Origin of the sequence: Pseudomonas sp. NPDC088444 (genome assembly GCF_044900175.1) — a bacterium.
Lineage (GTDB): Bacteria > Pseudomonadota > Gammaproteobacteria > Pseudomonadales > Pseudomonadaceae > Aquipseudomonas.
In genome coordinates, this window is sequence record NZ_JBJDNK010000005.1 from 228,409 (window position 1) to 343,751 (window position 115,343).

The following is a 115,343-nucleotide window of genomic DNA, read 5'->3' on the forward strand; positions in this document are numbered from 1 at the left end:
CCCAGCACCACGTCCTCAGTCTTACCGTGCTTGTCCGGGACCAGCAGCGATTGCAGCGTACCGCCGTAGGTAATGACCGAGGCTTGCATCCCGTGGCTGTTGCGCAGAGTGAACTTCTGAACCGCAGTGCCGTCCGGCATCTGGCCAAACGCGGCCTGTTCGCTGGTCAGGCCGGTAGCGGCGTGAGCCTGGAGGGCGGTTGCCAATACGGCCAGGCCGATGGCAGGGACCAATGTCTTTCTCATCACTTCCTTCCTTTTTTGTTATGAGTGGCGCTATGGGTGATTTGGTCTTACTAATTTATGGCTTTTGGTCTTATTTAGTATATTTTTTTGAAAAATAGCTCGATTTAGAATTTAATCGTAATACTATTTGCGAAAGATTTGCCGTGCAGCTCGTTTTCCAAGAGGTGTAGCCCAGCTTTGAGTAGCTGTACAGGGGTTTGACTCTCATTCATATGATCATTAGCCTCGATTTGCGCAAAGCACCGCAAAAAGAGGCGAATGAATGAGCAACAGTTTTCACGCGTCAACGGTGGATCGTCTGGGTGCCTGGATTGCTCACGGCAATGTGGCGCCAGGTCAATCGTTGAAGGTCGAAGCCGCGCTGTGTGAGGAATTCGGCGTCAGCCGGACGGTGATCCGCGAGGCCATCAAGACACTGGTGGCCAAAGGCATGCTGGAAGTCGGGCCGAAGGTGGGGACGCGGGTGTTGCCGATTCGTGGCTGGAACCTGTTCGATCCGCAGGTGGTCGGCTGGCTGGCGGCCAAGGGGCTGTCCAAGGGCTTTGTGATGGATTTGCTGGATTTGCGCCGCGCCATCGAGCCGATGGCGGTGCGTTGGGCGTGTGAGCGGGCGACCCCCGATCAGATCGTCGAGATTCAGGCGGCTTATCAACAATTGGCCGCGAGTGTGGCGGACAAGGGGGATTACAACCACGCCGACCAGCGTTTCCACGAAGCAGTGCTGGCGGCCAGTCACAACCAGTTCATCGAGCAAATGCTCCCGGCGATGGGGGCGTTGCTGGCGATTTCGTTCGAAGTGTCGTCCGCCGTGCCGGGAGAGTTGGGGCGCACGTTGCCCTTGCACAAGGACCTGGCTGACGCGATTGCCACACGGGATTCGGCCCGTGGCATCTGGGCCTGCATGAGCCTGATTGAAAACGCCTGCGAGGTGATTTCCCGTTCGCTGGCGCAGTAAAACCGAGTAGCTAAACCCAGTACCACCGGGGCATTGAACCCCAACAACAATAAAAAACAGGATATTCGCTATGAAGTGGCAGCCGGTCAGCGACCAGCGATTCAAATTGGCCGAAGGGCCGTTCTGGGACGACGTTCAACACAGCCTGTACTGGGTGGACATCGCTGGATTCCGCGCATTGCGCTGGCATCAGGGCCAGGTGCGGCACTGGCAGTTCAACGAGCCGGTTTCCTCTTTCATTCCTACCGTCAGGGGGGATGCCCTTGTCACCCTTTCCAGTGGTGTGTATCGCCTGAACCTTGATTCTCCGACGGATCACCCGTCGCTGTCGTTGTTGTGTATCGCCGACCCTGTCCAGGGCAATCGGGCCAATGAGGCCCGTTGCGACAGTCAGGGTCGACTGTGGCTGGGCAGCATGCAGAACAATCTGGACGCCGAGGGCGGGGACTTGCCGTTGGAGCGCCGCTCCGGGGGGCTGTTTCGCGTGGACGCCAATGCTCATGTCACGCCGTTGCTGGGCGGGCAAGGGATCGTCAATACGATGCTCTGGGCCGACGGCGGCGCTACGTTGCTGACTGCCGACAGCCTCGATGGCGTGATTTATCGCTACCCGATTCAAACCGACGGTTCGTTGGGCGAGCTCCGTATCTGGGCGGCTCAGCATGTGCGCGGCGTGCCGGACGGCTCGGCGATGGACGCAGAAGGCTATGTGTGGAATGCCCGTTGGGGCGGCCACTGTCTGATCCGTTTTGCGCCGGATGGCAGCGTCGATCGGATCATCGAATTGCCAGTCAGTCATCCGACCAGTTGTGTATTCGGTGGTCCGGGCATGACCACCCTGTTCGTCACCAGTGCCCGGCCGTCGAACGATGCCCTGCCGCTGGACGGCGCGGTGCTGCAAGCGGAAACGGGCATTCGTGGAACGACCTCACACTGCTTTGCCGGCTAATGCTTCGAGAGGGTGTGACACTCGGTTACATAGGTCGCATTGATAATATGATATGACTGTTTTCAGTCGATCAGCCTGTTGCGTCTTCCACGTTCAGGCTGTCACGACACTCACTGCTGGACGCTGTAGCTATTCAATAAAAATAAGGAGTTAGCTATGTTGAGTCGCCACGGGATTCGCTCCCTGTGCTGTGCTGCTGTTGCCACTGCAATCGTAGGAATGAGCGGCGGCGCCCTTGCCGCTGATACGGTCAAGATCGGTTTCCTTGTCAAACAGGCCGAAGAACCCTGGTTCCAGACCGAATGGCAGTTCGCCGAGAAGGCCGGTAAGGACCACGGTTTCGAAGTCATCAAGATCGCCGTACCGGACGGCGAGAAAACCCTCACCGCCATCGACAACCTGGCCGCCAATGGCGCCAAGGGCTTTGTCATCTGCCCACCTGACGTGTCCCTTGGCCCGGCCATCGTCGCCAAGGCCAAGGCTAACGACCTGAAAGTCATGGCTGTAGACGACCGCTTCGTCGACGCCAAAGGCAAATTCATGGAGGATGTGCCGTATCTGGGCATGGCCGCTTTCGAAGTCGGCCAGAAACAAGGCGCCGCCATGGCCACCGAAGCCCAGAACCGCAAGTGGGACTGGAAAGAAACCTACGCGATCATCAACACCTACAACGAGCTGGACACGGGCAAGAAGCGCACGGACGGTTCGGTGGATGCACTGAAGAAGGCCGGTCTGCCGGAAGACCACATCCTCTTCACCCCGCAGAAAACCCTCGACGTGCCGGGCAGCATGGACGCCACCAACGCTGCCCTGCCCAAACTGCCCAGCGGCGCGAAAAACCTCATTGTCGGCGGCATGAACGACAACACCGTACTGGGCGGCGTACGCGCCACCGCAGGCGCAGGCTTCGCACCGGACAACGTGATCGGCATCGGCATCAATGGCACCGATGCCATCGACGAACTGAAAAAGCCGAAAAGCGGCTTCTTCGGTTCGATGCTGCCCAGCCCGGATAAAGAGGGCTACAACACTGCACTGCAAATGTACGAATGGATCTCCACTGGCAAGGAACCGCCGAAGTACACCGCCATGGATGACGTGACCCTGATCACCCGCGAGAACTTCAAGGACGTGCTGACCAAGATCGGTCTGTACAAGTAACCCGCAGCGTACATCGGCAAGGCCTCGCTCCACCGTCAGGGTAGGGCGAGGAGGAGGTGGTTCATGCAACAGGCTTCAGCAACCCTGGCGCAGCGACCCCGAGCAGGGGGCAGTCTGCGTTTCAACGGCATCGGCAAGACCTTTCCGGGCGTGAAAGCGCTGTCGGAGATCCATTTCGAAGCTCGGCCGGGCAGTGTTCATGCACTGATGGGCGAAAACGGCGCGGGGAAATCGACCCTGCTGAAAATCCTCGGTGGTTCCTACCAGCCCAACAGTGGCGACCTGCAGATCGGCGATCAGCACCTGGCGTTCAAATCCACCGCAGACAGTATCGCGGCGGGGGTGGCGGTTATTCACCAGGAACTGCATCTGGTCCCGGACATGTCCGTGGCCGAAAACCTGTTGCTGGGTCACATGCCCAACCGCTGGGGCATGGTCAACCGTCGTGCCATGGTGCGTCGCGCTCGCGAGCTGCTCAAGGGCCTGGCGGACGAGATCGACCCCAACACCCGGCTGGGCGACCTGTCGCTGGGCCAGCGGCAACTGGTGGAGATCGCCAAGGCGATGTCGCGCAACGCGCACGTCATCGCGTTCGACGAACCCACCAGCAGCCTGTCGGCCCGGGAGATCGATCGCTTGATGGCGATTATCGTCAAGCTGCGCGATGAAGGTCGGGTGATTCTGTATGTATCCCATCGCATGGAGGAGATTTTCCGTGTGTGTGATGCCGTCACCGTGTTCAAGGACGGGCGCTTCGTGCGTACCTTCGAAGACATGGCTGAGCTGGACCATGACCGATTGGTGACGTGCATGGTCGGCCGCGACATTCAGGACATCTACAACTACCGTCCACGCCAGCAACAGGGGCCGAGCCTGCGGGTGACCGGATTGTTGGGGCCGGGATTGCAGGAACCGGTCAGTTTTGCTGTGGAAAAGGGCGAAGTGCTGGGCTTCTTTGGCCTGGTGGGTGCAGGTCGTACCGAGCTGTTCCGCCTGTTGTCCGGCTTGACTCGCAGCCAGGCAGGCACCCTGCAACTGGACGGCAAACCGCTGAACCTGAGGTCGCCGCGAGACGCCATCGACGCCGGGATTCTGCTGTGCCCCGAAGACCGCAAGAAAGAGGGCATCGTGCCGCTGTCCAGCGTCGCCGAGAACATCAACATCGGCGCCCGACCTCGCCACGTACATTTGGGCTGTCTCATTCAGGGCCGCTGGGAGCGGGAAAACGCCCGGCACCAGATTCGCTCGATGAATGTGAAAACCCCGTCGCCGGAACAACAGATGCTGTTCCTGTCCGGTGGCAACCAGCAAAAGGCGATTCTCGGTCGCTGGCTGTCGATGCCGATGAAAGTGCTGTTGCTGGATGAGCCGACTCGGGGCATCGACATCGGTGCCAAATCGGAGATCTATCAGATCATCCATAACCTGGCGGCAGAGGGCATCGCGGTGATTGTGGTGTCCAGTGACCTGATGGAAGTCATGGGCATTTCCGACCGCATTCTGGTCATGAGCGAAGGCGCCATTACCGGCGAGTTGTCTCGCGACGAGGCCAACGAACAACGCTTGTTGCAATTGGCACTGCCGCGCACGCGCGGCTGAAACGAGTCAGTCGAGCCTAGTGAGCGACGTGAAAAACAAAAACGAGGTGCGTATGTCTACCGAAACCAGCCGTCTGACGGCCCCCCGTCAGGGTATGAACTTGCGTCGGTTCTTCGACGATTGGGCCATGCTTCTGGCCGCACTGGGCATTTTCGTGCTCTGTGCCTTACTCATCGATAACTTCATGTCGCCGTTGAACATGCGCGGCCTGGGGCTGGCGATTTCCACCGTGGGGATTGCGGCCTGCACCATGCTGTTCTGTCTGGCGTCCGGGCATTTCGACCTCTCGGTCGGTTCGGTGCTGGCGTGCTCTGGCGTGATTGCCGGAATCGTGATTCGCGACACCGACAGCGTGTTTCTTGGCGTTTCGGCCGCATTGGCCATGGGGCTGCTGGTCGGCCTGATCAACGGGATCGTCATTGCCAAGCTGCGCATCAACGCACTGATCACGACGTTGGCTACCATGCAGATCGTTCGCGGGCTGGCGTACATCTTCTCCAACGGCAAGGCCGTCGGGGTAGGGGACGAGGGGTTCTTCGTGTTTGGTAACGGTCAGTTGTTCGGCGTGCCGGTACCGATTCTGATCACCGTCGTCTGCTTCGTGTTCTTCGGCTGGTTGCTCAACTACACCACCTACGGCCGCAATTCGCTGGCCATCGGTGGCAATCAGGAAGCCGCCCTGCTGGCAGGGGTGCACGTCGACCGGACCAAGATCATCATTTTCGCGGTTCACGGTCTGATCGGTGCTCTGGCGGGCGTGGTGCTGGCTTCGCGGATGACCTCGGGCCAACCGATGATCGGTCAGGGCTTCGAGTTGACCGTGATCTCGGCCTGCGTACTGGGTGGCGTCTCGCTGAGCGGCGGTATCGGCATGATTCGCCACGTAATCGCGGGCGTGTTGATTCTGGCGATCATCGAAAACGCGATGAACCTGAAAAACATCGACACGTTCTACCAGTACGTGATTCGCGGGACGATTCTGTTGTTGGCGGTGATCATTGACCGTTTGAAGCGTCGCTAGGCAGCGGTGCAGTGGGGCGGGGGGTGGTTTCACTCAGGAAATCATTCACCCCCGCGTGTATTGTTGATCGTCGACGCCGCTGGGTATTCAGGTCAGTCTTGAGGTCTCGAAAATCAATCGTACGGAAGCCTGGGCCAGTTCTTGTGCTTGTGCACGCACCGTTTCGAGCTCGGTTTTCGTGGTCTCATCCTGAGTGTCGTTGGCGCGCAGTTCAATCAACAGCGCCATCTGGTACAGCGCGTCAATGAGTCCATGGAGATTGCGATGCAGTTGGTGGGTCACTTTCTCAAAGTGCTCATGGTGAACAGGATCATGAGGAACAATCGAAGACAAAGTGCCATCATTTTCCCGTTGGCGCACACCGGTCAATACATAATTGATATCTACGCCAGCCCCCGTGATACGCAGTAAATAATCGGCTTTTGGTGACCGTGCCCCACTTTCATAATTACCCTGCGCATTGGTTTCAACACCCCCGATTGCGCCCAATGCGCTTTGAGACAATTTCAGGCGTGTGCGCTCTTCTCTGAGTCTTGGACCAATCCCTGTCATGTGTGCCTCCTTTTTTCTTGTCGCCCTGCCGCCACACCACACCCTGACTTTCACTGAATGAACAATTAACCCAAACACCTGGTTATTGCCACATCCCCCCCGGTGAGGAGGTTCTGTAATGGACGTGACAATAGCGAATATCCGATTGGGGTGGGAAGGGATCCAATCGATTGAGATTGAATTATTATTAAACAGTTGTATGACTTGGAAGGCGAAAACTGGACGGGTTCGAAAAAGATGTACAAGGTTATCCGAGGGGGCTATTCAATTGAGGGTTGTTATTTGAGTGGGTAATACATGCTGAGGCACCTGTATACAGATGCCTCAACTTGTTAAATCCCTGTTATTGGAAAAGGATTCAGGAAGGGCAACGCAAGTGGGTTTGATGGCTCCAGTCAGTGGCGGTTTTAGCGATGGTATTGGCCAGGCTCGCAACGGCTTTCTGATGGGCCAGTACCAGATTTTCCATGCCGGTCCCGGCAGGCTGACGTATGACGCTGCTGCAGGTCAGGTTCTGGCGTTGGGCGCCGTTGCTTCGCAGGCTCAGGTTCCAGACCACATCGATCAAGGCATATTGATTGAGCACCGATTCAAAACGCCGCACATCCGTTCGGATCGAGAGCACTGGCTGATCGGCCTGTTTGGGCAGTCCCGCCAGATCGCGGGTCCCAAAACGGCGTTCCAGTTCGCCGGTCAGCGCATCATGGAACTCGTCGCCCAGCGGCGCGCCCCAGCGTTCATTTTCGAGGATTGCCAGACTGCCGTCGCCTTGGCGCACGACCAGCGGAGGCTGATCGACCTGGACTGCCATCAGCACAGGCTGCATCTCGAACTGAAAGGGCGCTTGCGCCGCCAACGGCTGTGCCTGAGTGGCGGGAGCGATCAAGGTGTAGTAGCGGGTCGGCGTGGATGCACAAGCGGCCAGGCCCAGTGCGCAGGCCAGCGTCAGAAGATGGGTACGCACGGTCATGGCGCGGGCTCCGGGGCAATTTCACGGGAAGAAGACGAACCTTTATACGAACCGGGCGCTGCATCGCCGGTACGACCCCGAATCAGTGATTCTGGGTGGCGGCTGAGGAAGTCGGTCAACACCCGTACTGAACGGGCGGTGCGTTGCACTTCCTCCATGGCTTGGCCCAATTGTTGGCGGGCCGGCGAATCGTCCGACAGTGTAGCGTTGGCGTTGCCCAGTGTTTTCTGTGCCTGTTGCAAGGTTCCGGTCACTTGCGGAAGCACTTGGCCGTTGACGTTTTTCATCGTTTTCTGAAGTTCGACCAAACTGCCGTTGAGGTTATTGGCCAGTTCATCGATAGGGATCTTGCCCAGTTTGTCGACGAAGGCCTGAAGTTGTTCCTGCAATTTGTCGAAGCTGCCCGCGATAGTCGGAATTTCCATCGGGCGTGCCTTGGCGTTGTAAGCAATTTTTGGCGCTTTGGGGTCGAAATCCATGGCCACGTAGAGCTGGCCGGTCAGCAGGTTGCCGGTGCGGATCTGCGCCCGCAGGCCGCGCTCGACGAAACGCCCAAGAATGCGCGACGTTTGCTCTTCCTCATCGCCACTCCCGGCCTGCTCCCTGAGTTTGTCGTTGGCCGCTCCCAGACGTTGCGGGTAAATCACCGCGCCGACGACGCCGGGGAATGTACCCGTGGCCGGGTCGTAATCCAAATCTACCGACACTACGCGGCCGATGTTCACGCCCAGAAAGTCCACCGGCGCGTTGACCACCAATCCCCTTAGTGACTGGTTGAAACGCATGCGAATGTACTTGGGTTCGCCATCGGGTGGGGCCAGAGCGGTGGCCTGATCTTCGAACAGCTTGAATTCGGTATTGGCCTCGGCCGGTTTGGCGTCCGGGCTGTACTTGGGTTCGCGGAAGGCGATACCGCCAGAAAGAATTGAGGTCAGCGACTGGGTCGAAACCTTCAGTCCTGCTGCGCCCAGGCTGACGTCGACGCCGCTGGCATTCCAGAAGCGCGAATCGGTCAGCACGAACGCGTCGTTGGGGGCATTGACGAAGATTTCGATATCGACGCCCTTGCCATCTTTGGCCAGCTCATAGGCGACCACCTGGCCGACTTGAATCCGGCGGAAATACACGGGCGAGCCGATGTCCAGCGAGCCGAGGTCGTCGTTGTGCAGAATGAACCGCTTACCTTTGTCGCCGTAGGTTACTGGTGGCGGGGTTTCAAGACCGGTGAAGTTTTTTTCGGTCTTGTCGGAACTGCCGGGGTCGGCGCTGATGAAAGCGCCGGACAACAGGGTGTCGACCCCGGAAACGCCGTGGGCGCCGATGCGTGGACGGACCACCCAATACTGCGTATCCGCATGGGTGAATTGGGCGGCCGACTGATTCAGTTCGATGGTCGCCAGCACATGAGTGCGGTCGTCGCTCAGGGCGATGTCGGTGACCGTACCGATCACTACGTTCTTGTACTTGACCTGTGTCTTCTTGGCTTCCAGACCCTCGGCGGTCAGGAAGCTGACGACGACCTTGGGGCCGACATTGAGAAAGTCGTGGATGACCATCGACAGGCCGATCACACCGGCGACGATCGGCACCAGCCAGACCAGTGAAATGCGCGCCTTTCGGGCCTTGACCTTCGGTCGTACCGGCTCGGGGGCCGATGGGGGTAGGGTGCTATCAGACATCTTCAACCTCTGCGTCCCAGATCAACCGGGGATCGAAACTCATGGCGGCGAGCATCGTCATCACCACCACCAAACCAAAAAAAAGAATGCCCAGACGCGGCTCGATGGTGCTCAGACCGCGGAACTGAACCAGCGCCGCCACCAACGCGACCACCAGCACATCGAGCATCGACCAATAACCGATCAGCTCGATGAAGCGATAAAGCCGCGAGCGCTCGCGCATGGCCCACTGGCTACGGCGCTGGCAGGTCACCAGCAGCATGCCGAGCACCACGAACTTGATGCATGGCACCAGCACGCTGGCGATGAAAATCAGAATGGCGATGTCCCACGAGCCGCTTTCGGCGAACTCGATGACCCCGCTCATGATGGTGTTCTCGCTGGCGCTGCCCAGCAGCGTGGTGAACATCACCGGCAAGACGTTGGCCGGGATGTAGAAAATCAGGCCCGCGATCAGAAACGCCCAAGTGCGGGCCAGACTGTCGGGCTTTCGGGTGTGAACAGGGGAGTCGCAGCGCGGGCAGTCATGAGCGTCTTCGGGACACACGTAACTGCACACATGGCACAGTGTGACGTTATGCTCGCGGGCATAGGGAATGCCGTTCATTCCGGCTCTACCCCCAATTCATTCCACAGGCGCCGGATATCTTTGCCTGCAATCAGCACGATCAACACCATCAGCATCGCCATCGCCCAAAGACCCACGCCGGGGTGCACGTCGAGCATGCCCGCCAGTTTGATGATGGCCACCAGAATGCCCAGCAAACAGACTTCGAGCATGCTCCAGGGCCGCAAGTGTTCAAGGGTGCGCATGCAGGTCTTGAAACCGGGGGCGATTTCGTTGCGGTGGGCGTGGATCAGGACCCAGAACAGCAGGGCGATTTGCAGCGCGGGGGCCAGAATGATCGCCAGCCCGGCCACCAGTGCGATCAGCGTGATCTGTCCCTGAGCCAGCGCCTCCACCGACCCCCACAACGTCACTTCGTTGTGCAGGCCTTTCATGCTGATGCTGATCACCGGGAACACGTTGGCAAAAATGAACATGATGCCCGCCGCAATGCTCAGCGCCAGCATCTGCTCGATGCTCATGCGATGCCCGCGATCCAGCACGGCGGCACAGCGCAGGCAATAGGCCGATTCGCCCTTGTTCAGGGGCTGGGCGTGGTACAGCGAATCGCAGTGCTCGCAGATGATCCACTGAGCAGGATCGGTCAGCGGTGTCGGGCGACTGCTCATCGGCGCCGTCGTCGGGGAGGTGGGCGTGTTCACGATAGTCTGGCTTCAAAGGCGTGCGTGTCAGGACATTGACCACAATGCCAGCATCGCGTTCGGTGCTGAGCGAGGGGTCAGGCAAAACAACTGAATGAAAGCACGTTTGTTGTGGCGTCGGTGTATGAGGTGTTGCGACGTGTGTCGCTGAAAACGCGACAAGTGTAGCGCGATAAACCAGATGTGCGTGTGGGAAAAAACGCACAAACCCCTGAAAAGTCGACGTTTCATCGGCGTGGCACAGCGCTTGCTCTCAGGCTTTCCAGCCGGAGCACAGACGCGTCCGGTTCTAATAAGAAACGGAGAGCCCCATGAACCGATCTGGTCTGAATCTTCGACTTCCTCACCCTTCGCTGTTGTTCACGGCCCTGACGCTGGGCATCGCCCTGGCGCCTCAGACATATGCCGCCGACACCGCCGCCGTGGATGGTGCGCGCATCAGTGCCGCCGATCAGGAGCCTGGCAACTGGATGAGCCACGGCAGAACCTACGACGAACAGCGTTTCAGCCCGCTGAAAAAAATCACCGATCAAAACGTTTCAACGCTGGGCCTGGCCTGGACCTACAAGCTGGACATTGACCGGGGCGTGGAGGCCACGCCCATTGTGGTCGATGGGGTGATGTACACCACTGGGCCGTTTTCCGTGGTGTACGCGCTGGATGCCCGCAACGGCAAGCTGCTGTGGAAGTACGATCCGCAGTCTGACCGCAGCCGCGCGGGCGAGGCCTGTTGCGACGCGGTCAACCGGGGTGTGGCGGTGTGGGGGGGCAAAGTGTTTGTCGGCGTGCTCGACGGGCGCCTTGAGGCCATCGACGCCAAGACCGGGCAGAAGGTCTGGTCGGTGGACACCCGCACCGATCCCAACCGCAGCATCACCATCACTGGCGCGCCTCGGGTGGTCAAAGGCAAGGTGATCATTGGCAACGGCGGCGCCGAATACGGCGTGCGCGGCTACATCACTGCCTACGATGCCAACACCGGCAAGCAGGACTGGCGCTTCTTCACCGTGCCGGGTGACCCGAAACGGCCGCCGGAAAACAAGGCCATGGAGATCGCCAGCAAGACCTGGTATGGCGACAAGTTCGTCGAACAGGGCGGCGGCGGTACGGTCTGGGATTCGATGTCCTACGACCCCACGCTCAACCTGTTGTACATCGGCGTCGGCAACGCCTCGTCGTGGAATCCTCGTCTGCGCTCGGAAGGCAAGGGTGACAACCTGTTTCTGTCGTCCATCGTCGCCATTAATCCGGACAACGGCGAATACGTCTGGCATTACCAGACCACGCCAGGCGACGCATGGGACTTCACCGCCACCGCCCACATCATGCTCGCGGACCTGAAGATCGACGGCAAAGTGCGCCAGGTGCTGATGCAGTCGCCGAAGAACGGCTTCTTCTACGTCATCGACCGCAAGACCGGTGAATTGCTGTCGGCCAAGAACATCGTCCCGATCAACTGGGCGACGGGTGTCGACATGAAGACCGGACGGCCCATCGTCGATGAGAAAGCGGCGGTCTACTGGCGCGACCCGGAGAAGAAAGCGCTGCTGGTGCAGCCCGCATTCTGGGGCGCCCACGACTGGCAGCCCATGTCCTACAACCCGCAGACCGGGCTGGTCTATATCCCGGCGCACATCATGTCGGCGCTGTATCAGGACGTCGACGGCCAACCGCCGCGCAAGAAGTTCAAGAGCATGTACCAGTTGCAGGTCAACACCGGGATGATGCCCGAAGACCCCGACGGTCTGCGCAAACTGGCGGACACCTGGACGGGCAAGCTGATCGCGTGGGACCCGCTCAAGCAAGAGGCGCGCTGGGAAGTGCCGTACTCGACCATCTTCAACGGCGGCACCCTGAGCACGGCGGGCAACCTGCTGTTCGAGGGCACCGCCGACGGGCGCGTCGTCGCCTATTCGGCGGACAAGGGCAAAGTGTTGTGGGAGCAACCGGCCAACACCGGCGTGATGGCGGGGCCGGTGACGTACGAGGTCGATGGTGAGCAGTACGTGACGTTCATGGCCGGGTGGGGCGGGGCGTTTTCGACCTTCGCCGGGGCCTTGTCGCTGCGCGCCGGGGTCAAGCCCAACGCGCAAGTGCTGACGTACAAGCTCGGCGGCACCGCGAAGCTGCCAGACCTGAAATACAAATACGCCGACCGCAAGGTCGATCCCCCGGCCTTCACCGGCACCACCGAGCAGGTGGACAAAGGCCGCGCGCTGTTCAACGGCCATTGCGACACCTGTCACGGCATCAACGCCATCAGCGGCGGCGTATTGCCGGATCTGCGCATGCTCAGCAAGGAAAACCACCAGATGTTCCTTGGCATCGTCTATGGCGGCCGGGTCAATGATGGCATGCCGTCGTTTGCCGAGGAGTTGAAGCCGGAGGAGGTGGAGCTGGTGCATCAGTACATCATCAAACGCGCCAATGACCTGAAGAAAGAGATGGCATCGGCGAGGACGGCAGCGAATCAGTAAAGGCATCCAATTGCGACAGCACAAAACCGTGGTGCAAAACCTGTGGGAGCCGGCTTGCTGGCGAATGCGGCGTGTCAGTCGACTCTGCTGTGACTGACCCAACCCATTCGCCAGCAAGCCGGCTCCCACAGGGATTGCATCAGGTGCCTCAGAAACACTGTGCTCACGAACATCTATCAGCAGAGGCATACCCATGAGCGATTCAAACCCGATCTACCAAAGCTATATCGACGGCGCGTTCATTCCCGGCGACAACCTGATCGACGTCTTCAACCCGGCCAACGGCGAACGGCTCGGTTCAGTGCCGGAAACCAGCCTCAGTGAGGTCGAGCGGGCCATCGCCGCTGCGCGCTCGGCGCAGAAAACCTGGGCGAAGAAACCCGCCAACGAACGCGCCGGTTACCTGCGTCGCATCGCCAGCAAGGTGCGTGACAACGCCGAGCGTCTGGCTCGCATCATCACCGCCGAGCAGGGCAAGGTACTGGGGCTGGCGCGGGTGGAAGTCAACTTCACCGCCGACTATCTGGATTACATGGCCGAGTGGGGGCGCCGCCTGGAAGGTGAAATCCTCACCAGCGACCGGCCCGGCGAAAACATCTTCGTGTTCCGCAAGCCGCTGGGCGTGGTCGCCGGGATTCTGCCGTGGAACTTCCCGTTCTTCCTCATCGCCCGCAAACTCGCTCCGGCGCTGATCACCGGCAACACCATCGTCATCAAGCCCAGCGAAGAAACCCCGATCAACTGTTTCGAGTTCGCCAAATTGCTGGCCGAAACCGATCTGCCCAAAGGCGTGGTCAACATCGTGTCAGGTAAAGGAGGCACCGTGGGCAATGCCTTGAGCGCCAGTGCGAACGTGGACATGGTCAACTTCACCGGCAGCGTTGCCACGGGCCAGCGCATCATGGCGGCTGCGGCACACAACATTACCAAGCTCAATCTGGAACTGGGCGGCAAGGCCCCGGCCATTGTGCTGGCGGATGCCGATCTGGATCTGGCCGTCAAAGCGATCACGGCTTCGCGGGTGATCAACACCGGGCAAGTGTGCAATTGCGCCGAGCGGGTGTACGTCGAGCGCAAGGTGGCCGATCGGTTCATCGAGCGCGTCAGTGCCTCCATGGCAGCGACCAGATATGGCGACCCCCTGGCTGAAGACGGGCTGGACATGGGGCCGCTGGTCAACAAGGCAGGGCTCGACAAAGTGGCGCAGATGGTGAAGACGGCTGTGGGCAGCGGCGCGCAGATCGTTACCGGTGGCGCGGTCGCGGACAAGGGCGGCAAGGGCTTTCACTACCAGCCCACGGTGCTCGCCAACTGCCGCCAGGACATGGACATCATGCGTCAGGAGATCTTCGGGCCGGTCTTGCCGATCCAGATCATCGACGACCTGGATGAAGCCATCGCGCTGGCCAACGATTGCGAATACGGTCTGACGTCGTCGATCTACACCCGCGACCTCAACGCGGCGCTGAAGGCGTGCAACGAGATCGATTTCGGCGAAACCTACATCAACCGCGAGAACTTCGAAGCGATGCAGGGTTTCCACGCGGGTATCCGAAAGTCCGGTATCGGCGGCGCGGATGGCAAGCATGGGGTGTATGAGTTCACCCATACCCATGTGGTGTATATCCAGATTTGATGGCAGCGACTCAGTCCCTCGATGTGGGAGTGAATTCATTCGCGATTACGCTACGCCAAGCGATACTGATGCGTCGGCTTTCACATGCTGTCACTACCGACTAGCATCGACACCCTCAACCGAGGTCAATGGAGAGTGGCGATGCCAGCGTGGGAAACGATCAGTTTATGGATGGATCGACTCAATGAACCCCTGTTGCCCCGGCCGTCATTGCAGCACGACCTCGATGTCGACGTGGCCATCATCGGCGCGGGCTACACCGGGCTGTGGACCGCCTACTACCTCAAACAGCACGCCCCGAATCTGAACGTCGTGATCGTCGAAGCACAGGCCGCAGGTTTCGGCGCGTCCGGGCGCAATGGCGGCTGGGTAATGGGCAATCTGCTGGGCGATGAGCGCCTGCTCGCCGGATTGGCAGTCGATGCGCGTCGAGCCTCTTATGAATTGCTGTTCGACATTCCCGATGAGGTGAAGCGCGTCATCGACCGTGAAGGTATCGACTGCGATTACCGCAAAGGCGGGGCGTTGTACTGTGCGGCCCGATACCCCGAGCAGGAAAGAGGTCTGCGCGAGTACCTCGAAAAACTCTACAAGCAGGGGTTGACCGAGGCCGATTACCGATGGCTGACGCCCGGACAATTGGGGACCCAATTGCGCATTGCCAAAGCGTACGGCGCGATTCATTTTTCGCATTTGGCGACGATCCAGCCTGCAAAGCTCGTCCGGGGGCTGGCGCGGGCGGTAGAGCAGGTGGGCGTGCCGATTTATGAACGAACTCCCGCGACGGATTGGGCTACAGGGCGCGTGACGACGGCGCAGGGTCAGATTCGTTGCCGCTGGGTGGTTCCTGCTGTCGAGGGCTATGCCGCGACAATGCCTGCGCTGAGCCGTTATCAGTTGCCGGTGCAAAGCCTGATTGTCGCGACAGAGCCATTGTCGGACAGCGTTTGGGATGAAATCGGTCTGAACGACGGCCAGGCGTTCGGCGAGAGCAGTCGACAGGTGACCTATGGTCAGCGTTCGGCGGACAACCGATTGATTTTCGGCGCGCGCGGGGGGTATCAGTTGGGTGGGCGCCTGAGAGAAAACTTCGACCTGACCGACAGTGAAGTTCAACTGCGTCGCTACCTGTTCGGTGAGCTTTTCCCGCAATTGAAGAACGTGCGCATTACCCACTCATGGGGCGGCAACCTGGGCATGTCGCGACGTTTCCATCCTCACATGCTCTGTGATCGGGTCAACGGGATTGCCCTGTCGGGTGGTTACGGTGGAGAGGGGGTTGGCGCGAGCAACCTGGGCGGCCGCACGCTGGCCGACTTGATTCTGGAGCGCGACAGCCCTCTGGTTCATCAGCCTTGGGTGATTCGCGAGGGCGGCCTGAATCGGCTCAAAGCCTGGGAGCCTGAGCCGTGTCGCTGGCTGGGCTACAACGCGATCATCCGCAGTTTTGTCAGTGAAGATCAGACGCTGGCCAATCCCGCGACGCCGGTCTGGAGACGGAAGATTGCCAGCGGGATCGCGGATTTCATGGAGGGGTTCATGAAGTGAGCGTCGCAGTTGTGGGAGCCGGCTCGCTGGCGAAAGCATCGGGTCAGATACATCACGTTGACGGACAGACCGTATTCGCCAACAAGCCGGCTCCCACAGTTTTAGCGTCGATATCAAGATCTGGATTCGCCGCAAACCTTGTGGGAGCCAACTGGGTGGCGAATGCAGTTGACCAGCCACCACAAAATCCCCCACAACGACGATTGGAAAAGGGGAGTTCCAACGATGCGTCCTTGTCGGATCAATTCATGAGATTAGGCTGCACGATCCCGTACTTCTTCATCTTCCGATACAGGGTCGAGCGCGCCACTGAGCATTCGTCGGCCACGGCGCTGATGTTCCATTGGTGACGACGCAGCATCTCCAGCAGGCGTATGCCTTCGTCGTCTGCCGCCAGTTGCGCCAGCGGCGGGCGCTCGATCAAAGACGCCGATTCGTTCGTGGAGCAGAGTGTCTGGTCGTGAATCTCGGCAGGCAGGCAATCGCTGTCAATCAAGCCGTTCTCGGCCAATGCGACGGCGTAACGCAGCACATTGATCAACTGCCGAATGTTGCCTGGCCAGCGGTAGCGACTGAGCAAGCCCATGCTCGCACTGTCGAGACGACAATCTTCTCCACCGGGCTGGTCGCGCAGCACGGCTTCGATCACCTGGCGAATGTCGCTGCGTTCACGGAGCGCAGGAAGGTGCAGGTTCATGCCATTGAGGCGGTAGAACAGGTCTTCACGAAACGCCTTGGTGGCGATCATCTGTCCCAGATTCTGGTGGGTGGCAGAGATCACCTGAATGTCCAGCGGCAGCGGCGCATCGGCGCCCAACGGAGAGATTTCCCGTTCGGCCAGCACGCGTAAGAGGCGGGTTTGCAAATGCGCGGGCATGTCGCCGATTTCGTCGAGAAACAGGGTGCCGCCATTGGCAATTTCCAGCTTGCCTTTCATGCCCTTTTTGCTGGCACCGGTAAAGCTGCCGCTGCGATAGCCAAACAGCTCGCTTTCGATCAGTGTCTCTGGAATTGCCGCGCAGTTGAGCGCCACGAAAGGGCCTGTGCGGCGTCGGCTGGCCAGGTGAATCGCGCGAGCGAAAGCCTCTTTGCCTGTCCCGGTTTCGCCGTTGATCAGAATGGGCAAATCCTTGTCCAGCACCTTGTACACGCGCGCCACGCTCTGTTGTAGACGCGGATCGGCGCCGCTGAGCTGGTCCAGCGTGGGCGCGGGATGCGCGGTTGAAACGCGGCGAGGTTCGGCGGTGGAGGTTGCGCCTACCTTGACCGGCATGCGCAGGCCGATTTCCACCCGCCGCTGCCCGTTGTCGAGCCGCGTGGCATCGGCGCCGCCGTTGCACAGGCGCAGCAGTTCGTCGACGTCCACCGACAACAGCTCACTCAGCCTGCGCCCCAGCAACAGGCCATGACCATGGGTTTCATGTTCGACGAAGGCGGCACGGTTGGCGCCGATCACCCGGCCCTGATCGTCCAGTGCGAGCAATTGTTCGTTGGCCAGGTCGCTGATCTCTTCGCAGGGCTTGATCATCAGCGTCAGGGTGTTGCGATGGCTGTGGCGAAAGTAGGCGTTTTCGATCATACGCGCGTACATGATCACCAGTTGCAACGTCAGGTATTGCGCCTCTTTCGGGCCGTTGCTGTTCAGGCACGAGGCGTTCAGGCAGCCGCGCACGTTGCCCAGGGAATCGAAGATGGGGGATACCGAGCAGCTCAGGCGGTCGTTTTCGCGCAGAAAGTGTTCATCACGATGGATGATCAACGGGCTGCCCGAGGCCAGGCCCGTGCCGATGCCGTTGGTACCCACCAGCGATTCATCCCAGCGCGAGCCGATGATCAGGCCCGAGTCGACGTAATCGCTGCCGGTGGTGGGCACGCGGGAGTCCAGGGTGATGCCCCGTTCATCGCTGAGCAGCACGGCAAAGCCCGCTTGGCCGACGCGCTTGGCCAGCCCGCTGATGCCTTGGCCTGCGATGGACATGTAATCGTGATGAAAAGCCTGATGCCGATGGATTTCGGCGGCACTGAGGATCACTTTGTTGCCCCGCCCGGCAGGTTCCAGACCGTGCTCTACGACGCTGCGATACCACGACTGAACGATCAGGCCGTCGGAAGGGAGGCTGCGGTCCGGGAAGTAGTCACCGACGAACGCCTTGAGGTCGGTCGGCCCCTGTTCTGAACGCTGCAACGACATGAAGCATCTCCTTTTTTATTGTTTTGGTAACCCAAGCATGTGGAGTGACATCTGCGGTGGGTGTGAAACTTTAGACTAGCTGCTGAGAAAAATAGTGTGCGTTACACAATCCGATCTGTAGCAGTCCGGCTTGCCGGCGGTGGCGTTCTCAAGATCGTCATCGCCGGTAAGCTGGGCCGTTACAGAGCATCGTTTTAGAGCTTCGCCCAGAAGTCCTCGGCAAAATCACTCAGCGCCATGGTCGGCCTGAACAGGCGGATTTCCACCGGAATGTCCCAGTGCGCATCCAGCGCCCGCACCAGCTTGCTACTGGCAATCTCCGGCTCCGCCAGCGTCTTCGGCAGCCAGGCCACGCCTTTTCCTTCCAGCGCCATCGACAGCAGCACCGCCGCCAGGTGTGAGCTGAACACGGTGTGCAGATTCGGTGGCTGCGCTTCTTTGCGCAATCGCGCGGAGACGATCCGCCCCAGTCCCGATTCTGCGGTGTAGCCCAGCAGCGACAACTCGGCAGATGCTCCGGTCATCTCGGCGGACTGACCCTGCAACGGGATCAACAGGTCGCTGCCCACCACTTTGGAATGAAAGGATTCGGCCGGAAATTGCGGCGGCACGTCCGGGTGTTGATGGCACAGCAAAAACTGCACTTCACCCGCCAGCAGCATCTGTTCGCAGATCCGCATGTTGTCCGAATGCAGGCGTATCGCCTCGATCGGACTGGTGCGCTCGGCAGCCCTGACCCAGCCTGGAAAGAAAGTGAACGACAGCGAATGAGTGGCGGCGAAATGCAGCGAACGTGCCTGCTTTCCGGCGACTTCTCGCGCTTCATGGCGCATCTGATACAGGCGGCGGGTCATCTCCTGCGCGCTGTCGAGCATGTGCCGCCCGGCGTCGGTCAAGGTCGCGCCCTGAGTGGTGCGCTCGAACAGGTCGACCCCGACCCAGGTCTCCAGCGCGCGGATCCTGCGGCTGAACGCCGGTTGGGTCACGTGGCGCAATTCTGCAGCGCGGGAGAAGTTGCCGCTCTGCGCCAGCGCGTTGAAGTCTTCCAGCCAAACCAGTTCCATCGTGATGCCGTCCGCGCATTGAGTGCCGCGTTTTTAGCATTGGCCGCCGCGAAAGGTCCAGCCCTAGAGTGAGCCCCAGCACGCGCCGCACCTCTCTACCAAAAACCACAGGAGTCACCCATGCGTATCGTCGATATTCGCGAAAAGACGGTTTCCATTGCCTCGCCCATTGCCAACGCCTACATCGATTTTTCCAAGATGACTTGCTCGGTGGTCGCCGTCGTCACCGATGTCATTCGCGACGGCAAGCCGGTGATCGGCTACGGCTTCAACTCCAACGGCCGTTATGGTCAAGGCGCGCTGATGCGCGACCGTTTCCTGGCCCGTGTGCTGGAAGCCAATCCTGAATCGCTGATCGACAAGGAACACAACAACCTCGACCCGTTCGCCATCTGGAAGACCCTGATGACCAACGAAAAGCCGGGTGGTCACGGTGAGCGTTCGGTCGCGGTCGGCACCATCGACATGGCCGTGTGGGACGCAGTGGCCAAGATTGAAGGCAAGCCGCTGTATCGCCTGCTGGCCGACCGTTATCGCGACGGTGTGGCGGACGACAAGGTCTGGGTTTACGCGGCGGGCGGCTATTACTACCCCGGCAAGGACCAGAGCAAGCTCAAGGCAGAAATGCAGAGCTACCTGGACCGCGGCTACGACGTGGTGAAGATGAAAATCGGCGCCGTGCCGCTGGCCGAAGACATCCGCCGTATCGAGGCGGTGCTGGAAGTGGTAGGTGATGGTCAGCGCCTGGCGGTGGACGCCAATGGCCGTTTCGACCTGAAAACCGGCATTGCCTATGCCGAAGCGATCAAGCCGTACAACCTGTTCTGGTACGAAGAAGTCGGCGACCCGCTGGACTACGCGCTGCAAGCGGAACTGGCCAACCACTACGACTTGCCAATGGCCACCGGAGAAAACCTGTTCTCCCATCAGGACGCCCGTAACCTGTTGCGTCACGGTGGCATGCGCCCGGATCGCGATTTCCTGCAATTCGACTGCGCGCTGTCCTACGGCCTGGTGGAATACCTGCGCACGTTGGACGTGATGAAGGAACTGGGCTGGTCCTCGCGTCGCGTCGTCCCTCACGGCGGCCATCAAATGTCGCTGAACATCGCAGCCGGCCTGCATTTGGGGGGTAACGAGTCGTACCCGGACGTCTTCCAGCCTTTCGGCGGTTTCGCCGACGGCATTCGCGTCGAGAACGGTTATGTCGGCCTGCCGGACATCCCGGGCGTGGGCTTCGAAGCCAAGTCGGCGCTGTATGCGGTGATGCGCGAGCTGGGTGAGGGCGCCTAAGTCCCGTTGGCCCCTGTAGGAGTGAGCTTGCTCGCGATGACGGTGTATCTACACCTGATGTGATGACTGTTACGTCGCCATCGCGAGCAAGCTCACTCCTACAGATCACTTTTCTGTCACGAACAGTCCTTTCCCCTCATACAAAAACAACAGTGAGGCATCCCATGGAACAGGTTTCGACCCGCTGGTATTCCCAGCTCTACGTGCAAGTGCTGATCGGCATCGCCAACCAATTTGATCGGCAACGGTATTGGCACCATCGCGATGGCCAAGTGGGACGGGTCGTTTGACCAAGCGAAGGCGGCGCGAGAATTGGCAACGCTGAGCGCAGGCGGTGAAAGAAACCCTGAAGCGTTGAATACAGCCCGCGTCGGAAAGTCGCAGGTCTGAAGGGCAAAGGTGGGCTGCCTACGGATTTTCGCGGGCCGTCCGGCTACGCTGACAAGTTGCGTTACAACTCGCCATGACGCGCAGTGGTAGACTCCCGCCACTTCAAACGAGGAGCGACAGACGTGCGCAAGATGGCAATGATGGTGGCGGTAGTGATGCTGGCAGGCTGCGATGGCGGGAAACCGGCCCCGGCGCCCAAGGTGTCGGCCGCAGATTCGGTCGCGGAGGCCCCGACCCCGGCATCGTCACAGTGGACCATTCGCGTTCACTTGAAAGAAGCCTTGAGCGACATGGCCTATTGGCTGGTCGAACACCATTACCCGTCCTACGTGGTCAAGGTCGAGGGCAAGGAAGTGGTGATGATCGGGCCGTTCGAGTCCCAGGAAGCGGCCGAGAAAGCCAAGACTGACATCGATGCTGCGCTGGTCAAGGGGCACCGGTTGTCACAGTTGGAAGTGATTGCGCCGAAATCCTGAGAGGCTCTCGGGCCTGTGGGAGATTCTATGCTGTCGGGTCAACTGCATTCGTCGGAACGCCGCCCGCACCAAGGCGGCTCACAAAGATCATGTCGAATCCAAATTTCGTGTTAAACGCTGAACCTGTGGGAGCCGGCTTGCTGGCGAATGCGTCGAGTCAGTTGCAACATCTGTTACTGGCCCACCGCTTTCGCCAGCAAGCCGGCTCCCACACTGTTGGATCTGTTTAAAGCCTGGAGATCAACGACGTCCCAGCAACAATCCCACCACCAGACCAAACCCGGCAGAGACAGCAACGGTCTGCCACGGGTGGCCGCCGATGTAGGTTTCGGTGGCTTGCACCGCCGGTTTGGTCTTGTCGCGCACGCTGCCCAGCGAGTCGACCGCCTGCTTCAGTTTCAGGCTCAGCTGCGCGCGCACGGTTTCTGCCTCTTCGCCTACCAGCGAGGCGCTGTCCTTGAGCAGTTTGTCGGACTCTTCGATCAGGGCGGCCAATTCGCTGAATGCTTGATCCTGGATCTGTTCGGCGGCGTTTTGGGCAGCGGTTTTACGAGCCATGGCAAATTTCCTTTCAGTTGATGATGGCAGTGAGCAATGGAGTCGCACGGATCGGAAAAAGTTGCAGCGTATTTCCAGCGCGGCGCAAAAAGAGCGACGAATGTGATCGGGGATTCGGGGCGAGGGGTGTAAGATGCTGACGCTTCGTCGCGGGCTGCGGCCTGTCACGAAGCGTCCGTTTTTGCATACCGCGTCCTGTACACAGAGGTAACGTCATGAGTTTCAACCTGGCCAACAAGTCCCTTGCCGAGCGCGCCGCCATCGAAGACGAAAAATCCCGTCTCTTCGAACTGTGGCAGAGCAATCTGGGCAAGGCCAAGGGAGAGGCGGCCCGGCTGATGGGCGAGCGCGCCAAGCGCAAGGGCAAATGGTCGGAGTGGGTGCGCGCGGAACTGGACGCGATGTCGCCCCCCGAATACGCCAACATGGTGCGTGCCGAAGTGAATCGCCTGGTCGCCGCTGCCCGAGGCTGAGCCTTTCTACGGCGCTGCCTGGAACAGCGCCTCGATCGCCTCGCGGACTTTCAGCACCGCCGGGTCCATTTGCGCCAGTGTTCGCCAGCCCAGTTCGATCGGATAACGCGGCATTGGCAGCGGACAGGGCAACAGCGCCAGCCCCGTCAGATTCGCGATGGCCTCGGCCGCATGGCCTGGAATCGTCGACACTGCGTCAGTCCCCTTGAGCAGATGGGGCAGGGCGGCGAAATGGGTGGTAGAAGCGCAGACTTTGCGTGTCAGCCCCAGACTCGACAGGCCCTCATCCACCATGCCAATGAACCCCCCGGACGAGACCAGAATCTGTTCGCGGGCCACAAATTCTTCAAGGCTCAACAGTCGCTGATCCGGTTTCAGACTGGCCGGGTCGGCCAGGCATAGATAATGGCCTTCCCCCAATACCCGTCGGCTCAGCAGGCGGTCGGCAAACCCGCCTGACGCAATCGCGATGTCGATGCTGCGCTCCATCAGCGCGGTGCCGACGATCTGGCTATGGGTCTGGCGAAAAATCAGCCGCAACCCCGGCGCACGCTGACGTATCGATTCGATCAGGCGCTGGCCGAAGGCAATCTCAAAGTCATCGGAAAGGCCAATGGCGACGGAGCGTCCCTCGAAATGCCCACCGGATGGGTCCAGCATCGCCAGGCTCTGGCGGCATTTGTTCAGGGCGTCGGTGATCACCGGTTTCAGTTGATCGGCGCGCAAGGTCGGCGCCAGCCCTCGTCCCGTGCGCACGAACAACGGGTCGCCGTACACATCGCGCAAACGCCGCAACGCTGCGCTGACCGCCGACTGCGTCACCCCCAGACGCAGTGCGGCGCGGCTGGCGCTGGCTTCGTCGTGCAGGGCTTCGAAAACTTTCAGCAAGTTGAGGTCGATGTTTGCGATATTCATTTGGTTCATATCATTCACAACGGAATCGGGCTTTATTCATGTTGGCCGGTGGCGTGCACCGACAGAATTAATGGACTGCACCTCTTGGACTTTTTGAGTAGAAATGAGAGTTAGAAGTATAAAAAAGAAGTTTTTATTTGTTTGCATGCCTTAAAAGCATAAGTTTTTTACATTTTCTGGACCTATAAAGTCCACAAGGGTGCGTGGTGAGCGACAGAGTTTCTGGACTTTTAGTCGAGGGGACAGAATTATTGGACTTTTCGTAGACCGCCAATAACGGGCGCTGAAATCTCTGGATAAAGTCCATATCAGTGTCGTTTTTAGGACGTAAATTCTGGACTTTTAGCCGTTAGGACGCAATTCATGGACTTTTAATCGCCCAATATGGCCTGCGCGTGAAGGGTGTCTTTCACTCAACTCATTGATTTAGTTGAATTTTTACGGTTGGTCGAGGCTCGCACTAGATCGTTTGATAGTTTTTAATTATGGCTTTATGTAGCTTGTTGTAAAATAATCTATTGTCAATGCTGTAGCGATATGGATAACGTGAACGCTGCTACATAAGGGTGCTCCCAGAATACCTAAGAGGAACCAGCACTCCTTATTTTCTAAAGAATTCGACATTGAATTCACAATGGAGATAAGGCGTGCGTGTTGATTTTAGTTTTGGCCATCTGGGCCGTTCCTGTAGACCTCTCCCCATCGGCGGCCGTGCCGCTTCCGCTGTCTCTTGCGTACTTTCAGATTCAAAAACCGCCATTCCTCATCGTGCCGTTCGCTCGTTGGCAAAGCCCCGATCGCGCGTGGCTGTGTGTTTATCGGGCCGGGCAGTCTTGGTTCGCTGCGCTGTTGCCGGTCAGGGAATACATCGTCGAATTGATCTATCGCCCTCCGTTCGCTATAGGCGTGAATCAACTGCGTCCATTGATTACTCGTCAAATGACTTCGTCTTAAGGTGATTGTATGCGCGACGAACAACTGGACTTTCTTGACGTGGCCGAAGCTAGGCGCTCACCCCGCCCGAAGGGTGCTCACTTGTTCCGGGTATTTAGCATGAAAAATCATTGTGCATTAGAGATGCACTACAAAACGCAGTTGGTCGAGTGGGCGCGTTTCGAATTTGATTCCCGGCTGCTTAGTTTCGAGCCCTTGAACAAGCCGTTCAAGACTGACGGGGGAAGTCTGCGCATATCATTCAAGCTCGAATACCTGAATGAGGATGTGCTGGCTTACGTGGCCGGACCAGGGAATGAAGCCGTTGAGGACGCCTTCGAGAAAGCCTGCGCGGCCATAGGAATCAAAACCAGGCGAATTGGGCAGGACCCTGTTAGTGCGTCGCGTATTGAAGTTTGGAATCGCCTTAAAACGCTAGCGCTTATTACCCGCTGGCGGCACGACATCACAGCCGATAGCGTCAAGCGGTTTATTTTTGATCTGAATTGTGAATCACAGTGTTTGCTCGGCGATTTTGATCAGCTTGTAGGTTTCGAAGACGGGAAGGGCGTGGCATTTGGATTGGAGATGGTTCGTGCAGGGCGCTTTTGTTTGCCTTCGTTGCGTGAAAAGGCGCTTTCTCACAAGTCTGTCATCATCTGCGCGGCCAGTGGTGATCTGAAATGAGTGAAGGCAAAAAACGTTTTTCAAGAGCGCAGGTTTTGCAGCAAGGGATAGATTTCCAAGCGTGGGAAGTTCCGGACCTGCGCGTTTATCCCGATGATCTGCGGGACAAGAATCAAAATCGACTGTTAGCGTTGCAGGCGTTTTTCTGTCATCAGGCGAGTAACCAAGAAATTTCAAATCGCTACGGTGTGGCGAAGTCGTCTCTGTATTCGATGATCAAGAAGGCGATGGAGTCTGATGAGGAAGGGCATTATGTAGGGTACAGAGCGGCAATTATTCAGCTTCGCACTGAGGCGAATGAGCGTCGGATGGACATAGTGACTGAGACCGACAGTCAGCATCCAGCAGGTGACACGGGGATGTTCTCTCTGTTACTCAAGCGCTACCCTGACCTGGAGAAACTGATTGATCGGTATGCCGGGCTTTACAAGACGCGTAATGAGGGAGGAACTGCTCGGCTAGTCGATTGTTACCGGGGGTTTATCCGCAAGTGTGAAGAACTCGGAATTGTCGCGCCGGAGTACCCGTTTACCCGGGCTGATAAAGCTGAGCGTAGCTTTTCGAGGCACTTGCTGAAGAGGGTCACCCAGAAGCAGGCAGAAAAACGCGCTGGGGAACGGAGTACCGAAGACCTTGCCATTCTGCCACTGACTGAGCCGCTTCAGGAAGTTGAGCTGGATGGGCACAACATAGATTGTCGTATCACCGTGGAAGAGGTTGATACGTTTGGGCTGGTGTGCAGGACAGAAATACAGACCTTGTGGATCATTTTAGTGATCGATGCATTCACCCGGTGTGTGTTGGGCTATAGCCTGGCGTTTGGCAAGAACTATGATCAAACCGATATTTTGACGGCAATTTACAATTCGCTGGCACCTCATCGCCGGCCTGTGCCGGTGATCGCGGGGCTTTCCTACAAGTCAAAAGGCGGGTTCCCTAACGAACGGGATCCCGAGTTGGCGTGGAGCACTGCGCTCATTTACAAGATGGACAACGCCATGGCCCACAAGGCCAAGGATGTCGAACATAAATTGCGCAATGTGGTGGGCTGTATCGACGATTTTGGACCACCGCACACTCCCAATGAGCGGCCTATCGTGGAGCGCTTTTTTGGCTATTTGGTGGACAATTTTTCTCATCGAATAGTGGGTAGCACCGGTTCTTCCACGCAAGACCAGATCAGAGAGCGTCTGAAACCTCGGGGTGGTGACCTGTCGCTCCTGTTAACGGTGGAAGAAATGCATCATGCATTGGATGTGGTGATTTCGGACTATAACGGTCGGCCCCATTCTGGCATCGCACCGCACAGTCCGTTGGATTTGTTTGTCCGGATGACGCAGGAAAAAGGGCTCATTTACCCTAAGGTACGCACTGAAAATCGTATGCTGCGTAAGTTTGTCTCGCGCACGGCAATGGTCCGAGTTTGCCGGGATGGGCCGTACAGCGCATATATCAATTTCAAAGGAGTCAGATACCGAAATTTGCCCGCGCTCAGTCATGTCGTGGGAGAAGAGGTGATGGTTGAGTGGGACCCCATGAATATCTCATATTTGCGCGTTTACAACCTGAAGGGGGGGTACTTGGGCGATGTTTCTCCCCCCGCGCTCTGGGCACTGCCTCACAGCGAGAAGTTGCGTTTGAGGATTCAGAGGGCGCTGAAAGTGGGAAGGTTAGCGTACCAAGAAGGCGACTCCATCACTGATCTGTTGCGCCGGTTGCAGTCATCCGAGCGCACCAAGGAGCGCGAGGCGGCCACCTACAATCTCAAACATGTCGGTACCGCTACGCTTCCCGCTAAAACCGAGAATGCCCCCAGGCCGGTTGTTAAACCCACTGAGCGCCTGACGCAAGGCTTTATTCTGAGAGGGAATAAAAAGTGACGGATCATGATTCTTCTCTCATACGACCCAAAGCGATAGAAGAGCATTCGCTGTGTTCTCAGGATTATCTGATTGCGACAGATGCCATATCGCTGGCGTGGGAACAGCTTAATAAGGCGTTGCGCAGGCGGACAGGCGGGCTGATTGTATGGGGACAATGGCGCATCGGAAAATCCTCAGCGATAAAATACTTGCAGAAGGTCGCAGAATCCCAATACCCAGGGTTGCGCTCTGCGATTCTGGATGGCGAAACCAAGTTGTACATTTCGGAGCGCGATTTTTTTGCGGATCTGTGCAAGGAGCTCAAAATCTCCACGAGTGGAAGTTCGGGGGAGTGCAAAAGGCGCGCAGTCGACACCATGATTAAAAAGGGCGGGATGAACGCGAAGCGTCTGTTTTTGCTCTTCATCGATGAACCCCATAAGTGGACTGATTTGCAGATCAACTGGGTGTGTGAGGTGTACGACAAGCTGGAGCGGGTCAACGTACGCTTGATTACCGTGATGGTGGGGCAGCGAACCTTGATGACGACCCGGGACGCCTACATCGAACGCGGTAACGGCGTGGTGATTGATCGGCTGATGCGGCAGGTGATCGAATTTTCCGGCGTCAGGGACGTTGAAGAATTGAAGGTCGTATTGGAGGGCTACGACACCATTACGGAAGGTGATGCGGATTGGCCATTTACCCGGTTCTTTTTTCCCATCGCGTACGCTTCAGGCTTTCGTCTCAGGGAGGCGGCTGGCGTGATCTGGGAGGCGTTCATGCAAGCCATTGCCGATCATGGCGAAGTCGAGGAGTGCCCTATCCCGATGAAGCATCTCACGCTGCTGGTTGAAGCGATCTTTGAAGACTACCATGGCAACGATGCCACGGACTTCAATATTCATAAGGCATTTGCCAAAGAATTGATCGAGGAGGTCAGCTTTACCCTTTATCTGGACACGTTGGCTGGCCGGTCAAGAGACGCCGTTGATGATTGACCAGGGTCGCGGCAGGGAACGGGGTAGTCCTGCTGCCCGATATCCGGAGCAGGTCAATTATTTTTCAGCCGGGCCTATCGACCCCTTCGAGTCGGTGTATGCGGCCCTGGCTCGATTCGCCATGGCCAACTCGCTCTCCAAACCAGAGCTCGCGGCCATCTTCAAGTCCAGAGTGTTGGCGGGGCCGACGCCCTCGCAGGGGCTGGGCAGCAAGCTGTCGGTCAGGCCTGATCAGTTGAGCAGAATCCTGTCGATCAGCCTCGCCCAAATCAATAACATGTTTTATCGCTGGCGCCCGACGCCACAAAATTCCACCAGTCCATCATTCAGGTATTGTGCGATTTGCGCGAGCGCCAGGCGGCATTACACCGTCTTTCAGCTGGAAGGGCTTAGAACGTGCCCGCTCCATCACGTGCCGTTGCGGACGGCGTGCAGTGCGTGTGACCAGCCGATGCTGTATGGGTGGTCGAGCAAGCTGCTCAACATTCCCTTCGCGTGTGGGCACTGCAGAACGCTATTAGGCGCTCAGCAGGGTCGGCGCATTTTCTTCGATCTACATACCGACCTCAGGGCGCGCACGTTGGCGAAGGTCAATGGGTGTGACGTCTCTGGGTTCCCGCAGGATCGGCACAGTGCTGAGGCCGTGGCCGTCTGCCAGGGCTATCTCGTCTACGGCAATCCGCCTGAAAGTGAGGAGGAGTGGCGAGAGATGGCCCAATTGCCGTTGAGTGCGCTTGGGGTGGAGCAGCGCGACTGGCACTGCAGGGAAGGTTATAACCAAATCAGGGGGCCGCGAGGTCGTTCCGGGGCCGCCGATCGAGTGACTGATCTATCGAGCCGCATCGAGGAAATCTCCCGATACCTGATGCAGTGCCTCAAATGCTTCTTTCGGCACAAGCGTAAAGTATGGCGCCTGACCCATCCCAGGTTTGGGGGAGTGCGGCGTCCTGAGATTACCCTTAAGCTGCTGGATTATCGTCGTGAGCTAGGCTATGAGCTGCTATGGCAGCATTGGTATGGCAGTAGTCCGGGCACGCTGGAGGTGGATCGGCAGACAAGGGATGTGAATCGTCTCATCCAGAAATGGCTGAGGGCGGCTGAGTTCGAAAACAGCGTGTGCAATGCGCCTGCTCGCGTGCAGGTTTGGCTGGTCACGCACAAATTTTTCAGTTGGGTCATTGAGTCCCTGGAGGCGGTTAGTCGGATCACTGAAAGTCCGCAGGCGGGTTTGGCTAATTACCCCTCCCCAGGCCTTCAATGGCCACGCCGACCGTTGTGGCTGATAGAGTTTGTCGAATCACCGCTCTCCTCTTCATACCGCGTTGTGCGTCACCAGCATCTGGCCTGCTGTCTGTCGTCTGAAACTGTCTGGTACGGCGACGAATCTCTCCGGCGCTCTTTTTCCAATGCGCGGACCGGCAGGTAGGCATGGTCCCTGGAGGTCCGAGTTGAGTTTCACGCTCGATGCGTGGCGGCCAATGCGGTGAAGAGGTGGATGGTCTCGCCAGGCTTGAGTGGGCATGACCCACTGGCTCACTCGCCATCGAGCGCCTCGAGTTCGCCTTGCCGGTCGTTATCAGCTAGCAAGCAAGTGGCTCGGCTGGCAAGTAATGAACCTGCCTGAAAATAACCCATGACGGTGCCGACACTGCGGTGTTCGGTCATGGCCATCACGTCGCCCAAGGGCACTCCCTGGCGTCCGGCTTCCGTGACAAAGCCGGAGCGCAGGCTGTGCGCCGCCCAGTCGCCCTCCAGGCCGGCCAGCTTGGCGCGGCGTTGGACGATGCGCGCCACCTGGTCGGCGGATAGGCCCTGGTGACCGACCCTGCCGCCTTTGTACACGCGACGAAACAGCGGACCGCAAGCGGCCGGGGCGACTTCAAGCCAGGCGCTCAGCGCCTGCGCTGCCGGTCCGCGCAGGGGCTTTTCCCGCCGCTGGCCGCTGGTATCCGTTTTGGTCGCGCCCAGGGCATAGAGCCAGGTATCGGCGTCGAGCCGGCGCACGTCGCCGACCTGGAGGCCCACCACTTCGGAGCGGCGCCGACCACCGCCGCTCCAGGCCAAGAGCAGCAGGGCGCGATCGCGGATGCCGCGCACGCCGTCGGTGCAAGTGGCCAGCAACGCCTGCAGGGGTTCGAGCACCACCGCCGTTTTCTTGCGCACTTGCACCCCCTGCCGGCTCTGCGCCTTGCGCGCTTCGCGCAGCAGGGCTCTGACGGCGCTGGACGCCGTGGGGTTTGGCCATTGATGCACCTGATGCCATTTGCTCAGCACCGCCAGCCGGTGGCTGACAGTGTTGAAGGCCAGCGCCCCGGTTTTGCTTTTGACCTTGGCCTCAACAAGGGCCGCATCGATGGGGGCCGGCAGGAGGTGGGACCAGGCGCCAGTGTCCAGTGGTCGCGCCAGGTGATCGACGATGAACTGCACGGCCACGGTGTCGGGCAGTGGGCGGTCACCCAGCGCGCGACCGTAACGCAACTGCAGCCAGGCCGACCAGTAGGCGAGGGCGCTGCGGTAGCTGCGCACGGTGTTGGCGGCCGTCCCTGCGGCGATGAAGGCCTGGGCGGCTTGTTGGGCGTTATCCGCGAGCTGATCGAGCTGCAGCGGGGCGTACACGACTGTTTTTAACTCGACCGTATTATTCATTACGTTCAACGTAGTAAAATATCATTTTTCCACAAATAGAGTCGGATAACATTTCTTTATCAGCCCTAATATACCCGGAGGTGGGCCATGGCAGTAGGGGTGCCGGAAAATCAGGTGTTTGCCGCGGCAGACGCCGTGCTCAGCCGTGGCGAGCGGCCCACGGTCGAGCGTGTCCGCGCCGAGCTGGGGCGCGGCAGTCCGGCGCGCGTGGCCGGTCTGCTTGATCATTGGTGGGCGCAGTTGGCCGGGCGCCTGCGCGGTGAAACGCGGTTGCCTGAACTGCCCACCGAGGTCGCCCAGGCGTTTACCGCCATCTGGCAGCACGCCAGTACTCTAGCTCAAGGCGTGGTCGAGCAGTCGCTGGCACAGCAGCATCAGCTGTTGGACGCCGAGCGCGCTGAACTGGTCGTGCGGGAGGACGCTGTTCGTCAGGAGCATGCCCGGCAACGCCAGCAATCGGCGATCGCGGTGGCGGCGCAGGAGTCTGCAGAGCGTCGCCTGCTGGACCTGCAGCGGCTGCTGGATCAGCATGCGCATCAGGTCGATGACCTGACCAGGCAACGGCAGGCGCTGCAGGAGGATCGTGACGCGGCGCGTGCGCGTATCGGGGAGTTGGAGCAGCAGTTGCTGACGGATCGACGTGAGGCGGAGCAGCAGCGCAAGGCGCAGGATACCTATGCACGGGGGGTGGAAACGCGGGCGCACCAGGAGGTCGATCGGGCTCGGGAAGAGACCAGGGGCGCATTGGGGCAGATCAGGCAGCTCGCCAAGCAGGTGGAGGTTCTCCAGCAGCGGTGTGAGGACGCGCGTTTGAGGTTGAGCGAAGCGCAACAACAGGCCTCGGTGCACAAGGTCACTGCTGAGCGAGAGGCGCAGCAGGTGCAACAGATCCAGGCGCGACTGGAGATTGCCCAGGCAGACCTGCAGGAGGCGAGTGGCCGCGCAGTGGCGCAACAAGCGAGGGCGGATACCCTCGCGCACCAGATCCTGCAGCTGCAGCCGGCGGCAAAGGCTGACGGTCGAAAGAGCGCCTCGCGCAAGGCTCGCTAATGCGTCGATGGTCGACAAAACCGCAAAAAAAAAGAAAACATCCCTTTGCTCGGGGGCTTGCCGCCTGCGAAGCTTAGCCATGCTCCCTGTCCACACACGTGTCTGCCGGTCCGGCGCAATGGGTAAACCAATGAGTGACGACTTAACTGAAGAAGAGATGCGCCAGGCGCTGTTTGGCCCCTCCAGCACATCCTCGGCTAGACCCTCGCTGCCTGCGTCAGCATTGGACAGTACGCCGGCTCGCGCGCCCACGCCTGGCTCGGCCCCCGAGGGGCGGGCGTTCAAGGCCCGCTCCAGCAGACTGCGCGTCACACTGCAGGTGAGCAAGGCGTTCGAAGGTCAGGTTGAAGTGTTTACCTACGACGCCAGTACGCTAAGCACCTTACTGGCGGAGCAGGAGGCGAAAGCCGCCGCCAAGAAGAAAAAGTACCGATATTTTGAAGTGGTCTCGATCCTCCCCGTCGAACATTGATACTGAACCTGCCGCCCGACACGGCTTTACGCCCGCACGCGTCCAGTCGGCGTCTTGTCGGCGCAGGCTGTCGTGCGGCAATGGGCGGGAGTCGAGTTCGCAGCCGATGATGTCCGTTATCACCAAGGCTCGGGGGAGTGGTTGGCGTCGATCTATCGTCTAGCGTGTGGAGAAATCTGGCATGGAAGCAACCGTCACATGAAGCTGGTTTTGTTACCCCGCAGCGAAGGCTCCGACCTTCAGCCCCTGTACCATCGAGCGTTACAGGTCTCGGTGGAACTCTACATCCTGAGCGCTTACCTCACCGAGTGGGACACCACCGTCAAGCTCGGTCCGCAGTGCCAGTCGTTTGCCTTCATCGTAGGCAAGGACTTCGGGATCACGCGGCGCGCCGCTTGCGAACAAGTGATCAAGTGGTTATCTCAGTCCCGATGACTCAATTTCCTGGTCGCTGAGTTGATCGACGGCGTCCACCCAAAGGCCGTGTTCTGCCGAGAGCCGAATGGCAGTTGCCACGCGTTGGTAGGGTTGTCGAATCTTTCCAAGACTGCCTTTGCCACAAACCCCGAGATCAATGGTCATTCTTAGATCTTCGAGGACGCCTCCGTAGCCGCCAGGCAGTAGATCTTTCAAGCTAGGAAATCCTGTGTTGTCCTCAACCAGAGCTGGCTTAATGGCTATCAGGAGGCGGTGCAGGTGCGCAAACCCAAGGGACGCCCAGGGAGCGGAGCACGGCCGCAGGGTCGGGTGTTCAACCTTCGCTTGCCCAGCAAGAAAGTCATCGCGGCTGCCAGGTCGACCCTGGATGCGCGCCGAGGCCAGATGAGCGCTTTTGAAGCGAACAAGGGGGCGTTGACGGCGCATTTCAGCAGCGCCGCAGAAGCCGATACCTGGACGCGGCGAAGAAACGATGCGTTTTACCCGAAATTTCGCCGCCTGTGGTGCAATGCGTTGGGCAACCGTTTCCAGGCCAATGGCTGGGAGCGCAAAGGCAAGGGGAGCGATTTTCGAGAGTTGTCCACGTCGGTCATGCGGGTCCTCCATGCTGAGCCTCACGAACGAGACGAGGTCGTCATGGTTGAGATTGATCGTCTGACCGAGTTGAAGCTACCCACTCGCCGGTCCGTGTTCACCGAAATGTTGTGCCAGTATTTTCCGCACGACTATCACCTGGACAACGAACCGGTAAAGGCCTGGCAGAGCTCGACCGGTTTCAAAAGCCCCTATGGCGTCAGTGCGGGGTATAGATATCTGGAGTGCGCCAGCCTTCTTCGCGCGGCGCTTTTCAATGCGCAGAATGGCCGAGGCGGGTACCCGCTGGACAACCTCGGTGAATTGGATGCGATCATCTGTCTGGAAAGGGCTGGGCGTCTTTTCTCTCTTCCCTGTCGTGCGAACACCAGTTAGGCGAGCCCTACTGCCGGATGAAGCTCGGCCAGGTTGTTGAAGCCATCCCGAAAGGTTCTGGTCAAAGCATGCCGCATCGGCCATTCGGATTTCCTCTTGAATACACGACACCCAATGTTCGATCAGACCGTTCTGCATCGCATGGAAATATGAGCATCCGCGTGCCATTGCGGGCGTGATGCAGCCGCGTGGACAACTTTTACGCAATCCTTGCCTCTTTGCGGCTATCAGGCGATTCAGCGAGCGCGCTAGCCGTTTTCGGACAAGCTGCTGAGCGCTAGCCTGGTTGATCGCGACCGTTATAAACATCGCAGACCCATGATTGGATAATGCTAAGACAGCTGGCATTCGCTGCCCTTGATCCGTAACCGTACTGAAAAAATATAGCCGCACTCGCTTCGGCGTTGAGCACGCTCCCCGTGGCTGCGTGTATCCTCGTAGCGCTCTGGATTCACCAGATGCACTCAAACCTTTGCAGACCTCCTCCAACACTCTTGCCAAACCGATACTGACGGGCAGCAAGCGATCGTGCGAAACACTCACCGTGACTCTGCATGGTGGTGGCTCGAGGACCTGCTGCATTCAAGGAGCAACAATGTCGAGCGGTTCGAACGATCAGGTGCATTTCAACGCAGTACGAAGAGCCTTGGAGAACGGCAATGCAGCCGTCATGGTTGGGGCAGGATTCAGCAGAAATGCGGAGAATGGCAGCGAGCTGGCCACGTGGCCTGATGTTGCGCAAGAGCTATGGGGGGAGCTAAATCCCGGCGGCAAAGAGCTGCAGAGCTTTTCCGCGAGCACCGTGACTCAGCTCGGAGAACAGTACGCGAGAGTGTTTTCCAAACCGAGTCTGGAAGAGCTGCTCAAGCGCCAGATTCCGGACGAGCGCGTTGCCCCTGGTGAACTGCATCGCAGCCTTCTGTCGTTGCCGTGGTCGGAAATTCTCACCACGAACTATGACACGCTGCTCGAGCGTGCGGCGGAAAGCGTTGTCGACCGGGCTCATTACACGGTTACGTGTCGGGAAGATATCCCACAGTCAAAAATCCTCGGCAGGCGGCGCATCGTAAAACTCCATGGGTCTTTTCCCTCACAGCGGCCGTTTATCTTCACTGAGGAGGATTACCGCCGTTACCCCGAAACCTCGGCCCCTTTCATCAATCTCGTCCGCCAGTCGATGCTGGAGAACGTTTTTTGCTTGATCGGCTTTTCTGGAGATGATCCGAACTTTCTGCATTGGATTGGCTGGGTCCGAGACATGCTGGATGAGCATGCGCTGCCGATCTATTTGTTCGTTGCGCGTCCTTCTCCCTTGGGTACGCAAAAACTGCTGGACGTGCGCCGCGTCACTGAGGTGGTGTTGCCCACCAAGGAGGGGGTTGAGGAATGGGATTATGCAGCTCGTTTCGCACTCCTCTTCGAAATATTGACCAAGCCGCTGACGCCAGATGTCACGAAATGGGGGACGCATCACTCCGGCCTCGGTGTCATGCGCACCTCGGGCCAGAGCATCGCTCAACGTCATGAGCAGTTGGTGGCTGCGTTCGCTGGGATACGCGAACTGCGCAATACTTACCCGGGCTGGTTCGTCGCCCCCCATAATATTCGGTCCAGACTCTTCTCCAGCGTGACGGATCTCCATCACTTGTTGAGTCGCAAGCTGGTAAATCATTTTCTGAAAGAAGCTCCGCATGCTGCGATCGCCGTCTTAGCGGACTACAGCTGGCATCTGGATGTGCTGCTTCAAAGCATGAATGACGAGGTGGCGGTCCTGTCCGTGGATCTTCTGTCGCAGGTCGATCCCACCGCAGCGATACCTTTCGAAGGAGAGTCAGGTCCCGCGACTGACCTTCGCAAGCTTCAGGTACAAGACCCTCAAGAGTTTCGCCAGCGTTGGAAGGAGCTTGCCTTAGGCGTATTGCGCTGGGCCCGAGAAGGTGTCCGTGAGCACGAGTACCACTGCATTCGTGAATTGCTGCGCTCACATTTCCCCACCGATTTTCAGGTAACGGATCAGTTGGTTTATGAAGACATCTTGCTCAGGCTCTACACCGGAGACAGGGATCTGGCTCATCAGCTGCTGAAGAGCTGGGACGTCCGCTCGCCGGATAATTACATGATGGTGAGGAAAGGGGTCCTGCTGGGGGAGCTCGGTGAAGTCGCCAATGGCTTAAAAATAGCCTTGGTTGGGCTAAAGCGCCTAAGAAGAAATCAACGGAGCCGCGCGAACTCAGTCCATACGCTTTCCCAAGAAGCATGGGCGTGTCTGGCCATCGGAAATTTGCAGAAGTCTCGCCAGAATCGTGCCGAGGCGATTGACGATAAGGAGCCACTGGAGTTTCTTCCGGAACTGGTTACCCAGCGCCTCGTTGACCTGGCTGCCGACGGTCATGATGTGCGCCGAGACATGCTCCTGTTAAATGCGGAGCTGAGTGCCGAGACCCCGGCTCCAGCAGCAGCCGTGTCCCATGTTCCACATTTTGAGCTCGGTCGCTGGTCTACGACTCGCCATCATGGCCCCACTTCGCCCTACAGATATAAGGTTCTCGCTGCCTTTGCCTGGTTGGCATTGTCCGATCGCGTCGCGCTGGTTCCTCGCGTGGGCAATTCGACCTTTGAAATTGATTCCTTTGCCCAGGCCGCTTGGTGGATTCAAGAGAATGACTCCAGGCAGAGGGTATTGAGCGTGATGATGCGGCTGGTCTACAGCAAGCTGCTGGAACCCCGTAAAGCGACCCAGCTCGTCCACTCCGCTGGCTGGTTGTCGCGCTTCCAGGTTGCCAAGACAACAGAGCCGTTGGCTCAAGTGATGGTCGGTCGCTCCATGAGTTTTCTGGAGCGTGTCTTCCAGGAAACCATCTCTTCTGACGTGATGGAGCGAACTATAGGGTTTCATCTGGAGGTCATGTCCAGGCTCGTCATTCGCTGTGCTTCACCTGGCTTTGCGGCATCGATCCTTGCGCGGATAACAAAGCTTCACACATCCAAGCAGTTGCTGCCGCATCCCTCGCTGTGGGAGCACGTTACAGCAGTGATAGTGCATTCCTTTGAGGCCATGTCGGCACTGGAACGATTAGCCGCACTGCCAACCTTGGCATCGCTCCCCGACCGGCAGGAGCTCAATATCACCAACCACATCCACGCAACAGATTGGTTCAGCTTGCACCTCCTGAGCCGACGAACAGATGAACGGGTCATCGGTAAGCCGTCAGAGCAGATTTCGCTCACTGTGGACGCCTTGATCAATCGGTTACGCGTAATCGAGGTTTCTGAAAGCGCCCCAGAGCAGGATCAGATACAAGCTGACAGCCTATGGGCGCGCCTGTTTTGGTTGCGTGGATGGGGTTGCGTTTCCAGAGGTCAAACCACCCACATTGGGAAAATTCTGCTCAACAGTAAACACTGGCCAATCATTCCAGGACATTATTCCTGGGCAATCTTCGTATGGCTGAATAAAACTCAGAAAAACTCCGCGGCCAGACGTTACCGAGAATGGATATTGGCTCAGGAACTGACCAGATTTTCGTCGGCGAAGGCGTCGACCGATGGTCTTTCCCAACGATCTTGGTCAATGAGAGACGCTGATGATTTCTTGATGAACCTGTACCGGTCACTTGAGCACTTTGAGTGGGCAGAGGATGAGTTTGTGTCCTCGTTAAGGATCATCAAGTGCTGGTGGGATGAGGAATGGCCTTTCATTGCTGCGGAGCTAGGCAAAATAGATGAAGTGAAGAGCCTGTTACTGCGTCGCATGGAATGGGTTGACCTGCTGATATCCAGTTTCATCGACAAGCAACCTGGGAACCCGTTGCTCCGCTTCCCTGACATCAGCATGTGGGTCGGAGAGTTGCAGACGGGAATGCTGGAAGTGGGCCCAGGCTTGCTGAGGACTCGCTTGGCCATCGCGCTTGAGGCGTCGGATAACACTGCGCTATCTCAAGTGGATGTGGCGCTCTTTTTGAGTATTTTTGAGTCCGGCCTCAGCGAAGCAAACCGGATTGCCAAGGTCATTTCATACTGGGTCAATCATCCGAGAGCGGGGGCTTGCGATGCGCCGAGCGGGCTTGTCTACGCATTAGCCAGCGCGGTGTCAGGGCGACGGATGCCCGCGTTACCATCTGCATTGCGGGCGCTTACTGCTATAGCAAGTGTGCACCCTGAGTGGATCACGCCCAGCGGGTACCTGTTGATGAATGCAGGCCTGAAGAAGCTACTTTCGGAGTTGAGTTACGACAGTCGTCCGGAAGACTCAGTCATTCCAGACGACAACGTTCCAGAGCTAAGGCTTGCGTGTGTGTTGCTTGTCCGAGCGCTGCAACGAAACAAGATTGCTGAGGTGGCAGATGTCTGCGCTTGCTGGCTCGATGAAGCAGCGAATGATCCACTGCCTGAGCTCCGATTTTCCTGACGTGACCGCGAAGGTGTCTTTGCGGAATGCTCAGCACCGGCCATTACCGACGGTGTGGAGAGGGTCGTACCCTCGGTACTAATCCAGCTGAGCGATGGAAACGGGAATAACGCTACACGACGCGTCGGTGCTACCCATGCGTCACACGCGATCGCCAGTGTCTGCACTGCCCTGAGGGGTTGAGGGCAGCTGGGGCGTGCGACGCGAAGCGGGTTTTCGGCTAGGACAGAACTAGGCAACCGACGGCCTTCGACGCTGAAGAGACGATGAAGCGGGACGCTGTCAGCTATGGCTTGGCCACTACAGAAAATCCATTGATTCATCCACCGGAAGCGCGCTGCGTCTCGGGCAGGTGACCTAGGTAGCCCTTACGGAGAAACCGAGGAAGCGAAGTGCTTTCGCCATTCGGCCATTGATGGGGGGCGCTTCTTCCGTGCGCAGGGTGCCTACCAGCTCTAGCGCGCAGAATCGACCAAACACCCTAATTCTGTACTTGGGGTCATAGATGACAGAGCAGATTCGAACTGCGAAATCGTCCTCGCCATGAATGAGATAGATCAGCGTATTTTTAATGCGCTGCAGATCATTGTCGTTGTTCTGCCAGAATTTTGCCGGTAAGGCATCCGCCCCGCCTTTGGTAAAGCGAAGTTGTTCGAGGAAAGCGTGTACACACATCAACGCCTCTACCAACTGCTCGCCGCTGCAGGCCTGGATCGATTCGGGCGAGCCTAAGCCTTGGCGCAGCGTATCAAGCAGTTGGAGGTAATTGTCGGGTATCCGAGGGGCGGGGGTGGTCATCCACTCCGCTCCCAGTTCCCTGATCAGGCTCTCTCGATGCTCCGGCGAGCGTGGAGCCGCGCTCTGCCAGGCCTCGTCACCTGAGGCGTGCTCCAGGCGAACCCAGTTGAGGAAGCGATTGGTTTCGACTTCCGTCGGTACGCTGGCCAATTCAGGGCGACGGAAACGCTGCTTGACCAGAATCGCCATGACCTCCTGAAATGCGGGCAGATACTCTTCGTAAATCGTCTTTTGCAGCTCGCCCAGGTAGAGTTGCTGGCTGGTTTTGTGAGCGCTACCCACTTCGACAGTGGGGGGGACAACTGCTTTGAGAGCGTTGAAGGGCACGTTGGAGCTGGCTATCCGGCTTGACTGATTCCACGCCAGTTTGAATTGCTGGTAGACCTGCGGCGTCAGGACTTCGGCGCTGTTCCAGACTTGTGTAAAGAACGCCTCAATGTCTTGGACGCGTTCTTCGTCGCCCGGTTGATCGAAAAGAACAACGGCTTCACGGTTGTTGATCAGTCCACCTTCTGTGAGGTTCGACGATCCGAGCAGGGCTACGCCATCAAATAGACATACCTTCGCGTGAAAATCGTCCGTGAAATACCGGACTGAGCAACCTCCAGCCGCCAGCACTTGACTCAAGGCATCAGGGCGCGTGGATGCGTTGAGTCCTATCAACAATTGAACCCTCGCCCCCCTATGCACTGCTTCGACGATCTCTTTGGCACGTGTGAAGTAGGGGGCCGCCAGACGTATGTGTGATGCACTGTTCATAAAGCGCGTGTAGGGCCGCAGCACTTGATCATGATCAGGGCCGTTGGTGTAGATGCTTGATGGGTTCAATGCAGGCTTCCAGTCCATTTGCACGGCCTACAGGCTGGCACCTGAGCGGCTGGAGATCAACTACTAGAACGGAATGGCCCATGCCTCGGTTAAACGCTTGCTTTAGGAGACGTTCACCTGTGGAAGTTATCGTCAAGATTGCGTCAGTACGATGGCCGTGGTTCGCCACCGGCGGCGTCCGATCCACCAGAGACGTGAGCCAAGTCCTGCTTCGAGCGTGGCTGAGGCGTGTGATCTCAGCGAACTAGACGTCAGTAATTGCAATAGGCTATCTTTCACAGCCGAGGCAATGCAGGGCGTAGTTGTAATCTACCGTGCTGACAGCGTGCCCATCATGGGTGAAGAGGGTAAGGCGCACCTATCCTAAACAGCGGCAGAGGCCCTGGAGATTTCGACGATGAGTGATGGAGGCAGCTCTTACTGCATATCTCGCTCGCCCGGGTCGAACGAATTTTTCTTAGCTCGTAACATGTCACAAGGAGGTCGTTTGTTAGAAATTATAGTGTCTCAATTGGCAGCCTTAATTGACTCAATTCAAGAGTTCTCCAGGGATAAACGAGACCTTAAGGATAATGCTCTCAGAGCGATCTCACACGCGCTAAACGAAACCTATCTCTATTATCGTGATATTGAGCACGGTAAGCCAGTTAACCTGGATAGTCAAAAGCAATTGTCAATCTATTGGTCGGCAGCCGCGATTCCCCTGCGTCATATCAATGAGGAACTGGCATTGATTTGCGAGTTCAAGTCAGAGTACTGGGTGAATCCAGAAAACTGGTCGGATGAGCAAATTCATGAGCACGGCATTGCTCTGAACGATCTTAGAATGAAATATCGAGCGTTGGTTTCACCAGTTAGGTCCAGAATCCATGGGCCAAGATCTAGAATTGAGCCTAAGGTGAGATAGCTACCTGTACGACAGCTGAGCGCAGCTTGACCTCGGGATACTGCGCTAAAAGGGTGATTGGTTCCGTTGAGCTGATTGGACAAGGACACGCTATGCGATAGCCCCGGGATTTTCAATGGGAGATACGGAAGGCGCTGACGCCCATCATGTGCGCACCGAGAGCAGAGTGGCATAGAAAGCTAGCCAGGTAGGGGAGACCGAATATCGACTCAAGAAAATTTTTACCTCGCCACGGGCTATGATGGATTGAGGGAAGCTGGGCTCCACTTGTGTTGTATCGCTAGGACAGCCGATTTTGAGACAATTCTCCGCCCACTCTGGGATGCTCTGTGGAAGCTGCCCAATAAAGATTCAGATCCTAGGTGCGATGGGGTTTAGGTCCGGCCCTTATTGATTAGAGTGATCGTTATGCCATCCGACTGCACGGCAACCGCAAACCCATTGTCAGCGTGTACGCCAACCGAATGCCTGCTGCAGATTGATGTCCGGCAGCTCACGACATTGGGCATCTACATGCTGGCACGAGATGGTTTCTTGCTTGAGCGCGTCAAGGCAATGGTGTCGATGTCTGAGTTGTACACCTCTGCGAAGGTTATGAAGCGCATCATGCGAAAGCCAGGGAGGCTGCTTCGGGATGCGCACGATACTGCCGCTTCAGTACGGCTGAGTATCGAGCGAAGCTCCGCAGCATACCAGTACGCTAAAGCGTTAGAACATGCGACGTCCGTCTTTGGTACTCAGCGATCTGCCGAGGAATGGCTCGGTAAACCCTGCAGACACCTCGCTGGACTCATCCCTCTTGACCTCGTTGATGACGTGCTCGGGTACCAAGCTGTGGAATCCTATCTGGAGCGCGTTGAGTTAGGCGTCTATCAATAAATCTTCCAGCCTGCCGTCGCCATGTGGTGTATCTAGGATCGCTTGGCCCTTGGGGCAACCACGTCGACGTTCTCAGCACTTCCTGCAGTTTTGCTGAGAAGCATAGAGAGTTGTGTGAGCAGTTTTGCCTTCTGTGCTCATAGGACTGAACGTTATACTCCCCATCTGCTCTGCGTCCCGGCATAAGGCTGCGTTGTTGAACACTGTGCGGCGTGCGTAAGAAAATTATCAATTGGATGAAATTCGATGAATTTTTTGGCGGTTCTGCATCGCTGGTTTGTGCGGTTGGGTGTACTTCGGGAAGAAAAAAGCTGGGCTGACGCGATAATTAACCGGAGAGTTGAATACAGACTCCTCCTCTCAGTGACTCTTTTTGCTATCCTTAGTGCAACGCTAAATTATTTGCTCTTGGTGTATCCGATATTTGAAGAGCCTGAATTCAGTAACTCGGCAGTGTGGGAGTATTTGAATTCGGATTTCTACAAGCAGGAGTCAACTGCCTTTTCGGAGCTACTGGGGCGGTATAATACTGGGTTGATCGATATTCCCCCGAACGATTTGACCTTTATATTTCCAGTGCGCGGCGTAATAGTCCAACATGTGATGAGTCCGAACCCTTCCGCAGTTCCCCGGGCAGACGGAGGAAACAGGCTGGTTTTCAAGAATGATTTTAAGATTTTGTTGAACTGGCAGTACTTAATTGCGTACGGTTTTGGATTGGGGTGCATGGTCATCTATGGTGTCTATATTGTCCTGAATCGACCTCCTAGAGCACTGACTAAGTTGGAAGCGTCTGTGTTGAATGAGCACCTGTCTTTGGGGGCGGCGTGCGCTCCGCCACGAGAATTGGCCAGCGTAGAAACTAAGCTGGCACGAATCTTCGCAAGGTTTCATGCGTTCGTCCTTCTGATCAACGATCGTCCCAGGGGCGCGCCGGGTTTCAAAGTGGCTACCGAGTACGACGTTCAAGACTTGATGCTCCCTATTCTGCGGATGGAGTTCGGCAACGTTAAACGCGAGGTGTGGGGACCCAACATCGCGGGTCTGGGCTCAAGAGTCGACTTCCAGTTGGTAGAGGAAGGTGTGTTAATCGAGATCAAGAAGACAAGCAGGAGATTGAGAGATACCGAGCTGGCGAAACAAATGCTCGTAGACATTGCGCAGTATTCGGTTTACCCCGATCTCCATTTGATTGTGTTCTTTATCTACGATCCTGAAGGCCTCATTCGAAACCCACTGGCATTGCTGGAGGACCTTGAGGCTCAGCGCAAAGATATCAAGGTCAAGGTCGAGATCTCCCCGCGATGGCACGAGTAAGGTGAGCATCCTGAGCTCAGGCCCCAAAGACCTGAACTCAGTGCACCACGGGGGCCGATGGCAGGCCTCTTCAGGCCAGGGATTCAACCCGTTTTGTTGGAATCATGCTGGCAAGGGTGGCAAGAAAAGCTAGCGCGGCTGCGGCACATGTGATCATCGCAAAACCTCCAGAGGAATAGAGGTACCCAAAGGTGCTGGTCCCAAGAAATACAGAAAAGTTAGTCGTCGCACTGTGTAGTCCCAAGACAGAGCCGCGTTTAGATGGATCAATCCCCACCAGACGAACGATCAGCAGATTGATCGCGTAATGGTTGCCCAGCCCCAGGAGTACCATCAAGCCCAGAACCATGCCCAGGCTGGTTCCGATGAACCCCAACAGCAGATAGATCACCACCAGCAGAAGCAGCGCCAGAGGCAGTGCTTTTTTCGCGCCCAGGCGGTTCACTGCATGGTCAAACAATACGGCCCCACCGAAGCCGATACCGTATGTGAAGGCGGTGAGGCCGTTGGCACTTAGCGCCTGGCCGAGCCCGTGTGTGAGGTAATCTCCCAAGAACGCGTAAGTGCCGTAGAACGCTGCCATTGAGGTCGCACATACGCACAGAAGGGGTTTGATGCCAGGGAGGTTCAGCGCGGAAAGGGGCATGGGAGCAGCTTTTTTTATTGACGTACTGCTCATAGGCTTCATGAAGTTGAGATACAGCAGCGCGAAAACCCCGAGCAGGGCGACGGCAAGATAGACCGCCCGCCAACCGAAGTAATCTGCAAGGATTGCAGATAGCGACACGCCCGCCACCATGCTCAATGTCCAGCCTGTCAGCACGACACCAATGGTTCTACTTTCACCTCCAGGCGGGGCCAGCGACGCCGCGTTAGAGTAGATTGATGGCACGGCAACCCCCGATGCGATACCTGCGCACAACTGGGCGAGAACCAGCACGGGGAGTGCTACTGCAGTCGCGGCTGCCAGCAGAGCAAGAGGCAAGATGCACATGGCCAGCTTCAGCATCCGGTAAGCGCCGAAGCGGTCGATATGGTGGGCTAGAAACAGCGCGCTGAACGCAGCCCCCAGACCGAACGCCGCAGTGGCGGTCATGACGGTCGGTACAGTGACTTCCAGAGATCTGGATACGAGAGGGGCTATTGGCCCTAGTGCCAACGAGTTGCAGCCAATCACTGCGACACATCCCGTCAGTATGTACACCGAACCGGGGATGGCAGGTTTTTGTTTCTTGTCTGACATAGCCTTTCCTTTGAAGAAAGAGATTCAAAGCAGCAGATCTTGGGTGGAAGCGCAGTGATCTGGCTGCTCGGCGACGCACTCCGTGATGGAGGATGGATGACTGAGGGCTGTGGCACCGATACTTGAGTATGGATAGATAGGGAGCTATCTATCCCGGCGCCATTTTGTGTCCTTGATGCACCCCAATCAAGATGTGACGCTTTCTTGGTCACAAGCGATTGAATCGCATGCGACAATGTATCGTCTGAGGTGGGGGGCGGCAAGGTCAATCGTTTCAAAATATTTTCTACCAGACGACATGGTGCTTCGTCGACGCGCTGCGAGCCTTGCTTTCAGTGGGTCTGGCTAGGTATTTCCTGCCTCTTCCTCTTATCGAAAACAGTCTGCTGGCCTTAAGCACCGGTGTTCTGGGCTACTTCCTCCGGCTCCTGACCTCAAACACGGGTGTCCGCGAGATGATCCAAAATGCGCGGCTCATGAGCTGTTGCCTTTCGTCCTCTGACGAAAATCGTCGTTGACAAAACCGTAGAGGCAAGCTCAAATTTATATCAATCGCATGAGATTGAATCGGATGCGATCGTAGGTCGACGGGCGTAAATTCGCCAAATCAGACATGTCATAGGTGAATGAAATGGGTCATTGCAGCGAAGTACGGGACAACAACGAAGGCATGAACTGGATCACTCAGGCTTAAGAGCCCGTCCAGCGGTAACAAACTCTTCACACATTATTTTGAGTACAGATCTTCATGAGCAAAATCGAAAAAGTGGTAATTGCGGGCAAAACCCACACGACGATGAGCGCCAACACCAAGGGCACCATCAACCTGGAACTGTCCACTGTCGGCAATGCACGGACTAACCACCTGTTTTCCGCCATTCAGCCTCATCCGACTGCCGAGCAATTTTTTGCCGGCGCTTGGTCTTCCTGCTACATCATCGCTCTGGGCGTTGCCGCTCAAGAGGTCGGTGTGACTCTGCCGCCGGATTTGTCGGTTGATATCGAAGTCGACCTGGGCACCACCGGCAATGACTGGTACATCCAGGCGCGTTTCAATGTTGTGATGAAGGGTGTGGAGCAGGAAGTCGCTGAAGCCATCGCGCACAAAGCCGATCAGATCTGCCCATACTCCAAAGCGGTACGCGGCAATATCGACGTGGCAATGAACGTCGCTACAGCCTGATTCATGGCGCAGCTAGTCATCTTGGGGGATGGAGGGCTGGCTGCGTTAGGTCAGAAGCGGTGGTCCACTCGGCCATACCAACGGTATCACCCGCGGCGTACAATCAAATCGCAACCACACACTTCGCGGGAAGGCATTTTGAAAGACACTGATGAACCCTATGACCGTGCAGACTTGAAGCTCTCCGAGTTTCTCTGCTTTGCCGTGTACTCCGCCAATCTGGCATTTGGGAAGGCGTATCAGCCTATCCTTGACCGCTTGGGACTGACTTATACCCAGTACATCACGCTGATTGCACTGGGAGAGGAAGATAATCAGACGGTGTCCAGTCTAGGGGAAAAGCTCTTCCTGGAATCGAATACGCTGACACCAATCCTGAAAAAGCTCGATGCAATGGGGTACGTGGAACGTCACCGAGATCCACAAGATGAGCGTCTGGTTCGGGTCAACTTGACCAAGAGTGGTCGCGAACTTCGAGAGGGCTATCCAGAAGCGGCGCTTTCCGATGCCATCAACCTGGGTGACGAAGAGTTTCGGCAGATCCAGCAGGCAGTCGTGAGACTAAGGGATAACTTAGTCAAACATCGGAAACGTAACGACTGACACACTGAGTAATTCGGTATCGATCTCGCTTCGTATCTGCGAAGTTGGATCGGTACAGGCTATGCGCTAGTTTATTTGCGCAAATTTTTGCTGTCTTTGATGAAGTGCTTTTCTTACTTGATTGAATCCGATCGACGGCTTTCCGTGCGCGATTGTTTTGTTCTGTAGGCTTTACAAAGTCTTGCGGTAGCTATTAGGCATCACAAGTGTCGCCGTAGTGCCGCTTTGTTCTTAAGTTGCATGTGTGTCTCCATACTATTCGAGAAAGTCTCATGGGTAAGTTGCGTAGTATTTCAATCAGTCGTCGCCTGATCCTGATTTTGATGGTATCTATCGTCATAGTGGCTGCTTTCGGCGGCATGCTCCTCGCCCTGGTGCACAAGGACTTGTACTCGGATCGGGCGGAGCGAACTCATCAGCTCGTCGATTCCGCTGCAGGCGTCTTACGATACTTTCACGATCAGGAAGTAGCAGGGAAATTGAGTCGCGAGCAGGCACAGAGCGCTGCCCGCGAAGCAATTCGCACGCTGCGCTATAACAAGACCGAGTACTTTTGGATCAATGATCTAAGCCCGAAGATGGTCATGCATCCCATCAAACCTGAGCTTGAAGGGCAGGATTTGTCTGGATTCAAGGACGCTGATGGATATCCGGTTTACACCCAGGCAGCCGCGATTGCTAAGAACTACGGTGGGGGCGTGATGATGTATCGCTGGCTCCGCACCGGTACGAATGTTGTCGCAGGAAAAATCTCCTATGTGACGCTGTTTGAGCCATGGGGTTGGGTCATTGGGTCTGGAGTGTTTGTCGACGATCTTCAGGCTGAGTTCAACAACCAAGCCTGGGAGGCCTTCCTTGTCGGTATCGCGGTGATTGTTGTTCTGACTCTGCTCGTTATCTGGATCTCGGCCAGCATCGTCCGTCCTCTCAACGAGGCCGTAGATGCCATGGCCAGCATTGCCAGCGGGGAGAGCGACTTGACCCGTCGACTTGATGCGCAGGGTAAAGATGAAGTCTCAAAGCTCGCCACTCACTTCAACGCTTTCAATAACAAGATGCAGCAGTTGGTGCGCAAACAGATCAGCGCCGCCATGGACCTTGCCACCGCTTCTGAAGAGTTGGGTAAAAGCGCCAACCAGGCTCAGGCGCAAAGCCAGCAGCAATTGCAGCAAACCGAGATGGTGGGCACGGCAATCAATGAGGTGGCGTACGCCGTACAGGATGTCGCGCGCAGTGCCGAGCAGGCTGCCAGTGAAGTCCATGACGCAGAGATGAAGGCTCGTGACGGCCAGCTCAATATTGACGAGAGTCTGAATCAGGCTGACCAGATGTCTGTAACCATCGAACGGGCGGTACAGGCCATGAAGGTTCTGTCTTCCGAAAGTACTCAGATTGGCGCCGTGCTTGAAGTCATTCGATCCATTGCAGAGCAGACCAACCTACTGGCCCTCAACGCGGCGATCGAGGCTGCACGTGCTGGAGAACAAGGGCGCGGATTCGCCGTGGTAGCGGATGAGGTACGGCTTCTCGCTCAGCGCACTCAGAATTCAACGTCCGAAATTCAGGCCATGATCGAGCGTCTGCAGGATCACTCGGAGTCTGCGGTTAGGGTCATCAACGAAAGCAGCCGGGCGTCTGAATTGACCAAAACCAGAGCCAACCAGGCCGGTGAGAGTTTCTCCTCTATCAGCTGCGCTCTACGCAATCTCACACAGCTCAATGCATCGATTGCCAGCGCCACCTTGCAGCAATCACAAGTCGTGGACGAGCTCAACAGAAACGTTACCGAGGTTGCAACACTCTCCCATGAGACGGCGTCTGCGGCAGAGCGCTCCAGCTACGCAAGTGTTCATCTCGGAAAACTCAGTGGCCAGCTCAATGGGTTGGTCAAGCAGTTCAAGGTTTAAACCCATGCTTTTTCAGCGCGGCTTGCCGTGCTGAGAAGGCAGTCAGTGTGCTCGACCCTTAAATCAGGAGATCCAACATGAAACGCCAGCACGCAGTTCTTGCAGCGACACTCGCTCTCTCCCTGACAGCTCTTGCAACCGGTGCACAAGCGGATGACGCCAAGCCCCAGGAAAAATGCTACGGCGTCTCGCTGGCCGGTGCCAACGATTGCGCAGCAGGCGCAGGCACTTCGTGTGCCGGTACCGCGAAGACTGACTACCAAGGCAATGCCTGGGTGTTGGTTGACAAGGGGACGTGCGAAAAAATCAAAACGCCCAAGGGCTTCGGCAGCCTGACGGAAAAACCATGAACCGCTATGCGTCCTCAATGATGCAGCGCGTTCTTCCGGAATCGCTATTACTGCTTGTTGCCCGTCTGGGCATCGCATCGGTTTTTTTCCTTTCCGGCCGCACGAAGGTCACGGGTTTTCTCGACCTCAAGCCTTCCACGTTCACGCTGTTCAAAACCGAATATGCGCTGCCGCTCATTCCGCCGGAATGGGCAGCCTACATGGCGACATATGCAGAGCATTTGTTCCCGCTGTTGCTCCTGATGGGGCTTGGAACGCGGATGGCTGCAGGTGCGCTTCTGGCTATGACCCTGGTCATTGAAGTGTTCGTTTACCCGGACGCTTGGCCGACCCATCTGACGTGGGCAGGTCTGCTGCTGCCTCTGTTGGCGTATGGCGGCGGCAAGTGGTCGTTCGACCACGTGGTGTTCGGAGCACGTAACTGATTTCAACTTCAAGCATGACGTAACAGGCCTGAGGTCTGTGGAGATTCTTCTATGCGCATTATTTCTGCCTTGGCAGTTGCTGTGGCCGTTACCTCATCCGGGCTTGCCGTGGCAGCCCAGCCGGATCAGTCGGGAGTAGGCAAGAGCGTGGTGATTGTGCCTGGCTCCTACGTCGACGGTTCCGGATGGAAAGCCGTACACGACATCCTCACCAGCAAGGGCTACAAGGTGTCTGTCGTACAGCAGTCTCACAACAGCCTGGACGCAGACGTAGCGACGGCTCGTGAAATTCTCGACCAGCAGGTTGGACCTGTGGTGTTGGTCGGGCACAACTCCGGTGGTGGTGTCATTACCGCTGCAGGTGAACGAGACAAGGTCCGTGCGTTGGTCTATGTCGCGGCCTTCATTCCGGAGCTTGGCGAGACGATGACTCAGCTCACCGCCTCAATGCCTGCCCCCAGCAACGATGTGAAAACCACTCGTGACGGCCACTTCTTCTTCAACCGTGACAAGTTCCACGACGACTTCGCGGCGGATCTGACCGCTGAGCAAGCAGCCTTCATGGCGGCTTCGCAGGTGCCTTCCACTGCGACGCTTTACGGTGGCCAAACCTGGGCAGCGGCTTGGCACAAGAAACCAAGTTATGCCGTTGTCGCCAGTGAAGATCGGGCGCTTAGCCCTGACCTGCAACGCTGGATGTACAAGCGTGCCGGCGCGAAGGTCACCGAGATCAAGGGCAGTCACGTCGTCTACATCTCGCAAGCGGAAGCGGTGGCCAAGGTCATCGAAGACGCAGCATCAGTGATCCAGTAATTCATCACCTAAGCCACTCAAGAGGTACGCATCATGTCCGTTTCCATCAAGTCTCAGATCAGCTGCGCAGCAGCTGCTGCACTCATCGCCATGGCTTCGGCCGCAATGGCGGCACCAGCAAATGCTGCCGAGCAAGCCGAACAGCCAGGTCGTTGCTACGGCATCAACACCTGCAAGGGCACCAGCCTCTGCGCCACCTCCAAGAACGACTGCAAGGGCCTGAACAGCTGCAAAGGGCAGGGCGTGTTGGTCAAGACGCCTTCCGAGTGCGCCAAAGCCGGCGGCACCATCACTGAGTCCAAGTAACACCGCTAGCAGGTCCGGCTTTGTGCCGGACTTTGCTCTTCCTCGCGCAGTGGAGATTTCCCATGTTGGCATCCAATCCTCGTTTCTCTGGGTTCGGTCTCGGACTGCGTAAGGAGCATTACAGCCATTTCCTGGAGGAATCCATTCCAGTGGATTTCGTCGAGGTCATCTCTGAGAATTTCATGATCGCCGGCGGTCAGCCGCTGGATATCTTGCGTAAGGTGCGTGAAAAATACCCGGTTGCTCTGCACGGTGTGTCCATGTCCGTCGGGACTGCAGAGGGACTGGATCAGGATTATTTGAACCAGCTCAAGCGGCTGGTTGATCAGGTCGATCCGTTGTTCGTCTCGGATCATCTGAGCTGGTCTCGTAGCGAGAACTTCAACTCCCACGATCTGCTTCCTGTGCCTTACACCGATGAGGCTCTGGACGTCGTGTGTGCAAACATCAACCGCGCACAAGACACGCTGAAGCGAACAATGCTGTTCGAAAATCCCTCTGTCTATCTGTGTCTCGAAGGCTGCTCCATGAGCGAGCCGGAGTTCATCACTGCGATGACGCGACGTACGGGATGTGAGCTGTTGCTGGACGTAAACAATGTGTTCGTCAGCTCGCGCAACGTCGGTTTTGATCCCCTTCAATACTTTGATGGCATGCCCTTGGAAAGAGTGCGGCAGATCCATCTGGCTGGGCATACGCAGGGGCGCGAGCTGTTGATCGACACCCATGATGCCCCTGTCTGCTCAAGAGTCTGGCACCTGTATCAGCAAGTGATGGCGAGGCTTGGGCCAGTTGCGACCATGATCGAGCGAGACGATGACATTCCGGCACTTGGGGTGCTTCTCGCTGAATTGGATGAAGCAAGATCCTATTCAAACCATCAACCGCTCAACCTCAAGGTCGCCAGCGCATGACGCTCTCCGAATATCAGCAGGCATTCAAAACATGGTTGGTGAGTGCCAGCGATGATTCAGCGCAAGCCCTTGGTGCGCGAGCTGCCGGCTTGGATGTCTATCAGAACAACTACCGCGCGCAGTTGGTGGGATGCCTTGAACAGGCGTTCCCGAATCTTAAGCTGTGGATTGGAGATGATGCCTTCCTGGCGGCAGCCGTCAACCACATCGATAGCTTTCCGCCCCACGCATGGACGCTCGATGCTTACCCGGGTGGCTTTCACAAAACCCTGGTGACGATGTTCCCTCACAACCCGGACGTGCATGAGTTGGCGTGGATCGAGTTAGCGCTGAATCAAGCCTTCATCGCTCCCGATGCTGCTGGTGTACCCATGGATCAACTGGCAGCAGTGGACTGGGATCACGCCAGACTGGTGCTCACTCCCTCACTGCATTGTCGATCGCTCACAACCAATGCCGAGACAATTTGGTCGGCCTTGTGGCAGCAGGACAGGCCTCCCGAAGCTGAGATGCTGCCAGAGCCCGGTGGGCTCATAGTGTGGAGGCGCCAATTCACATCCCGGCTTCGCGAAACCGACGCACTCGAGTACGAGGCGTTGTTGCAATTGCAGTCCGACAGCAGCTTCGCTGGCCTTTGTGAGTTTCTGGTCCGGCGTCTTGGCGATGAAGAGGGCACTGCTAAAGCAGGCGGGTATTTAGCCAACTGGTTAACCAGCGAACTGATTGTTGGCATCAACTGAAGCAAATGAGAATCGTGTTGTTCTAGTTTATTGGATCAGTGATTGGCAATTGAGTTTATCGGCCAATGCGACCGATCGAAATTGAGCGGCCGAATTGCGGCGGGCGCTTTATCAAATTAACGAAAAAATTTGTTATGAGTCACTGGAATAAGTAGGAGCCAGTGGCGTCACACCGCGCACGACACTTTGGCAGCTGCTTTTTGGGTCGCCGTTGTCGTGCCGTAGATTTCTCCTTTGAGCGGGAGAAAAGATCTGCTCAAGTCGATGAGCCTGAGTATTTCAGTAAAAAGATAAAATTATTACGGAGCATTCATGCAAACTAAACATCTGTCAACAGTAGTCATTCTCACAGGTTTGTCTTTGACGGCTAACGCCGCTGAATCCGGCCAGCACGGTTTCTTTGAAGACAGCCAGGCAACCATCAGTAACCGTACGATGTACTACGGGAATGATAACCACGATGGTGGTGCTGACCAGCGCGAGTCCGCGACCGCTTTGAAATTCGACTATAAGTCGGGCTTCACTCAGGGGACGGTAGGGTTCGGTCTGGATGTTTCGTCGTTGATCGCTGTGCACCTGGACGGCGGCAAGGGGCACCATCCGGACAACGGCAACTACTTCCCAAGCGATTCGGACGGTTCCGCAGCGCACGAGTGGAGCAGGGCGGGCGGCATTTTCAAAGCTCGGGTTTCCAAAACTGAACTGCGCATTGGTAACACCTTCACCCCTAACCTTCCGATTCTGGTTTCTACTGACTCACGTCTGGTATCCCAGAACTTCGCCGGTGGGATGATCACTTCCAAGGAAATCGACGGTCTGACCATCAACGCGGGCAAGCTGCAATCGTCCTCGGGTCGTGCCACTACCAACCCAACGGGACTGTCGGTAGCGGGCGGTACCCAGGACTCGAACGATTTCCGTTTCGCAGGCGGCGACTGGAAGGTCACCAAAGACCTGACACTGCAGTACTACTACGCCAACCTGGAAAACTACTACAAGCAGAATTTCCTGGGTCTGGTGCACGTGCTTCCGCTGGGTGAAGACCAATCGTTCAAGACTGATCTTCGCTATTTCGACAGCAGCTCTGACGGGAAAAATGGCGAGGCAGGTTATCGCTTCAACAACAACGGCGGTTACGCCAAGCACCCAGGAGAAGTGGACAACAAGACCTGGAGCGCCATGTTCACGTACAGCTTGGGCTCACATGCCTTCACCCTCGGCCATCAAAGCGTCAGTGACGATGGCGGTTTTGTGTGGTTGAACCAGGGCAGCGTCGTCAATGGGAACAATCGCCCAGAAGGTAACGGCGGTACCGCCTTCTATTCCTTTACTGACGCCATGGTTGCAAGCTTTGCCCGCGCAGGTGAGCAAACTAACTTCGGTCAGTACGCTTACGACTTCGCCGGCCTCGGCGTGCCTGGCCTGAAGGCGGCAGTCGCCTACCTGAGTGGTGACAATGCCAAGGATGTACGAGGCGGCAGCGATCACTCTGAGTGGGAACGTGACGTGCGCGTCGATTACGTCATCCAGACTGGTCCGCTCAAAGGCTTCGGTACTACGCTGCGTCATGGCACTTATCGGGGCGATAACTCGGCGTTCGCCGATCAGGATCAAACCCGTCTGATCTTCAACTACACCTACTCGTTCCTGTAACTGTTACTCACTCGGTCGACAGATCCGGTGATTGTTGAGAATCAAATCAATTAGCTGATCCGCTACCTGTTTCTTCACTGAAGAAGTTCGCCTGCGCCTGCGTGGGCGAATTTCAAGTGAGCGTTAAACGCGTTCAAAAGTATTGAGACTGGGTGCAGTAAAAGCTGACGGTTTGTCTCGCGCCGGATGTGCTGAATCAATACAGCTGCAAGATGTTTAATTTTTCGTAAAAAAAATTTAATCCAGAGGGAATAGGGGCAGATGTTGTTCGTCTCTCTTACAAACTCAAATCACGAGGACGCACCAAGTGAAAATTTTCGGAACGTTAAAACAACATCGCGCATTGTGGTGCGGCATTGGCTTATTGGCGGCGGGTTGGATCGGTAACTCAATGGCGCATGACGGGCATGAGCATTCTGCTTCGCCTAATGCGGTCTCCGATGAGGTGCAAGCCGCCTTCATCGCTGAAAACAATCTGTCGATGGAAAAGATGATGGCCGGCATGGATGAGAAGCCAACCGGTGATATCGATCGCGATTTCGTGGTTCAGATGACTGCACACCACCAAGGTGCGATCGACATGGCGGTGACCATGCTCAAGTACGGCAAGAACGAGCAACTCAAGCGCATGGCGCAAGAAATCATCGTCGATCAGCAGCAAGAGATTGCAGCGATGCGCCAGGCAATTGGTGACCCCTTGCCGCCGTCCGTTTCTTCCCCGACCCAGATTCCCTCCGTCCATCCCTGATCTAACCGAGCGTTTGTTCAACACAAAAGAAAGGAGCAGTTCATGAAGTCGCCAATGTTTCGTCTGGCCGCACTGACGTGCGCGCTGATGGCTGGCTCGACCGCAGCATTCGCAGGCCAGGCCCCTGGCCTTGCGTCCGCGAAGGATATTCCGATCAGCCATCAGGATCGGGTTTACGCATCCGAGCAGTTCTCCAACACCGTTTCGGTGACCGACCCGGTTGATAACAAGCTGCTGGGCGTCATTAGCCTGGGTGATCCACAGCCTGGCAACCTGAGCCCGCTGTATAAGGGGGAGGTGTTGGTCCATGGTCTGGGTTATTCGCCAGATCACAAGACGCTGGCCGTAGTTTCGATCGGCACCAACTCGGTGACCTTCATCGACACTGAGACCAACACTGTCAAGCACAAGACGTACGTCGGCCGTGCGCCGCACGAAGCCTTCTTCACTCCGGATGGTAAGGAAGTTTGGGTAACCGTCCGGGGTGAAGACTACGTGTCGGTCATCGACGCAAATACGTACGAAGAGAAAACCCGCATCAAGACCCCAGCAGGTCCGGGCATGCAGATCTTTTCGCCCGACGGTAAATACGGGTACATCTGTTCCTCGTTCAACCCTGAAACTGTTGTGGTCTCCGTAGCCGATCACAAGATCGTTGGCCACGTAGAGCAGGCCAGCCCGTTCTGCCCGAACATCGCAGCGTCTGCTGACGGCAAGCAGGTTTGGTTCACACTCAAGGACGTTGGCAAGGCTCAAGTATTTGAAGCCACCCCACCGTTCAAAGTGCTCAAGACTCTGGACATCGGCCCGATTGCCAACCACGTCAACCTGGTCAACAACGCCAATGGTTCGTTCGCCTACATCACCGTCGGTGGTCTGAATCAGGTTCAGGTGTATCGCACTGACACCTTCGAGAAGGTCGCCACCATTCCAGTAGGCAACCTGCCTCACGGCGTATGGCCTTCGGGCGACGGTACCCGCATCTACGTAGGTCTGGAAAACGCTGACGCATTCGCCGTCATCGATACCCTCAACAACAAGGTCATCGCCAACATCCCGATCGGCCAAGCTCCTCAGGCCATCGCTTACGTGCCAAATGCGGTCACCAAAGGTGCAGGTACCGATAACCTCAAGCCTCTGGGCGTGGCAGGGCAGGCAGTCCACCTGGCACTGAACGCTGTATCGGGTACCGCCTCCCAAGCTCCTACCAGTGTCACGCTGTTCAACCAGGGCCTGACGCAGGTCCTGCAAGCGGCCGTCACCGGTCTGGAGCCAAAGCAGCCTTACACCTTGGCGCTGTCTGACAAGGAAGACGGGAAAGGCAATCTGGAACCCTTGGCGATGTTCATGACCAACCCTGCAGGTTCGGCCATTGTGAACACCGTGGGTCCGATCCGTCAGATCGTTCAGGGTGAAGCTCAGACCCAGCGCCGCTACTTGGTGGTGCTGGCTGGCAAGCCAGATCAACTGGGTGCAGTAGTGCAGGTTCAAGCTCCAGGCAAATAAGCTCTAGCTCGCTGTAAATCGTGTGACTGGCGGGGCCGCTTGTGTGGTAGCAGCGCCCCGCCAGGTTTTGTCCGTAACTCAGCCAACCAACCTATTTTGAAGAGCGATCTTGGATCAGCCTAAGACCGCTGATGGCGTCTGTGTGTCGTTTCGTAGAGGCCTTTAGGTCATTGTTTGAGCCGCAGGAAGCGGCACTTTCATAACTCTTACCCTTCCGCTTCCGCCCAGAGAGAAATCTGTATGTCATCACCCAACTCTCAACCTGACTCGAAAAATCCTACTCTGGGAGAGCGTGCATCGTCCGTCCGTCGAGGCAGCCGTCTTCATTCGGCCGATCCTCTGGATTTGCTCAAGCTGGGTATTCCAGTCCTGGCGGTTGTACTGGTCATTCTGATGGGCTTGTCTTATCAGGACGCGCAAAAACAAGCGGCCTCGGATATCCGAAATCTGAATCTAGCTCTGGAGTCGCAGCTCAATGCGAGTTTCATTGATCAGCTTCAAATCGCGCTAGACGGCCTCACATTGTCTGTCTCGGCGCAAGATATCGCCGAGGAAAAAAGCTACGAAGCTGATTCGGCTGTACGACAGATCATTCGTCAGCACCCGACTATGAGCTTCCTCATTACTGATCGTGACGGACACGTCAAATTTCGCTCCGGCGAACTCGCTGATTCGAGCCTGGACCGAACGAACATGGTTCGGCCGACCCCGTCCGAGGGAAAGGCGGGGTGCCAGCCCAATCCTGTGTTTTATGGGGTGGCGGGCGCTGCTGACAATGTGCTTTCTGCAAGCATGCCTCTGCTGGACAAGCAGCAGCGTGTAGCCGGACGGGTAACTGCCAACCTGCCTCTTGCACTGATCAAGAAGCAACTGGATGAATTCGATGTCGGAAAGCATGGCGTCATCACCCTGCGCAATACCAATCCGGTCGACATCATCCTGCGAAGCCCCAATGACCTCAGGTCGACGCAGGACTACGAACCGGATCTGATCGATCAACTGGTGGATGCCGGAGAGCGCGAGGGCGTTCTGGTCATGTCGTCCAGGGTGGATGGTGCGGAACGCCTGTATGGTTTCAGGCGTATCGGCCAGTCTTCTCTGGTGTTGGTGGTAGGACTCGCTCCTAAGGATTATTTGGAGGAGTGGAGATACAACGTCCTGCTCACCATCGGATTTGCCCTCATCCTGCTCGTGGTGATGGGTATTTCCATTCATCAGCTACGACGCCACCGTTCCAACAAAACACTTGCGGCTTCTCAGCTGCGCGCACACGAAGCACGCACTCGCCTTCTGGTGGACAGCGTGGGCCAGCCGATTTTCTGTCTCGATGTCGAGGGGCGCTGCAATTATCTGAATAAGGCAGCTGCCCGTCTGTTCGGCGTTGAGCAATCCCAGCTCCCGTGCAAGGACAGGCTGGAAAGTTTCTTCAACTCGCGTATCGAAGGGGCGCTCGATAATTTCACCAGTCGAGTCATCAAGACTGTCTCCAACAACGAGGTTTGCTACTTTGAGTCGTCTTGGCTAGACCTGCCCGGGAGAGGCGTCGTACCGATCGAAATTCATGGCTACGCGCACCACGTGGATGAGTGTTTTGTCGGTGCAGTACTGACCGTCCAGGACATTTCTGAGCGTCAGCAGCACGAGAGCCAGATATCGTTCCTCGCGTATCACGATGCGCTGACACAGCTTCCCAACCGTCTGTTTATTCGCAAACGATTTGAGGAACTGGCAGAGCGCTCTGAGCAACTCGCGTTGCTGTATCTGGATGTCGACCATTTCAAGCTGATCAATGACTCGCTGGGCCATGTTCGAGGGGACGAGCTGCTGTGCACGATTGCCCGTCGCCTCGCGACCCTTCCTCGTGTAGACACGGTCGCCCGGCTAGGAGGCGATGAGTTTCTCCTGCTGGTTAGGGACACTTCGAGGCCGGTCATCGAACAACTGACAGCGAGTATCTCGCGAACCGTCAGCGAGTTCTGTGAAGTCGACGACTATCAGCTCACCATCACGCCCTCGATCGGCATCGCTCTGTTTCCAGAGCACGGTGCCAATTTCGATGAGCTGATGAAGGCCTCTGACATCGGTCTCTACCAGGCGAAAGCGGCAGGGCGAAACACGTGGAAGTTCTATGAGCACGAGATGGGACTTCGCGAACTGCGCCGCCTTGAACTCCAGGTCGACCTACGGGCGGCGTGGAGCCGGCGCGAGCTGACAGTCCATTATCAGCCCCAAGTCGACCTGGCTACTGGTGAAATCATTGGTGTTGAAGCTCTGCTTCGCTGGTTTCATCCCACCATGGGGACTATCGCGCCATCAGAGTTCATTCCGGCGGCTGAGCACTGTGGATTGATCATCCCCATCAGTCGGTGGCTGATCAGGCACGTCTGCAATCAGGCCATGATCTGGAAGTCCAAAGGGCTTGGCGAGCGCATCGTAGCCGTCAACTGTTCGGCTGTGCAGTTTCACCAGGGTGATCTGGTGCGAGATGTCGGTGATGTCTTGCGCGAGACGGGGCTTGCACCAGGGTTTCTGGAGCTTGAAATCACTGAGTCCATTCTGATCGAGGATACGCCCCGAGTCATGGCCACCATTGCCGAGCTGAAAGCTCTGGGGGTACGCCTCTCTATCGACGACTTTGGTACTGGTTATTCGAGCATGGCGTACCTAAAACGGTTTGCCGTGGACAAGCTCAAGATCGATCAGTCTTTCGTCAGAGGAATGCTGGTGAATCAGCAGGATGCTGCCATCGTGAAATCGGTGATCGGGCTTGCTCACACCTTGCAAATGAAGGCGACCGCGGAAGGCGTCGAGACGCTGGACATCGTGGATGCGCTTAGCGCCGCAGGGTGTGACGAGGCTCAGGGGTATTACTACGCAAGACCCTGCAGTCCTCAGGATCTCGAGGCATTGCTGGTTAACAGGGTTCTTTAGCTTCAGATCCATATGACAGAGCGATCCATCTATCCCCGTACAACTGAAACATGCATTCCCGGCACGCAACAGTGTTGATGCCGGGATACGCCCGCATCATCGGAAGATGACATCTGTACAGCAATCAGGAGGCTACCGACGATGTTCAGACCTGTTCATCCCAGCATTCCACCCTCGATGCTGAGGCGCTAACGGGTCGTCTAACAAAATTTCTCACGACATATTCCAAACCTGACGGCTTGTCGTTAGGCTTTTAGGCAGGGGGATGGGACCTCTCGCCGGTGGCCAGTGCTACGCACTGCGGCAATCAAACCCGATGCATACCTTTCGCTTGAGGCACCTGCTCCTGACATGTAGCGGCGTATCCCCAGCAGCTAGCCACCCCTGTTGAACGATCACGTCGATTTCATGAACATGGAGAAGCCATGCGTAAACGCATACCTGTCATTTTGGCCGACATCGAGCTCAATGAGCGTCCGGGCCCCATCAGTCCCCTGGCCTATGTCGTAAAAAAACACCTGGAAGAAAAAAGCCTGGCAAGTGCGCAGAAAAAACTCGCGCTAGGGATGGGCTATCGCAACTATTCTGAGCTCCTCCAGGAGGGGCGCAGTGACCACTGTGATTTCCCTCCAATGGGTTCGATCACACTTCACGACATCGAGCAGGTCTTTGCTTGGGGAATTCATACCAAGTGCGGCGTCGCGTACCTGTCTGCTCTTCGTCTCGCCAGAAAGATGGACTTCACCAAGCTCAGCATCTATGGGTACACCAAGGATGCTGCGGTGGAGGATGTTCTGCTGCCTCAAACAGAAGAACGTCAGTCCGTCCTTTCGGATGTGGGCCTACAGAATTCGCCCATCACCGCCGAATTGATCGCAGCGGGCGCCCCGCCGTTCTCGTACGCACTCAAGGCGTCCGGTCAGGATCCGCAACTGTTCCAGATGGCCCTCCTGGTGAATGAGGCGGCCGGACTTTTTTCCCAACTGGACGAGCGCCTCGAAGAAGAATTCGGCTCAGACGGGCTGAGCGCTGAACATCGTCGAGGGCGGTACCTGCGCGATTGTCTGGTTACGTCGCATTGGGGATCGCTCAAGCAGGCAATCAGGGAAGGCTTTGTGCCTGCCGGAATGAGCATCGCTGTCCTGGCCAACAGCGCGGGTGAATTTCGTGGTCGAGCGGTTTACTTCGAAGGTGTTGGCGGTGTGGTCCCTCGTATCCATCATGACGATGGCGTGTACGAGGACATTTTCTGGATCATGGTAGGCCGCACACCGTCCAGCAATATTGAAGCACCTTCTGTAGAAGGAGAGCGCAAAGGCGCTACTGTTTTCAAGCCAGATCCGAACGGCAAGGGTAGGACGGTTTACAGCCATGTGAGTGATACGAGGTTCGCTTTGGATCAGATCCAGATCAAAGCGATCTATGGTGGAGATGAGGACCTCTACAGGCTTGTGCCCAAGGCAGCCAACATCGCCTCTAAGATTCATCGCCTGATCGACACCGGTCAATCCGAACAGGTTCGGATCGAGCCTTCCATGCTGATCAAGCTGAACCACATCACCTATCGGGACGCGCGTTTCGATGGAAGCATGGCCATGTCGGTTGGCGGAACATTCAACAACGGATTTGCGGCCGACGGTACGCTTGTACCTAAGACGCCTGCCAACCAGCGTTTCTGTGGCGAGATCATGCGGATGGGGGAACAGCCCCTGGTGCGGGACCAGCCTTGGCTGCGTGAAGATGAAGTGCCGGGTTTTCTAATTCCTGCAGAGGCGTTCAGAGCAACTAGCGTCGGTTTTGCAAAGGGTAGCGGTGCAAGTCCCATAATCCATCCAAGCTTCGACAGACCCGTTCCTCATTGGGCTACTAACGTTCACCATGCGTTCGAAGCGGCGTGGGATCGAGTCAAGCGGGCGCCATTCCTCGCCGTCGATGATTTCCTTGCAGCGCAGCATGAGCCCGACCGCGGCCTCTCGGAATTGCTTCCAAGAGCAGTGGCGTTCCATGAGGAATTTCATTTTGCCGAGGCGATCATTGTCCTTTCGGATGCACGCGAGCATGCACTCAGGGAACTGCGCAAAGGGCTCCTAGGGCGGGGCGCAGTGGACAATTCGCATCTGCATGCGACGGTTAAAGCGCTGGACTCAGCGCTACTTGCCCTTCTTAATGCCCTGGCCGTGATACCTCTGTCCGCAGAGGCAGACTTTCGACCTGTCCTGATCAGCAAGGAACTCACATCACCTCATGCGCATGCGTGGCTGGTCTCTGCGGCAACTGGCCAGCCCATGTCTGACCTGCTCCGGACCGACATTGACCCCACGGCCTACTCGGCAACATTGTCCGGAACCGACATCAGAAAGGTTTACAGCCGTGTGATCTCCGCGCTTGTTCTTGGGCCTGCATTCAACGTGGATCGGAGGACGCTCAAGCCGCGGGTACTGCTGTCCGAAGAGGTCATTTTTTCGGTGGCGTATGCGGTTCTGGATAAAAAAGTGCCGTTGGATGATGCCTACGCCACGGCGATCCAGCTCCAGAAGGCGGTGAGTAAGCACGAGCAGACCTTGACGTTGATTGGCATCATTGGCGGCGCTGAAAGGGCACAGATCGAACGCCGTCGAGATGCCGCCGCAGGAGGGTTTCTGCATGTCGGGAGCCGTCTGTCCACTTCCACCTCCGGTGCAGGCAGCGGACTCGCCACCTCAGACGTGGCCATGAACAGCTAATAAGCCGATGCCGCCATGGCTCGCCCATAACTGCTTGGGGGGGCCGTGGCTCGGACGGTCTTACGCCTATTTGCGGAGACCTTCCCGGGCTCGTTGCGACGCGCCAGAGGTTGAACAGGATGATGATTTCTTCCGCCTTCAAAATTTTTTTCAGGTTCAGAGAATAAGTTCGCCGCACCTTCGTCATACAGGCTCAAAACATAACGCCTTGTGAAGGAAATTTACATGAACACCAAACTGATCGCCTTGACCTTCGTTGCTTTGAGCGCTTGTGCAGCAAACGTGTTTGCGGACAACAATCAGGCCCGTGATATTCAGGAATACACGTACGGCACGAAACTGGATATCGCTGAAGTGACCATGAGCCCGGATCTGAATTTTTGCGGTGTACGACCTGTTGTAATGAGCTACGTTGACCACATGGGCAAACCTCATAATCTGCGCTACGAAGCCAGCGGTGATGGTTGCCTGGGTGAAAACTAAAACACCAGCGTTTCTCCGCTGGGGTGTCTCGATTTTGAGTTATCCGGCTTACAACTTCGTAGAGCGACACCGTCGATAGAACTTTTCGATCGGACCAATAGATTATGACTCGCGACAGTCGTCTGGAGAAAATCTGGATTGCGATAAGTTGCGCCTGCCCATTGGGAAATAACTGGGTGGCGCCTATCTTTAATGTAATTTTGATTGCCTGCACGGTATTCAGCTGCAACACTGTTCATGGCTGTGTGTAGCTACAAACTAAATCCCTAGGAGCAGGCCCTGAATGGAAATTCCTGACGTACTTGGTGCAAATTTTATTGAAATCGATCCAGAGGTTGTAGAGGGTGGAAAGAAATACACCATCTACAGAAACGGGAGGCCCTGCAAGGTCGCAAGACTGGATGGCTTACCTGCCGAGAGGGTGGCAGGGTTCCAGGCCCTGCTCACCGATATTCATAAAATGCGCGCGTATTTGTCACTTGCCTGTGAGATCGCGTCTGAAACGCTGAAGACGGAATCGGTACTCAACACGTTCGATTCGGGAGACAGAAATCAGGTGGTGTGCAGCAGCCTGTATCTCTCCGCTATTACCCTCTACGGCAAGTGCTTCACGGAAGCGAAAGGGCGCAGAGTCAAGTTAGAAGAGTCCCAACTCAAGCGGCGGCTGTCACCCGATCAGGTAGAGATACACGACAAGGTCAAATACCTGCGGGACAACTGGACCGGGCACGGTGGGGTGAGTGATCACGAATCGCTAATCACAGTAGTCGCCTTTTCTGAAAGGGAGGCTGTTCCTATGTTCATCGCTCAGGGTGTGGCGATCACCCCGGTTGAGGAAATGCAGGATATTTTGAGCCTCTGCGACCCGATGATTGAGCTGGTCGAAGAGCTCAAGAAGAAGAACGAAGCTGACGTATTCAAAAACAAGGATACACTCGAATTCCTCGCCAATCTTCGCGAAACTGCGATTGATCATGTGTTCGTACCCGATATAGTTCGCAGCAAACCTGCCGGATCAGCGAAGTAGGCTGCTCCCCTTCTTTCTGATGGGATAAGTGACACTCACTTATCCCTGAAGTATTCCCTCATCCTAGTTAACGCACTGCACCCGATTCGCCATCCGTTTCAGGCATTGGCACCCACGGTGACCTGCGACGTCAAACCTACTGTTGCCTTGGAATGTGCTGACGCTTTTGGCGTGAACTGTAGAAATGTTGGCGTAAAAAGTCAGGATCGTTCAGGTCATTCCCGAGATGCTGGTATCGGGAAATGGCTCGGTGGTGCGTCAATCGCCCTGTCATTGAATCGGTAGCCTCTAGCTGCTGAGGGTCTCCCTTTAATTATAAGAAAGTTTTAATACTGTCTCGTCCCTGCCAAACAATTCTTACAATACTCGGGAGCAAAGAGATGAACGCAGCGGAGCGTCGCGTCGATCGCCGACCAGTTTTTTTGACTGGGAGAAGTCACGCATATCTTGCTATCGGAATTTCTGATCAATACATCCAGCAAAAGGCCGTCGAACTGAACTCAACAATGAGTTCCTGTTCCCATTCGAGCTATGGCAATGCACGTTTAAGCAAAGAAAATTACTGTGAAGTAATTGGAAAGCTCGCCTGCTCAAAATTTCCCGTCAAACCACTCGAAGCGAACATGTCACGAGCGTCGCGGTTCGGACATTTTGCAGGACACCATAAAGGACCGTCCTGATCATCCTCAAGCGTCGCTGCATGACGTTGATCAGGCTCCAGGTGTAAGAGGTTTGGGCTCTTCAATCCGATTTCACCTGTCAGGCTCGGCTATAAGCCACGAAACAAAAAAACAATGCGAAAAACAGTCTGGATGAGGTGCCAAAAATGGCCATTATCAATAATTTAGAATCGATGCCCACCATGCATGAGGACGTCGGTGCTTTGAAAACTCTGTCGGGTAAGATGGGCGCAATGTCCCTGATGCTGACAGTGCTCGCTTTTTCCGCACCCATCGCAGTGGTGGAAGGGTTCATCCCCTTGGCGATCACCTTCGGTGGACCAGGCGCATGCTTTGCCTTCCTGCTCTCGATGGTGATCTTGCTGATGTTCGCGGTGGGGTATTTGACGATGTCCCGTCATGCGCCAAAGCCAGGTAACTTCTACTCCTTTATCAACTCAGGCCTAGGCAATACCGCGGGTCTAGGTTCTGCTTTTCTCGCATCCTTCGGGTATCTGTGCATTTTGGGCGGCAGCTACCTGTTTTTGGGTATCAGCGCCTCTTCGATGCTGGAAAGCCTGGGACTGGGGGCCCACTCATGGATCACCTGCGCGTTTGGAGGATGGCTGATCGTTAGCGTTCTCGGCTATTTCAACATTGAACTGTCCGCGCGATTGCTGACCATTGCCATGATCATTGAAGTGGTCATCGTGATGACCTTCAACATCTGCGTAATCGGGAAGGGCGGTGCTGAGGGCCTGAACGCCTATCCAGTTACGCCAACGGCGTTCGGAAATGGCGACATGGCGGTCGCGCTGCTTTACACCATCTCGGTGTTTGTGGGCTTTGAGGCCACTACGCTGTTTCGGGACGAAGTGACTAAGCCTGATGTGACCATTCCGAGGGCGACATACGGTGCAGTGATCTTCATTGGGCTCCTGTACGCACTGTCGACCTACGCGATGGTCTCGGCCTACGGCGCTTCTGCTTGGGATGTTGCGAAAGCCACTCCGACGTCGATGTTTGCCGACGCGATGGGGCGTTTCGTATCGCCAGCCTTCACCCAGGTCATCTACAGCTCGGTGACAATTTCGATCTTTGCTGCTCTGTTGTCGGTTCACAACGTGCTCTCCCGCTATGTCATGAACCTGTCCATCGATGGCGCGTTCCCGAATTTCCTGTCGCGGGTGCACGTCAAACACAACTCGCCTCATGTAGCGTCGATGTTCGCCTCCGCAGTGGTCTTCATCTGCCTCATCCCGCTGGTCATCAACACCCACGATGCCAGTGCTCTGTTCGGAGTCGTGGTGGGGATCGGCTCTATTGGCATCATCTTTCTCATGTCTTTGGTGTGCCTCGCAGTGATCGGCTGGTTTGCTCGTAACGGCATCCCGGAGGGCGAGAATGCGTTCAAGGTATTCATTGCTCCCGCCATTGCCGGCATCACGCTGATCTTCATCACGATCTTCGTCGCGCGCCATTTGGATCTCATGGTGGGGGGCGCCCCAGGCGAGAGCAACTGGATCCTCTATGTCCTGACAGGGGTGTTCATCTGCGGCTTGGGCATGGCGTCCTACTTCAAGTATTTCGAGCCGAAACGCTTCGCCGCATTGGGCCGGGCTCACCTGCAGCAATAACAACGAACGTCTAGGAGGAGGGGTGGGCAGTGCTGGAATGCCCACTACCCTCTCACGATCGTGAATCCCCGGCGCAACCCTCCAACTAATGGCGCTAACTGTCAGCTACGTGGCATGAATTGTCATGAATCGGTTGTTGTCGGGAGTATGCTCAGGAAAACAAGCGGATTCGATCATTTAGCGATCAAGCTAAATTTGGGAAGAACGCTGGGTTTCCCGCTTCACGAATGCTCACGCCCATTTACTTGATTCATCAGGCGCATCCGTCTCTGAGGATGACCCACTTCTTATCCGGCCGAGTCATCAACGACTTGGTTTTATCTGCCCAGAGGCAGTTCGATTTAAACAAGAACCCACTAGGAGGTATTCCTCAATGGCTCGTTTCCAAGGCAAGACCGTAATTGTTACTGGTGCTGCGCGCGGTATGGGTGCAGCAGACATTCGTCGTTTCCACTCTGAAGGTGCCAATGTCGTCGTGACCGACGTGCTGGTGGAAGAGGGTAAGGCGCTGGCAGACAGCCTGGGTGAGCGCGCGTTGTTCATTCAACATGACGTTTCCAATGAGGCATCCTGGAAATCGCTGTTCGAAACCGTGGAAGCCACTTTTGGTGGTGTCGATGTCCTCGTCAACAACGCTGGTGTTTACCGCCCTGCGACCATTGCTGAGACTGACGCAGAACTGGTCGAAAAACTGTTCCGCATCAACCAGTTGGGCACTTTCTTGGGTATGAAGTATGCCATCGAGCCCCTCAAGCGCCGCGGTGGCGGTTCGATCATCAACATGTCTTCCGTCGTCGGTATGGCCGGCAAACCTTCCACCATGGCTTATGCCAGCACCAAGTGGGCTGTTCGCGGAATGACCAAAATCGCTGCCAGCGAACTGGCCGACTTCAAGATTCGCGTCAACTCGGTTCACCCAGGCTACATCAGCACCGAGATGCTCAACGCCCATGACGAGCAGACCAACATTGCGGGCTGGATGGCCACTCCTATGAAGCGTCCCGGCACGTCGGAAGAAGTAGCTGGGCTGGTGGCATTCCTTGCAAGTGATGACAGCACTTTCGTGACGGGTGCCGAAATCACTGTCGATGGCGGTTGGACGCTCTAAGAGCTTCCAGCCGATTCATCCCTGCTCGGCGGTGCCACGACCTCCGTTCGGGCAGGGTTCTTCAAGCCTCATCCCTCTGTGAAGGTTTCGACTGCGCCCGTTTGGGTGACGTACCGGTCCATTTCCTGAACGCCCGCGACAGGGCTGTTGCGTCCGAATAACCGGCAGCACCTGCCACCGTCAGCAAAGACTGATGCTTGTCCTGAAGCAGCCCATCAATCTTGCGCTGCCTCTCTCGCTGAACGATATCCCGAAAGTTGGCCCCTTCAAGCTCCAGCCGACGCTGCAGGGTGCGCACAGATGTCTTGAGCGCCTTGGCTGCGGATGCCAGGTTTACTGGAGTTGTACCCAGATTCTGAAAAATGTAAGCGGACACCTGCTTGGTAAAGCTGCCCTGATCATCGACTTCGCGCTGCAGGCTTTGCAGGTGCTGATCAAGCATCGGGAGCATGGCTCGCTCACGCCAGGATCCTGGTCGTGCGGCGGCGCAGTCCAGATCCTGATGAGAGATCAATATGCTGTTTACCGATTGCGTGAAGCGGACGGGGCACCGGAAGATCTTTTCGTAGATACGCTTGGAGACCAGCGCGGTGTGCTCGAACGTCACCTCGACGGGGATCCATGACTGGCCCATGCGGGCGCGAATGAAGTTGCAGGTATTGGCGATGGTGTACTCGACATCGTGGCGAGCGGCTTCGATGTGTGTGTTCTCGACGCGGTAGATCAGTTGAGCCGGCGACGCGTTCTGTTCGAACAATGTCTGACTGCCTTCTTGCAAGGCGTCGACCCAAAGAGTGAAGCGGGTTAGGGCTTCCCTCAGGGTCGGGGTAATCGTCATCAACAACCCTAGGGTTCCTAGCTGGTCGGGTTTGAGTTGAGAACCGAGTTCAAGGCCCAAGCAGGGGTTGTTAGCTAGCCGTGCGGCTTCCTGGATGAAAAAAAAAACGTTGAAACAGGAATTCTTCCATCCATGTCGGCGCTGACGGATCGATCAATGCCGAACCTGGCCATGAGCATGTCGGTATCGATGCCTGATCTTTGCAACGCCTCGACATAGGGCGTCAGCAAAAAGGCGCAAATGGTGGGCTTTTTAGTTGTAGTCATGCCGAATCCTCAATCAGGAAACTCGCCCCTTGTGTTACCGGATCAGCGTCCATGCGAATGGCATTTAGTGCATCGAAAATGGCGTGCTATGTCAAGTTTTGGAGGGGGCGCTGAGTCACCTTTAGGCAACAGCCAGTGGTGTGTTTGCCGGCGACTCGCGACATCCAAATTGACAAGAAAGGGATGCGGCCAGCTTCAGGTCGACGTCCCGAAGATCCGGAGTATTGCTCATGTACGCTGCACCCCCCGATATCGAAACGACGGTCTACGCAAGACTCCCTGAATCGTTCTCCCGAATCGACCAGTCGACACCTTGGATCGAGCATCGGGGCGCAGGTCCGCTGGGCTCATTTTTGGAAGGGCCGTCGTTTGATCGGGAAGGTCGGCTGTACTGTGTCGACCTCGCCCATGGCCGGATCTTCCGCATCAGTCCCCAAGGTGACGTTGAGGTTTTTGCCGACTATGTCGGCGAGCCCAATGGCCTGAAGATTCACAAGGATGGGCGAATTTTTGTTGCTGACCGTGAACACGGCGTTCTTGCGTTTGATCCGGTAACCGCCGAGCGCACAGTCATCATCGGTGGTCCTGCGGATGGCGAGCGTTTCCACGGGCTCAACGACCTCACCTTTTCCACTGACGGTGATCTGTATTTCACCGATCAAGGGGACAGCGCGCTCGAGGCTCCCTACGGCCGCGTATTCCGCTTGCGCGCTACGGGTGAGCTCGACCTGCTGCTGACCGATCTTGCCGGTCCAAACGGGTTGGTGTTGAGCCGTGATGAAAAAGTCCTCTATGTCGCTTTGACTCGTACCAATCAGATCATCTCTGCACCGTTGCGCAAGGACCAACCCGGCGTTCGCAAATGCAGTGTGTTCATCCAGCTCTCCGGCAGTCCCGTCGGGCCTGATGGCATGGCGATCGATACCGACGGCAACCTTGCCGTGGTTCATGCAGGGTTCGGAACCGTTTGGCTTTTCAGCTCCATGGGAGAGCCCATCGGGCGAATCCGTTCCTGTGCAGGCTTCAGAACAACCAACGTTGCCTTCGGCGGCGATGACGGTCGCACGCTGTTCATCACCGAAGCCCAGGCTGGCGTCATACTTCAGGCCAAGGTGCCTGCCCCTGGCGTGAAGATGTTTTCGCACTGCTGAACATCCACTTCACTCAGTAGCCTCGAAGGAACAGACATGCAAAAGAAAACACTGAGAATTGGTTGCGGCGCAGGCATGGCCGATGACCGCATTGCTCCAGCAGTCCCACTGGTTGAACGTGGGAAGCTCGACTATCTGGTGATGGAGTGTTTGGCGGAGCGCACGATTGCGCGTGAGACCCAGGACCGTCAGAAGGATCCGAGCAAGGGATACAACCCGACGCTGCGTGAGCGCATGCAGGCGGTGCTGCCCGGCTGCCAGGCAAACAACACCCGAATCGTCACCAACATGGGTGCGGCGAACCCGATGGCTGCGGCGCATGTGATGCGCGAGGAAGCCGAGGCCATGGGGTTGCGGTTGCCAACCTGCGCGGTAGTGATGGGGGATGAGGTCACCGACCTGATGCGCGACATGTCGCACCTGCGCACGCTTGAGGATGACAAGCCTCTGGAAGAGATCCTTCCGAGAATGGCCTCGGCCAACGCCTACCTCGGTGCGGATGCAGTTCGAGATGCGCTGGCGACCAGTGCGGACATCGTCGTGACAGGTCGGGTGGCGGATCCCTCCTTGTTTTTGGGGCCGATGCTTCACCACTTTGGGTGGGACTATTCGGACTGGAACAAGGTTGCGATGGGAACCCTTGCAGGCCATCTGCTCGAATGCTCAGGCCAGGTCACTGGCGGATGTTTCGCAGATCCGGGCCGCAAGGAAGTACCGTTGTTGGCAGAGCTGGGTTACCCAATCGCCGAGATCTCCGAGGATGGATCGCTGATCGTTACTAAGACCCCTGGGTCTGGTGGGCGCATCGATCGTGCTACATGCACCGAACAGCTGATCTACGAGATTCACAATCCTGCTGCATACATCACCCCTGACTGCGTGATGGACGTTACCAATGTCGATTTCATCCAGCGCGCTGCAGACAGGGTGGAAGCGGTGGGTGCGGTCGCCAGGCCTCGTACCGACACCTACAAGGTGGTGGTCGGGTACATGGATGGCTACATCGGGATCGGTGAGATGGGCTACGCCGGCATCAATGCCGTCGCCCGTGCGCGTCTGGCGGCAAATGTCGTGCAGGATCGCCTTACCCTGGCTGGGTATACCTATTCCGAAATGAAAGTTGATTTGATCGGGATTTCCAGCTTGCACGGCGAGGTGGGGGATCGTCCGGAACCCTATGAAGTTCGCCTGCGGATAGCTGCTCGCACCAACTGCCGCAAAGCTGCTGCTGCAGTTGGTGCGGAAGTACGTGGCCTGCACATGCAAGGGCCTGCCAGTGCAGGCGGTGGCTACAGCCTGGGGGTCAAGGAAGTGCTGGCGGTCAAATCGGTGCTGGTCCCTCGTCAGCTCTGTCCAACGCGTATCGAGACGGTGTTCTAATGACTAATCCAATCAAGCAACCTGCGTCAGAATTTACCGGAATGCGCGTCTATGACCTAGGTCACGGGCGAGCAGGCGACAAAGGCAATACGTCCAATATCTCGGTGATCGCCTACAACGAGTCGGCTTGGGAAATCCTCAAGTCGAGGCTGACCCCAGAACGTGTTGCCCAAGCATTCGCGCACATCGCAGCGGGCCCTGTGACGCGCTATGAGCTTCCCAAGCTGATGGCGTTGAACTTTGTCATTCAGAACGCCTTGGGTGGTGGAGTGACGCGATCGTTGGCCCAGGATCCGCATGGCAAAGCGCTGAGCGCTCTGATGCTGACAATCGATCTTTCTGAGTGATTGAAATCCAAACGCGCCGGCAATCTGCCGGTGCGTTTGGTTTTTGGTCAGCGTTCCTAGTCGAGTTTCTCCACGCCTTGCTTCACGAACTGCCTTGGCGATTTTCCCGTCCATTTCTTGAAAGCCCTGGACAGTGCAGTGGCGTCGGCGTAGCCGGAATTGCCCGCAACCGCTAATACCGATTGTCCTCGCCCCCGCAGTAACGTCTCAGCTTTACGCTTGCGCTGCGCCTGCAAAATCTCCCGGAAGCTGGTGTTCTCACTTTCAAGTCTGCGCTGCAGGCTTCGTACCGACGTTTTCAGCGCCTGTGCAGTAGTGACGAGTGTGACGGGGCGATTACCCAGTGACTGGGCAACGTGCAGCGATACCTGCTTGCTGAAACTGTCTTGTTCGGCCGGGCCATGCAAAAAACTGCGCAAATGTTCCTCAATCATCGGGAGCATTGCTCGCTCCCGCCAGGACCCTTCGCGAGCGGGTTGTCGATTGAGGTCTTCTTCACTGATCAGAATACGGTTCAGCGACCGATGGAAGCTGACGGGGCATCGAAAGATTCGCTCGTACAGCCTTAGATTCGCGCTTGGTCCATGTTCGAAATGGACCTGTACTGGATGCCAGCTCTTCCCCATACGCGCACGAATAAGGTTGCACGTGGTGGCAAGTGTGTACTCGACGTCTTGACGCGCATCGTCGGGGGAAGCGGCTTCCAGTCGGTAAATCAACTCGGCGACGCCACCCTGGGCAGGATTCAGTCTGGACTGTGTAGATTCTTGAAGTGCCGAAATCCATTCGCTAATGCTCTCAAGAGCATTCTTGAGAGTCGGAGCGACGGTCATCAGGACGCCCAAGGTACCAAGCTGCTCAGTGGTAAGCTCCGAGCCCAGATGCAGACCTAACGCAGGGTTTCCGGTGAGGACTGCTGCCTCCTTGGTGAAGGCGACAAAACTCGACAACGGAAGTCTCGATGTCAGGGTGGTCACATCGCTGGGCTGCATCCCGTAACGTGCCGCCAGTAATTGGGTGTTATGTCCTGATCTCTCGAGCGCTTCAAGGTAAGGACTCAGCAGATAGGCATGCATGGTGGGGCGTTTGACTTTGTGCATGATCGGGCTCCGGGCGGGGATGCGGAAGATTTGCACATCGCCAGGTTTTCCGCGGCAAGGGGGCCTTCGAATGGCATAACTTGCACGGACAATGGCGTGAAATGTCAGGAATGAGAGTCTGCCGCGCGTATTCTAGGAGGCAAGCGGTATTGGAAAAAAATCCTGAAGCCGCACTTAACTTTTCTGATATCGAAGTTGCTTCCAAAAAAAATAAAGGCAGCTAACAACTCCCCCCTCTTGTTCTCTGCCGTTTTAAAAACGTCACTGTAGTTTAACTATGGTGTGGATCAATCCGCTGGGACGATGCTCATGGCTTCTTTACGTATCGCAATTGATATCGGTGGCACGTTCACCGACGTCTGTATCTTTGACGAACAAACTCGCAAGATTCGAGTAACTAAGGTTTCTTCGACTCCTAATCCAATTGATGGCTTCATGGCCGGATTGGAGCGAGGTGAAATTGATCTTCGTGATGTCACCATGCTGACTCACGGCACCACGGTTGCAACTAACGCCCTGATCACTCGTCGTCTGCCGCGGACCATTATGGTGTGCACTGAAGGCTTCCGGGATGTGATCGAGATTCGTCGTTCCGACCGTGAAGATCTTTGGGATACTTACCATGACGTGGCGCCTTCGCCGATCCCGCGTCGTGACCGTCTGGAAGTGCCGGAGCGCGTTGATGCCAGCGGTGTAGTGATCAAGGGCCTCGATGAGCAGAAAGCTCGTGAGATTGCCAGGATCATCAAGAAGCGTGGTGTAGCGGCAGTGGCTGTCTGCTTCATGAACTCTTTCGTCAACGACGCCAACGAGCGTCGCATGAAGGAGATTCTGGTTGAAGAGCTAGGCAACATTCCGGTCACGACCTCCTCAGAAACCCTCCCGGAAATCTTCGAGCACGAGCGCTTTTCGACCACCGTGGTGAACGCGGCGCTGAGCCCGGTCGCCGGCGACTACTGCGCCGAACTGGACGGTCGGCTCAAAGAGAACGGATACGCGAAAGATCTGCTGCTACTTCACAGCGGTGGCGGGGTGATGACCGCACGTAGCACCCAGCAATTTGCCGCGCGTTTGGCAGGCTCGGGTATCGCTGCAGGCGCCATCGCCTGCCGTCACATCTCGTCTCAGGCGGGTTTTGCCAACTGCATTGGTCTGGATATGGGCGGTACCAGTACTGACGTGTCTCTGGCTGCTGACGGCAAGCTGATCGTTACCAAAGACTGGTGCATCGAGTTCGGTTACCCGATCCGATTCCCGGCGATCGAACTGCTGACAATCGGTGCAGGCGGTGGCTCCCATGCTTGGATCGATGAAGCCAACTCGCTGCGTAACGGCCCGCAATCTGCCGGATCCACTCCTGGTCCAGCGTGCTACGGCAAAGGCAGCATGATCCCGACCAACACCGACGCAAACGTCGTTCTGGGCCGCTTGGGTACCAGCCTTGCTGGTGGTCGTGTGACGCTGGATGCTGCGCTGTCGTTCAAGGCTGTTGAGGAAGCGATCGCCAAACCGCTGGGCATGAGCGTTTATGAAGCAGCAGAGGCGATCATCAAGGTTGCCAACGCCAACATGGCCAACGCCGTGCGTCTGCTGTCGATTGGTCGCGGCTACGATCCACGCGACTTCGCGCTGATGGGCTTCGGTGGAGCCGGTGCCCTGCATGCGGCCGAGGTTGCTCATGACATGGCGATCCCTGCCGTGATCATTCCGCCAAACCCGGGTGTTACCTCCGCCATGGGGTGCCTGCTGGTCGACATTCAGCACGATCTGGGCGTGACCTACATTGCTCCTACCAAAGACCTGACGGTAGAGGATCTGGAGCAACGCTTCGCGCAGTTGGAGAAGGACGCTGCGGAGTTGATGCACGAGGAGGGCGTGGCCGACAAAGACGTCGTTCTGGAGCGCAGCATCGACATGATGTACCAGGGTCAATGGCGTTCCCTGTCTGTGCCTGTGGGCGGCAAGATTGGCTCTATCCAGGAGCTCGAAAACGGCTTCCATGCCATGCACAAGCGCGAATACAACTTCGAGCGCCACGATGTCGGTATCGAAGTTTATCGTCTGAACCTCAAGGTCATCGGCATTGTTCCAAAAGCAGTGCTGCCTGAGCATGAAGTGAAACATTACAACCCAGAACCCACCACGCACCGAAATGTTTGGTTCTCCGGGAAGTTCTACGACGAGTCTCCCATCTATACCCGTGAACTGTTGACCGCAGGTGCCATGATGTACGGCCCAGCAATTATCGAGCAGTTCGACTCCACTACTGTACTGCCGCCAGGTTGCGTGGCGGTAGTGGATCGCTTCATGAACATTGTTATCCGCAGTGAGAAGGTGTGACCTTATGATCAACTTAAATGAACACATCAAAGCAAAGAGCGCCGATGACATCGTTCTGGATCCGGTCACCTTTGAAGTACTGAAGAACTCGTACATCAACTCGGTCAACCAGATGTCCGAGCAGATCCTGCGTACCTGCTATTCGTTCGTGATCTACAACCGTGACTTCTCCAACGGCCTGAGCGATGCCAACGGCAACTCGATCGCTCAGGGTGAAGAAGACCTGGCGGGTCACATCGGTACCTTGCACCTGACGTGCAAGGCCGTCATCGAAGCCTTCAAAGGACGCATGGAAGAGGGTGACGTTTACATCATCAACGACCCTTACCTGGGCGGTACGCACTTCTCGGACGTGCGCCTGGTGCGCCCGATTTTCGTAGACGGTGAAGTGATCGCGTTTTCTCAAGCGAACGGTCACTGGACCGACGTCGGTGGCTCGTCTCCTGGCTCATTTGATGTGCACGCCAAGGACATGTTCTCCGAAGGCGTACGTATTCCGCCTACCCGTCTGTGGCACGCCGGCCGCTTCTGTGATGACGTGGCTAACCTGATCGCCGCTCAAACGCGTGACCCTGCTGAAGTGCTGGGAGACATGCACTCTCAGGCAGAAGCTACCCGCGTCTGTGAGCGCGAAATCCACCGTCTAGTCGGTAAGTACGGCAAGGATGTCGTCGTCAAAGGCTTCAGCGCTGTCCAGGATTACGTGGAGACCGCTACTGTTCAGCGCCTGGGGAAACTCCCTCAAGGTACCTGGGAAGCGGTGGATTACATGGACCGCGATCTGGGTACCGGCCAAGAAGGTCTGATCCCGATCAAGATCAAGCTCACGCTGACTGGCGACAAGATCATCTATGACCTGACCGGCTCACATCCGTGCGTGCAGTCGATCTACAACGCAGGTCTGGGCGGCACCTTCTCCGCCTGTGTGGCCGCGACCAAGTACTTCTTCCCGGATCTGCCGCTGAACTCTGGTTTCTATCGCGCGATGGAAGTTGTGGCGCCTGAGAACTCCTGCGTCAACGCGCCATGGCCTGTGTCGGTCACGGGCTTCTTCATGCCTTTCGACAAGATCGTCATGGCCGTCGTCGGCCTGTGGTCGAAGATCGTTCCAGAGCGTGCCATGGCCTGTACATTCCATTCGGAATACCTGCTCGTGGGTGGTAAGGATGCCGGCAAGCCTGGCAAGCCGAACTTCACCTTCTACGACTGGATTCCCGGTGGTTGGGGTGGCCGTCATGACCGCGATGGTGCCAACTTGAACACCATCCTGACCGGTGCCGGGTTGCTGACTCAGCCTGCCGAGGGGCAGGAGCGGGGAGCCCCGATTCTGACCGGTGTGTTCAAAGCATTGGTCGACTCCGCAGGACCGGGCAAGTGGCGTGGTGGCGTTGGTGTGGTCAAGAGCGTCGTGGCACGCAACGTGGAAAACACCGTTATTTCCTACGCCAGTGAGCGTGAGCGTTCGATCGTGTGGGGCTTGGACGGCGGTCTGCCAGGCATTCCAAACGGTGTCACTTTCCATCCAGCGGATGGCAGCAACTCTCAGTGGTTGGGTGCGGCGTTTTCCGACTTCCCCGTGAATCAAGGCGACAAGTTCAGCCGCACCACATCGGGTGGCGGTGGCTTCGGTGATCCGCTGGAGCGCGATCCCCAGCACGTTCTGAACGATGTCATTGACGGCTACGTCTCGATTGGTCGTGCGCAGCTCGATTACGGGGTAGTGGTCGAGGCTGTTGACCCTGACCTGTGTGAGTACAAGGTCGATGAAGGGGCGACTGCAGAAGCTCGCAGTTACATCCGTGCTCATCGCGTGCAGTGGGCACGTGAGAATCCGGAAACTGTGGCACAGCGTTTCCGTGATGGCGAGATCGAAATGCTGGATGTCATCCGTCAGCATGCGGTCATTCTCGACTGGCAAACCGGTGAGGTGCTGACCAAGACCACCGCGCAGTTCCGCCAGATGTTCGAGGCCCGTTCCGTCGCTCACTGGACGGTCTAGCCATGAACAGGCTGCTGGAAATCGAAGATGTCAGTGTCGCTTATGGTGGGTTGAAAGCCTTGAGCAACGTGACTTTTGCCATGCAGGGACCCGGAGTATTCGGCCTGATTGGGCCGAATGGGGCGGGCAAGAGTACCTGCATTAACGTGCTGACCGGCTTCCAGCCGCCTGCACAGGGCGGTATCGCCCTGGACGGAGTTTCATTGGTAGGCAAATCGCCGGTTGAGTTTCGCCATCTTGGCATCAGCCGCACATTCCAGGCAGGACGGTTGTTCGCATCGCTGAGCGTTGAGGACAACGTCACGGCCGCAGGCGTCGGCCTCGGACTCAGTCGTCGTGCGGCTGAAACCGAGACGGAACGGCTGTTGAAATGGACGGGTATCAGCCACATGGCGGAACGCCGCTCAGGTGATTTGCCCTACACCGATCAGCGTCGACTGTCGATCGCACGCGCGTTGGTGGGTAATCCGAACTTCCTGCTGTTGGATGAACCAGCGGCGGGAATGTCCGCCACCGAAGCGGATGAGTTGGGTCGACTGATCAAGTCTATTGCTGAGCAGAATGTCCGAGTCTTGCTCATCGAGCACAACGTGCCCTTGGTGTTGAGTGTTTGTGAACACATTGCCGTACTGGATGGTGGACGTCTGATTGCCAGTGGGGACCCCCATGCCATTCGCACCAATGCCATCGTTCGTGAGGCTTACCTGGGCTCCAAACATGAACCGGAGGTGACGTCATGACGCCTTGCCTGACCGTTCGTAATCTCACCGTGAATTACGGCCCGCTGCGCGCAGTGCATGGGCTGAGTCTGGACATCGCTCCTTCAGAGCTGGTGTTCCTGGCCGGGCCAAACGGCGCCGGAAAGTCCAGCATGATGCGAGCCTTGGCAGGCGCAGTGCGTGCCGCTGGCACGGTTTACATTCAAGGCCAGCCGACTTTGGGCCTTACCCCGGACAAGATTGTTGCTACTGGTTTTACCCTCGTGCCTGAAGGGCGCGACATATTCGGCAGCCTGAGCGTTGAAGAAAATCTTCGCTTGGGAGCCTATCTGCGCAAGGACCGCTTTCAGATCGATGAAGATTTTGAGTTCGTGCTGGATGAACTGCCAGCCCTGAAATCTCGTCTGGCCGATCCTGCCTGTCTGTTGTGCGGTGGACAGCAGCAGATGCTGACGATCGGTCGAGCACTGATGACTCGCGCAAAACTCATCGCTATCGATGAGCCATCCCTGGGCCTGGCTCCCAAGGTGATTGATCAGATCTACGAAGTGTTGATGGGGCTGCGCCAGAAACGTGGACTCACGTTGCTGATCGCCGAGCAGAGCTTCAACCGGGCTATCGAGCTGGACGCTCGGCTGCTGATGATCAGCGGCGGCCGGGTGGTCAAGGAAGGCGCGGCTCGCGAGCTGGCTCAGAACGGTGCACTGGAAGATAGCTACTTCGGAGCAGAGGAGATCGCGCCATGCTCGTAACCCTCATGCAGAGCCTCATCGATGCCCTTAGCCTAGGCAGTATCTACGCGTTGACCGCGCTCGGCATCGGTTTGATCTTCAGCGTCATGCGGTTGGTCAACTTTGGTCAAGGTGCCTATATCGCCTGTTGTGCCTTTGCGCTGCTGGTTCCTGCAGGTGAGGGCGTCTCCAAACTTTTCATCGGTCTACTACCAACCTGGTTGCTGGTGCCGGTCGTCATTCTGATCGGAATGCTCTTGGCGGTTCTGTCGGAGATCTTGCTGTTTCGTCGGCTCCGCGGCGTCCAGCCAGCCACCATGATGATCGCTTCATTCGCTCTTGGCACTGCATTGCAGAACATGCTTTTGATTCAGTTCGGTAGTCGGCCTATTGCGATAGATCTCTGGCCCTCGCTGACGGTACCTATCGAAATCGGCTCCTTGCGTGTAGCGGCTCTGCAATTAGTGATCGTGGCAGTGACGGCAGTGGCGTTGATTTCGCTCACCCTGTTCCTACGCCACACGCGTTTCGGCGCTGCGATGCGGGCATCGGCTGAAAACTTCCGGATGGCGCAGATGCTCGGTGTGCCTGCCAACCGCGTGATCCTCTTTGCCTTCGCGCTTTCGGGGGCTCTTGCGGCGATCGCGAGTCTGCTCACGCTTCCTCAGACGGGTATCGCCAGTTTGCGGATGGGGGAAGGCATTCTTTTGATCGCATTCGTGGCAACCGTGGTCGGCGGTCTGGGCAGCCTGAGTGGCGCCGTAATCAGTGCTTTTCTGCTCGGATTGATAAGCGTCGCGCTGCAGATGTTGCTTCCGGTGGAGCTTCGTCCATTTCGCACGGCGTTCGTTTACCTGGCGGTGATTATCGTGCTGCTCGTGCGGCCGCATGGATTGTTCGCCTTCTCCCGAAATGCGGAGCGTATCTAATGAAAACAAAATTCGATGCTCGCAAATTCCTGGCTCAGCATTCGCCGCTGCTGATACTGATAGCGCTGCTGGCGGTCGTGACGCTGGTCGTGTTTTTCATCGGGTCGCCGGTCATCACTCGGCTTGCGATCGGGATCTTGATCAACGTGGTGTTGGTTGTAGGGCTCTACATCTTCATCGGCAACTCAGGAATTTTGAGTTTCGGCCATATCGCATTCGTTGGGCTCGGTGCCTATTTCACGGCCTGGGTGACGATGCGCCCTATGATGAAAAAACTGTTGTTGCCGTCCTTGCCCGACACTCTGCAGAGCCTGGCGTTTGGACCGATCGTTGCGTTGGTGACAGTGGCAGCTGCGGTTGCACTGATTGCATTGATCAGTGGGGCAGCAATCATGCGACTGACGGGCATTGCTGCAGCGATCGGCACGCTCGCGTTTCTCGCCATTTTTAACACCCTTGCGGCCAACGCCAATGGCTGGACAGGTGGGGTAGGCTCACTCGCCGGCGTGCCAACCAATCTGAACCTTTGGGGCGTCTTCATCTGGGCTGTTATTGCCGTTGTGATCGCGCATCTTCATGCCCGTTCCAAAGCAGGGCTTGCGCTTAGGGCTGTTCGGGAAGACGAGGCAGCAGCCACTGCGTGTGGAATCCGCAGCTATCGCGTCCGGCTGCTCGCCTATGTCCTCAGCGCGTTTGTCTGTGGCATCGCGGGCAACCTGCAGGCCCGATTTTTGGGGGTTTTGAGTCCTGACTCTTTTTACCTCAATGCCACATTCATCGCTCTGACGATGCTCATCATCGGCGGCATGTTCAGCCTGTCCGGGGCGGTCTTCGGGGTCCTGATCGTGTCGGTAGCCGTTGAGCTACTGGTGCGCCTAGAGGGCACTGCAACGGTTCTAGGGTTCAGCCTCACCATTCCGCCAGGCACAGCGAACCTGCTCGTCGCCTTGGCCATGTGCATCGTGCTCGTCAAACGGCCGCTTGGGTTGGTGGGGGACCGCGAATGGACTCTTCGCCTACGCCGTCGGGTTAACAACGACGGTAAAGCATCCAATTCATTCTCGGAGGGTAACCCCAATGAAGCTGTCTAACGCTTGTGGTACCGGCAAAACGCTTGTCTCAACAGTGCGTTTGCGTGCGATGTTCAACCTGGGCGTGGGCGCCGGGCTGTTGATCTGCGCCGCTACCTCCACCTATGCAACCGATGAGCAGAAAATTGGTTTTGCCGTCGCTCGCTCTGGTTGGATGGAGGCGTACGACACCGGCGCCACCCAAGCTGCACTGATTGCTATCGACGATATCAATGCCAAGGGCGGCTTGCTCGGCAAGAAGCTTGTTGCGGACATCCGTGACACCCGGACCGACCTTGCGCGCAGTGCTCAGGTTGCTCAGGAGCTGATCGCCGAAGACCTCCCCATGATGGTTGTCAGCTGCGACTACGACATGGGAGCGCCAGCTGCGCTCGCCAATGAATCTGCCGGCAAGATCTCCACCTTTCTGTGCGCAGGCGACTTTAAAGCAGGCGTACACGGAATCGGGCCGCATGCATTCAGTGCCGCATCAGAGGCCCATGCTGATGGTGCAGCCATGGCCGAATGGGCCTACAACAAACGCAACGTGCGTAACGTTTATCTGCTCCTCGACACCAGCATCCAGTACGACCGAAGCATGTGCGGCGGCTTCGAATGGATGTTCAAGCAGATGGACGGTGTGAAGGTGATTGGTAAGGAGACCTTCGAAAATAACGACACGTCCATCGCATCCCAGATTACTCGCATCAAGAGTCTGCCTACAGCACCTGACGCGATCATGCTGTGTTCGTACCTACCAGGTGCCGCCAGTGCAGTTCGACAGATTCGTGCCGCCGGCATCAAGGCCCCACTGCTCAATGGTACGTCCATGGACGGCGATTACTGGCTGAGTTCAGTCCCCGGGCTGGATAACTTTTTTGCCATGGCCCGTGCTTCCGTTCGTGGAGATGATCCACGGCCAGCTGTGAACGATCTGGTGACCCGCTACAAGGCAAAGTTTGGTTCGGCTCCCGTCAGTCAAGCGTCCCTCGACGGCTATGCCGCCATCCAGAACTGGGCGATCGGTGTTGAACAGGCCGGTACGTTTGATCCCGATGCCGTAGTTGCCGCGATGGAGAAGTTCAACGCCCAGGAGACCTTGCTCGGGCCGAGGTCATTCACTTCCACCATGCACATACAAACGCGAATGCCCATGTTGATCACTGAGACATCGGGTGGGAGTTCCAAGGTCATTGACCAAGTAACACTGAGTCGGGACATCCCGGAGAGCGTCCTGCTTCAACAGTAGATTTTTTGTAGCCGATTAACCGTTGTTCATACCCGCCATGGGATTTGTTTCATGGCGCAGCATCCCTCTGCCTGGATTTGGAGTCCACCATGTCAGAACACGCTCTTACCGCTAGCGCTCAACGTGATAGAGAGTACGCGCTGCACCCCTACGTCGACCCCAAAGTCGGGCCTATGCCATTTGTGGTAACCCGCGGTGAAGGCATCCGTATCTGGGATGAGCAGGGTCGCGAATTTATCGATGCCATGGCGGGTCTGTGGTGCGCTTCGTTGGGTTTCAGTAACGAACGTCTGGCACTCGCAGCCTACAAGCAGATGCAAGAGCTGCCGTTCTATCACTGCTTCACCGGCAAGACCCACATGCCTCTGATCGACCTGTCGCAGCGTCTGATCGAGCTGGCACCTGCGCCCATGGGCAAAGTGCTGCTGGCAAACTCCGGCTCTGAAGCGAACGACACCGCCATCAAGTTGATTTGGTATTACAACAACGCTCTGGGTCGTACGCAGAAGAAGAAAATCATCGGTCGTCATCGTGGTTACCACGGCATCACCCTGGCCGCAGCCTCTGTGACCGGTCAGGTGGTGAACCATCAGGGCTTCGACGTTCCATTCGAACGCTTCCTGCATGTACAAGCCCCGGATTTCTATCACAACGGCCTGCTGGGCGAGACCGAAGAGCAGTACGCCGATCGCTGCGCCAAAGAGCTGGAAGATCTGATTGCTGCCGAGGGTGCCGATACGATCGCCGCCATGTTCATGGAACCCATCACCGGGGGCGGCGGGGTACTGGTGCCTCCTCGTACCTACTACGACAAGATCCAGGCAGTACTTCGTCGCCATGACATCCTGGTTGTTGCTGACGAGGTCATTTGCGGTTTCGGTCGTACCGGCAGCTATTGGGGCTGCCAAACCATGGGTATCACCCCCGATATTCTGACCTGCGCCAAAGCGCTCTCCGCAGGCTTCCAGCCGATCAGTGCAATCCTGATCTCGCAAAAGCTGGCTGACGGCATTGCTGAAGGCACTCACGCCATTGGCACCTTCGGTCATGGCTACACCTATTCCGGCCACCCGGTCCCTGCTGCCGTAGCGCTGGAGACCCTGCGCATCTACGACGAGATGAATCTGGTTGAGCACACCAGTCGCGTTGGCGGCTACATGCAAGCCGAGTTGCGCCGTCGCTTCGGTGAACACCCATTGGTCGGCAACATCCGTGGCGTGGGCTTGGTCGCGGGCCTCGAATTGGTCGACGACAAGGCGCTGCGCAAGAACTTCGCGCCATCAATGAAGGTGGGCGCACAAATGGTCGCGTTGTGCGAACAGCAGGGCCTGATCGTACGCGGATGCCCGAACGACACCATCGCGCTCTCTCCGCCACTGATCATCACCGAAGCGGAAATCGATGTCGTGCTCAACAAGTTCGCCATCGGCCTGGATCAACTGACTCAGCGTCTGCGCTGAGCAATGTTGTAGGAGGATTTTATGTCCAACTTCCTGTTTATCGACGGCCAATGGTCCGGGGCGAACAGCAAGCGCAGCGCACCCATCTATAACCCGGCTAACGGAGAAGAGATTGGTCGGGTGCCGTTCGCTGAGCGTGAGGACCTGGATCGTGCTCTGGAGGCGGCGCAGCGGGCGTTTCTGAAGTGGCGGTTGGTCTCATCTGCAGAACGCAGCGACATCCTGCGCAGGGCCGCTGCGCAGATGCGTCAGCGTAACGAGGAGATTGCTCAGGCGATTACTCGTGAGCAAGGTAAGCCGTTGTACGAAGCCCGTATGGAAGCCAGCTCGGCAGCCGATCACACAGAGTGGAACGCCGAAGAAGCTCGTCGTTGCTACGGTCGAGTTATTCCAGGGCGCACACCTGAAGTCGTTCAGATGGTGCTCCGTGAGCCGGTGGGGCCGGTGTTGGCTCTCAGCCCGTGGAACTTCCCGCTCACGCAACTGGTGCGCAAAGTTGCTGCAGCACTCGCCGCAGGATGCACAGTTATCGGTAAAGCACCGGAGGAAACGCCAACCTGCGCCGCGCTCATGGCTGAGTGTTTTGCTGAGGCAGGCCTGCCAGCAGGGGCATTGAACCTGGTGTTCGGTGTGCCTCAGGAAATCTCCTCCTACCTGATCGCTGCGCCGGAAATCGCCAAAGTGTCCTTCACTGGCTCTATCCCGGTAGGCCGTCAGCTTAGCGAATTAGCGGGTCGTCACCTGAAACGGACCACGATGGAACTCGGCGGACATGCCCCAGTGCTCGTCACCGCTAATGCGAACATCAAATCTGCAGTGGCCGCAGCGGTAGCGGCGAAGCACCGTAATGCGGGTCAGGTATGTGCATCCCCAACCCGCTTCTTGGTTCATCAGGATGTCTATCTGGATTTCCTTGACCAATACACAGAAGCGGCCAAGGCGATCCGTTATGGCGCCGGGACAGATTCGGCTACCCAGATGGGCCCACTTGCGCATGGGCGTCGACCGTTTGCCCTCGACATGCTGGTCCAGGATGCGGTGCAGGTCGGTGCCACGCTGAACTGCGGTGGTGTGTTGCCCAAAGGGCCTGGCTATTACTACCCACCCACTGTGATCAGTGACGTTCCACTGACCGCGCGGGTGATGCATGAAGAACCGTTCGGTCCGTTGTCGATCATCAATCCGATGCCGTCGCTGGACGCCATGCTCTTTGAAGCCAACCGGCTGCCGGTTGGCTTGGCAGCCTACGCCTTCACCAGCGATCTCGAGGAAGCAGACCGTATTTCGGCTGAAATTCAAGCCGGTGCTTTCTGCATCAACCACAACGGCTTGGGGCTGCCGGAGATTCCATTCGGCGGCATCAAGGACAGTGGCCACGGCAGTGAAGGCGGCACCGAGGGAATCATGCCGTTCCTTCAGGAGAAACTGGTGAGTCGCCGTCGTGTGTAACAGGCTGTCCAGGTGCCTGCGCGGACCCAGATAACGGGTCTGCACAGTCAACGGGATGGCAAAGTCTTCCGCTGAGGTGATTAGCCACACTCTTCACTTCAGCGGTCGGAGCAAGCCTATGGTCTCGGTCGGACGTTCTTTTTGGTGTCAGACCCTGGTTCGATATCGAGCCGTAGGCCGGCTGTAAGTGCTGTGCAAGTAGTGGGTCTCCTCTTTGCGTTCGGTGCTGTACCCAGTAGCACCGGACGCCTTTTTTCGCTGCGCTTTCTACGGTTAGCCGTAGTTTTTTGCGAGGTTGACGCGGTTTTTTCTAAATCAAGGTTATTGGGTCTCCCATAGTGAGAGCCCGTGGCTTGAGCAGGATTGGAGCGGTAGCAGCAGGGACAGCGCGTTTCACGGTGGCGACGGGTAGAGCGATGAACTATCCAACAACAGTCGCGGTGGCCAGATGGATTTGGGCGCTAGTCTGGTATCCAGTGCTAAACGTTGCTGGATCGAACAGGGGTCGGTGATTTCCAATCGCGTTTAAGTACAAGAGGAATCTAACAATGAAAAAATATTTCGCTCTTGCTTTGCTTTGTTGCAGTGTCGGCGCTCATGCGGAGACGTTGACGGTCATTTCATTTGGGGGTCAGGCGAAGGACGCTCAGGCCAAGGCGTTCTATCGGCCATTCGAGAAAGCGGGTTTAGGAACCATTGCCCCGGGTGAGTACGGCGGCGAAATGGCTAAGATCAAGGCCATGTCCATCACCGGACACGCCGATTGGGACGTTGTTGAAGTCGAAAGCCCGGACCTGGCCCGCGGCTGTGAAGAAGGGCTGTTCGAGAAGCTTGACTGGAGCAAGATTGGGAATCAGGCAGATTTCATTAAACCTGCCGTGAGTGAGTGCGGAGTCGGCATGGCGGTTTGGTCAATGGTGCTCGCATATGACCACAAGAAATTTGCAAAGGCTCCCGCTGATTGGGCTGCCTTCTGGGATGTCAAAACTTACCCGGGCAAACGGGCGCTTCGCAAGAGTGCCAAATTCACCCTCGAGATCGCTCTGTTGGCAGACGGGGTCAAGCCTTATCAGCTCTATTCGGTGTTGAACACTAAGGAGGGCGTCGATCGTGCCTTCAGAAAGCTTGATGAGCTCAAGCCGAACATTCAGTGGTGGGAAGCGGGGGCCCAGCCAATGCAATGGTTAGCCGCCGGTGACGTAGTGATGACCTCGTCTTATAACGGCCGAGTCACGGCTGCGCAGAAAGAGGGGAAAGACTTCGGTATTGCGTGGAAGGATAGCCTCTTCGATCTGGATAGCTGGGCGATCGTCAAGGGGTCTGACCACAAGGCATTGGGTGAGAAATACATCGCGTTCGCCAGCAAACCGGAGAACCAGAAAGCGTTCGCCGAGGCGATCCCTTATGGGCCGACGCATGTGAAAGCTCCAGAACTGATTGATCCTGCCATCCTCGCGGGGCTTCCTACTGCACCGCAAAATATGGAGGTGGCTGCGGGAATCGACACCGAGTTTTGGCTCGATAACGGTGAAGAGCTTCAGCAACGCTTCAATGCTTGGGCTGCAAAGTAACTCCGGTATCGGGCCCGCGAGGGCCCGATTACTCCCTGCGTGGTGTTCTTAGCCCTCGCTTTTTCGCTGAAGCCCCGTGCGCTTGGACTGACGCGATCCTCTGACTGCCTAAAATTTCCAGCGATAAGCCTGATGGTCTAGGTGGGGTCATGCGAGCTTTTTGTGATCGATAGTGGCCAAGGCTTAGATTATTAGCCTCATGCTTGCCCGCTATGATCGGATCGTTGATCATCAGGCGATTGGCCATCTCGCGATGCAGGGCGTCCTGGGATTCGCAGCACGTCGCCAAGTGGCTGCTCACCATTACCAAGGTATGAAAACATCTATGACGGAACAGACAGCGGTTGGTTTGGACTTCAAAAAATTTCTCATTGAAGAAATCAACCGACAGTGGGTCACCCGGGGAGAACCCGTGCTGCTCGCAAAGCTGGGGCAGATTGCGGCAAGTCGAGGATATGTCCTGCACAAAGAACTGAATGGCTTGAAACTGTCTCAGTTCATCCAGCAAGAGCTATCCGAGGATCTGGAAGTGCTGAGTCCTAATGACAGCGGGACTATTTTGGCTGTCGGCCCTAAAAACCCTCCGGCTCCCCAGGTCATCACGCTACCTCAAGCCATGGCTCCTACGCATGAGGGGCTGACGCGTGCATTGGTGGCCGCTTTCTCGCACTCGATCCGGGACGATTTCGAACGCTACATGCGGGTTGATCCACCTTTGCGATTCTTGGATTTGCCTCGGACAGAAGTTCGGCCAGAGGGGTTTGTACACATCGAACGTGTTCACCTCATCACTTCTGAGAGTCCTCAGGGGGCATATGCTGAGGCCAGCATTCATGCGCAAATTGTTGAGTGGCTCGAGAAGAATGGACTGGATATACAGCGATTCATGCACAAGACTCCAGCCCAGGTGCGCGGCGAGAAGTCTGTACTGACGCTTCTCATGGAAAGCCTGACTGAAAGCGAGCTCAAGCGAGTTTCCTTGCCTTTGGATATCGTCGGGAAGTTAATGGGGAAGTAATGGACTACTACTTCGGCTTTGCCGGAATTCCGCGTGAGATTCGAGACAGGGTGGAAGCAAAGAATGCCGAATACGCCAAGGGAGCCGGGTTCTGCATCGATACCATGCCGAGCTATGTTCCGTATTCTCAGCGCAACATCAAGTTTTTCCTGGATCGATTCGAACAACAGCTGACGCAAAACGCGAAGGTCAAAGAGACGTCGTTCGCGATCATTTACCTGGTGAGGGACCCAGCGAGCACGGAATTTTTCACGGATGCTTTCTTCCCACACACCTTGATGGTCCCGGTTGTTTGGCAATGGGATGCAGCCCAAATGACTTCACTTGCTCGGGTTGCGAATGAGCTTGTGGAAAAACTCAAGCAGGCCACAGCGCTGGTACGCTCGGCCTTGCCAACATTGAAGGACGAGCTTCAGTCTCGGGCCTCATCCACTGCGGCGCTGCTACCGATCCGCAACTTCAAATCCGATATTTACGTTGGAGCTTTGAAAGTCCTTCACCAAGAGCTGGCCAGCGGCGTTGTCGCGCGTGAAGCGGTGGTGCGTCACAACCGCGATGTCATCCGCGCCCATCCAATGAAGATGATTGAGGGGCGGCAACGCTCCTGCTTCGTGGATGATCAAGGTGTTGAGTTTCATCCACCTGGCAACGATCGTCACGGATTTGCGCGAGCTGGTGGTGACCATCAGCTTCATTGTCTGCTCGCTGGTAAACGAAGACTGGGCGCCCCCTACGATCCCTTGTTTCACTACGATTGCACCAAGGGAAACAGAAATCTGAAAGGAAGCTTTTTCGGATGTCATCTGCCAGCGCAACGCTTTGAGGGGAACCCTCACTTGAACATCGCTCCGAACGATCATGTTCGCGGGTGAGTGAAGGGAAGGGGGGAAGGGAGGGGCATTTGTGAATGACAGAAACTACAACGGCCAGCGAAGCTGGCCGTTGCTGCATCACAAAAGTCCATTGCTGAGCCCTGCAGGCCAAAAGTGGCTCTGACTCGTGTCTTATGGCAAGTAAGCCAATGAAAGGGGCGTCTCCGGAAACGCGCCAATCAATCCAACTTATCAAGCCAAGCTGAAGCGCAGGCAAATGACTACGTTCAACGGTTCGCTTGTTGCGTTCCCCTTAACCCTCAATCCCTAGGGACGGAGCCAGGAGTAGCAAGCACGGGGCTTTTGTAAGCGCGTACACACTGCGCTTATGGCTAGGTTAACACGGCAAGATCCGTAAAAGCTATAAGTAGACTACTGCGCGGGCCGCTTTGCGGCGCCAACCGGTGGGATAAGCCACTGCTTCTTTTGGGCAGTCACGCTACTCTGCGCAACGACGCTTGTGGCACAGCTTAGCTGTAGTCTAGTGAACGACGCATCAGGTCAATGATGTCAGGTAGGGATTTTGCCGCGTTGCCAATCACTGCAATTTCCTTCGCCTGGAGTGGAGCAACCTCTACAGGGTTGATGTGTATCACTGAAGCGCCGCTTCGCAATGCTATTTTCGGTATTTCCGCAGCAGGAAACACCACGCCTGACGTCCCGATGGACAAGAGAACATCGCATTCTTTAGCTGCGGTTTTCGCCTTGTTCCAAGCACGCATGGGGAGGTTTTCGCCAAACCAGACGATGCCTGGGCGTAGCTTGCCATTGCAGCGCCTGCAGCGAGGTGGCTCAATGCGTTGTGCTTCATTTACTGATTGGAAAGAGAGCGACTCCGTTACCGCTTCACGTTCGCAGGCAAAGCACTTCGCTACGTTCAGGCTCCCATGAAGATGGACTACCTCGGTAGATCCCGAACGTTCGTGAAGGTCATCAATGTTTTGGGTCACGACTGTGACATCGCAATGTTTCGCGAGCTCAGCAACTGCAAAATGGGCGGGGTTAGGCTCGGCGAGGCCGAACTTTGCTCTACGCCAGACATACCAACCCCAGACCAACGCCGCATCATCTCTGAACGCTCGTGCGGTCTCGAGGGTTTCAGGATCGTAGTGCGACCATAAGCCCTGCATCGGGTCTCTGTAGGTCGGGATACCGCTTTCTGCAGAAATACCCGCGCCCGTGAAGATGACGACCCTCTTTGCTCGGCCTAAAAGCGCTGCTGCTATCTCAATTGAGTCAGGCATGAGGCTGCTGCTCCGGTCAGTACCACATTTCAATGCGCGTAACGCTAGCATCCCACGTTACCAGTCCGAAGCGGGTACCTTAATGGCGAAAGTGTCGACGGTGATCCAAACATCTCGACCCGCCGGTGAGTGAGCAGGGCGTAAATTGCGTAACCCTCCGGGTAAAAGAGCTTTCTCCTCCACGGGGCTGACGGAACATCAATTTTTTTCAACCTTGCTTGGTCTGCCATCTGGGCTTGGGCTTGCGCTTGCCGAAAATGTGCCGGAAATGGGAGAAGCCTCCTCCAGCGATGGGCAGATCTTGGGTTTCGAGCACAGGCGACTCATCGGCAAAAGCGCTGACCAGATTCTCCTGTCCGGGTGTGCTGGAAATGACGGACTCATAAGCGAATCGGCAGATTTGTGCGTTGACGGCGTCAACGAACTCAGCATCTGAGATCTCACCGTGCGCTAAACCATTGCGGCTGTATGATTCACCGAGGTCCCTCGTCCCCACAATCATGAGTTTGGGGCTTATCGGGAACAAGAACTGGATATCGCCGTGCTGGAGATCTACGGTGTAGGGCAGCTGCTCCGCAAATTTCTTAGAGGGGTCGAACCAGATGACAGGATTGTCACTGGTAAGAAAGGGAATTGGGGTGAGGTTGTGCAGCGCTCCCAACCCAATTACGTTGAACAGTTCTGCCATGCCCTGCACCATAAAGGGCATGGCGTGAATGCTGCGATGCGGATCGATCGACACCTCTACGGCCTCAAGAAGGGCTCTGCCTCCTGGGAGGGGGGGCAACTTCCCTGCGTCATACAGCATGTTCAATGTCGATTTGACGATTTGAGCGTTGACGGCTTCCGCCATATCTCTCGCAGCCGGAACTCTGACTCGCTGAAGAGACATGAACTCAAACAGATTCTGCAGACGCTGATTGATGTTTTCACGTCGATGCAGGGCGTTTACGGTTGCCGGCCAATCCGTTTCGATTGCGGCAAACACATTCTCCAGTGTGTTGTTGTCCTGTCCGCCATCGGGCATTGGCTGCGAATAGTAATATGTCTGAAATTGAGTCGAGTCAGGTTGAAGTCGAAGCGCTCTCTGAGGGGCATCTTTCCGATAGACATGCAATCGCCCGTTTTCGTCGCAGAAAGCCTTGAGGTAAGCTTTCGGAACGAAATGATGGCGTTTTTTTTGCGGCTCGCTCTTGGCAGTGGTCATGTCGATTTCCTTATAGGTGGTCGTATAGCCTGAGTCACACTCATGGCCCTTGGTAGCGGGCCGCCCCAGCGAGCAAAATACCGGCTATGAGCAGAGTTTTTGGCGTGAGTATATCCGCACCTCGTGCTTCAGCTCACGACCCGCAGACCGCTACTGACATCATTCAGGTGCAAATGGTATTTGGCCAATCACTGCTTTATGGAGCGAAGAATGCCCTATAGACCTACAGCTGACCATCGGCGCAACATCAAGGGTGTTCTTGAGCCATTGACTGCGGCAATTCACCTGGTGTTCGGGCACCGCTCACCTGACCTGGCTCGACCTATAGGAGCGTTTTACACGGTAAATGTCAGTCGAAGCAGATGGGTGCATCTCGGCGGCATCTGGTACAGAGCTCGAGATGAGCAGGCAGTATTGGATCGGCGAATAAATCCACAGGTGGTGCAAGCCTTCGCTGCGAGCATTCTCTCAGGGGAAACTGTCACCTTGCCCAGTGGAAATCAAATCACTTGGGAGCAAATTTCACATCATGAGGCGCTCCAATTGCCACCGCCCGTCACGTTGTGAGCGAACTCGGTGATATCAGCACTTCAGCAGATGGGGGAACGGTCATAAAAGCGGCATGCAGACTAACATCAGGAAAGAGTCTGCCTATGATCAATCAGGGGCGATGTGCTGACGTAAACATGGCCTAACGGAGATTCAGAAATAGATCTGCAACAAAAATTAAACATCCGCCGATCAGAAGCTCTCTCCAAAGGTGCTACCCGAGGGACGGATGTTTTGATGATTTGCTGATTCAGACTTGGCGAGCCCTCACAGCTGTTCGAGACGGCACTCGTCGTTAGCCAGATATTTGTATGTGTGCTGCTGATTTTGGTGGTCGAGATACACCAGCTCGGCTTGACGCACACCGCAGAGACCACTCAGATCGGTCTTGCTAATGATTTCTTTAATGTCCAGCTTGTTATAGGTCTGATCGATGTCAGAAGTTGCCTCTGCGATACTGATGTCGGCAGCAAAAGATGCAGAAGAGAAGGCTAATGCCAAGCCAATGATGACTGCTTTCATAGTATGACTCCCACGAATTTGAAAGTGAGGCAAGTTTTGGGTCTGCTGGTGCCTTTGTGAGCGGTCAGCTTTAATACTTGCCTGTTTGTTTGGTTCGTAGGTATGACGTCTGCTTTCAAGGCCTATTCCAGGCAACTCCGTTTTTTTGTTCGATATTTTAGAAGCAGGCCGAACGTGACGAATCATCCCCACCTAGGCGCAACTCGAAAGCTTTTTTCAGATTGATACTGACATTGACTCGCGGGCCGCGGGCTTTGATCGGCAGGCCATTGAAAGCGCTTTCCGTCTGTTTGACAGCATTGCCCGGTTGATCTGGCACCGGGCAATGAGATGGAGATGTTGCTTTACGCGCAGTCGACCGATGAGCTCAACGATTTGCGAACCGTTGGTTGTTAACCGGTTAGGGCTTTGGATCGGGGAACGAGCCCCAGGTAGCGTGCTGTCGCCGGAATGGCTGAGAGAACCCAACGCTCGATAGCCCAGACCAGTACCAGAGAGACGCCGAGCAGAGGGAGATACACGCCTAGCCCGACGAGCACCAATACAAATTTCCACGGTAAGCGTGCGTCACCAACCGCAGATGGAGCACCGAGCAACCCTGTGGGGCGCCGGCGCCACCAGAGCACTGCGCCACTGATCGTTAAAGTCATCAGTCCTACTGTTGTGAATATCCCCAGTACGACATTGGGCCAACCGAACAATTGCCCCTCGTGTGCAGCCACGCCGTAGCCGATGATGCGGTCCAGCAACGGCCGTTGACTGAAGTCTGTCCGCTGGCTGATTTGTCCCTGCTGGGCGTCCAGGACCAAGTTGACGCGCATTGGGCGATTGGAGGCGTCCGAGCGTGCGGTCCACTTAGACGAGTGGCCGGATGGTGGGCTGATCAGGACGGGGAACGCCAGCTCAAGTTCGGCAACTCGTGGGACTAAGTTGTCGAGCGGGGCATAGCTGGGTGCGGGTGCCTGTACTGCATGCATCGCCATACCCGCCATGCCAGGCATATTCGCGTGCTCATCAATCGCGTCGGAGTTCATCGCCTGACGCTGTGCCATTTCCGAAGCTTTGCCTGTGGTCCAGTCCTGCTGCACCGCGTGATTCGCGGCCCACTCGCGAACGGTCTTGAGGCTACCGCCCCAGAACTGTGCCCAAGGCAAGCCGGTCAAGATCAGCATCACCGCGAAGATCGAAACCCAAAAGCCGACTACGGCATGCAGGTCTCGCCAAAATAGGCGGCCTTTGTTGCTAAGACGGGGATAGAGCACGCCGGCAATTCTTCCATCCTTGGGCCACCAAAGGTACAGCCCGCTGAGCAGCATGACGATCGTCCAGCACGCGGCGAGCTCGATCAGCACGGAACCGAGCGATCCCATCAGCAATTCCCCATGCAGGTTGAAGAGCTGACGTGTGAGTCGTTTGTCTTCCGATTGGCTGAACAACACCTGAGCGTTGGTAGGGTCCAGATAAACCCGGTACAACTCTTGTTCCTTGCCTACGAGCACCTGGGCTGCGTCGGTTGGGCGGGTCGGCAATTGGAAGGCATTCAGGCGCGAACCTGGGTAGCGGTCGATGGCGGCTTCCACCAATCGGCTGGGAGGAAGGCGTGTCGCTTCGGGATCAATATGGTTATAGGGTGCGTCCAACCAGCTGTCGATTTGCGGATGGAAGAGGTATGCCGTGCCTGTCAGAGCCAATGCCAGAACAAACGGAATGCAGAACAAACCCGCGTAGAAATGCCAGCGCCAAACAAGGCGATAGAGCGAGGTGTTACGAGGAGCTTGCTGAGTATTTTTCATTTCGTTGAGACTCAGGTAGCGATCTGCCCGGGGCAGACCTAGGATTCAAGGATGTGGCTCAGTTACTGGCAGCCGCTGTCGACTCAGAAGCTAAAGCGAAACCCGCCCAGCACTGTGCGTGGCTGTCCGAGCTGCGGAGCCGTGGTCGGTCCTTGAGCTCCGGTATCGTCATAGTTTTTATTGCCAAGATTCTGAGCAGTGGCGTAGAGCTCCACCTGCTTTGTCAGGCGATAATTTGCACCTAGGTCCACCTGGGTCGTGGCGTCGTTCTTGACGGTGTGTGCCGTGTTGTACCAGTAGTCGGGCACGCGCTTGACCTGCAGATTCAGAGTCAGCCGATCGGTCGCGTTCCAGATGGCTCCGCTGGTGAGCACCCAGCTTGGTAATTGACCCAGTTGCTGATGGGTTGGAGCGCTAACGGCGTCGCTGCTCGTGAGATACCCCATCGTGCGAGTAAAGCCCCCGGTAAAGCTCAGGGTGTCGCTGAAGCGGTAATCCCCAAGCAACTCCAATCCCTTCAATGTGGCATCACCGACATTCTGGTACTGGCGAACCGCAGTGACTCCTGACAGTCCGGTTCCTGCCACCAATGGCGCGCATGCAATCGGCCCGGTGCACACGTTTGGATAGTCGATGAAGTTCTGCAGGTGGTTATGAAACACCGTGGCACTGAGCGTGAGATCATCCGTCTTGTAGTCCAGACCCAATTCTTTGCCGAAATTGGTTTCGGGCTCGAGGCTGGGGTTCGTCTGGTTATAGGTGCTCCCGCTTACGTAGCTTCGATACATCTGATTCATCCCGGGCGCTGAGAAGTTGCGATACAACGCCCCGTGCAGTTCGAAGCCGTTACCGAAGTAGTAGCGGGCCCCTAGCCGCGGATCGAAGTGGGTGAAACGGGCGTCGTCCAGCGACTGATCAAGGCTACCTGCGGAGCTTGTTCCGTTGATGCTGCCATGTCTTGCCCACCAGAAGTCTTCACGCAGTCCCAAGGTAACGTCCAATGGAACGTCCTCGGGCGTCCACGTGCCTTGGGCGAAAACGCCAAGAAAGCGATGCTCTCCCTCTGTATCGAACACGGAGGTTTGATTGCCGGCGGCATCCAGCAGGTGATTCCTGTCGTTGTTGATGCGTATGTCCCGCAGATCCAGACCGACCTTGATATCCCGTACTCGGTCAAGATCCAGTGCCCAGAACACTGACCCACCTCCACTGTCGTAGTCGGCGTCTTCATCTTGAGACAGGTAGGCACGCCCCGCCTGCGGAGTGGCCAAGCTGTAGCCACCTGTAGGTGTTCCGTTGCGTGTGCCGAACCAGGTTCGGTTGATCCAGGCGTTGGCGTTCAAGCTCCCGAGCGAAAGCAGGTGACTCGCGCCTGCTTGCAGCTCTGCTTTTTTCCAGTCATTGCCGCCGCCATCCCATGTCACCCCATCGGAGTGTTTGTCGTGCATCAGCGCTTTTATGTAGTAACGGTCACCGTTATCAGGGTCGAAATAAGCTGACAGTTGGGCATCGTTGGTGAAGCCTGAGGTTGCTGAGCTGTCCGCGTTCCGGTAACGACTGGGTGTCGACTTGTAGCCGTCGGTGCGCAGGGTCGATACATCCAGCCCGAGCTTGAAGTTTTCAGTGCTGACCAGACCACTGCTCAAACTCAAGTTTTGAGTGTTCCGGCTCCCGTAAGCGACATCCAGGGTGCTGTGCCCAGCTTCGGGTTCCTTGGTGACGATGTTGATGACACCTCCCAGGGCCAGATTTCCCCACAGGCTTGTGGCACCGCCTCCGCGGATAACTTCAATCCGCTCGACTCGGCTCTTGGGAATCTGCGTCCAGTCGACGGTTCGGAAGTAACCATCGTTGATCGGAATTCCGTCGACCATGACCAGGGTCTTGACACCAAATGAATTGCCGAAGCCTCGCAGGCTCACCACTGAGGCCGTGGGATGGACGGCAAATGTGGACGCTTGTGGCACGAACACGCCCGGAATGTGGTTCAGGATCTGGTCGACAGTTGCTTGAGGGGCCGATTCGATCTGCTGACGGCTAATAACGGTGGTGCTCAGATCCAACCGTTCCAAGTCGGAGCCTCTCGCGGCAGTGACGGTGAGCGGCCCCAACTCTGCGGTCTCTGCGAACACCTGGCTGGATACGCAGGCGATCGCCAAACCTAGCCAGTGAGAGCGATTGAGTCGCGGGAGTTGCAGAGTGCTGATAGTTGATTTAACGGATTGCGTGGCTTTGGTCGACGCGTTGAATCGAAACGCTTTATCGGTATTCATGAAATTCAGACTGCTAAAAATGGATCAAGCAGGGCACAGCGCAACTCATCGCGAAAGGCGATGTGCAGGTGTGGGTTGGAGTGTCGATCAAGCAACAGCAGCGGTCAGGGGGCTTGCGGATTGAGGCTGACTCTTATGAGCCTGGGGGAAGTTGGGCAGATTGAGAAAACGCTTGGCCGCGATCGGGACCGAGTGCGCACAAGCCAACTGAGAGAGGTGAATAGCATGACCCCTAAGGGCAGCGATCCGGCGAAAAGGCAGCCGTCCAGGATGGAAGCGTGTTGCGGCATCGGTGCCGAATGCCGATGATCCATGTCGGCCATGTCGGCCATGTCGGCCATGTCGGCCATTTGGTGAGATGCGTGATCGAACGAGGCGGGCAGGTGCCTGCTCAGCGCTTTGGACAGCATGGGGCCATGGCCTAGTCCACAGGCTATCCCGTTAAGCAGGACAGCCAAGATCAGGAGCTTGGCTATCCAGGTCAGATGCACGCGCGTGGGATTCATGGCAACTGAAGTCGCCATAACGTATTCGCGAACCCAAGGCTGGCGCGGTGTGGCTGTTGGCGTTTGGCAGAATTCATAGTCGTAGCTAGAGCGCTTCCTGTTCGACCGTGAACCCTGCTTTGAGCAGTGCCTCGCCCAGGGCAGGCCATCCGGCCGACTCGGCAAAATGCTTCATCCGGTTCAAGGTGCGATTGGAAGCTGGCTTTCTCAACTCTTCTGGAACGTCCTCGGGGCTCATGAAGTGAGGCTTGAGCTCGTGTCCCGCGGCGGCTGAGGTCTGGGCGAGTTTGGAGGCAATACGAAAACCTCCTTCGTCAACATCTCCCCAATGGTGTATCGGAGTGCCGGGGGCAACACCCGTCAGCAACCGCTGGTACATTTCTCTCCATGCAGGAGATGGCATGCCCGCGGTGTAAATCAGTAGTTTGGGCTCATTGGCATGACGCTTGGCCTCAGTATGAAATGTCGTGAGGTTCTCAATCGTCAGAATGCCCGCCACCACCCCTGAAATAGCTTGTACGGTGCCGGCGGGTAGGCCCGTATAGGGCTCATCGAGTAATGCTGTGACTCGGCCCCTGACAATCTCCACATTGCCAGCAAACATCACAGGTTGGTCTTCCTTGAAAAGCCCAAGCTCTTGCCAGACCTCGGCTGGTGTTCGGGCCGTGGTCTCAATGGAGCCTTGCAGCAGTACGTCCAATGGAACGGTGAGTTGTTCGATCCTCTTGCTGTTTCGAAGCAGGCGGGCGCTGGTCTCTCGAACAGATGACAGTGTCTGCGTCTGGGCGCGGTCGCACTGCTCGATTACCGTCATCGCCTCTATCCAGTCATTGACGTCGGTCGGTCCCGAGCCCCGGACATTCGTCAATCGTGCCCATTTCTCGATGACTTCCTCAAGGACGTCATGCCTCGCGAGGTAAGGTTCAAGCAGTGATCGCGTCTGTGCCATGATATCAGCGTGAGTCGTCTGCTTGAGTAAACCGGCAAGAATGCCAGTATCCAGCAGTTCGATTCGCTCGATCAAACCGTCCGCAGGGTTGAGCTTGTCTCGCGTGAAGCTAATCGCCCCTGCATCTCGGGCTGCAAGGAATAATTCCTCACACTGCAGCTTTTGATGCCAGTTTCTAAGGGCGCTATAGGCTGTGAGTTGGGACGCTGTCAGCGCAGGTGCACGCTGGCGAACGCCAGCCGCTTTCCGGTTGCCCGCCTTCAACAGCTTCAGAAGCAGCCCCTTCGCGATGTCCTCCTCCGTCATGACGCAGCTCCCTCTGAAGGTGGCTGTTGGGTCTTAGGCGGTTGTCGCATGGATGCGATCTCCTGCTCGATCAACTCAGGATGAAACTCCCACAGATCCTCACGGAATTGGTCACGCATTGCATCAGTCAACTCCACTCGGTCAACTTGAACCGCATGGCGTATCGGATCTTTTTGGATTTCAAAGTAGCTGTTCAAAAAAGCATTCAGGATGCCGAGATTCTCGCCCGGGCTGGCAAGCAGCACCTGCAGGCCTAGCTCCTGCAAGTACTTCATCGTCGCTACGATGTTGGAGGTGTCCATTTTGTCGAAGGCTTCATCAAGCATGATTAGCCTCAAGCCATCGTTCGATCCGTGGTCCATGCGGTAGGCCGACCACAGGCTGGCTCCAGCGATTACATAAAGCGGGGCGCGATGCTCACCACCTGAGCCTGGTCCAATTCGCTTGCTCAGGTGCCCGACAGTTTTAGCATTGTTTCCATCCGGATCGACCTGTTCGATGCGAACATCGAACTCATAGAACTCACGGTAGTCATCCAGAGGGCTTTTGCCTCCCGCATTGCCCGCAGCAGCCTTGTCACGCAAAAGTTCTTCGAACTGAGGAGGGATACCCCCAGTTTCCCCGAAGAGGCCTCCATCGACGCCGAACTCGGCTACGTTCTTGATGAAGTCGAGCAACGGCTTGAGATTAGGGCGGACCTTGTACATGAACTGATAACGCTCCCCGTTGGTGAACAGGGGAGTGCTACGCAGCGCCGAGTTGAGCCGTTCAAAAGTCTGGCGTAGGAAATCGAGGTTGGTATTGAGCGCGATGGCCACGTCCCGACGGAAAGTTTCCTGGGACGCTCGATAGGCATCTTCAGCGTCAGCTTTGTGTTCAGGAAGCTCTGTAACCTCGAGTTTGTGCACGTACCCCTCGATCCAGACTTTGGCTGCCCGCCAATCCTCACGATCATTTTCTGGGATGCTTTCGTGATGATCCTGGAGGTAAGTCCAAAAGTGCTGCTGCGCGGTATTCACTTGCTTGTTTCCCGCGTTTTCGTTCGACTCAGCCTCGTGCCGGCCATAGTCGTGCATGGCCTGTGGGGATTCAAATCGCTCGACAAGCTTGCCCCACTCAAGTGCTACGAATTCTGGATCGTAATCCATATGCTCCCTGCACTGATCCTTGAATCGGATACACTGATCCAAGCGCAACTTGCTGGATTCATAGGCGCTATTCAGGCTCTCGATGCGCGTTTCACTTTTTGTGGCTTCGTTATCCGCCTTTTTGGCCTCAGTTTTGAGCTGTGCCAGCCCTTCGCGCAGCTGTACGATTCGCTCGCAGATTTCGAGGTATTCAGCGTCCGCGATATTGGCGACACGCTGATCTGCAAGTTCGCATTGTCGGATCGCTTCATCGTAAGAACTTGCGAAGCTCTGGATCAGATCGCTGACCATGTCACTACTGAAGCGAGCGGTGTTTTCCAGCGTCGATCTCACAGCTGTAGCCTGATCTTGAAGCTGCCTGAGGTCGAGGGTGGCCCGCGCTATTCTTGCCTTGAGTTGTTCAGCTTGGCCTTTGGACCCCGCTCCGATCCGCAGATTCTGATCATCCAGACGCAGGCGCTCAAAATCTCGAGGGCTTACGTACATGCCATCCATGGTGAGCGTTCGCTCGCCCTGAAGGGCTTCGCTGGTTTCATCAGCGCGCTTGAGGTTGCCGAGCTGTCCGCGCAGGTAGCCAACGGCAGTCGGGTTTGAGCCCTCAATCAATTCGGCTACCAAACCTTTCTGATTGATCGAGGCAGTTTTGATTTGGCTGCTTCGAACAATCTTCACGCCGTATACCATCCGACGCCCTTTGAGCTCCCGATAGATGTCGAATGCTTGGTTTTCCTGATCTGCTGGCAACAACAGGGCTTCGGTGTTTCTCCCCAGGTACGCTTCGATAGCGGGCTGCCAGCGTGTGTCCTTGATCTTGACCAAGTCGCAGACAGGAACGGGATTCAACCCTTGGTCTTGCAGTTCGTTCAGGAGAGCTTGCGCATCTCGACTGAGAGGTGCCTGACCTTTGTCGGCTCGCGACAATGAGCCTTTGAGCACATCGATTTGATCGCCAATTTCGGTCGTCTGCCTCAATAAATCCAGGCGAATGGCTTCGAGCTTCGAGTTGATTTCTCTGCCGACGGTAGCCATTTCCTGCAGCGGCGCATGCAATGCTGCGGTGCTTACCAAACCCTGTGTAGCCATCAGCAATCGAATACGAGCGGCCATGGCTACAAGCGATTCCTGGAATTCGGGCAAGTGCGCCGAATGCGCCGCTGCATCCAAAGACGTACACACTTTTTGTAGTTCATCACCGAGAGAACTGGCGGTGCTTGTCAGCCGACGACGGGCATTTTCCTGATCTCGCTGTGCATCGGCGTTTTCTTTATGCGCGAAATGAAGCTGTTGGCGTGTAGTGAGGTGGTGAATTTCAGATTCAGATGCTTCCAGCGATTCCTCTAGCTTCAGGCTTGTAGCCCTGAGTCGCTTCGCGGCTGCCGTTCCCTCTTCAAGCTGTTCTTGCGCATGTTCACAGGCTAATAGGGCTTGTTCTTCTTGAGCGATCGCGGCCACTCCACGCCATGACGCTGCTCGGCGCAGCTTCGTTTCAGCGTTTTGGTAGAGCGCTGCCACCTTTTTGCCATCGGTAATCTTTTTCTCAACCGTCTCGATCAGCAGGTTGAGGTGCTTGAAGGTGTCGACGATCGCTTTGAATTTTTTAACATTGGTCGGTCTGTTCTCGAGCACGTCCGCGCGCACGATCTGATCTACCGATTTGTCGAATTTCATCCGCAGCGCGAACCGAAAGGCGCGAATAAATGCGTCATAGGATGGCTGTCCTGCTTTTCCTCGGAGTGAGAACAAGACCTGCTTTGTAAAGCTCGCAGCATCATCGTAGAAAGGATTTTCTCCCGTGATTTTTGCGCGTTCCATCAACCGACTGCGGAAGCTGTTCCAAGGCAGAGGTGTTGTGCCTCGGTCTGTAGTCTGGAGATGGTCGGCCATAGCAAGCTCAACGCCATTGACCACATACCTGCCTAAAACCCGTTCCTCTTCGCTGTCGAGGGAGGCTTCGATGCAGATGCCGGTAGTAGTGGGTTCACCCGTTTCGGTGTTTCTCCATGTCAGCGTGATGTAGGTGGTGGCGTTCGGACGAGCGCATTCGGTGATGTCATCGCCATATTGACCCAGGCAGTAGGAGCGTAAGGTTCGCGTCTGTTTGACGCCGGAAGAGTCCGCCTGAGCGTTGAACGCCATATGGTTCTTGTTGGCGCCGAACATCGCAATTTGTACTGCGTCCAATGCGGAGCTCTTGCCGCTACCATTGGGTCCGAAAATCCCGGTAGCCTCATCCACAGGAAATTGCTCACTTTCATAAAGCAGAAACTGAACCAGCTTGATGTTCTCAAGGCTCTTCATTGGCGGTCTTCCTGATCAGTGTCATCTGCGTCGATATCGTCCAGCGATTCCGACGCATTACTGTTGGTGGTGCCCCACTGAGCGAGTTGTTGCAAGGCCGATTCGCCAAGAACCACGCGAATTGCCGGCCGAATAGCAATACCGCCATCGTTTGAATCAATGTTGATGCCGGACAGGTGGCTGTCGCCGGCTTCCAACCGCCGCACAATGCCCCAACGTTTGGCCACTCGGATCAGGGATTCGAGCTCACCTTTGGGTGGAAGCTCCCGACCCGTTAGCAGGCGGTACTTTTCCTGCAGCTCAATGAAATCGCAGATGATCTCGCCGCTTTCGTCCAGGATTTGCCCGGCACGAATGCCTTCTTCATAAAGTCCTCGGAGCACAAGGGCGAACAACGTTTGGGGTACGGTTGCAGCAGTAGGGCTGGGGTGTTGAGGAAGCGCATAGGCAAACATCAAGTGCCGATCAACACCGACAGAGACGCCCAGCGGCAGCAATGCTTTGGCGATGTGCCGCTCGTACTGTTCGATGATTCCGAAGACCTTTCGACTTTTGTAATCCGAGTGGTAGACCACCTGATCTGTCACCAGTCGGTACGCTGCCATAGAGAAGTCGTCCTCCTCGTAAAGCCCATTGGAGTTGCCTGCCAAATCTTGCCAGTGGCTATTCATTACGAGTCCTTGTTAGCGGCAGAAGAAGGTTTTCGAAGTCGGATCTCAAACGACTGAGCGACCAGAAACGGGTGATCGGTTGAGCCTTCTTCGTCCTGGATCACGTCTAGTCCGGGTATCTGTCTGCGAGCCTGCATCGCAGACACCGCGATTTTCGATTTCAGTGCTGTCGCCAGGCTGTTAAAGCTCTGGTAGGCGCGCAGATCTTCAATGCTGCCGACCGGCAGATCATGACTGCTGACGTGCTCATGCTGACCAAGCGCCGATTTGGCGTATGCGCGAAGCTTTGCTGGAGTGACCCTTCGGCGTTCCTGAGCGCGACGGACTAAATTGCCTACTGCACGCGTATGCTCAGAAAGTACCGCCTGCCGGAGAGCCGATGGAGGATGGCGTTGTGTCTCCTTGCGAGGCTGGGCGAGCCGGGATGCCGACATCAAACTGTCGGGCGCAAAGACCTGGGGCCAACTGTCCATGCTCCCTTCAAATCCACCTTCCATACCGCTCGCCAGCAAACCACCAATCGCCTGCCGCAAAAGATCATCAATGGGACGAACTGTCTGAAGTCGGTACTGCAATACGATCAGTGCCCGTTTGTTCGCACTCCTGACCTCGTCATCGAGCCTTTCCAGATACTCTTCAACGCGGTTGAGCTCCTCCAGGCGACGAAGGTCACGTTCGAATGCAGCATCAGCTCTAGATTGGTCCCCGTTGGCCAACCGATTAAGGTACCAGTCCATGAGCCGGCCACGGTGTTCAGGTCTTGTGGATAGCTCATCTACGGCCTGCAGAATTTGCGGGCGCTTGGACAGGGGGTGCTCTTGGGTCCGGAGTTCCTTGTAGTCTCCGATGAACATGTTGACGACATAATCACGAAAGAATTTTCGTGCGTATTCCGCGGTCGTCTCCTGTGTCGCGATTGACGCCATCAGATCCCGAACATTCGTTCCGGTGGTTCGGATGTAGAGCAGGAGGTTGCGGCATTGCTCCGCGGCTTCGCGAAACAGGTCCCCACCACCATCTCCTTCCAGAACTTCGGTGATGAGCGCATGGATTGATCGTATTTTACCGGAGACGAAAACAGGATCTTTGTCTGCGTAGTCAATGAGCAGCGTCAGCATCTGGCTTACAGCAGGCGACATGGAAATGGTTTGGGCCAGCCCGTATTTTTCCGCGCGAAACCAGCCAGCCAGAAGTAATCGACGAAAATAATTCGATGCCCGCTGGTCCAGGCTGAGGTCCTGGTCTTCGCCTTCCTCAGGCTGCCATTTGGGTGCGAAGCGGATGTGATCCTCCACGTCTTGAAGAATCTCGCGCTGCATAAATCCATGGCTGGGTGGAAGAGGGGCATCGGGGCCAAACCGCCGCCGGTACAGATAGCAAAGCAGTGACCAGAATTCGTGTCTGTTAGTCGACGCCAGAGGGCTGAATAGCTTGTCTGGAATCCGCTCGAACAGCTTTGCACCCGATGCACCTAAACCGTGAACATCCATTTACTTAGATCCTCCATGTTTTCTACCGCGAGCTGGAACTCAGGTGGCAATTGCTTCGAAGCGTCCGTCGCTGCCCGTAAATCCTGGATGAAGTAGGACACCATCGCCGCTCGGCAGCGCTCAACGCGAGCGGCGGTGCCTGAGAAATATTCCAATCGAATCATGTCCTGCTGTGCCGTCGTCATTCGTGGATGAGCAATCAACCGAACATCCAGCAGGGTGTTCCAAGCCACGTCCTGATTTGCCGAGCGCTCGCTTGGTACGTCCATTAGCTTGGGGGAATCAATTCGCCCGAGTGCAAAGTCGCGGAACTCTTGGCGGGTGGAACAAAATGCACGGACGTGCCATCTGCGACCCGCACGAATGATGCTGTGTGGTGAAATCTCACGCCGATGAGGTTCTGGATTACTCATTGATCGATAGGTGATCTGCACCCGGCGAGAGAGCTCTACCGCTTCCGTGAGCTGAGCAAAGGTGCGCGCTGGTGGTACAGACAGATCGGGAAATGCATTCCAGAGCGTTCGTTGGTTGGATGACTCCCCCTGTGTATGGGAAATGCCTACTAAGGACAGGTATTGGCCCAGCGAAGCAGAGGCGTCGAACGCGCTTCGATAGGCGGCCGCTTTCGCCCGATAGCTTCGAGAGACAGAGTCCCACTCCATCCAGTTAGGGTGCTCGTTCTGAAACTCACTCATGAGCTGGCTAACGCGTGTGACTTTCATACCCAGCAACTCCCGCAATCGTGCATTACCTAGCCTTCCTCCCCACAGGAGGAGGGTCTTGAGGAGCTCAGTGCGCTGGGCGGGTTCTTTGAACATGAAACTGGTTACTCGGTAAGAGGCGACATTGCTTACAAAAAGTGTAGCTTACAAAAAACGTAAGATAGTTATTTCGTGTGTTTTTTTTAATGCGTTGGCTAGAGCGCCTCAGGCACCATGACTTCTGTGCACGAACGTGGTGAGCCGAGCTCCATACATCTCGGTGCCTCTTGTGTCTTCTTCGCGTCACTGCCTTAGAGCTATGGTCATACAGGTGCGCAGGTCAGACGTGCGTAGAAAAACTCTATTCCCTGGACGATCTGATAAATCTTCGCTGGATTTGAGGGTGGGAGGGGGGCGTGCGTGTGTGGGGACCTGGTGCGTGGTTTGGGGGGAAGCCCTATGTTGGATTGGAGGCGCAGAGCGCTGGATGCTCGCCATCGGCAATCCAAGAGTTGCGGTGAGGAGCGGTCTCCTCACCGAGCCCATTAACTGCTATTCGAAGTTGTACTCAGCTTGATCTTTAGTGATCAGCCCACTGGCCACGGTGCCGCCGAGTTCGGATTCCATGAGCGCCTTGAGCTCTTGGACCGCATCCTGAAACTCCTCAACGCGCTGCGGATTGACGAGTTCGGCGTACAGAAGGATGTTCCGGGAGTCGTTGGTGATCTTCGTCCGGTCCGCCTCCCGCCATAGCCAACTGCGGACGACGGCACCTTCATCGTCGTGGTAGATGAGCTCACCTTCCCGGGGAGGCGAATTCTCGTCAGATCCCAATGGGACGAAGCTCTCGTCGCCCTTGGCAAACCCCAAAACCATGTCACCCTGGATTCGATCCAGGTCTTCGCCTCCGCAGGTGAATAAATGGCTGAGTGATACGTAGTTGTAGACGTCGACTACCGGGTTCACCGAACCGATCGATTCCCCTTTCTTGATGCGCTTGGCCATCGCTTCGATCGATGCCAGGCAACCTTTTTTTCGCTTAATCTGTTTCATGGCCTGGCTGTAGTCCAGGACATGCGGATGCAGGTCTTCCAGGGCGCTCATTTTGGCGGAAACCCGCTCTTGGGCGATGTTGACTAAGTCTTCCCGGCCCGGTCCGGAGTTGTCGACTCCTTTGACGATCAGGACGGCGATCTTAAGATCGGGAAAGGTCTCGAATACATCCTGATTAACCTTAAATTTTCTGGTGGTTATCATATCTTAGCCTCGTGAATTATCGCTTGTTTCAAAACTTTCAAACCTTTTTCGATGTCTGTTACGCCTGCGTAGGAAAATGAAAGCCGAATCGTATCCTCGGATTCTCTGTCGTACATGTAGCCCGGATTGATGAGCACTCCGTGCTGGATGCAGTGCTCAAATACCGCAGACAGGCAAACCTTGGGCTTTAATTTAAGCCACACATAGAACCCACCCGTTGGTGAGTTCCAGGTGGCTAGGTCGCTAAAGCCATCTTCCAGAAGGTTGAGCATCACATCTCGCTTTTCCCTGAGAAGGTGTCTGAGGCGAGCGAGGTTTTTTTGATACTCACCGCTCACGAGCAGGTTGTTGAAGATGAGTTGAGACAACGTGCTCGTGCCGTAGTCGATCTGCATCTTGAGGTCGGCCAGCTTATCTATGATTTCCTCTTGCCCTATGATCCAGCCTACGCGAAGTCCTGCGCAGAGAGATTTTGAGGCACTCCCCACGTGAATGACGGACTGGAAATCGTCGCTGGCTTTTAGCGGAAGCGGCGGTATGTCGTCGTAGTAAAGCTCCCTGTAGGTGTCATCTTCGATGACGGGTAATCGGTAGTCATGACAGAGCGCGAGCAGTTCCCTGCGCTTGCGATCGCTCAGCCGCGTCCCCGTCGGATTTTGGAAATACGGAATGGTGTAAAAGATCGACGTGCGGTTTTTTTTGAATGCGGACCTCAGGGCCGTTAGGTCGACTCCATCGAATTCTGATTGAACGCCACTCAACGAGACGCCAGAAGATTTGAAAATGTTGAGGGAGCAAAGGTAGGAGGGTACCTCGCATAACACGGATGTCCCGCGAGGAAGCAGGCCTACGGAAATCAGATAGATTGCTTGAATCGCCCCCGATACGACCAGTATCTGCGAGGGATTCACATCTACCCCAATGTCTTTGTAGTAGCGAGCCAACGATTCCCGCAGCGGCAGAAGTCCTTTGGGGTGGTTGTAGTTAAGATTGAAGTTGGAGTCGCTGATACTCTGGAATGTTTTATTAAATTCCTCGCGTGGGAACAGATCTTGAGCCAGTTCTCCTGTACTTAGGCGTATAAGGTCAGAGGAGTACTCATAGTTATGAATGCTCTGCGTTATATCGAGGTTTTGGCTCAATCTGTCGGACTTTAGGTACCGACGCCAATCGGGAGCGCTGCTTTTCGTAAACAAAGTCCAAGTATTGTTTTTAACAAACGTTCCGCCCTTGCCGTTGGTGTCCAGAATGCCGTCAGCAGTAAGATCCTCAAGCGCAGACTTGAGTGTACTCCGGTTGACCTGGAACAGCTCAGACAGCTCGCGTTGGGTAGGAAGTTTGAATCCCACATACCAATCACCAGTCGACACCTTGTTGATGATGAAATCCTTGATCTGCTCGTGCAGGGGTGTCTTGGAATTCTTATCAGGTTTCCATTCCAAAGCTGTCATGACGTCGTACTACCTGGCTGGGTGAGGGTTTCATGGATCTTGTTTGAGCCTAACATCGACGCTTTCAATCCACACGCGGTACTCCTGTGACCGCTTCCAGCGTCGCCCGGGTTAGCACCTACGACCGAGCGACGCACTGTTGAACGGCTACTGAGGGTTCTTCTCTGCAAGCTCAGGCGTCCAGTCTGCTGCGGATTTCAGGATGGAGGGAGTCTCGCCAATGCGTGTGTAGCGCACGTAGTAATAGAGGTAGCACAGCGCAACCCCAACGGCGCCGATGTAGATTGAAAGCCTCTGGGTAGGGTCGAGCAATGCCGAGGCCAGCATGCCGATGCAGAGTACGATGCAGAGCAATGGGGTGAGCGGGAAGAGCGAAACGCTGAACTTCAGGTCCTCTACCTTTCCTCCAGACTTCATGAATTGCTTTCTGAAGTTGTACTGGGCCAGCGGAATGATCAGCCAGGTGAAGGTAGTCGCGATGGCGGCTATCGAAACCAGCAGCATGAAGACCGTGTCGGCGGCGATGAAGCTTGTGAGGAGCGACAAGAAAGCGAAGCAGAGCGTTGCGATCAATGCTCGGGTCGGGACCCCACGTTTATCGGCCTTGCCAAAGGTCGCGGGGGCCATGCCGGATTGGGACATGGCAAACAGCATACGGCTACTGGCGTAGAGGCCTGAGTTGCCCACCGATAACAAGGCAGTCAGGATGACAAAATTCATGATGTCTGCGGCGTAGGGGATGCCCGTCAGTTGAAAGACAGTGACGAATGGGCTCTCGAGCAAACCAGCTTGGCGCCATGGAACCAGCGATGCCAAAACGAACATTGCAAGGATGTAGAAAAAGCCGATGCGCAGAGCGACGGTTCGGATTGCCTTCGGAATGTTCTTTTCCGGATCCTTGGTTTCACCTGCGGCAATACCCAACACCTCTGCGCCCTGGAACGCATAGGCTGCGGCCACAATCGTGATCAGGATGCTGGTGAACCCATTTGGAAACAGCCCGCCATCAGAAAACAGATTGTTCAGATAGGGTGCAGGTTTGTCGCCGATCGATACTGCGCCAAACATTGCCCCTAGCCCTATAACGATGAATATCACCACCGTCATCACCTTGATACTGGAGAACCAAAACTCCGTTTCAGCAAATCCTTTCGCTGACAGCATGTTGATGGAGAACAGCAGAACCACGAAGACAGTGCTCCATATCCAGACCGGCGAACTGGGAAACCAGTGCTGCATGAGGATGCCGGCGGCTGTGAATTCCGCACCGATGGTCACTCCCCAATTGATCCAGTAGGTCCAGCCGACGGCGAATCCTGTCGCAGGCCCGACGAATCGAGCGGCCTGCGCCTGAAAAGAGCCCGATACAGGCATAACCATCGACAGTTCGCCCAAGCAGTTCATCACCAGATAGCACAGTAGGCCGGCTACCAAGTACGAGACGATCGCTCCGCCAGGGCCGGCTTGCCCAATGGTGTAGCCGGAAGTCAAAAACAATCCTGTACCAATAACTCCACCAAGCGAGAGCATCGTGAGATGCCTGCTCTTCATGACACGTTTCAGCTGATCAATTTCCATTACATGCCTCCAGATGTTTTTATTTTTTGGACGCTGACGAAATTATGAGATCGAATATGCTCGCTCTTCATTGCATGGCCGGACCTGATAGCAGGCAGAGGCGCACGCGTTTCGCACGGCCTTCAATTGGCGTTTACATGGCAGTGATAGATAAGCGCTGAGAAGATTTCTCTTACTCACATTTGCGCTTGCTTGAGTGTTAGGGGGCGGGACTTATACGTCCCGGCCCAAATATGTTCACGTCCTGCGCCAAGGTGGTGGCTTTGATAGCTGGGCCATCTTGATAACTCATACGCTCTTATGCGTTGCGCAACAGAGCGTATGGCCGGTCCTTAAGGTGTCAGAAGCTAGATGAAGTCACGAATGTTTTTGGAAATGCCGTCCAGACCACGCTTGAGGCTGTCCATATCATTCCAAGCAAATCCGATACGCATGTAGTTCTTACTGAATCCAAACCAGTGACCGGGCCCTACATAGGCGCCGTAAACTTCAAGCAGTCTTTTGTAGAATTCGTCGTAGTCGATATTCAATGACCCATCGATCCGCGCGAAGCAGGTGGTTCCACCCTGCGGTTCTACCCAGTCAATGTGTGGGTCTGAAGCAACCCACTCGCTTACGATGCGCTTGCCTTCAAGGATCTCTTGCATGGCTTCAGCCATCCAGGCATCGCGTTGGAGGAGGGTCTCGTAAGCCACAGTTTCATCCAAGATGCTGCCGTGAATGCTCATTTGCTCTTTGGCGCACAGGAATGACTCCATCAGGCCAGCGTCCTGGCAATGAATCCATCCAATACGAATGCCTGGAACTCCGTAGCTCTTGGATACCGAGGAGACGCTGATCACGCGATCACTCAGGGTCGCAGCTACTGGGAGCAGGTTCTCGTGTGCCATCTCACGGTACGTCTCGTCGACCAGCAGGTAAGTACGGTTCCGCTCGACGATCTGGATGATCCTGTTCAACTCTTCCAATGTCAGCATGCTCCCGTCTGGGTTGTTCGGGCATGTCAAGCTGACGTATTTGGTTTTTGGTGTGACCACGGACTCGAGGTAGTCGATGTCCACGCGGAACGCGTTGTCGTAGTTCAGTTCAACGAAGGTGATGTCGCAACCGATCGCTTCCGGTGTTTCGATGTTGGTGCAGTAGTTGGGGCGGGTGATCACGATGTGGTCACCTTTCTCCAGCAGTGTCAGAGCCACGATAAACAACGCGGCGGAAGCGCCTGCGGTCACCATGATGTGGTCAGTTTCGACGTGCGCGCCGCTTTGCTTGGCGATCAGCTCCCGCAACTTGGTCATGCCAAAGTGGTCTTGCGCATAAGGCAAGCCGAGGCCCTTAAGCTCAACACCCAAGTCCGCCATGCTGCGATCTCGAACCGAGCTTTCAGCGAGGTTGTATTTGATGTTTTCGTAGCCGATGACTTCGGCGCCTTCAGCTTCAATAGCACTTCTATACAGCTTCATTTTTTATCCTCTTATGCCATTTTTTTTATGGAGCTGAGCAGTCGATCGATTTCTTCTGCGGTGTTGTACATCGAGATGCCGATTCTCACGACGCCACCAACGGCAAGGGTGTCGAGAACTTCCATTGCCCTGTGAGCGGCGAAATCTCCATCCCAAACAAAAATTCCTTCCTCGCCCAGATGCTTGGCCACCTCGTCAGATCGCTTGCCTTTCACGATGAAAGAGATGGTTGGCGCACGATCGGTGCTCTCAAAGGACTGCCCGAAGAGCTGGACCTGAGGAAGGTTCGAAAGGCCGTCGTAGGCTCTTTTGGCCAGCGTGTACTCGTAGGCTTCCAACTTGTGCATGGCATCCACGATTCGGCTGCGAAGGTCAGCGCCTGTACCGAAGGAAGCGATGTATTCGATGGCCGCGATGGTTCCATTGAGGCCTTCGTGGTTTTGTGTGCCCGTCTCGATGCGATAAGGCGCTTCGTCGGATTGAGAGTTGGACTTCTCTACAGGCAGGCTTTCAAGCAATCCCGGGCGGGTGTACAGAGCGCCAATGTGGGGGCCGTAGAACTTGTAAGCGGAGCAGAGCAGGAAATCGCAGTCGAGATCTTGAACGTCGATCGCGAAGTGCGGTGCATAGTGGACTGCGTCCAGGAGGAGGTAGGCACCCACTTTCTTGCTGGCAATACGTGCACGACGGACGTCGTTGACCGTACCAATGGCGTTGGATGAACAACCCATCGCAACCAGCTTGGTTCGATCGGTTAGTCGTCTTTCAAACGCATCCATGTCCAGCGTGCCGTCTTGCTTGAGAGGAATCTGTTTAACAATCACGCCCTGCTTTTGCAGGTTCAGCCAAGGGCTGCGATTCGCCTCGTGGTCAAGCTCCGTGATGATCACCTCGTCGCCTGGCTGCATGAGATTGCCCAGTGCACGTGCCACGGAGAAATTGAGCGTGGTCATGTTCAGGCCGAGAGAGATGCAGCGCCAGGATGCGGCACCGAGGAAGGTCGCCAGGTGTTCTCGGCATTTTTGGATGATGGCGTCGGACTCTTGCGAAACGACGAAATTTCCGAAGATGTTGCTGTTGTAATTATTGAGATAATCCACGACCGCATTGATGACAGCCTTGGGCGGCTGAGTTCCGCCTGGACCATCCAGAAACGCCATTGGCATTCCATGCAATGTTCGACTGATGGCCGGAAAGTCATCCCGACAAGCCTCGATATTTTTCATAACCGCCGTCCGCTGTGTTGTAGGTATGCTTGAGCTTCCTGCTGACGTTACGACGGGATGCTTCTGATGTATCCACCCATAACCGGCGTCATGTACCCACCCATAACCGAAGGTTCAGGGCTGACTATTACCGCCGCATTTGATGCTGACCTGTAACGTTGAGCGTGAGCTTGTGCTCTACAACAGGTTCATCCTCTGGAGTTCCCGCGAATAGCCGATCAAGCCGATGGGCTGACCCGGGCAAATTGGCTAGGGCTTGGAAGGTTTTTCTGGGTTGGATAGCCTTTGCCGGCTGGGCCTGCTGTTACCGTTTTGGCTTGTTCTGATACAGGGCAGTGATAACGCTGTCGTTCTCCCCTGTGAGGATTGCGCCGTTACGATAGGGAGCGAATGGCCAGTTACTGTCGACAATCGGCTTAGTGGGAATCTTCATTCCGAAGATGCCGTCCACATCGGTCGTGATCGAGGCGGTGAGATCCAGCATGCCGCGCAGCCGGTAGTTCGGATTCTGGATCTCGGTGCTGAAGGCAAATGCTACTGGATAGGTTTTAAAGGCCGAGATCCAAAGCGGATCGTATTCGGTCCCAAATTCCGCATGGTGGAGATCCTTTAGCATGCCTTGCCGGCTGTACGGATAGAGCCACATGTGAAAGCGCAGGGAATGGTGAAGCCCTTTGTCTTGTTGCAGGACGAAACGGCGCAAATGTCTGGCCATCACGTGCCTAGCTCTGGGAAAGTCATCAAGGGCAATAAGATGGCCGGCAACGGCGCGGGCTACCTTATTCAGATTGACATGCGTGAGATGGATGGGGACGGTGACTGGGAACCGAACTCGCTCGAATGCGGCCGACGCATTTTTGTAGAACGCAATCAGCCAGGGATCGAGCTCGGTGCCCAATACGCGGTTGTTGCAATCTGCACAAAGTGTCGCTTTTTTCACACCGTTCTGCGCGAGAAAAGTCCCGGTACGACCGCGAAAGTTCGGGTCAACCTTCTGCAGAATTCTGGTGACCCTCCGCTGCCCGCGAGAGACCAACGCTTGAGGAAACAAGTGATCTTCGGTCATTGGCGCACGCTTTAGGCAGAGATTGCATCTTCGGATCACAGGCATGAAAGGTTACTCAACATCGACGTGAGGGCTGGGCACCAGGCGTAAGTGGTTTCAATGATTTCCCTGAATCGCAGCAAAGCATAAACGCAGTTCGAAGTTTTTGAACGTCTCAGTCAGGTCTAACCGAATGGTTTCCGATCCAGCAAGCAGTCGATGAACGCACCCAGAGCGGCTGGACGGTGCCGCCTGTTCGAGTAGTAGAGGAACAACCCCGGACGCGTGATCGACCAGTCTGCGAGGACTTGGACCAAGTTTCCTTGGGCCAAATGCTCAGCCACGCCATCTCGCTCGAAATGGTAAGCAATGCCCAGGCCCTGTAGCGCAGCAGCAATCCCGATATCCGGATGATTGGTCACGACGGGGCCATCCACCGCGACTTCAAATTGCTGCCCCCGTTTTTTGAACTCCCAGCGATAGTGTCTACCGTCCGCCTGGAGCCGCCAATTGATGCACGCGTGTTCGTGCAAGTCGGCGGGGGAGTGGGGTTTCCCTCGACGCGCGATGTAGTCTGGCGACGCCACGGCAACCATTCTCAAGTCTGGTGTGAGTCGAACTGCGATCATGTCTTTTTCGAGCTGGCCGCCCACTCTTATGCCGGCGTCAAAGCGGCCAGCGACGATATCCGCTAGCGCATCGTCAACCACGATGTCGAGCACCACATCCGGGTGAGTTTGCTGGAAGCGTGAGAGGCGGGGAGCGATGATGGTTCTCGCTGCGATTCCCAGCGTATTGATACGCAAGATGCCGCTCATCTGTCCGGTAGCCTCGCTTACTGCTGCGACGGCAACAGCCATCTCTCGAAAGAGAGGGGCGATGCGACCGTAGAGCTGCTCGCCACTTGCCGATGGCGCTACGCTGCGAGTCGTACGATTGAGCAGGCGTGCGCCGATACGGTCTTCTAGTTGGCGGATTGTCTGGCTGAGCGCTGAGGGGGACAGCCCAAGGTACTCCGCCGCCCGGGCGAAGCTTTGACGTTCTACCACGGCGACAAACGCCTTTAGCTCTGCAAATTCTGATCCGCGCATTATGCATCCATCTCTACATAACCAATGCGAATTCTAGAGGATTCTTGAAAGGGCTGCCGAGACGCATCCTGTGAGCCATCTCAATCAAGGAGTCCACTATGTCAGCGCTTACTCTCCCCGGTCCAGTCGCCGCGTATTTCGCGGCGGATATGCAAGGTCCCGAGGCCGTCGCCCGCTGTTTCACAGCGCAGGGAGTCGTGAAAGACAAAGGGCAGACGCATATTGGCCGCGAGGCTATCAAGGCCTGGAAAGCCGAGGCAGTGACCCTTTATACCTGCACCAACGAGCCCTTTTTGATCGAGCATGAACACGGTGTTCATACCGTCCACAGTCACGTAGCTGGCAACTTTGCCAGCAGCCCGATTGATCTGAAATTCGTCTTTCGCCTCGAGCGCGGTCTGGTGGCAAATCTGGAGATCACGCTATGAGCTTCGATCTCCAACTCAATGGACTACGGGCAGTGGTCACCGGCGGGACGATGGGTCTTGGCGCTGCGGTCGTGCAGAATCTGGTGAGTGCGGGAGCCTTGGTGGCGACAGCGGCTCGCGACGTGTCGGCACGACCTGTGGAAGGCGCCACCTACTTCCGTGCGGACCTGTCGACGGCTGAGGGGGTAGCTCACCTTGCACAGGGCCTTCTCGAGAAATGGGATGGTATCGACATCGTAATTAATGTGCTCGGTGGTTCGAATACGCCCGGAGGTGGCTTTGCTGCCATCAGTGATGAGCACTGGTTAGATGAACTGAACTTGAATCTGATGCCCGCAGTCCGTCTGGACCGCGCTTTACTGCCCGCCATGCTGGCCCAGGGCTCAGGTGTGATCATCCATGTCAGCTCAATCCAGCGCATGATGCCCCTGCCGGAATCCACGACTGCTTACGCTGCGGCCAAAGCAGCACTCACCACTTACAGCAAATCCTTGGCGAAAGAAGTCATGCCCCAAGGTGTTCGTGTATTGAGTGTCGCGCCCGGTTGGATAGAAACAGAGGCATCTGTGAGGCTTGCGCAGCGGCTGGCGGACCAGGCTGGAACGGACTATGAAGGAGGCAGGCAAATCGTCATGAAATCGATCGGTGGAATTCCGCTAGGCAGGCCGGCCAAGCCACAGGAGGTTGCCGACCTGATTACCTTCCTGGCGTCACCGCGGGCTGACTCAATATCAGGGTCTGAGCATCGTATCGACGGAGGTACCGTTTCATCGCTTTGACCAATAGACAAACACCAATGCCTGATGTGGAGATTTTCACCCAGGTCTTTTGAGGTGCGTAAGTAGAGACCTATTTGCGCATCATCAGGCACCTGTTGGGAATGGCGACTACCATATGTCGATAGTGTGGAAGGCTTTGGTCAACAAATCGTCCCATCAGGAGGAGGCGTTTAGTGAAGTCTTGTGGGCAGCCTTGAGGCAGATGGTCCTCAGGCGGCCCGATGGCTATGGCCTGAGGCCAGTAATTGTTGATCCATATCGGAGATGGAACATGGCCATTACGGGACGATCGGACTTTACGAACTCGTTTGAGGCAATAGAAGACGTAGGGCGGGTGGCCGGCGACGAATCTATCTCGACATTCTTTTCAGATGCTTTGCGCAGGAGCGACGGGCTGGCCATGTATGCGTCGGTGGCGAGTTGGCTCGTCACCGCAGCTTACGGAGGGCTGGGCAATGGTGATGTGTTTTTACTCATAATTCCTTTTATTTTTGGAAATGTATCTGTGCTGTTTTACGCCGTTTCCTCCTCCCTTGCCCGTCGGGGATGGCCGGGAGCGTTAGTTATCGCTCTGTTGAATGCCATTCTTTGGCACGGATATCCGTTTTAGCCGCGGATGGATCAGTTTTCTCTACGAGCGCCCGACTTCCTGCAGTGTTGTGGAAGTCATGTGTCTGTCAGTTGGGTATCACGGGCAGAGCAGGGCTTAGCTAACTTTCCACATGATGGATCGCACGCGCTCTGAGCCGAGAGCAAATGGGACCGCGACTCCGAAATAAAAACCCAGCATCGCCCATCCGTGGCGACCGATGGAGTCATCGCTCACATAATTGAAGTGTAGCGCCAGGAAGCCCACGCACACCGAAGCCCAGTAAGCGCCAGAAACCAGTGAGGTGGAGCATGAAGGTAGAGAAATTTCGAGCAAACGCTTGGCCATTCCAAGGACCAACACAGCGAACGTGCCTAGAAGAATCCCCCATCCTGTGCAAACCAGCGTGAATGTCGCGGCGATCATCGGCGTATCTCCTGTTGGGATCCCTAGCGATTGTCGATCCTAACAGACCGAGATTTCAGTCTTGATATCCCCAAACGGTGCAATGGGCGGGTCTATATCTCTTCAACGAAGTCGATGCTCAAGCTCCTAGCATTCGGGCTATACGGTGAGCATCCGGCGAACTCACCTTCCGAACTCCAGCATTAAAGGCGTGCGTGGGCGTCTGGCTTGCAGCGCGGCGGCTGAATCGAGACAAGCTCCACTGGCTCAGCATTCGCCATGGCTGCGAGCTCGAGTCCGACAGTGAACAACTCCAGGCTTTAGTGCTGGGCCTGCCGTCGCTGAGTGTCGGCGCAGACGGTGTGATCAACATGGCTTAAGCCTCTGAAGGCGAATGCTGCAAACCGCTGCTCGATTTCAGAATCGCGTTCCCAATCTGAGCATCAGCGCATGGGATCTGGAGCTGTCCCCTAAGCCGTATGAGCCTTGATAGGTCACGCCTGTTGTCAAACCGCCGGGCAGCGAGAAGTCAGCTCCCAGCGCGACGGTCATTAAATTTTCGCTTTGCCCCTGAGTGGACACGCCATAAGTGGAGTCACTGACGTCGGCGTAACCCATGCGCGCCGTGCTGTTGCCGCTGAAGGTATGGCTGTATTCGAGGCGGCCACGCAGGGTAAGCTCGGTCGGTTTCAGCGAGAAACCGTATTGTCCGCGCAGGCCACCGGTTCCGGATAAAACGTTCATGCGTTGTGCCGCGTATGCCAGGTCGAACACGCCGCTGCCGGATTCGCGGAATCCATCGAGCTTGGTCGATGACACGTCGACACGGCCATATGGTGCAATACGCCAAGTGTCTTCTCTGAACTCATAACCCGAACTGAGCGAGCCGAAGAGCTGATCGCCGTCACGCGAGCCCCTGGCGTATCCGCCGTTGTCCGCAACATAGCGGCGACTGTCAAACGACAGGTTGCTGTAGCCGAGCAAACCGTCGATGAACACCCGGCCCGGGTGGAAACTTCCGTAGATCGCGCCGCTGAAGGAATCGCCTTTGCTGTGGCTGCCTTGGGAACCGATATCGCTGGAGTCCCGGCCATACCCGAAACCGATGCCGGCGGTGAAGGCATCGAAGAAGCGATAGTCGACGCCGGCGCTCATGCCAACCATGGTGCTGTCGAGCTTCACATCGTCATGGCGGGTATCGCTGACGTTGACGTAGCCACCACTCCAGAACATCAGGTTCTCATCTCCCAGCAATCCGCTGCTTGAGCCGGGCGCTGCGGACAATTGTGGGGAAGCTGTGCGGTCGCTACCACTGAGTGACGACAGCGCCTGATACATATCCGAGGCGCTGGTATTGCCGGTGCGTGACTGGCGCGCTTGCGGCAAGCCGAGTTGCAAGTTGAAGCTGCTGCCGCGACGGTTCTCTTTGTCGTGCAGTTGCTCAAGGCGGTCGTTGAAATTGTCGATCTGCGCCCGGGCAAAACGTGCCGCACTTTGCGCCTGGGCGCCGAGCATGCCGATCACCTCCTGGTCTTTGCTCGGGTCGGAGCGGCCGGCCACTTGCAGCGTCAGGGTGATGGGTTGCGATGCACCCCAGCGGTTGCTCAGGGTGTAGCGGATGATTGCTGCGCCTGAAGCTTGTGCGGCAGCCACAAATGTCAGGTTCGTCCCGCTGAGAGTCGTCTGTCCCATGGCTTTGGAGGGTGTGTCCAGCAATGCCGCTCCGGTGAATGGCCCGCCGCTGACGCCATCGGCGAGGTTCACGGTGACTGCCTGCCCGGCGTACAAGGATGTGCTGCGGTCGGTGCCGCTTGGCAACGTGCCGCCGATGCTCAGGCTGTAAGCGACATTGAGCATCGCACCGTTGGCGTCCGTGATTTGCACGACAATTGTCGCCGAACTCGCTTGCGAGGGTGTGCCGGAGATTTTCCCGGAGGAGGCGTCGATGCTAAGGCCCGACGGCAGACCGGTGGCGCTGAAACGATAGGGGCTGCTGCCACCGCTTACGCTCAACGCTTGTGAGTAACCAGCACCAATTGTTGCCGCTGGCAGCGAACCGGCGGCAGGCGAAACGATCAGGGTAGGGGCCGAAATAGTCAGATTGATTGTCGCTGCCGGCGAGGTGCCTGAGGCATTGCTGGCGGTGTAGGTGAAGCTGTCCGTCCCGGAGAACCCGGCGACCGGCGTGTAGGAAATCGTCAGGCCTCTGGCCACCGCACTGCCGTGCATGGGGGCTGTGACAACCGCCACCGACGTGGCTGTTCCCCCCGCCAGTGACAGCGCAATGTTGCCGCTGCTATTGGCAGCAATGGC

General features: G+C 56.4%; 96 protein-coding genes and 1 pseudogene (2 of these 97 only partly in view). 62 read left to right on the forward strand and 35 right to left on the reverse strand.

What is annotated here, in order from left to right; all coding sequences use genetic code 11:
- On the reverse strand, positions 1–245 hold the 5' end (the start) of the coding sequence (locus ACI2KB_RS12150; protein WP_404634761.1) for an aldose epimerase family protein. 901 nt of this gene lie to the left of the window's left edge; only the first 245 of its 1,146 coding nucleotides appear in the window; the start codon lies at positions 243–245; its stop codon lies beyond the left edge, outside the window.
- Positions 246–507: 262 nt separating this feature from the next.
- On the opposite strand from ACI2KB_RS12150, the gene ACI2KB_RS12155 reads away from it, so the two are divergent.
- From ACI2KB_RS12155 to araH, 5 genes are all read left to right on the forward strand, one after another.
- Positions 508–1,200: a FadR/GntR family transcriptional regulator gene (locus ACI2KB_RS12155; RefSeq protein WP_404634763.1), complete on the forward strand. Its 693-nt coding sequence runs from the start codon at positions 508–510 to the stop codon at positions 1,198–1,200.
- Between the two features lie 70 nt (positions 1,201–1,270).
- A complete protein-coding gene (locus ACI2KB_RS12160) occupies positions 1,271–2,149 on the forward strand; it encodes an SMP-30/gluconolactonase/LRE family protein (RefSeq protein WP_404634765.1) in 879 nt (292 codons plus the stop codon).
- Positions 2,150–2,305: 156 nt separating this feature from the next.
- The gene (locus tag ACI2KB_RS12165) at positions 2,306–3,310 is read left to right on the forward strand and encodes a substrate-binding domain-containing protein (protein ID WP_404634767.1); all 1,005 of its coding nucleotides are present in this window, start codon (positions 2,306–2,308) and stop codon (positions 3,308–3,310) included.
- A gap of 63 nt (positions 3,311–3,373) precedes the next feature.
- Positions 3,374–4,909: an L-arabinose ABC transporter ATP-binding protein AraG gene (gene araG, locus ACI2KB_RS12170; RefSeq protein ID WP_404634769.1), complete on the forward strand. Its 1,536-nt coding sequence runs from the start codon at positions 3,374–3,376 to the stop codon at positions 4,907–4,909.
- Positions 4,910–4,961: 52 nt separating this feature from the next.
- Positions 4,962–5,930: an L-arabinose ABC transporter permease AraH gene (gene araH / locus ACI2KB_RS12175; protein ID WP_404634771.1), complete on the forward strand. Its 969-nt coding sequence runs from the start codon at positions 4,962–4,964 to the stop codon at positions 5,928–5,930.
- Positions 5,931–6,017: 87 nt separating this feature from the next.
- Here araH and ACI2KB_RS12180 read toward each other — a convergent pair whose 3' ends face one another.
- From ACI2KB_RS12180 to ACI2KB_RS12200, 5 genes are all read right to left on the reverse strand, one after another.
- Positions 6,018–6,482: a helix-turn-helix domain-containing protein gene (locus ACI2KB_RS12180; RefSeq protein WP_404634773.1), complete on the reverse strand. Its 465-nt coding sequence runs from the start codon at positions 6,480–6,482 to the stop codon at positions 6,018–6,020.
- Between the two features lie 358 nt (positions 6,483–6,840).
- On the reverse strand, positions 6,841–7,452 hold the full coding sequence (locus ACI2KB_RS12185; RefSeq protein WP_404634775.1) for a membrane integrity-associated transporter subunit PqiC: 612 nt from the start codon (positions 7,450–7,452) through the stop codon (positions 6,841–6,843).
- On the reverse strand, positions 7,449–9,131 hold the full coding sequence (locus tag ACI2KB_RS12190; RefSeq protein WP_404634777.1) for an intermembrane transport protein PqiB: 1,683 nt from the start codon (positions 9,129–9,131) through the stop codon (positions 7,449–7,451). Before ACI2KB_RS12190 ends, ACI2KB_RS12185 begins: the two co-directional genes overlap by 4 nt.
- On the reverse strand, positions 9,124–9,738 hold the full coding sequence (locus ACI2KB_RS12195; protein WP_404634779.1) for a paraquat-inducible protein A: 615 nt from the start codon (positions 9,736–9,738) through the stop codon (positions 9,124–9,126). The genes ACI2KB_RS12190 and ACI2KB_RS12195 overlap by 8 nt, the downstream gene beginning before the upstream one ends.
- The gene (locus ACI2KB_RS12200; RefSeq protein WP_404634781.1) at positions 9,735–10,367 is read right to left on the reverse strand and encodes a paraquat-inducible protein A; all 633 of its coding nucleotides are present in this window, start codon (positions 10,365–10,367) and stop codon (positions 9,735–9,737) included. Before ACI2KB_RS12200 ends, ACI2KB_RS12195 begins: the two co-directional genes overlap by 4 nt.
- 344 nt (positions 10,368–10,711) lie before the next feature.
- Between ACI2KB_RS12200 and ACI2KB_RS12205 the strand changes: the two genes are divergently transcribed.
- The 3 genes from ACI2KB_RS12205 to ACI2KB_RS12215 all read left to right on the forward strand — a co-directional run bounded on the left by ACI2KB_RS12205 (position 10,712) and on the right by ACI2KB_RS12215 (position 16,061).
- Entirely contained in the window at positions 10,712–12,877 is a 2,166-nt protein-coding gene (locus ACI2KB_RS12205; protein WP_404634783.1) for a PQQ-dependent dehydrogenase, methanol/ethanol family, read from the forward strand.
- Between the two features lie 193 nt (positions 12,878–13,070).
- Entirely contained in the window at positions 13,071–14,513 is a 1,443-nt protein-coding gene (gene aldA / locus ACI2KB_RS12210) for an aldehyde dehydrogenase (protein WP_404634785.1), read from the forward strand.
- 141 nt (positions 14,514–14,654) lie between these two features.
- The gene (locus ACI2KB_RS12215; protein ID WP_404634787.1) at positions 14,655–16,061 is read left to right on the forward strand and encodes an NAD(P)/FAD-dependent oxidoreductase; all 1,407 of its coding nucleotides are present in this window, start codon (positions 14,655–14,657) and stop codon (positions 16,059–16,061) included.
- A 241-nt stretch (positions 16,062–16,302) separates the two neighbouring features.
- Here ACI2KB_RS12215 and ACI2KB_RS12220 read toward each other — a convergent pair whose 3' ends face one another.
- On the reverse strand, positions 16,303–18,252 hold the full coding sequence (locus tag ACI2KB_RS12220) for a sigma-54-dependent Fis family transcriptional regulator (protein ID WP_404634789.1): 1,950 nt from the start codon (positions 18,250–18,252) through the stop codon (positions 16,303–16,305).
- Between the two features lie 194 nt (positions 18,253–18,446).
- Positions 18,447–19,316, reverse strand: a complete 870-nt coding sequence (locus ACI2KB_RS12225; protein WP_404634791.1) for a LysR family transcriptional regulator — start codon at positions 19,314–19,316, stop codon at positions 18,447–18,449.
- Between the two features lie 120 nt (positions 19,317–19,436).
- On the opposite strand from ACI2KB_RS12225, the gene ACI2KB_RS12230 reads away from it, so the two are divergent.
- From ACI2KB_RS12230 to ACI2KB_RS12240, 3 genes are all read left to right on the forward strand, one after another.
- Complete coding sequence (locus ACI2KB_RS12230) at positions 19,437–20,609, forward strand: mandelate racemase/muconate lactonizing enzyme family protein (protein WP_404634793.1); 1,173 nt, start codon at positions 19,437–19,439, stop codon at positions 20,607–20,609.
- A gap of 164 nt (positions 20,610–20,773) precedes the next feature.
- Positions 20,774–20,899 (forward strand): hypothetical protein, encoded by a 126-nt coding sequence (locus tag ACI2KB_RS12235; RefSeq protein ID WP_404634795.1) that lies wholly within the window; start codon positions 20,774–20,776, stop codon positions 20,897–20,899.
- 222 nt (positions 20,900–21,121) lie between these two features.
- Positions 21,122–21,475, forward strand: a complete 354-nt coding sequence (locus tag ACI2KB_RS12240) for a hypothetical protein (protein WP_404634797.1) — start codon at positions 21,122–21,124, stop codon at positions 21,473–21,475.
- A gap of 240 nt (positions 21,476–21,715) precedes the next feature.
- Here the strand turns inward: ACI2KB_RS12240 and ACI2KB_RS12245 are convergent, their stop codons facing one another.
- Positions 21,716–22,033, reverse strand: coding sequence for a YqjD family protein (locus ACI2KB_RS12245; RefSeq protein WP_166598242.1), 318 nt, complete (start codon positions 22,031–22,033; stop codon positions 21,716–21,718).
- A gap of 215 nt (positions 22,034–22,248) precedes the next feature.
- Between ACI2KB_RS12245 and ACI2KB_RS12250 the strand changes: the two genes are divergently transcribed.
- Positions 22,249–22,506, forward strand: a complete 258-nt coding sequence (locus ACI2KB_RS12250; protein ID WP_404634799.1) for a hypothetical protein — start codon at positions 22,249–22,251, stop codon at positions 22,504–22,506.
- 6 nt (positions 22,507–22,512) lie between these two features.
- Here the strand turns inward: ACI2KB_RS12250 and ACI2KB_RS12255 are convergent, their stop codons facing one another.
- Positions 22,513–23,430 (reverse strand): LysR substrate-binding domain-containing protein, encoded by a 918-nt coding sequence (locus ACI2KB_RS12255; RefSeq protein ID WP_404634801.1) that lies wholly within the window; start codon positions 23,428–23,430, stop codon positions 22,513–22,515.
- A gap of 642 nt (positions 23,431–24,072) precedes the next feature.
- Between ACI2KB_RS12255 and ACI2KB_RS12260 the strand changes: the two genes are divergently transcribed.
- From ACI2KB_RS12260 to ACI2KB_RS12280, 5 genes are all read left to right on the forward strand, one after another.
- Positions 24,073–24,375 carry a hypothetical protein gene (locus ACI2KB_RS12260; protein ID WP_404634803.1) on the forward strand — a complete coding sequence of 101 codons (303 nt, stop codon included), beginning with the start codon at positions 24,073–24,075 and terminating at the stop codon, positions 24,373–24,375.
- A 9-nt stretch (positions 24,376–24,384) separates the two neighbouring features.
- Positions 24,385–25,041 (forward strand): hypothetical protein, encoded by a 657-nt coding sequence (locus ACI2KB_RS12265; RefSeq protein WP_404634805.1) that lies wholly within the window; start codon positions 24,385–24,387, stop codon positions 25,039–25,041.
- The gene (locus tag ACI2KB_RS12270) at positions 25,038–26,921 is read left to right on the forward strand and encodes a Mu transposase C-terminal domain-containing protein (protein ID WP_404634807.1); all 1,884 of its coding nucleotides are present in this window, start codon (positions 25,038–25,040) and stop codon (positions 26,919–26,921) included. The genes ACI2KB_RS12265 and ACI2KB_RS12270 overlap by 4 nt, the downstream gene beginning before the upstream one ends.
- Positions 26,918–27,904, forward strand: coding sequence for a hypothetical protein (locus ACI2KB_RS12275; RefSeq protein ID WP_404634809.1), 987 nt, complete (start codon positions 26,918–26,920; stop codon positions 27,902–27,904). Before ACI2KB_RS12270 ends, ACI2KB_RS12275 begins: the two co-directional genes overlap by 4 nt.
- Positions 27,905–28,025: 121 nt before the next feature.
- Positions 28,026–29,330, forward strand: a complete 1,305-nt coding sequence (locus ACI2KB_RS12280) for a hypothetical protein (protein WP_404634811.1) — start codon at positions 28,026–28,028, stop codon at positions 29,328–29,330.
- A gap of 107 nt (positions 29,331–29,437) precedes the next feature.
- Here ACI2KB_RS12280 and ACI2KB_RS12285 read toward each other — a convergent pair whose 3' ends face one another.
- Positions 29,438–30,559: a site-specific integrase gene (locus ACI2KB_RS12285; RefSeq protein ID WP_404634813.1), complete on the reverse strand. Its 1,122-nt coding sequence runs from the start codon at positions 30,557–30,559 to the stop codon at positions 29,438–29,440.
- 78 nt (positions 30,560–30,637) lie between these two features.
- On the opposite strand from ACI2KB_RS12285, the gene ACI2KB_RS12290 reads away from it, so the two are divergent.
- From ACI2KB_RS12290 to ACI2KB_RS12310, 5 genes are all read left to right on the forward strand, one after another.
- Positions 30,638–31,600, forward strand: a complete 963-nt coding sequence (locus ACI2KB_RS12290; protein ID WP_404634815.1) for a DNA-binding protein — start codon at positions 30,638–30,640, stop codon at positions 31,598–31,600.
- 130 nt (positions 31,601–31,730) lie between these two features.
- Entirely contained in the window at positions 31,731–32,072 is a 342-nt protein-coding gene (locus ACI2KB_RS12295; protein ID WP_404634817.1) for a hypothetical protein, read from the forward strand.
- Positions 32,073–32,270: 198 nt separating this feature from the next.
- Complete coding sequence (locus ACI2KB_RS12300) at positions 32,271–32,507, forward strand: hypothetical protein (protein ID WP_404634819.1); 237 nt, start codon at positions 32,271–32,273, stop codon at positions 32,505–32,507.
- Between the two features lie 261 nt (positions 32,508–32,768).
- Positions 32,769–33,479, forward strand: a complete 711-nt coding sequence (locus ACI2KB_RS12305) for a hypothetical protein (protein ID WP_404634821.1) — start codon at positions 32,769–32,771, stop codon at positions 33,477–33,479.
- A 595-nt stretch (positions 33,480–34,074) separates the two neighbouring features.
- Positions 34,075–37,887: an SIR2 family protein gene (locus ACI2KB_RS12310; RefSeq protein WP_404634823.1), complete on the forward strand. Its 3,813-nt coding sequence runs from the start codon at positions 34,075–34,077 to the stop codon at positions 37,885–37,887.
- Positions 37,888–38,244: 357 nt separating this feature from the next.
- Here the strand turns inward: ACI2KB_RS12310 and ACI2KB_RS12315 are convergent, their stop codons facing one another.
- On the reverse strand, positions 38,245–39,531 hold the full coding sequence (locus tag ACI2KB_RS12315) for a phospholipase D family protein (protein ID WP_404634825.1): 1,287 nt from the start codon (positions 39,529–39,531) through the stop codon (positions 38,245–38,247).
- 379 nt (positions 39,532–39,910) lie between these two features.
- On the opposite strand from ACI2KB_RS12315, the gene ACI2KB_RS12320 reads away from it, so the two are divergent.
- The 3 genes from ACI2KB_RS12320 (at position 39,911) to ACI2KB_RS12330 (ending at position 42,616) form a co-directional block, all read left to right on the forward strand.
- Positions 39,911–40,420 (forward strand): hypothetical protein, encoded by a 510-nt coding sequence (locus ACI2KB_RS12320; protein ID WP_404634827.1) that lies wholly within the window; start codon positions 39,911–39,913, stop codon positions 40,418–40,420.
- A 606-nt stretch (positions 40,421–41,026) separates the two neighbouring features.
- A complete protein-coding gene (locus ACI2KB_RS12325) occupies positions 41,027–41,299 on the forward strand; it encodes an antitoxin Xre/MbcA/ParS toxin-binding domain-containing protein (protein WP_404635036.1) in 273 nt (90 codons plus the stop codon).
- Positions 41,300–41,545: 246 nt separating this feature from the next.
- The gene (locus ACI2KB_RS12330; protein WP_404634829.1) at positions 41,546–42,616 is read left to right on the forward strand and encodes a hypothetical protein; all 1,071 of its coding nucleotides are present in this window, start codon (positions 41,546–41,548) and stop codon (positions 42,614–42,616) included.
- Between the two features lie 70 nt (positions 42,617–42,686).
- Here the strand turns inward: ACI2KB_RS12330 and ACI2KB_RS12335 are convergent, their stop codons facing one another.
- Complete coding sequence (locus ACI2KB_RS12335; protein ID WP_404634831.1) at positions 42,687–43,859, reverse strand: MFS transporter; 1,173 nt, start codon at positions 43,857–43,859, stop codon at positions 42,687–42,689.
- A gap of 748 nt (positions 43,860–44,607) precedes the next feature.
- On the opposite strand from ACI2KB_RS12335, the gene ACI2KB_RS12340 reads away from it, so the two are divergent.
- The 19 genes and pseudogenes from ACI2KB_RS12340 to ACI2KB_RS12430 all read left to right on the forward strand — a co-directional run bounded on the left by ACI2KB_RS12340 (position 44,608) and on the right by ACI2KB_RS12430 (position 65,575).
- On the forward strand, positions 44,608–45,042 hold the full coding sequence (locus ACI2KB_RS12340) for an OsmC family protein (RefSeq protein ID WP_404634833.1): 435 nt from the start codon (positions 44,608–44,610) through the stop codon (positions 45,040–45,042).
- A gap of 138 nt (positions 45,043–45,180) precedes the next feature.
- On the forward strand, positions 45,181–45,645 hold the full coding sequence (locus ACI2KB_RS12345) for a MarR family winged helix-turn-helix transcriptional regulator (RefSeq protein WP_404634835.1): 465 nt from the start codon (positions 45,181–45,183) through the stop codon (positions 45,643–45,645).
- Positions 45,646–46,004: 359 nt separating this feature from the next.
- Positions 46,005–46,679 (forward strand): annotated as a pseudogene (locus tag ACI2KB_RS12350) (cache domain-containing protein); the annotation flags it as partial.
- Between the two features lie 144 nt (positions 46,680–46,823).
- Positions 46,824–47,552: a methyl-accepting chemotaxis protein gene (locus ACI2KB_RS12355; RefSeq protein ID WP_404635038.1), complete on the forward strand. Its 729-nt coding sequence runs from the start codon at positions 46,824–46,826 to the stop codon at positions 47,550–47,552.
- Between the two features lie 77 nt (positions 47,553–47,629).
- On the forward strand, positions 47,630–47,902 hold the full coding sequence (locus ACI2KB_RS12360) for a DUF2282 domain-containing protein (RefSeq protein WP_404634837.1): 273 nt from the start codon (positions 47,630–47,632) through the stop codon (positions 47,900–47,902).
- Between the two features lie 17 nt (positions 47,903–47,919).
- Entirely contained in the window at positions 47,920–48,327 is a 408-nt protein-coding gene (locus tag ACI2KB_RS12365) for a DoxX family protein (protein ID WP_404635040.1), read from the forward strand.
- A 51-nt stretch (positions 48,328–48,378) separates the two neighbouring features.
- Positions 48,379–49,140, forward strand: a complete 762-nt coding sequence (locus tag ACI2KB_RS12370) for an alpha/beta fold hydrolase (protein ID WP_404634839.1) — start codon at positions 48,379–48,381, stop codon at positions 49,138–49,140.
- Between the two features lie 33 nt (positions 49,141–49,173).
- Positions 49,174–49,446 (forward strand): hypothetical protein, encoded by a 273-nt coding sequence (locus tag ACI2KB_RS12375; protein ID WP_404634841.1) that lies wholly within the window; start codon positions 49,174–49,176, stop codon positions 49,444–49,446.
- A 62-nt stretch (positions 49,447–49,508) separates the two neighbouring features.
- Positions 49,509–50,360 (forward strand): DUF692 domain-containing protein, encoded by an 852-nt coding sequence (locus ACI2KB_RS12380; RefSeq protein ID WP_404634843.1) that lies wholly within the window; start codon positions 49,509–49,511, stop codon positions 50,358–50,360.
- Positions 50,357–51,100 (forward strand): putative DNA-binding domain-containing protein, encoded by a 744-nt coding sequence (locus ACI2KB_RS12385; RefSeq protein WP_404634845.1) that lies wholly within the window; start codon positions 50,357–50,359, stop codon positions 51,098–51,100. Before ACI2KB_RS12380 ends, ACI2KB_RS12385 begins: the two co-directional genes overlap by 4 nt.
- A gap of 312 nt (positions 51,101–51,412) precedes the next feature.
- Positions 51,413–52,753 (forward strand): OprD family outer membrane porin, encoded by a 1,341-nt coding sequence (locus tag ACI2KB_RS12390; RefSeq protein ID WP_404634847.1) that lies wholly within the window; start codon positions 51,413–51,415, stop codon positions 52,751–52,753.
- Positions 52,754–53,060: 307 nt separating this feature from the next.
- A complete protein-coding gene (locus ACI2KB_RS12395; protein WP_404634849.1) occupies positions 53,061–53,501 on the forward strand; it encodes a DUF305 domain-containing protein in 441 nt (146 codons plus the stop codon).
- 42 nt (positions 53,502–53,543) lie between these two features.
- Entirely contained in the window at positions 53,544–55,007 is a 1,464-nt protein-coding gene (locus ACI2KB_RS12400; RefSeq protein WP_404634851.1) for a YncE family protein, read from the forward strand.
- Between the two features lie 240 nt (positions 55,008–55,247).
- Positions 55,248–57,938: an EAL domain-containing protein gene (locus ACI2KB_RS12405; protein ID WP_404634853.1), complete on the forward strand. Its 2,691-nt coding sequence runs from the start codon at positions 55,248–55,250 to the stop codon at positions 57,936–57,938.
- Positions 57,939–58,363: 425 nt separating this feature from the next.
- Complete coding sequence (locus tag ACI2KB_RS12410; protein WP_404634855.1) at positions 58,364–60,661, forward strand: hypothetical protein; 2,298 nt, start codon at positions 58,364–58,366, stop codon at positions 60,659–60,661.
- Between the two features lie 225 nt (positions 60,662–60,886).
- Positions 60,887–61,144 (forward strand): DUF2790 domain-containing protein, encoded by a 258-nt coding sequence (locus tag ACI2KB_RS12415; RefSeq protein ID WP_404634857.1) that lies wholly within the window; start codon positions 60,887–60,889, stop codon positions 61,142–61,144.
- A 283-nt stretch (positions 61,145–61,427) separates the two neighbouring features.
- The gene (locus ACI2KB_RS12420) at positions 61,428–62,171 is read left to right on the forward strand and encodes a hypothetical protein (RefSeq protein ID WP_404634859.1); all 744 of its coding nucleotides are present in this window, start codon (positions 61,428–61,430) and stop codon (positions 62,169–62,171) included.
- An 826-nt stretch (positions 62,172–62,997) separates the two neighbouring features.
- Entirely contained in the window at positions 62,998–64,467 is a 1,470-nt protein-coding gene (locus tag ACI2KB_RS12425; protein ID WP_404634861.1) for an APC family permease, read from the forward strand.
- Between the two features lie 373 nt (positions 64,468–64,840).
- The gene (locus ACI2KB_RS12430; RefSeq protein ID WP_404634863.1) at positions 64,841–65,575 is read left to right on the forward strand and encodes a glucose 1-dehydrogenase; all 735 of its coding nucleotides are present in this window, start codon (positions 64,841–64,843) and stop codon (positions 65,573–65,575) included.
- A gap of 61 nt (positions 65,576–65,636) precedes the next feature.
- Here the strand turns inward: ACI2KB_RS12430 and ACI2KB_RS12435 are convergent, their stop codons facing one another.
- Both ACI2KB_RS12435 and ACI2KB_RS12440 read right to left on the reverse strand, forming a co-directional pair.
- The gene (locus tag ACI2KB_RS12435) at positions 65,637–66,473 is read right to left on the reverse strand and encodes an AraC family transcriptional regulator ligand-binding domain-containing protein (protein WP_404634865.1); all 837 of its coding nucleotides are present in this window, start codon (positions 66,471–66,473) and stop codon (positions 65,637–65,639) included.
- Positions 66,474–66,487: 14 nt separating this feature from the next.
- The gene (locus tag ACI2KB_RS12440; protein ID WP_404634867.1) at positions 66,488–66,679 is read right to left on the reverse strand and encodes a hypothetical protein; all 192 of its coding nucleotides are present in this window, start codon (positions 66,677–66,679) and stop codon (positions 66,488–66,490) included.
- Positions 66,680–66,909: 230 nt separating this feature from the next.
- On the opposite strand from ACI2KB_RS12440, the gene ACI2KB_RS12445 reads away from it, so the two are divergent.
- The 3 genes from ACI2KB_RS12445 to ACI2KB_RS12455 are packed head-to-tail and all read left to right on the forward strand — an operon-like array spanning position 66,910 to position 69,557.
- On the forward strand, positions 66,910–67,830 hold the full coding sequence (locus ACI2KB_RS12445) for an SMP-30/gluconolactonase/LRE family protein (RefSeq protein WP_404634869.1): 921 nt from the start codon (positions 66,910–66,912) through the stop codon (positions 67,828–67,830).
- A 36-nt stretch (positions 67,831–67,866) separates the two neighbouring features.
- The gene (locus ACI2KB_RS12450; RefSeq protein WP_404634871.1) at positions 67,867–69,210 is read left to right on the forward strand and encodes an acyclic terpene utilization AtuA family protein; all 1,344 of its coding nucleotides are present in this window, start codon (positions 67,867–67,869) and stop codon (positions 69,208–69,210) included.
- The gene (locus ACI2KB_RS12455) at positions 69,210–69,557 is read left to right on the forward strand and encodes a hypothetical protein (protein ID WP_404634873.1); all 348 of its coding nucleotides are present in this window, start codon (positions 69,210–69,212) and stop codon (positions 69,555–69,557) included. The genes ACI2KB_RS12450 and ACI2KB_RS12455 overlap by 1 nt, the downstream gene beginning before the upstream one ends.
- 56 nt (positions 69,558–69,613) lie before the next feature.
- On the opposite strand, the gene ACI2KB_RS12460 is transcribed toward ACI2KB_RS12455, so the two are convergent.
- Positions 69,614–70,657 carry an AraC family transcriptional regulator gene (locus tag ACI2KB_RS12460; RefSeq protein WP_404634875.1) on the reverse strand — a complete coding sequence of 348 codons (1,044 nt, stop codon included), beginning with the start codon at positions 70,655–70,657 and terminating at the stop codon, positions 69,614–69,616.
- A 309-nt stretch (positions 70,658–70,966) separates the two neighbouring features.
- Between ACI2KB_RS12460 and ACI2KB_RS12465 the strand changes: the two genes are divergently transcribed.
- The 12 genes from ACI2KB_RS12465 (at position 70,967) to ACI2KB_RS12520 (ending at position 86,064) form a co-directional block, all read left to right on the forward strand.
- Positions 70,967–72,997, forward strand: a complete 2,031-nt coding sequence (locus ACI2KB_RS12465; protein ID WP_404634877.1) for a hydantoinase/oxoprolinase family protein — start codon at positions 70,967–70,969, stop codon at positions 72,995–72,997.
- Between the two features lie 4 nt (positions 72,998–73,001).
- Positions 73,002–74,996, forward strand: a complete 1,995-nt coding sequence (locus ACI2KB_RS12470) for a hydantoinase B/oxoprolinase family protein (protein ID WP_404634879.1) — start codon at positions 73,002–73,004, stop codon at positions 74,994–74,996.
- A 2-nt stretch (positions 74,997–74,998) separates the two neighbouring features.
- A complete protein-coding gene (locus ACI2KB_RS12475) occupies positions 74,999–75,736 on the forward strand; it encodes an ABC transporter ATP-binding protein (RefSeq protein WP_404634881.1) in 738 nt (245 codons plus the stop codon).
- Positions 75,733–76,467, forward strand: coding sequence for an ABC transporter ATP-binding protein (locus ACI2KB_RS12480; RefSeq protein WP_404634883.1), 735 nt, complete (start codon positions 75,733–75,735; stop codon positions 76,465–76,467). Before ACI2KB_RS12475 ends, ACI2KB_RS12480 begins: the two co-directional genes overlap by 4 nt.
- Positions 76,458–77,375, forward strand: a complete 918-nt coding sequence (locus tag ACI2KB_RS12485) for a branched-chain amino acid ABC transporter permease (protein WP_404634885.1) — start codon at positions 76,458–76,460, stop codon at positions 77,373–77,375. The genes ACI2KB_RS12480 and ACI2KB_RS12485 overlap by 10 nt, the downstream gene beginning before the upstream one ends.
- Positions 77,375–78,466: a branched-chain amino acid ABC transporter permease gene (locus ACI2KB_RS12490; protein WP_404634887.1), complete on the forward strand. Its 1,092-nt coding sequence runs from the start codon at positions 77,375–77,377 to the stop codon at positions 78,464–78,466. The genes ACI2KB_RS12485 and ACI2KB_RS12490 overlap by 1 nt, the downstream gene beginning before the upstream one ends.
- Positions 78,453–79,694, forward strand: a complete 1,242-nt coding sequence (locus ACI2KB_RS12495; RefSeq protein WP_404634889.1) for an ABC transporter substrate-binding protein — start codon at positions 78,453–78,455, stop codon at positions 79,692–79,694. The genes ACI2KB_RS12490 and ACI2KB_RS12495 overlap by 14 nt, the downstream gene beginning before the upstream one ends.
- An 89-nt stretch (positions 79,695–79,783) precedes the next feature.
- The gene (locus tag ACI2KB_RS12500) at positions 79,784–81,154 is read left to right on the forward strand and encodes an aminotransferase (protein WP_404634891.1); all 1,371 of its coding nucleotides are present in this window, start codon (positions 79,784–79,786) and stop codon (positions 81,152–81,154) included.
- Between the two features lie 21 nt (positions 81,155–81,175).
- Complete coding sequence (locus tag ACI2KB_RS12505) at positions 81,176–82,603, forward strand: NAD-dependent succinate-semialdehyde dehydrogenase (RefSeq protein WP_404634893.1); 1,428 nt, start codon at positions 81,176–81,178, stop codon at positions 82,601–82,603.
- Positions 82,604–83,151: 548 nt separating this feature from the next.
- Positions 83,152–84,174: an ABC transporter substrate-binding protein gene (locus tag ACI2KB_RS12510; protein ID WP_404634895.1), complete on the forward strand. Its 1,023-nt coding sequence runs from the start codon at positions 83,152–83,154 to the stop codon at positions 84,172–84,174.
- Positions 84,175–84,373: 199 nt separating this feature from the next.
- Positions 84,374–85,192: a hypothetical protein gene (locus ACI2KB_RS12515; protein WP_404634897.1), complete on the forward strand. Its 819-nt coding sequence runs from the start codon at positions 84,374–84,376 to the stop codon at positions 85,190–85,192.
- Positions 85,192–86,064, forward strand: coding sequence for a hypothetical protein (locus tag ACI2KB_RS12520; RefSeq protein WP_404634899.1), 873 nt, complete (start codon positions 85,192–85,194; stop codon positions 86,062–86,064). Before ACI2KB_RS12515 ends, ACI2KB_RS12520 begins: the two co-directional genes overlap by 1 nt.
- A 470-nt stretch (positions 86,065–86,534) precedes the next feature.
- Here the strand turns inward: ACI2KB_RS12520 and ACI2KB_RS12525 are convergent, their stop codons facing one another.
- From ACI2KB_RS12525 to ACI2KB_RS12605, 17 genes are all read right to left on the reverse strand, one after another.
- Positions 86,535–87,308 carry an SIR2 family NAD-dependent protein deacylase gene (locus ACI2KB_RS12525; protein WP_404634901.1) on the reverse strand — a complete coding sequence of 258 codons (774 nt, stop codon included), beginning with the start codon at positions 87,306–87,308 and terminating at the stop codon, positions 86,535–86,537.
- Positions 87,309–87,516: 208 nt separating this feature from the next.
- The gene (locus tag ACI2KB_RS12530) at positions 87,517–88,515 is read right to left on the reverse strand and encodes a DUF4238 domain-containing protein (RefSeq protein WP_404634903.1); all 999 of its coding nucleotides are present in this window, start codon (positions 88,513–88,515) and stop codon (positions 87,517–87,519) included.
- An 816-nt stretch (positions 88,516–89,331) separates the two neighbouring features.
- Complete coding sequence (locus ACI2KB_RS12535) at positions 89,332–89,586, reverse strand: DUF2790 domain-containing protein (protein ID WP_404634905.1); 255 nt, start codon at positions 89,584–89,586, stop codon at positions 89,332–89,334.
- Positions 89,587–89,978: 392 nt separating this feature from the next.
- Positions 89,979–91,379 carry a PepSY-associated TM helix domain-containing protein gene (locus ACI2KB_RS12540; RefSeq protein WP_404634907.1) on the reverse strand — a complete coding sequence of 467 codons (1,401 nt, stop codon included), beginning with the start codon at positions 91,377–91,379 and terminating at the stop codon, positions 89,979–89,981.
- Between the two features lie 83 nt (positions 91,380–91,462).
- On the reverse strand, positions 91,463–93,652 hold the full coding sequence (locus ACI2KB_RS12545) for a TonB-dependent receptor (RefSeq protein ID WP_404634909.1): 2,190 nt from the start codon (positions 93,650–93,652) through the stop codon (positions 91,463–91,465).
- Between the two features lie 591 nt (positions 93,653–94,243).
- Entirely contained in the window at positions 94,244–95,413 is a 1,170-nt protein-coding gene (locus ACI2KB_RS12550; protein ID WP_404634911.1) for a Wadjet anti-phage system protein JetD domain-containing protein, read from the reverse strand.
- Positions 95,410–98,859, reverse strand: a complete 3,450-nt coding sequence (locus ACI2KB_RS12555) for an SbcC/MukB-like Walker B domain-containing protein (protein ID WP_404634913.1) — start codon at positions 98,857–98,859, stop codon at positions 95,410–95,412. Before ACI2KB_RS12555 ends, ACI2KB_RS12550 begins: the two co-directional genes overlap by 4 nt.
- Positions 98,856–99,530: a DUF4194 domain-containing protein gene (locus ACI2KB_RS12560; protein WP_404634915.1), complete on the reverse strand. Its 675-nt coding sequence runs from the start codon at positions 99,528–99,530 to the stop codon at positions 98,856–98,858. Before ACI2KB_RS12560 ends, ACI2KB_RS12555 begins: the two co-directional genes overlap by 4 nt.
- Positions 99,530–101,020 carry a Wadjet anti-phage system protein JetA family protein gene (locus ACI2KB_RS12565; RefSeq protein WP_404634917.1) on the reverse strand — a complete coding sequence of 497 codons (1,491 nt, stop codon included), beginning with the start codon at positions 101,018–101,020 and terminating at the stop codon, positions 99,530–99,532. The genes ACI2KB_RS12560 and ACI2KB_RS12565 overlap by 1 nt, the downstream gene beginning before the upstream one ends.
- Positions 101,002–101,838, reverse strand: a complete 837-nt coding sequence (locus ACI2KB_RS12570; protein ID WP_404634919.1) for a helix-turn-helix transcriptional regulator — start codon at positions 101,836–101,838, stop codon at positions 101,002–101,004. Before ACI2KB_RS12570 ends, ACI2KB_RS12565 begins: the two co-directional genes overlap by 19 nt.
- A gap of 435 nt (positions 101,839–102,273) precedes the next feature.
- Positions 102,274–102,978: a B3/4 domain-containing protein gene (locus ACI2KB_RS12575; protein WP_404634921.1), complete on the reverse strand. Its 705-nt coding sequence runs from the start codon at positions 102,976–102,978 to the stop codon at positions 102,274–102,276.
- Entirely contained in the window at positions 102,975–104,429 is a 1,455-nt protein-coding gene (locus ACI2KB_RS12580; RefSeq protein WP_404634923.1) for a PLP-dependent aminotransferase family protein, read from the reverse strand. The genes ACI2KB_RS12575 and ACI2KB_RS12580 overlap by 4 nt, the downstream gene beginning before the upstream one ends.
- A gap of 147 nt (positions 104,430–104,576) precedes the next feature.
- The gene (locus tag ACI2KB_RS12585; RefSeq protein WP_404634925.1) at positions 104,577–106,007 is read right to left on the reverse strand and encodes an amino acid permease; all 1,431 of its coding nucleotides are present in this window, start codon (positions 106,005–106,007) and stop codon (positions 104,577–104,579) included.
- Between the two features lie 347 nt (positions 106,008–106,354).
- Positions 106,355–107,467 (reverse strand): aminotransferase class I/II-fold pyridoxal phosphate-dependent enzyme, encoded by a 1,113-nt coding sequence (locus ACI2KB_RS12590; RefSeq protein ID WP_404634927.1) that lies wholly within the window; start codon positions 107,465–107,467, stop codon positions 106,355–106,357.
- 11 nt (positions 107,468–107,478) lie between these two features.
- Positions 107,479–108,693 (reverse strand): cysteine desulfurase-like protein, encoded by a 1,215-nt coding sequence (locus ACI2KB_RS12595; RefSeq protein ID WP_404634928.1) that lies wholly within the window; start codon positions 108,691–108,693, stop codon positions 107,479–107,481.
- Between the two features lie 304 nt (positions 108,694–108,997).
- Positions 108,998–109,759 carry a hypothetical protein gene (locus ACI2KB_RS12600; RefSeq protein ID WP_404634929.1) on the reverse strand — a complete coding sequence of 254 codons (762 nt, stop codon included), beginning with the start codon at positions 109,757–109,759 and terminating at the stop codon, positions 108,998–109,000.
- 164 nt (positions 109,760–109,923) lie between these two features.
- The gene (locus tag ACI2KB_RS12605) at positions 109,924–110,829 is read right to left on the reverse strand and encodes a LysR family transcriptional regulator (protein WP_404634930.1); all 906 of its coding nucleotides are present in this window, start codon (positions 110,827–110,829) and stop codon (positions 109,924–109,926) included.
- A gap of 98 nt (positions 110,830–110,927) precedes the next feature.
- On the opposite strand from ACI2KB_RS12605, the gene ACI2KB_RS12610 reads away from it, so the two are divergent.
- The 3 genes from ACI2KB_RS12610 to ACI2KB_RS12620 all read left to right on the forward strand — a co-directional run bounded on the left by ACI2KB_RS12610 (position 110,928) and on the right by ACI2KB_RS12620 (position 112,646).
- Positions 110,928–111,257, forward strand: coding sequence for a nuclear transport factor 2 family protein (locus ACI2KB_RS12610; protein ID WP_404634931.1), 330 nt, complete (start codon positions 110,928–110,930; stop codon positions 111,255–111,257).
- Positions 111,254–112,036: an SDR family oxidoreductase gene (locus ACI2KB_RS12615; protein ID WP_404634932.1), complete on the forward strand. Its 783-nt coding sequence runs from the start codon at positions 111,254–111,256 to the stop codon at positions 112,034–112,036. Before ACI2KB_RS12610 ends, ACI2KB_RS12615 begins: the two co-directional genes overlap by 4 nt.
- Positions 112,037–112,307: 271 nt before the next feature.
- Positions 112,308–112,646: a hypothetical protein gene (locus ACI2KB_RS12620; protein WP_404634933.1), complete on the forward strand. Its 339-nt coding sequence runs from the start codon at positions 112,308–112,310 to the stop codon at positions 112,644–112,646.
- Between the two features lie 96 nt (positions 112,647–112,742).
- On the opposite strand, the gene ACI2KB_RS12625 is transcribed toward ACI2KB_RS12620, so the two are convergent.
- A complete protein-coding gene (locus tag ACI2KB_RS12625; RefSeq protein ID WP_404634934.1) occupies positions 112,743–113,051 on the reverse strand; it encodes a hypothetical protein in 309 nt (102 codons plus the stop codon).
- Positions 113,052–113,447: 396 nt separating this feature from the next.
- Positions 113,448–115,343, reverse strand: the 3' portion of a protein-coding gene (locus tag ACI2KB_RS12630) for an autotransporter domain-containing protein (protein ID WP_404634935.1). 1,764 nt of this gene lie beyond the right edge of the window; the window shows 1,896 of its 3,660 coding nt (coding positions 1,765–3,660); its start codon lies beyond the right edge, outside the window; it ends in the stop codon at positions 113,448–113,450.

Excerpts from the sequence above, each read along its gene's own strand:
- ACI2KB_RS12155 (WP_404634763.1), top strand. The coding sequence starts at position 508 with ATGAGCAACAGTTTTCACGCGTCAACGGTGGATCGTCTGGGTGCCTGG.
- ACI2KB_RS12160 (WP_404634765.1), top strand. The coding sequence starts at position 1,271 with ATGAAGTGGCAGCCGGTCAGCGACCAGCGATTCAAATTGGCCGAAGGG.
- ACI2KB_RS12165 (WP_404634767.1), top strand. The coding sequence starts at position 2,306 with ATGTTGAGTCGCCACGGGATTCGCTCCCTGTGCTGTGCTGCTGTTGCC.
- araG (WP_404634769.1), top strand. The coding sequence starts at position 3,374 with ATGCAACAGGCTTCAGCAACCCTGGCGCAGCGACCCCGAGCAGGGGGC.
- araH (WP_404634771.1), top strand. The coding sequence starts at position 4,962 with ATGTCTACCGAAACCAGCCGTCTGACGGCCCCCCGTCAGGGTATGAAC.
- ACI2KB_RS12180 (WP_404634773.1), bottom strand. The coding sequence starts at position 6,482 with ATGACAGGGATTGGTCCAAGACTCAGAGAAGAGCGCACACGCCTGAAA.
- ACI2KB_RS12185 (WP_404634775.1), bottom strand. The coding sequence starts at position 7,452 with ATGACCGTGCGTACCCATCTTCTGACGCTGGCCTGCGCACTGGGCCTG.
- ACI2KB_RS12190 (WP_404634777.1), bottom strand. The coding sequence starts at position 9,131 with ATGTCTGATAGCACCCTACCCCCATCGGCCCCCGAGCCGGTACGACCG.
- ACI2KB_RS12195 (WP_404634779.1), bottom strand. The coding sequence starts at position 9,738 with ATGAACGGCATTCCCTATGCCCGCGAGCATAACGTCACACTGTGCCAT.
- ACI2KB_RS12200 (WP_404634781.1), bottom strand. The coding sequence starts at position 10,367 with ATGAGCAGTCGCCCGACACCGCTGACCGATCCTGCTCAGTGGATCATC.
- ACI2KB_RS12205 (WP_404634783.1), top strand. The coding sequence starts at position 10,712 with ATGAACCGATCTGGTCTGAATCTTCGACTTCCTCACCCTTCGCTGTTG.
- aldA (WP_404634785.1), top strand. The coding sequence starts at position 13,071 with ATGAGCGATTCAAACCCGATCTACCAAAGCTATATCGACGGCGCGTTC.
- ACI2KB_RS12215 (WP_404634787.1), top strand. The coding sequence starts at position 14,655 with ATGCCAGCGTGGGAAACGATCAGTTTATGGATGGATCGACTCAATGAA.
- ACI2KB_RS12220 (WP_404634789.1), bottom strand. The coding sequence starts at position 18,252 with ATGTCGTTGCAGCGTTCAGAACAGGGGCCGACCGACCTCAAGGCGTTC.
- ACI2KB_RS12225 (WP_404634791.1), bottom strand. The coding sequence starts at position 19,316 with ATGGAACTGGTTTGGCTGGAAGACTTCAACGCGCTGGCGCAGAGCGGC.
- ACI2KB_RS12230 (WP_404634793.1), top strand. The coding sequence starts at position 19,437 with ATGCGTATCGTCGATATTCGCGAAAAGACGGTTTCCATTGCCTCGCCC.
- ACI2KB_RS12235 (WP_404634795.1), top strand. The coding sequence starts at position 20,774 with ATGGAACAGGTTTCGACCCGCTGGTATTCCCAGCTCTACGTGCAAGTG.
- ACI2KB_RS12245 (WP_166598242.1), bottom strand. The coding sequence starts at position 22,033 with ATGGCTCGTAAAACCGCTGCCCAAAACGCCGCCGAACAGATCCAGGAT.
- ACI2KB_RS12250 (WP_404634799.1), top strand. The coding sequence starts at position 22,249 with ATGAGTTTCAACCTGGCCAACAAGTCCCTTGCCGAGCGCGCCGCCATC.
- ACI2KB_RS12255 (WP_404634801.1), bottom strand. The coding sequence starts at position 23,430 with ATGAACCAAATGAATATCGCAAACATCGACCTCAACTTGCTGAAAGTT.
- ACI2KB_RS12265 (WP_404634805.1), top strand. The coding sequence starts at position 24,385 with ATGCGCGACGAACAACTGGACTTTCTTGACGTGGCCGAAGCTAGGCGC.
- ACI2KB_RS12270 (WP_404634807.1), top strand. The coding sequence starts at position 25,038 with ATGAGTGAAGGCAAAAAACGTTTTTCAAGAGCGCAGGTTTTGCAGCAA.
- ACI2KB_RS12280 (WP_404634811.1), top strand. The coding sequence starts at position 28,026 with ATGGCCAACTCGCTCTCCAAACCAGAGCTCGCGGCCATCTTCAAGTCC.
- ACI2KB_RS12290 (WP_404634815.1), top strand. The coding sequence starts at position 30,638 with ATGGCAGTAGGGGTGCCGGAAAATCAGGTGTTTGCCGCGGCAGACGCC.
- ACI2KB_RS12295 (WP_404634817.1), top strand. The coding sequence starts at position 31,731 with ATGAGTGACGACTTAACTGAAGAAGAGATGCGCCAGGCGCTGTTTGGC.
- ACI2KB_RS12300 (WP_404634819.1), top strand. The coding sequence starts at position 32,271 with ATGAAGCTGGTTTTGTTACCCCGCAGCGAAGGCTCCGACCTTCAGCCC.
- ACI2KB_RS12310 (WP_404634823.1), top strand. The coding sequence starts at position 34,075 with ATGTCGAGCGGTTCGAACGATCAGGTGCATTTCAACGCAGTACGAAGA.
- ACI2KB_RS12315 (WP_404634825.1), bottom strand. The coding sequence starts at position 39,531 with ATGGACTGGAAGCCTGCATTGAACCCATCAAGCATCTACACCAACGGC.
- ACI2KB_RS12320 (WP_404634827.1), top strand. The coding sequence starts at position 39,911 with ATGAGTGATGGAGGCAGCTCTTACTGCATATCTCGCTCGCCCGGGTCG.
- ACI2KB_RS12325 (WP_404635036.1), top strand. The coding sequence starts at position 41,027 with ATGCGAAAGCCAGGGAGGCTGCTTCGGGATGCGCACGATACTGCCGCT.
- ACI2KB_RS12330 (WP_404634829.1), top strand. The coding sequence starts at position 41,546 with ATGAATTTTTTGGCGGTTCTGCATCGCTGGTTTGTGCGGTTGGGTGTA.
- ACI2KB_RS12335 (WP_404634831.1), bottom strand. The coding sequence starts at position 43,859 with ATGTCAGACAAGAAACAAAAACCTGCCATCCCCGGTTCGGTGTACATA.
- ACI2KB_RS12340 (WP_404634833.1), top strand. The coding sequence starts at position 44,608 with ATGAGCAAAATCGAAAAAGTGGTAATTGCGGGCAAAACCCACACGACG.
- ACI2KB_RS12355 (WP_404635038.1), top strand. The coding sequence starts at position 46,824 with ATGGTGGGCACGGCAATCAATGAGGTGGCGTACGCCGTACAGGATGTC.
- ACI2KB_RS12360 (WP_404634837.1), top strand. The coding sequence starts at position 47,630 with ATGAAACGCCAGCACGCAGTTCTTGCAGCGACACTCGCTCTCTCCCTG.
- ACI2KB_RS12365 (WP_404635040.1), top strand. The coding sequence starts at position 47,920 with ATGATGCAGCGCGTTCTTCCGGAATCGCTATTACTGCTTGTTGCCCGT.
- ACI2KB_RS12370 (WP_404634839.1), top strand. The coding sequence starts at position 48,379 with ATGCGCATTATTTCTGCCTTGGCAGTTGCTGTGGCCGTTACCTCATCC.
- ACI2KB_RS12375 (WP_404634841.1), top strand. The coding sequence starts at position 49,174 with ATGTCCGTTTCCATCAAGTCTCAGATCAGCTGCGCAGCAGCTGCTGCA.
- ACI2KB_RS12380 (WP_404634843.1), top strand. The coding sequence starts at position 49,509 with ATGTTGGCATCCAATCCTCGTTTCTCTGGGTTCGGTCTCGGACTGCGT.
- ACI2KB_RS12385 (WP_404634845.1), top strand. The coding sequence starts at position 50,357 with ATGACGCTCTCCGAATATCAGCAGGCATTCAAAACATGGTTGGTGAGT.
- ACI2KB_RS12390 (WP_404634847.1), top strand. The coding sequence starts at position 51,413 with ATGCAAACTAAACATCTGTCAACAGTAGTCATTCTCACAGGTTTGTCT.
- ACI2KB_RS12400 (WP_404634851.1), top strand. The coding sequence starts at position 53,544 with ATGAAGTCGCCAATGTTTCGTCTGGCCGCACTGACGTGCGCGCTGATG.
- ACI2KB_RS12405 (WP_404634853.1), top strand. The coding sequence starts at position 55,248 with ATGTCATCACCCAACTCTCAACCTGACTCGAAAAATCCTACTCTGGGA.
- ACI2KB_RS12410 (WP_404634855.1), top strand. The coding sequence starts at position 58,364 with ATGCGTAAACGCATACCTGTCATTTTGGCCGACATCGAGCTCAATGAG.
- ACI2KB_RS12415 (WP_404634857.1), top strand. The coding sequence starts at position 60,887 with ATGAACACCAAACTGATCGCCTTGACCTTCGTTGCTTTGAGCGCTTGT.
- ACI2KB_RS12420 (WP_404634859.1), top strand. The coding sequence starts at position 61,428 with ATGGAAATTCCTGACGTACTTGGTGCAAATTTTATTGAAATCGATCCA.
- ACI2KB_RS12425 (WP_404634861.1), top strand. The coding sequence starts at position 62,998 with ATGGCCATTATCAATAATTTAGAATCGATGCCCACCATGCATGAGGAC.
- ACI2KB_RS12430 (WP_404634863.1), top strand. The coding sequence starts at position 64,841 with ATGGCTCGTTTCCAAGGCAAGACCGTAATTGTTACTGGTGCTGCGCGC.
- ACI2KB_RS12440 (WP_404634867.1), bottom strand. The coding sequence starts at position 66,679 with ATGACTACAACTAAAAAGCCCACCATTTGCGCCTTTTTGCTGACGCCC.
- ACI2KB_RS12445 (WP_404634869.1), top strand. The coding sequence starts at position 66,910 with ATGTACGCTGCACCCCCCGATATCGAAACGACGGTCTACGCAAGACTC.
- ACI2KB_RS12450 (WP_404634871.1), top strand. The coding sequence starts at position 67,867 with ATGCAAAAGAAAACACTGAGAATTGGTTGCGGCGCAGGCATGGCCGAT.
- ACI2KB_RS12455 (WP_404634873.1), top strand. The coding sequence starts at position 69,210 with ATGACTAATCCAATCAAGCAACCTGCGTCAGAATTTACCGGAATGCGC.
- ACI2KB_RS12460 (WP_404634875.1), bottom strand. The coding sequence starts at position 70,657 with ATGCACAAAGTCAAACGCCCCACCATGCATGCCTATCTGCTGAGTCCT.
- ACI2KB_RS12465 (WP_404634877.1), top strand. The coding sequence starts at position 70,967 with ATGGCTTCTTTACGTATCGCAATTGATATCGGTGGCACGTTCACCGAC.
- ACI2KB_RS12470 (WP_404634879.1), top strand. The coding sequence starts at position 73,002 with ATGATCAACTTAAATGAACACATCAAAGCAAAGAGCGCCGATGACATC.
- ACI2KB_RS12475 (WP_404634881.1), top strand. The coding sequence starts at position 74,999 with ATGAACAGGCTGCTGGAAATCGAAGATGTCAGTGTCGCTTATGGTGGG.
- ACI2KB_RS12480 (WP_404634883.1), top strand. The coding sequence starts at position 75,733 with ATGACGCCTTGCCTGACCGTTCGTAATCTCACCGTGAATTACGGCCCG.
- ACI2KB_RS12485 (WP_404634885.1), top strand. The coding sequence starts at position 76,458 with ATGCTCGTAACCCTCATGCAGAGCCTCATCGATGCCCTTAGCCTAGGC.
- ACI2KB_RS12490 (WP_404634887.1), top strand. The coding sequence starts at position 77,375 with ATGAAAACAAAATTCGATGCTCGCAAATTCCTGGCTCAGCATTCGCCG.
- ACI2KB_RS12495 (WP_404634889.1), top strand. The coding sequence starts at position 78,453 with ATGAAGCTGTCTAACGCTTGTGGTACCGGCAAAACGCTTGTCTCAACA.
- ACI2KB_RS12500 (WP_404634891.1), top strand. The coding sequence starts at position 79,784 with ATGTCAGAACACGCTCTTACCGCTAGCGCTCAACGTGATAGAGAGTAC.
- ACI2KB_RS12505 (WP_404634893.1), top strand. The coding sequence starts at position 81,176 with ATGTCCAACTTCCTGTTTATCGACGGCCAATGGTCCGGGGCGAACAGC.
- ACI2KB_RS12510 (WP_404634895.1), top strand. The coding sequence starts at position 83,152 with ATGAAAAAATATTTCGCTCTTGCTTTGCTTTGTTGCAGTGTCGGCGCT.
- ACI2KB_RS12515 (WP_404634897.1), top strand. The coding sequence starts at position 84,374 with ATGCTTGCCCGCTATGATCGGATCGTTGATCATCAGGCGATTGGCCAT.
- ACI2KB_RS12520 (WP_404634899.1), top strand. The coding sequence starts at position 85,192 with ATGGACTACTACTTCGGCTTTGCCGGAATTCCGCGTGAGATTCGAGAC.
- ACI2KB_RS12525 (WP_404634901.1), bottom strand. The coding sequence starts at position 87,308 with ATGCCTGACTCAATTGAGATAGCAGCAGCGCTTTTAGGCCGAGCAAAG.
- ACI2KB_RS12530 (WP_404634903.1), bottom strand. The coding sequence starts at position 88,515 with ATGACCACTGCCAAGAGCGAGCCGCAAAAAAAACGCCATCATTTCGTT.
- ACI2KB_RS12535 (WP_404634905.1), bottom strand. The coding sequence starts at position 89,586 with ATGAAAGCAGTCATCATTGGCTTGGCATTAGCCTTCTCTTCTGCATCT.
- ACI2KB_RS12540 (WP_404634907.1), bottom strand. The coding sequence starts at position 91,379 with ATGAAAAATACTCAGCAAGCTCCTCGTAACACCTCGCTCTATCGCCTT.
- ACI2KB_RS12545 (WP_404634909.1), bottom strand. The coding sequence starts at position 93,652 with ATGAATACCGATAAAGCGTTTCGATTCAACGCGTCGACCAAAGCCACG.
- ACI2KB_RS12550 (WP_404634911.1), bottom strand. The coding sequence starts at position 95,413 with ATGACGGAGGAGGACATCGCGAAGGGGCTGCTTCTGAAGCTGTTGAAG.
- ACI2KB_RS12555 (WP_404634913.1), bottom strand. The coding sequence starts at position 98,859 with ATGAAGAGCCTTGAGAACATCAAGCTGGTTCAGTTTCTGCTTTATGAA.
- ACI2KB_RS12560 (WP_404634915.1), bottom strand. The coding sequence starts at position 99,530 with ATGAATAGCCACTGGCAAGATTTGGCAGGCAACTCCAATGGGCTTTAC.
- ACI2KB_RS12565 (WP_404634917.1), bottom strand. The coding sequence starts at position 101,020 with ATGGATGTTCACGGTTTAGGTGCATCGGGTGCAAAGCTGTTCGAGCGG.
- ACI2KB_RS12570 (WP_404634919.1), bottom strand. The coding sequence starts at position 101,838 with ATGTTCAAAGAACCCGCCCAGCGCACTGAGCTCCTCAAGACCCTCCTC.
- ACI2KB_RS12575 (WP_404634921.1), bottom strand. The coding sequence starts at position 102,978 with ATGATAACCACCAGAAAATTTAAGGTTAATCAGGATGTATTCGAGACC.
- ACI2KB_RS12580 (WP_404634923.1), bottom strand. The coding sequence starts at position 104,429 with ATGACAGCTTTGGAATGGAAACCTGATAAGAATTCCAAGACACCCCTG.
- ACI2KB_RS12585 (WP_404634925.1), bottom strand. The coding sequence starts at position 106,007 with ATGGAAATTGATCAGCTGAAACGTGTCATGAAGAGCAGGCATCTCACG.
- ACI2KB_RS12590 (WP_404634927.1), bottom strand. The coding sequence starts at position 107,467 with ATGAAGCTGTATAGAAGTGCTATTGAAGCTGAAGGCGCCGAAGTCATC.
- ACI2KB_RS12595 (WP_404634928.1), bottom strand. The coding sequence starts at position 108,693 with ATGAAAAATATCGAGGCTTGTCGGGATGACTTTCCGGCCATCAGTCGA.
- ACI2KB_RS12600 (WP_404634929.1), bottom strand. The coding sequence starts at position 109,759 with ATGACCGAAGATCACTTGTTTCCTCAAGCGTTGGTCTCTCGCGGGCAG.
- ACI2KB_RS12605 (WP_404634930.1), bottom strand. The coding sequence starts at position 110,829 with ATGCGCGGATCAGAATTTGCAGAGCTAAAGGCGTTTGTCGCCGTGGTA.
- ACI2KB_RS12610 (WP_404634931.1), top strand. The coding sequence starts at position 110,928 with ATGTCAGCGCTTACTCTCCCCGGTCCAGTCGCCGCGTATTTCGCGGCG.
- ACI2KB_RS12615 (WP_404634932.1), top strand. The coding sequence starts at position 111,254 with ATGAGCTTCGATCTCCAACTCAATGGACTACGGGCAGTGGTCACCGGC.
- ACI2KB_RS12620 (WP_404634933.1), top strand. The coding sequence starts at position 112,308 with ATGGCCATTACGGGACGATCGGACTTTACGAACTCGTTTGAGGCAATA.
- ACI2KB_RS12625 (WP_404634934.1), bottom strand. The coding sequence starts at position 113,051 with ATGATCGCCGCGACATTCACGCTGGTTTGCACAGGATGGGGGATTCTT.